This window comes from Actinomadura opuntiae, from assembly GCF_030283205.1.
GTDB lineage: Bacteria > Actinomycetota > Actinomycetes > Streptosporangiales > Streptosporangiaceae > Spirillospora.
This window is the reverse complement of record NZ_JASNWF010000029.1, coordinates 1-109,177: the sequence shown is the minus strand read 5'-3', so window position 1 is coordinate 109,177 and position 109,177 is coordinate 1. Positions and strand designations below refer to the sequence as shown.

Genomic DNA, 109,177 nt, shown 5'->3' with positions numbered 1-109,177 from the left:
CACCCACCGTGCTGGTCCCGCTTTCGCGTTTCCCGCCCCGGGGCGACTGCTCTTACTTTATCAGATCCGCTCGGAGTGTCAATTTCCGGGCTTTTCCGATTGCCTTTCCGGTCCGCTTGCGCGGCCTTCCGGGCGGTGACTCCATTTCATCAGATCCGGCTCGATTCGCAAAATCGGGCCCTCTCCGACGCCACCACGTCACGGCTGGCACGGCAAAGCCGTGTCGGCTGCTGAGTGGTGGTTTCCCATCGGGCCGGCCGCCTGTCGGCGTCCCGCTCCCCGTGGGGCGAAGTGAACAGTATGCCCACCGACCGCGGACGTCAAACCAGCTCGCGAAGTTCGCGTGGGACGCTTCGGACGTCTCCGGCATCGACCATCCCCATCGTGCCGCTCTGACCTTGGGATTCGTCCCGGAACGCCCGTGACGGAAGGGGCATTCCACGCGTTCCGTCCGGTCGAAAAATTCTTTGCGATGCGGCAGCGGGTGGACCGTGAACCCGTCTCGGCGGGACGAGGCGGAGCACGCGTCAGGTGATGTCCTTCGACTCGTGCAGGTTCAGGTCCATCACGATCGCCGTCATCACCGCCATCGTGCGCAGCGGCTCCCGGACGGGGTCGAAGATCTCGACGGCGTACTTGTCCGCCGTGGTCAGCAGGTGGGTGGCGAGGCCCGCCCATTTCTTGCGGACGTGCGCCACCTTGCCGCCGTCGGCGTCCGTCACCTCGAAGTTGTTGCGCGGCAGGTCCACCGCGACGATGCCGACGCGGCCGCCCTCGGCGTCCCGGAGGACGTACCGCCGGCCGACGCGCTCGGTGACGAACGAGCCGACGAGGCCGCCCTCGGAGTCGCGGACCTCAGTCAGCTCCCGTCCGCGCCGCTTGTCGACCACGAACAGCGGGTCGCCGGAGGGAGTGGTCAGCAGCACCAGGTGGGCGTCGAGGTTGGACTTGCCGGGGAAGATCGTCCGCAGCGTCTCCGCGCGCCCCTTCTCTCCGGTCTCCCCCGCGACGGCCAGGACGGTGCCCTCGCCGTCGAGCACCCGGTACCGCGACTTGGCGAACGGGCCCCTGCGGGGCTGTTCCACCCTCAGCACCGGGGAGCTGAACACTTCGCTCACGCGTTCTCCTGCCTTGTCGGCCGCTGACGCGGGCCGCTCTCCACGTCCGTCGCACGGCGCGGGTCCCGCGCCGTCCAACCGGCGATCCTTCCAAGCCCGGCCCCGCAGCGGAAGGTGTTTCCCGTCCCGCGTCGGCCGTCGACTCCGTGGAGTCTGCCCCGGCGGCCGCCTGACCTGGTCCGCCGCCGGACGATGTGGCGCCGGGGCGAGGCTCTTGTGCCGCCGGTCGACGCGACGCGGAGGGCGGTCAGAGCGTCATGCTGGTCGTGCGCCGGTGGTCAGGCGAAGCCGCCCTCGGCGGACGCGCGGTCGTAGGTGAGGAACACCCGCCCGGGCATGCGAAAAGGGGCGGTTCCGCGAGGGAACCGCCCCTTTCGTTTCACCGGATCGCCGGGCCGTCCGCGCGGGGATGCGCGGCCGGCCGGGAACGACCGTACGGCTCAGGACCCGATCAGAAGTCCATGCCGCCGGCGTCGGGCATGCCGCCCGCCGGGGCCGGGTTCTTCTCGGGCTTCTCGGCGATGACGGCCTCGGTGGTCAGGAACAGCGCGGCGATCGACGAGGCGTTCTGCAGCGCGGACCGGGTCACCTTGGCCGGGTCGAGGATCCCGGAGTCGAACATGTTGACGTACTCGCCGGTCGCGGCGTTCAGGCCCTCACCCGGGGTCAGGTTGCGGACCTTCTCCACCACGACGCCGCCCTCGAGGCCGGCGTTCACGGCGATCTGCTTCAGCGGCTCCTCCAGAGCGCGCTTGACGATGTTGGCACCGGTGGCCTCGTCGCCCGCGAGCTCCAGCTTGTCGAACGCCTTGGTGCCGGCCTGCAGCAGCGCGACGCCACCGCCGGGGACGATGCCCTCCTCGACCGCGGCCTTGGCGTTGCGGACGGCGTCCTCGATGCGGTGCTTGCGCTCCTTGAGCTCGACCTCCGTCGCGGCGCCGGCCTTGATGACCGCGACACCGCCCGCGAGCTTGGCCAGGCGCTCCTGGAGCTTCTCGCGGTCGTAGTCGGAGTCGGTGTTGTCGATCTCGGTGCGGATCTGGTTGACCCGGCCCGCGATCTCGTTGGCGTCACCGGCGCCGTCCACGATGGTGGTCTCGTCCTTGGTGATGACGACCTTGCGGGCGCGGCCCAGCATGTCGGTCGTGGTGTTCTCCAGCTTGAGACCCACGTCCTCGCTGATGACCTGGCCGCCGGTCAGCGTCGCGATGTCGCCGAGCATGGCCTTGCGGCGGTCGCCGAAGCCCGGGGCCTTCACGGCCACGGACTTGAAGATGCCGCGGATCTTGTTGACGACCAGGGTGGCCAGGGCCTCGCCCTCGACGTCCTCCGCGATGATCAGCAGCGGCTTGCCGGACTGCATGACGCCCTCGAGGACGGGCAGCAGGTCCTTGTTGGCCGACGCCTTGCCCTGAACGATCAGGATGTACGGGTCCTCGAGGACCGCCTCCATCCGCTCGGGGTCGGTCACGAAGTAGTGCGAGATGTAGCCCTTGTCGAAGCGCATGCCCTCGGTCAGCTCGAGCTCCAGACCGAAGGTCTGGCTCTCCTCGACCGTGATGACGCCTTCCTTGCCGACCTTGTCCATCGCCTCGGCGATCATCTCGCCGATCTGCGGGTCGCCCGCGGAGATGGACGCCGTGGAGGCGATCTGCTCCTTGGTCTCCACGTCCTTGGCGAGCTTGGACAGCTCCTCGCTGACCCGCTCGACCGCGGCCTCGATGCCGCGCTTCAGCGACATCGGGTTCGCGCCGGCCGCCACGTTGCGCAGGCCCTCGCGCACCAGCGCCTGGGCGAGCACGGTGGCGGTGGTGGTGCCGTCACCCGCGACGTCGTCGGTCTTCTTCGCGACCTCCTTGACGAGCTCGGCGCCGATCTTCTCCCAGGCGTCCTCGAGCTCGATCTCCTTGGCGATCGATACACCGTCGTTGGTGATCGTGGGGGCGCCCCACTTCTTCTCCAGCACGACGTTGCGGCCCTTGGGACCAAGGGTCACCTTCACGGCGTCGGCGAGCTGGTTCATGCCGCGCTCGAGGCCGCGGCGGGCCTCCTCGTCGAACGCGATCATCTTTGCAGCCATAGGCTCCTAGTCCTCCCGGAACAAGGTGGCTTAAAGGATCGAGCCGACGCCCGCGACGGACGGCCCCGTGCCCGGCGGCTGCCATTCCGCCACCGGACTGGGGCCTCATCGCCCCGACCCAGACTGTGAAGCTGTCACTCTCCACAGTAGAGTGCCAACCGTTTTTTAGCACTCTACCCTGCCGAGTGCAAGCGTCGCGCATCCTCGCCGCCCTCGTCTTCACCGACCTGGCCGGAGTCACCCTGACCTGCACCGGAGCGCCGCGACTCGCCGCCGGACATGGGCCGTCTTGTCCCAGTGTGCGCGATCATGCGCCGGAACGGGACGCTTCACGCCGTCCGCGCATCGGCGCCGGGCCGGGCTCGCCCGCCGATATCCCATCGCGCACGCGTCATGCTCGCCTGAATACTGATCATCATGGATACGAGAGCACATGCGGATCAGTGGTTGGCCGGTTGGGAAGCCAGGGACCTGGACGCCGTCATGGCGTGTTACTCCGACGACGTCGACTTTGTGGCCTCGACGGTCGTGACCCGATGGGAGCGACCGGACGGCCAGTTGCGGGGCAAGGCGGAGCTGCGCCGCCACTTCGAGCGAGGCTTGGAACTTGCACCGGAACTGCGCTTCACCGAAGAGGCGTTGTTGACCAGCCCCAACGGCTACGCCCTGTTGTACCGGCGCGAGAACGGCAACCGCGCGCTGGACGTGGTCGAGCTGGACCAACATGGGCAGGCGGCAAGAGTCCGAGCGTTCTACGAACAGGCGCAACGGTAGCCACGAGCGCAGGACGGACGGCCCCCTTCGCGCAAGGCGGGCCCGTCCGTTCACAGCTCAGTGCCCGGCTGCGGTCAGAGGGGGCGGACTGCTTCGGCTTGGGGGCCTCGGTCGCCCTGGGTTATCTCGAACTCGACGCGGCGGCCCTGTTCGAGGGTGCGGTAGCCGTCCATCTGGATCGCCGAGTGGTGGACGAAGACGTCGCGTCCCCCGTCGACCGCGATGAAGCCGTACCCCTTGTCGGCGTTGAACCACTTGACCGTGCCCTGCGCCATTCCCAGCCCCGACGTTCGAGCGTGCCCGGCCCCGCCCCTGCCACCGCGTGGGCCGCGGACCACCCGCGTCCTCACGGCGCTGGGCCGCGGCGGGGTCGACTCGGCGTGATCGGAGTCGACCCTACCCGGCGGGTGCGGCGGCGCCCCGGGGGCGGGGCGGGTTGGCCGGTGGCGGTCAGCCGCCGGCGACGGCGGGGATGATCGAGATCTGGCTGCCCGCGGGGGTCGCGGTGTCCAGGCCGTCGGCGAACCGGACGTCCTCGTCGCCCACGTAGACGTTGACGAACCGGCGGATCTTTCCGGCGTCGTCCAGGATGCGGGCCGCGATGCCGGTGTAGCTGGCCTCCAGGTCGGCGACCACGGCGCGCAGGGTGTCGCCCTCGGCCTTCACCTCCGCCTCGCCGCCGGTGTAGGTCCGCAGGATCGTCGGGATGCGGACGGACACGCTGCTCATCTGCTGGCTCCTTCTCGTTCTCAGGCGAGGCCGGCGGCGCGGAACGCCTCCAGCGTCGGGGCGATGTCGGCGCTCGGCCTGGCCACGGGCGCGACGGCGTCCAGCGTCTTCAGGCCGTCACCGGAGTTGATGATCACGGTCTCGGCGGACGGGTCGAGGGCGCCGGACTCGACCAGCTTGCGCAGGCAGCCGACCGTGACGCCGCCGGCCGTCTCGCCGAAGATGCCCTCGGTGCGCGCCAGCAACTGGATGCCCTCGACGACCTGCTCGTCGGTGACGTCCTCGACGGCGCCACCGGTGCGGCGCGTCACGTCCAGCACGTACGGGCCGTCGGCGGGGTTGCCGATGGCGAGGGACTTGGCGATGGTGTCGGGCTTCACCGGCCGGACGACGTCGTGCCCCGCCTTGAACGCGGCCGACACCGGGTCGCAGCCGGCGGCCTGCGCGCCGAACACGCGGTACGGCCTGTCCTCGACCAGGCCCAGCTTGATCAGCTCCTGGAACGCCTTGTCGATCTTGGTGAGCTGGGAGCCGGACGCGACCGGGACCACGATCTGGTCGGGCAGCCGCCAGCCGAGCTGCTCGGCGATCTCGTAGCCGAGCGTCTTGGAGCCCTCGGCGTAGTACGGCCGGACGTTGACGTTGACGAACGCCCAGTCCTCCTGCTCGCCGGCGATCTCGGACGCGAGCCGGTTCACGTCGTCGTAGTTGCCGTCGACGGTGACGAACGTCCCGCCGTACACCGCCGTCGTGATGATCTTCTGGGACTCGAGGTTGTTCGGGACGAACACGGCGCTGCGGATCCCGGCGCGGGCCGCGGCGGCGGCGACCGCGTTGGCGAGGTTGCCGGTGGACGGGCAGGCCAGCACCTTGAAGCCGAGCTCGCGGGCCGCGGCGAGCGCGACCGCGACGACGCGGTCCTTGAACGAGTGGGTCGGGTTGCCGCTGTCGTCCTTCACCCACAGGCGCTGCAGGCCGAGGCTCTCGGCGAGGTTGTCGGCGCGGACGAGCCGGGTCAGGCCGGGCTCGGTGTTGGGGGTGTCGGCGACGGTCGACGGGACGGGCAGCAGCCCGCGGTAGCGCCAGATGTTGCGCGGGCCCGACTCGATGCCGGCCCGGGTGATCCCGCCGAAGTCGTAGGCGATCTCCAGCGGGCCGAAACACTCCTCGCAGGCGTAGAAGGGTCCGAGGTCGCGCGTGGAGCCGCATTCGCGGCACACGAGGGCGGTCGCGGGTCCGAGGTCTGTGGCAGGCGTGAGTGCCATGAGGGCGAGGCCTTTCTCCCCATCTTTCCTGCGCCACCTTGGTCGCAGGCCGGAGTTGGCACCATCTCCCGGCCGGCCTCGCAGGATCGCGAGCGCGCGTCAGCCGGGTGGTTGCCGGGGCTTCGCAGGGCCGGTCCCTCCACCCCTCTGGATGAGCGGTATTCAGTTGTGGGTCGAGCGCTCGAGCTCGTACGTCGTCGAGCCGTTTGAGCTCGTATGCGAACTTTACATGACGTGACCGGAGGGCAGACAGGGACGTCCGGCCAATGAGACGCTACCCGCGGGTGGTCTTGATCACGCCGGCTCGCCGGCGGTGTCCGGGGCGCCCGCCGGTTCCGCGGAGTCCGCGGCGGGCGTGCGCTGGGTGGGGTCGAGGAAGACGTGCCGGACGATCGGGACGCGCTCCTTGAGCCGCCGGTCGATCTCGCCGGCGACGTCCTCGGCCTGGTCGGCGCTGATGTCGTCGGAGAAGTTGACGCGGGCGGCGACGAGCAGCTCGTCCGGGCCGAAGTGCATCGTGAGCAGGTCGTCCACGCCGGTCACGCCCGGCGCCGCGGCGATCTCGGCGTGGATCTCGCGCAGCGCGGCGGGGTCGGCGGCGCGGCCGATGATGAGGCCCATGCTGTCGCGGCCGAGCACGAACGCGACGACGACGAGCAGCAGGCCGATCAGGACGGAGGCGAGGCCGTCCCAGAACTCCGACCCGGTGATCTGCCGCAGCACCAGCCCGGCGGCGGCGAACGCGAGGCCGATCATGGCGGCGGTGTCCTCGAACAGCGCGGCCTTGAAGGTGACGTCGGGTGACCGGCGGACGTGGTCGACGATGTCGCGGCCGTTCTCTCGGGTCTCCCGACGCGCCTGCGTGAACGCGCGGATCCAGGACGTGCCCTCCAGCACCACGCCGAGGGCGAGGACGCCGTAGGCGATCCAGACGTTGCCCTCGGAGCCGCCGTGCCCGGTCATCGCGAGGACGCCTTCGAAGATGGAGAAGCCGCCGCCGGCGACGAAGATGCCGAACGCGGCGAGCAGCGACCAGAAGTAGCGTTCGTTGCCGTACCCGAACGGGTGGCTGCGGTCGGGCGGCCGCGCGCTGCGGCGCAGCGAGGTCAGCAGGAAGCCCTGGTTGATGGTGTCCGCCACGGAGTGCGCGCCTTCGGCGAGCATCGCGCTCGAACCGGCCAGTGCCCCGGCGATCAGCTTGGCGATGGCGAGGAGGAGGTTCGCCGCCCCTGCGACAAGGACGGTCTTGGTCGTCTCGGCCCGACTCATTCCGACCGGGTACCCGGCGCGAACCCCGCTAACCACGGTGATACCGGTACACATGGGTGCCTGCTTCGCAGGACGGAACTGTTCCCCCGGGCCACTTTGAAGCACCCCCGTCACAACTGAGACCCTGCCGGTATGAGCCAAGTGGTGGTGGCGTCCAACCGCGGCCCGGTGTCGTTCTCGCTGTCCGGCGACGGCACGCTGACGATGCGGCGGGGCGGCGGCGGCCTCGTGTCGGGCCTCGCCGGCGTGGCGTCCGGGCAGGACGTGCTGTGGGTGTGCGCGAGCCTCGGCGAGGCCGACCGGACGGCGGCGCGGCGCGCTCCCGACGGGCGGATCGACCTCGCCGGGCACGACACGGGCGGCGCGGCCGTCCGGATGCTGGACATCCCGGCGGCCACGTTCCACCGCGCGTACAACGCGGTCGCGAACTCGACGCTGTGGTTCGTCCACCACCTGCTGTACGACACCCCGCGCAGCCCGCATTTCGACGCGCGCGCACGCAGGGACTGGCAGTCGTACGAGGCGTACAACGCGGCGTTCGCCGACGCGCTGGCGCGCGACGCGGCGCCGGGCGCCAAGGCGGCGATCCAGGACTACCACCTGTCGCTGGCGCCGCGGATGCTGCGCGACCGGCGCCCCGACCTGAAGATCGTGCATTTCTCGCACACGCCGTGGGCGCCGCCGGAGTACTTCCGCCTGCTCCCGGACGACATCGGCGCGCAGATACTGCAGGGCATCCTCGGCGCGGACCACGCGGGGTTCCTCACCGAGCGCTGGGCCTCGGCCTTCCTCGACTGCTGCGAGGCGGTGCTCGGCGCGCGCGTCGATCGCGCCGCCCGAACCGTCACGGACGCGGGGCGTACGACGCGAGTGGGCGTGCACGGTCTCGGCGTCGACGGGACGGCGCTGCGGGAGCGAGCGGCCCAGCAGGACGTGGCGGATCGAGCGCGCGCGCTGCGCGACCAGGTCGGCGACCGCCAGCTCATCGTCCGCATCGACCGGACGGAACTGTCGAAGAACATCGTGCGCGGGCTGGCCGCCTACCGGGAGATGCTCGTCAACCATCCGGAGTGGCGCGGACGGGTGGTGCACCTCGCGTTCGCCTACCCGTCGCGTTACGACCTGCCCGAGTACCGCGAGTACACCGCGGCCGTGCAGCGGCTGGCCAAGCAGATCACCGAGGAGTTCGGCACCGCGACGTGGGAGCCGCTCATCCTCCAGGTCAACGACGACTATCCGCGTTCGCTCGCCGCGTACGGGCTGGCCGACGTGCTGCTGGTGAACCCGATCCGCGACGGCATGAACCTCGTCGCGAAGGAGGGGCCCGTCCTGTCGGAGCGGGGGTGCGCGCTGGTGCTGTCCCGCGAGGCGGGCGCCGCGGCGGAACTGTCGGAGGACGCCCTTATGGTGAACCCGTTCGACGTGTCCCAGACCGCTGAGGCGCTGCACCAGGCGCTGCTGATGCCGCGCGACCAGCGGGCCGAGCGCTGCGCCCGGCTCGCGTCCGCCGCGACCGCCCTCCCGCCGCGGCGCTGGTTCGCCGACCAGCTCGCCGCCCTCGACTGACCCGTCCCTCGCCCGGCGGCTAGTTCGGCATGCCCTGCCGAGGGGCGGTCGTCGCGGTCGCATGGATCGGGGGGAGGCGGCAGTCGACGGGGTTCGGCTCGTGCCGGCGCTGCCAGCGCTCGCGCAGGTCGGCCTTGCGCTGCGCCATGCGGCGGTGCGCGGCGGTCCGGGCGAAGCGGGCGAGCCGTGCGGGCGGCGGCTTGGGCAGCCCGCTGGGCTCGTAGCCGTACTCGGCGAGCCGCTCGCCGAACGCGGCCTCGGCGAGGCTGATCTCCCAGGCGTCCAGCCGCTGCGCCCACGATCCGACGCGGGTGGAGGTGACGGCGTCGCGGGTGAGGCCGTGCCACTTCTTCTGCGGCGGGACGGTCCGCTGCGCGAGGGACTGCGGGGCCGTCATGGCCGGGTGGTAGTCCTCGCCGAGGAACTCGCAGAGCCGGGGCAGCTCGTCGGCGGGGTCGGCGACGAGCCGCTCGTACTGCAGCTCGTAGAAGGAGTCGGGGCCGAGGCGGACGGCGAGCCGCCGCCCGGTGTCGATCGCCTCGCGCCAGACGGAGATGGCGTGGTTGAGGTCCTGGTCGTACCAGGGCATCTCCTTGAGGGAGGCGATGCAGTCCCGGCCGTCGCGCACGAGGTGGACGAACTGGGCGTCGGGGAACATCCGCAGCAGCGCGCCGGCGTGCCGGATGTAGCTCGGCCGCTTGTCGCCCCAGCGGGCCTTGCCGTGCCGCCGGGCGTAGGCGCGGAAGATGGTCCCGAGGGCGGAGCCGAGGGTGGGCGGCCCCGCGACGATCTCCTCGGTGATCTCGCGGGCGTCCAGGCCGAGGTCGCGGAACCGGGTGGCCGGCCGGGCGGTCAGCCAGTCGGCGAGCGCGCGCCTGTTCTCGCTGTCCGTGAGGTCACCGAACTGTGCCCGCGCCGTATAGGCGGGGAGCACGAGCCGCGTCTCGGTCGGGAGCGCGATGCGGGGATGCGAGTGCAGCATCAGGCGCAGCAGCGTCGTCCCTGAGCGCGGGCAGCCGAAGACGAAGATCGGTCGTTCGGACGGGGTCTCGAGGCCGGATGACATGCACCGCATCGTGGCGGAGCGCGGGCCGCCGGACCCGGCGACTGAACGCACGGTTGCCGCGCGATTACCGATGCTTGACGGGCGCCGACCTGCGCAAGCGCCGTCCGCGCGGGCGGCATCCGCGCGGGGAGGCCGAGGCGTCAGGTGTAGGACTCGCCGAGCGTCTCCCGGAACTGCTTGCGGGCCTCGTGGATGCGCGACTTCACCGTGCCGAGCGGCAGCTTCAGCTGCTCGGCGATCTCCGCGTACTCCAGCTGCGAGACGTCCCGGAGCACGAGCGCCTGGATGAGGTCCGGCTTGCGGGCCTCCAGGTCCTCCATGGCGTCCAGGATGTCGACCCGGGAGCCGGCGATGACGCTGGTGCGGTGCGGGTCGGGGCGCTGCTGGGGCAGCTCGCCGGCCTGCTCGACCGAGCGGCGCTTCAGCGACCGGTAGGTGGAGCGGGCGGAGTTGGCCACCACGACGTGCAGCCAGGTGCTGAACCGCGAGCGCCCCTCGAACCGGTGGATGTTCCGCGCGACCTGCAGCAACGCGTCCTGGCAGGCCTCCTCGGCGTCCTGCCGGCAGGGCAGGAACCGGGCGGTGTGCCGCAGCACGTCCGGTTCGATCTTGCGCAGCAGCTCGTTGAGGGCGGCCTGATCCCCCTGGGCGGCCTTGACTGCCAGCTCTTCGGTCCGCTCATCGAATGCCATGCCGTGCCTCAATGCTCGTTCGCACACTCACCCCGTTTGTTGGGCATGATACGGGAGTGTCCTTCCCACCTACTGTCGGCCGTTACCGAATCGATCGCGTCCTGGGTTCCGGGGCGTTCGCCTCCGTGTGGCTGGGGCACGACGACGCGCTGGCCTCCCAGGTCGCGATAAAAGTGCTGTCCGGCAGCCTCCTCGACGACCTCGACGTGCGCAACCGCTTCCTGGAGGAGGCGCGCATCCTGCGCCGCGCCGACTCCGCGCGGCTGGTGCGGGTCCACGACATCGGCGAGCTCCCCGACGGACGACCCTACTTCGTGATGTCGTACGCCGACCGCGGAACGCTCGCCGACCGGATGCGCGAGCGGCCACTTCCGGTCAGCGAGGCGGTCGCGATGGCGGAGGAGATCGCCTACGGCGTCGAGGTGATCAACACCCTCGGCGTGATCCACCGCGACCTCAAGCCGTCGAACGTGCTGTTCCAGTCGACGCCGGACGGCGGCGAGAGGCTGCTGATCGCCGACCTCGGGCTCGCCAAGGCGCTGGCGCACGCGTCCGGGGCGTTCACGCTGCCGGTCGGCACCCCCGGCTACATGTCGCCGGAGCAGGCGCGGTTCGGCGGCGGCCTGGACGTGCGGGCCGACGTGTACGGCCTCGGCGCGCTGACCTACCACATGCTCACCGGGCGGGCCCCCGGCCCGGCGCCGGTGAAGTCGCCGCCGAGCGAGCTGCGCGAGGGGCTGTCGCCGGCGTTCGACCAGGTCGTGCTGCGGGCGCTGGAGGTGGAGCGGGAGAAGCGGTGGCCGACCGCCGAGGCGTTCGCCGAGGCGCTGTCGACGCTGCGCCCGACCTCCGCCCCGTCCTCCACCCGGTCCAGCGCCGCCCCCGCGGACTCCCCCGCCCCCTCGTACGCGCCGCCGGCGCCGCGGATCGAGCCGGACGAGACCATCCAGGATTACTACCACGGCGGATCGCCGCAGGACCGTCCGCCCGCGCCCGCCCAGGCGCCCGGGCCGGGGCAGACCATGGCCGCCGGGCAGGGGCCGTCCGCGCCGGCCAGCGTCCCGCCGGAGCCGCGGACGCGGCTCGACCAGACGCAGGACGCCGACGACATCCGCACGTCCGAGATGCAGGTCCCGGCGGGCCAGGGCAGGCCGCCGCAGGGCGCCGGCGAGCACACGATCGTGGACGACCCGGGCGGGCGCAGCGACCCGCACGGGCGCCCGGAGGCGCCGACCTCCCCCGACGACGACCGGACGAGGGCGTTCGGTCCCGCCTCGTACTCGCCCGCGCAGCAGCCGCCTCCGCCGAACCAGCAGACGGGCGGCGACAACAAGACGGCCGTGTTCCCGACGCAGCCGCCACCGCAGCAGCAGGGCGGCCCGCAGGGGCCGCCGATGGGGCCGGGGCCGGGCGGGCAGTTCGGCCCGCCGCCCACCGGCTTCCAGCCGCCCCCGGGGCCCGGCCAGAGCCAGGGCAAGGGCAAAGGCGGCGGTCTGCTCGGCAAGCTCAAGGGCGCCGGCGGTGGAGGCGCGTCCCGTCCGGGCGGTCCTGGTGGTCCCGGTGGGACGGGGGGCGGCGGTGGCGCGCCGCGCAGGTTCGTCACCCCGATGATCATCACCGCGGTGGTGCTCGTCCTGGCGCTGGTCGTCGGGCTGTCGCTCAGCATGCTGTCGGGCGGCGGCGGCAAGAAGGACGGGGGCGGCAAGGCGCCGAAGGTGCCGAAGGACTTCGCGGCGGTCGCCGACCCGTCCGGCAAGATCAAGACCGCGGTGCCGAAGACGTGGCCGAGGCAGCAGGAGCAGACCTGGGTGCCGACGACCGTGCACCTGAACGACGCGGGCCCGCGCCCGGTGCTGCGCGCGACGCCGAACAAGCAGCTGTTCCTCGGCAACGGGGCCGGGCCGGGCGTGTTCATCGGCGTGACCACCGACGTCCAGCCGGGCCACCTGCCGCCGCCGACGGCGGCGCTGCACGCGCAGTGCACGAAGAACCCGCCGCAGAACTACACCACTCCGGACGGCGCGCTCACCGGGACCATCACGCGGTTCACCGCCTGCAAGAGCGGGACGCCGACGGTCACCGAGGTCGGCCTCAAGGACAAGTCGGGCAAGTTCGGGCTGTGGATCCGGGTGAAGGAGACCGACAACCGCAACGCGACCAAGGACATCCTCGACAACCTGAAGGTCACCGGTCCCTGAGCGCGGCGGGCCGCCGCGCGGCCCGTTCCGCCAGGACGGTCGCGGTCGCCTCGTCCACCGGCAGGAACGCCTCCAGCTTCAGCTCGGCGATCGTGACGTCGGTGGCCGTGGCGAACGTGGTGATCGTCGTCATGAGCCGCAGGTCGCCGTCCGGTGACCGCAGGTGCAGCGGGACGGCGAAGCCGAGCGCGCCGTCCGGTTCGGTGCGCGGGCCGACGTACCCGGTCAGCTCCGCGTGCAGGGCGGCGAGCCGGTCGTCGGGGTCGCGCTGGACGGTGTCGCGCAGGGCGTCCAGGACGTGCCGGGCCCAGTCCGCGAAGTTGGCGACGCGCGGCGCGAGCCCGTCCGGATGCAGGGCGATCCGGTAGGCGTTGACGGGCGGTTCGAGCAGTTCCGGCGCCATGCCCTCGGTGAGGACGCCGAACGCCGCGTTCGCGGTGACCAGGTCGCCGTACCGGTCGACGACGATAGCCGGGTACGGCATGTGCGCGGCGAGGACGTGCTCGATCGCGGTGCGGATGGGGGCGAGCGCGGGGTCGTCCAGGGGCGTCCGCGGGTAGACGGGCGCGTAGCCGGCGGCGGTGAGCAGGTCGTTGCGCTCCCGCAGCGGCAGTTCGAGCGATTCCGCCAGCCGGACGACCATCGCCCGTCCGGGTTCGGAGCGGCCGCTCTCCAGGAAGCTGACGTGCCGCTGCGTCGTACCGGCGCGCAAAGCGAGTTCGAGCTGGCTGAGACGGCGATGGCGGCGGCGCTCGCGTAGCGCCTGAGGGAAGCTCACACCAGCAGTTCTAGCCGCGGGACCAGTGCCTCTGCCATTCCCCGCAGGGAATTGCCGGTACTCCGAGGGCCTCGCAGGATGACGGCCCATGGACCGTATGAACTCCGCGAACAACGACGACATCCGTATCGGCGTCCTCATCCCCATCGGGAAGGCCCAGTGGGACGGGTCGGATCCGCGCGACCTCATCGCTTTCGCCGCACGCGCCGAACGGCTCGGCTTCGACTCCCTGTGGGTGAACGACGGCATCACCGAGTCGCGTATCGAAGCGCTGTCGATGCTGGCCGCCGCTGCGGCGGTGACCGAGCGCGTCACGCTCGGGACGGCCGCGCTCATGGCGGTCCTGCGCCGTCCCGTGCAGGCTGCGCAGACGCTCGCGTCGCTCGACCTGCTCTCGCAAGGGCGCCTTACCGTGACGGTCGGGGCGGGCTTCCCGGGCCGCTTCGGCAAGCCGATGTACGCGGCGTCCGAGGTTCCGTGGGAGAAGCGGTTCACCCGGTTGGACGAGACCGTGTCGCTGTGGCGGCAGCTATGGCACGAACCGGAGAAGACCTCGTTCCACGGCGAGCTGCTCCACTTCGACGACCTGCCCACCATGACGGCGCCGTTCCGCAAGGACGGGCCGCCGATCTGGTTGGCGGGCATCACGCCTGCCGCGCTGTCGCGCACCGGGCGCATGTACGACGGCTGGCTCCCCTATCCGCCTGATCCCGCCGACTACAAGACCGCCTTGGCCGGCGTCCACCGTGCTGCGGAGAAGCACGGGCGCGCTCCGGACGCGGTGACTCCGGCCCTCTTCGCGTCCGTCCTGGTCGAGGACGACCCGGTCGAGGGGAACCGGACGCTGGAGCGGTTCGCCCTCGCCAACTACGGGCTGCCGCTGGACCAGGTGCGGCAGATCCAGGCCGTGGCCACCGGCGGTGAGGACGAGGTCGCGGCGCGGCTGTCGGGGTACACGGCCGCGGGCGCCCGGCATCTCGTCTTGCGGCTCGGCGCGACCGGTCTCGGCGCGCTCAACGAGCAGCTCGACCGGGTCGCCGGTCTCCTCCCCCGGCTGCGCTGAGACCGGGTTGTTGCATCGCGAGCGATTCCGATATATCGTTAATGCATCGCAACCGATCACGACTGGCGTGGTCGGGCCTGAACGAAGGAGATGGCGATGCGTGAGCACACGAAGAGAAGGCGCGGACCCTTCGGCCCCGGTGGTCCCGATGGTCCCGGTGGCCCGGGCGGTCCCGAAGGACGCGCGCGACGCGGTGATCCGTTCGGCCCATGGGGCCCCGGCGGCCCGGGTTTCGGTCCGGGCGGCCCCGGCTTCGGCCCCGGCCATCACGGGCGCGGACGCGGTCGGCGCACCCGGCGCGGCAACGTCCGCGCCGCACTGCTCGCCCTGCTCGACGAGCGGGCGATGCACGGCTACGAGATGATCCAGGAACTGGACGAGCGCACCGGCGGCGTCTGGCGGCCGAGCCCCGGCTCGGTCTACCCCACCCTCCAGATGCTGGAGGACGAGGACCTGGTCACCAGCCGGGAGGAGGGCGGCAAGCGGCTGTTCTCCCTCACCGACACCGGCCGCGAGCAGGCCGCGGCGCAGACCACCGCCCCCTGGGACGAGGTCACCGAGGCCGCCGGCGCGAACGCGCTGCGCGAACGCGAGGCGTTCGGCCAGCTCCTCGGCGCCATGAAGCAGGTCATGGCCGTCGGCAGCGACGCCCAGAAGGCGCGCGCGCTGGACGTCATCAACGACGCCCGCCGCCGGCTCTACGGGATCCTCGCCGATGACCCCGAGGCCGAGTAGTCCCCCGCGCCGTGGCCGCCCCGGACCCGTCCGGGCGGCCACGGCGTTCGCTCGTCCGGCTACTTGCCGGGGAACGGCACCTGCTTGGCGAGCTGGTCGGCCATGTACAGCTGCTTCCAGACGTACAGGCCCATGTCCGGACGGGTCAGCCTGCGCGCGACCGGCACGTCCACCGTCGCACGGACCAGGTAGGACGCGCCCGGCGGCAGGTACTTGTCCCCGCCGTCCCCCGGAACGAGGTCACCGCCGGCGAGCCGCCGCACGACCCGGCTCTGCGTCGGCGGCGTGCACATGTCCTCCGGCACGCCGGCCTGCGGCATGCACCGTCCCCGCGCGGCCTTCGTGACGAGGTCGCGCTTGACGAAGACGTCGCCGGGGAAGTCCAGCAGCACCTTGTGACCGGTCGGGTTGCTCAGCACGTACTCGATGTAGGCGAACGACGTCCCGGACGGCGGCGACGACTGGAACGTGGTCACCACGCCGTCGTCGCTGACACCGCCGCCGACCGCCGCGAGTCGGTACTTGGACCCGTCCGCCGTGCCCACCTCGACGGGCGTGCCGGTGCGCGGCAGCCGTCCCGACCCGCCGGCCGGCCGCTGCTCCGCGGTGGCCGGAGCCGGACCGCCGTCGCCGCCCTTGTCGTCGCCGGAACCGGGCGTCAGCACCAGCCCCGCCGTGACCAGCGCGGCCAGCGCAAGCACCCCGCCCGCGACGAGCCCGCCGCGGCGGCCGCCGCGCCTGCGGGGCCGCTCCTGCCGGGCACGCGTCCGCGACCCGAGCCGCACCTGGACACCGCTCGTCTCCCGCACGCCCATCGGTCCGGCCCCGGACGGCTCCTCGCCCGCCTCCTTGCGCTGCGGAACATCACGCGCCGCGAAGTCGTCCTGCGCCGCGGGAACCCCGGCCCAGGCCATGTCCCCCTGCGAAACGGCCTGGCCAGCCCCCGCCGAACCCGCCACCGGCGACGGCCCGCTAGACCGCGCAGACCCCTCCCCCTGCTGCCCGTACCCACCCGGCGGCGCCGCCGACGGCTGCGCGAGACCGGGCGCCTGCGCGAGACCGGGCGCCTGCGCGTAGCCGGGCCCTGGCACGGATGCAGTTGGTTGCGCAAGCCCTGGTGCCTGCGCGAAGTCGGTCGGTTGAGCGAGGCCCGGCTGTTGCGCGAGCCCCGACGGCTGCGCGAGCCCAGACGGCTGCGCGAGGCCGGGCCCTGGCACAGCCCCAATTGGTTGCGGGAGCCCTGGCGCCTGCGCGAGGCCGGACGGTTGCGCGAGGCCAGTCGGTTGCGCGAGCCCCGACGGCTGGGCAAGGCCGGACGGTTGCGCGGGCGTGGATGGCTGCGCGAGGCCGGGCGGTTGGGCGGGGGGCGGGCTCCAGGCGCGTGGTGGGGTTGCGCCGCCGGGCGGCGGCGGGGTGTGGACGATCGGGCGTGCCGGAGCGCCGGGCGGGACGGGCCCGGCCTGCGCGGGGTCCGCCGCCGGGGACGGGAAGCCGCTCGGCGGCGTGTTCCTGATGTCGCCCGGACGGCGCGGGATTCCCGGATCCGTGTCCACCGTCCAACCTCCCGTGGTCGCTCGCGTGGCCCCCCGATGAACCACACATGCCGCAATCCACCTTATTTTGGCTCAATTGGACGTCAGGTCCACGGGTGCCACAAGAGTCACGCGAGATGCGACAAATCTGGTTACAGCACTTGTCACTTCAGCGTGGAATCAGCCGTCGAGCAGCGTCCCGAGCAGGTCGACGATGCCCGCCGGGCCGTCCACGACCACGTCGGCGCGCTCGGCGAGCTCGGTGACCTCGTTCGAACCGCTGCAGACCGTCACGCCCGGCACGCCCTCGGCGCGCAGCGCGTCCACGGCGTCGAACGCCGCCAGGTCGCCGAGGTCGTCGCCGGCGAACAGCACGGCGGACGGGGACGCGACGCGCTCGGCGGCGAACGCGTCGGCGAGCGAGCGCAGCGCCCGTCCCTTGTCCACACCCGGTGGACGCAGCTCCAGCACGTAGCGGCCGGGCTCGACGGCGAGGCCGGTGCGCTCGGCGAGCGCCGCGATGATGCTGCGCAGCCGGTCCAGCGCGACCTGCGGTTCGGCGCAGCGCCGGGTGTGCACGACGAGCGCGTGCGTCTTGTCCTCGACGAACGTGCCGGGCGGGGCGCCCGCCGCCTCCAGCACGCCGGGCAGCTTCGCGCGCGCCTCGGCGATCCCGGGCGGCGGGTCGGGCTCGGTGAGCGTGCCGGACTCCCAGCGCTCCAGCCCGTACTGGCCGAGCACGACGAGCCCGTCGACGCCCTCGAAGCCGCCGTACTCGACGGCCACGGCGGCGGGCCGGCCGGTGATGATCGCGAGCCTGCCCACCCGGGGGGCCAGCCGGGCCAGCGCCGGCGCGGCGTCCGGATGGGCCCGGGCCGCCGCGGGATCGTCGACGATCGGCGCGAGGGTGCCGTCGAAGTCGAACCCGAGCACGGCCCGGGAGGGGTCGGTGCGGATCGCGTCCAGGCCGTCGGCGCCGACGGCCGTCACAGAGCGGGGAGTGTTCACGCCGACCTATGGTGGTCGACTCAGGGCCGGATGCCGAGCCGCCGCGCGGCGCGCTGCCGCTGCCGCTGCGACCGCATCCGGCGCAGCCGCTTGACCAGCATCGGGTCGCACTCGAGCGCCTCGGGCCGGTCGATCAGGATGTTCAGGAGCTGGTAGTACCGCGTCGCCGACATGTCGAAGGTCTCGCGGATGGCCTGCTCCTTGGCTCCGGCGTACTTCCACCACTGCCGCTCGAAGGACAGGATCCGGCGGTCGCGGTCGGAGAGCAGGCCGGTGGGGAAGGCGGTGTCCTCGCCGGGGCCGTCCTCTCCGGTCGCCGATGGGTCGGTCGGTTGGTCGGTCACGCGTTTCAGGGCTGAGCCGTCGTCCGGTCCGCCGTCGCCGCCGTCCTGGGGAGGGACGTCGCCGGGGACGTCGCCGGGGGCGTTCGCCGCTCGCATCAGGTCCCCTCTGTGGTCACTGATCCCGGGTCGTCCGGGTTCGGCCGGGTGCCATGCTACGCGTCCGGGCCGACATCGTCCGGTGGTTCCGAGGGAACGGGGGCCGGTCGTTCAGTGCACCACATCGCGCTTCACCTGCGGCTCTCCCGTGCCGCGTGTCCCAGGTCCAACCGCGGGCACGCCGGTCACGGACGTCCCGGATTCGCCCCGAACGGTGGGGATAAAGGGCGCATAAAGAACATATGCACCGTACAGCCGTTAGAGTTGAAGGCGCGCACCGTCCGCTGTCCGCGGTGGCAGGAATCGAACGGGAGACCCTTGCATGGCGACGGACACGCCCCGCCACGAGACCGCAGGCTGGACAACGGTCCGAGGCGCCCGGTGAGCGGCGACCGGCCGGACCCCGTCCTCGCCGCGATCGGCGCCGCCCTGTTCCACCTGCGGCGGGTCTGGATCAAGCCCGACATGATGAAGCGGATCCGCGCGCGCACCGCCGGCGGCCCCGGCGGGCGGCCCCTGCAGATCTCCAACCTGATGGTGGTGAACGCCGTCGCCGGGCTCATCGAGGACCCGCCCACCGAACCGCCGGGCGACGGCGGCGGGACCGGCGACGACGCGGGAGCGCCCTGCGAGATCACCGTCGGCGCCGTCGCGGACCGGCTGGAGATCGACCCGTCCACCGCGAGCCGCCTGGTCGGGCACGCCATCGACGCCGGGCTGGTGTCGCGGCGCCCCTCCCCGGTGGACGCGCGCCGCGCCAACCTCGGGCTGACCGACGCCGGGCGCCGGGTCAAGCAGGTCGCCGACCGGTACCGCCGCGCCTACTACCACGGGCTGATGACCGGCTGGACCGACACCGAGCGCGCCGAGTTCGCGCGGCTGCTCACCCGGTTCGCCGACGCCGCCGCCCGGGACCCGATGGACCCGGACGGCATCGACAAGATCTTCGAAGAGGCCGGCCTGGAGTGACCGCCGCCGCCGCGTCCCGCTGATGGCCGGTCAGCCGTCGCGCAGCGTCGACTGCCGCATGAGGTACTCGTCCTCGTCGATCTCCCCGCGCGCGAACCGCTCGGCGAGGACCGACCGGGCCTTCGCGAGCGGGTCGGACGCGGCGGCGGCGGACGCGGCGGACGCCGCAGTCCTGCGCCGGATCAGGTAGAAGCCGGCGCCGAGCACCGCCAGCCAGAACAGCCCGAACATGATCGGGAAGACGGGCCAGTAGCCGGGGGCGCCGCCGTCGTGCCACGGGCCCGGATGCGTCGCGAGTGTCGTCAGCATCGTTCATCGACCTTCCTGTGTGAGCGGATGGTTCGATGCTGCGCGACGGGTCCGGGGGCGCGAATCGGACGGCGGGAGGCTCCCGCGCTACGCCCGCCGGAGTACGGCGCCGCTGCCCGCGTCGCCCGGCGCGGTGCGCGCCGCCGGGCTCACCTCTGGGCTCACCACCAGGGCGGACGGTAGTCGTCGTCGTCGCTGGAGGAGTAGGGGCGGCGGGTCCGGGGGTTGTGCGGGTCGTCGTCACCGGGACCGGCGGGCGGGGCGGGCGGCACCGGAGGAACGGGCGGCGTCGCGGGGAGACCACCGGCCGAGGCGTCCTCCACCGGAGGTACGACGGACGGCGGCGCGGCGGTCGGTGGCACCGCAGACGGCGGCGTGGCAGACGGCGGCGCGGCGGACGGCGGCGCGGCGGACGGCGGCGCGGCGGACGGCGGCGCGGCGGACGGCGGCGTGGCAGACGGCGGCACGGTCGGCGGCGGCACGGTCGGCGGCGGCGGTACGGCGGGTGGCAGCGGGGCGCCGGTCGGCCCGTCCTGCGGCGCGGTGGGGAACTCGGCCTCGGGCACCCCGGGTCCTTCGAGGGCGCTGCGCCGGAACCTCTCCCATTCCTCGTCGTCGAGGCCCGGAGCGTCGTCCGCCGGGCCCGCGCCGCCCGGCGCCGTCCCGTTGACGCCGCCGCTCAGCTCTTGGCCGGCGCCGAAGTCGTGGCCGTTGCGCGGGTCGTGCCCGTTGTGGCCGTTCGCGAGATGGCGGCCGTTGCCGTGGTCGTGGCCGTTGGCCGGACGGTCCTCGCGCAGGTGCCGCCCGTTCGGCGAGAAGCCCTCGACCGGGCCAGGGAGTTCGCCGTTCAGCCCGCCGACGGGGAAGTCGCCCACCGGGAACTCGCCCGGCACGAACGGACGCAGCTCGCCCGCCATGACGGGAGGCTGCCGCGACGGTCCGGGCGGGATGCCGTCCTGCAGCGGCGCGCCGGTATCCCAGGGCGCCTCGTCCCACTGGTCCGGCGGGAGCGCGTGCTCCGGCACGTATGGTTCGGCCTCGGCGACCGGTTCCGGGACGGGCGCCGGGCCCTGGACATGCGTCGCCGGGACGTCCGGATACCCGCCGGGCGGCGGCGGCATGCCGGGGCCGGCATAGGGGTGCGAGCTCTGGAACGGAGCCGTGTTGACCGGCGCGATCGGCGGCACCGGACCCGGCGGCACCGCGCCGGGCGCCGGCATGGCGGCGGGCTCGGACGGCGCGCCGGGCAGCCGGTAGCCGGGCGTCAGGTCGTCGTCGGGCAGGTCGTCGTCGGGCGGCGGCACGTCGTCGAACTCCTCGTCCGGGCGGCGCCGCTGCCGCCAGCCCAGCACCAGCCCGATGAGGACCAGCACTCCGCCGCCGCCGAGCACCAGCGGCAGCAGGACGCCGGAGTCCTTGGCCGGGGAGTCGGCGGCGGGCTCCGGGGTGGCGGACGGGCTCGGAGCCGGCTCCACCGGTCCCCGCGAGGTCTTGTTGAGGGCGTTCGCGGCGACGAGGGCGCGGACGGCGTCGACCGTCCCGGCGCAGTTCGGCGAGCCGGTCGGGTGGCCGCGGCGGGCCGGCGAGCCCGTGATCAGCGCCTGCCGGACCTCGTCCGGGCTGAGCCTGGGGTAGCGGGAGCGGATCAGCGCGGCGACGCCGGCGACCATCGCCGACGACGCGCTGGTGCCCGTCCCGACGACGTAGCCGTTGCTGGCGTCGGCGCTGACGATGTCGACGCCGGGCGCGCACACGGCGGCGTGCGAGTTGCGGTTGCTGTCCTTCCACAGGTGGAGCCTGCGGTCCAGCGCGCCGACCGCGATCACGCCCGGGTAGGCGGCGGGGAAGTTCTTGCGGTCGGCGCCGGAGCCGTCGTTGCCCGCCGACGCGATCAGCACGACGCCCTTGCCCAGCGCGTACTTGATCGCGCTCTCCTGGGCGGGGTTGCCGTTGTAGGACTGCCGGCCGCCGCCGAGGGACATGTTGATGATGCCGGCGCCGTGGTCGACCGCGTACCGGATGCCGAGGGCGACGGCGTCGCGGGAGCCGGTGGTGGCCTGGGCGCCGGCCTTGCGCAGCGGGTCGTTGTTCTCCAGCGTCACCCGGACGGACAGGACCCGGCTCTGCGGCGCGACCCCGAGCATGCCCTGCGCGAGGCCGGGCCCGTGGCCGTGACCTGCGATGATGCTGGCCATGGAGGTCCCGTGCAGGCCCCAGTAGCGGCCGCCGGGACGGCGCGCGCCGCCGGTCAGGTCGGGCCCGTTGAGCACCCGTCCGGTGAGGTCGGGGTGGCCCTTGTCGACGCCGGTGTCGAGGACGGCGACGGTCACGCCGGCGCCCTTGGAGTAGCGCCAGGCCTTCGGGGCGCGCAGCGCGGTCAGGTGCCACTCGCGGGCGCGGATCTGGTCGGTCGCGGTCCGCATCGCGGCGCCCGCCGCCGCGCCGCGGACGGGGCGCGCCGCCGGGTCGGCCTCGTCGGGGACGAGGGTCGCGGGGACGGCCACCGCGGCGGCGAGGGTGAGCACCGTGAGGGCGGCGGTGGTCCGGGCGCCGAGCCGCGCCGGCGGGCGCGGCTCCTCGGCGGACGGGCGGGCGGCCAAGCGCGGGCGCGGCGTCGGACGTGCGTGCGGGGCACGGCGCCGACCGGCATGGGACACGCCGCCGCACCTCCTCCCGGCCGCCCGCCGTGGTCCACGGCGCGGTCTGACATTCTGCCACGCGATCGATCGGACGCCCGGGCACTCGGCACATTCGGGGACGGTCCGGGACAGCGCGGATCAGAGGTCCGCGGCGCCCGCGGTCAGCCGTCACTTACCAGCCGGTAACCAGGGTCCGCGACCGATGGTAGCCCGCCCGCACGGCCGCGTCGCGGGCCGCCGCGCCGCAACCGCACCGGCGCCCGGCGCCGGCGCCCGGGCCGCGCCCCAGCCCGGCCCGGCCCAGCCCGGCCCAGCCCGGCTCGGGCGCATGCCCGCGTCAGTGGGAGCCGGCGCCCGTCAGGGCCCGCGCCGACAGGTCGTCGTACAGCGCCCGGTCGGCCTTCTCGCGGCCGAGGAACGTCCCGGCGACCGCGCACGCGAAACCGATCGGGATCGACACGATGCCCGGGTTCTCCAGCGGGAACAGGTGGAAGTCGACGCCCTTGGGGAACAGCGCCTGGTTCTCGCCGGTTACCGGGTCGACCTTGCCCGACACGACCGGGGAGAAGAACACCAGCACCAGCGAGCTGATCAGCCCGCCGTAGATCCCCGCGACGAGGCCCGCCGAGTTGAACCGCCGCCAGAACAGCGTCAGCACGATCGCCGGGAGGTTCGCCGCCGCCGCGATCGCGAACGCCAGCGCCACGAGGAACGCCACGTTCAGGTTCCGCGCGGCCACCGCCAGCACGATGGCCAGCGAGCCGACGAGGAACGCCGCGAACCGCGCCACCGCCACCTCCTGCGACTCGCGCGGCCGCCCGAACATCAGGACCTGGCCGAAGTAGTCGTGCGCCAGCGACGTGGACGACGCCAGCACCAGCCCCGACACCACGGCGAGGATCGTGGCGAACGCCACAGCGCCGATGAACGCCAGCAGGACGTCCCCGCCGACCTGGCCACCGAGGTGGTGGCCGAGCGCCTGCGCGAGCTGCGGCGCGGCGGTGTTGCCGGACGGGTCCTGCGCGACGATCGCGTCCCGGCCGACCAGTGCCGCCGCGCCGAACCCGAGCGCCAGCGTCATCAGGTAGAACACGCCGACCAGGCCGATCGCCCAGGACACCGACGTCCGCGCGGCCCGCGCGTCCGGCACGGCGAAGAACCGGGTCATGATGTGCGGCAGGCCCGCCGTGCCGAGCAGCAGCGCGATCGCCAGGCTGATGAAGTCGAGCTTGTTGACGATCGTCTGGAACGCGTCGCCGGGCACGTCCTTGCCGTACCGCAGTCCGGGCCGCAGGAACGCCTCGCCCTTGCCGCTGGCGACGGCGGCGGATCCGAGCATCGACCCGACGTCGAACCCGAACCTCGCCAGCACCAGCGCGGTCAGCACCAGCGCCCCGGCCATCAGCAGCACCGCCTTGATGATCTGCACCCAGGTGGTCGCCTTCATCCCGCCGAACATCACGTAGCAGATCATCAGCGCCCCGACCGCGACGATCGTCGCGGTCCGCGCCGTCCCGGCGGACATGCCGAGGAACTCGCGGCCGCGGTGGATGCCGAGCAGCAGCGACACCAGTGCGCCCGCACCGACCATCTGCGCGAGCAGGTAGAACACCGAGACCGTCACCGTCGACACCACCGCCGCGCGGCGCACCGGCGCCTGCCTGCGCACCCGGTGCGCCAGCACGTCGGCCATCGTGAACCGTCCGGCGTTGCGCATCAGCTCGACCAGCAGCAGCGTCAGCAGCCACGCCACGAGGAAGCCGATCGAGTACAGGAACCCGTCGTATCCGGACAGCGCGATCAGGCCGGCGATGCCGAGGAACGACGCCGCCGACATGTAGTCGCCGGCCAGCGCGATCCCGTTCTGCGCGCCGTTGAACGTCCGCCCGCCCACGTAGAAGTCGTCGGCGCCCTTGGTGTTGGCCCGCGCCCACACCGTGATGCCGAGCGTGATCAGCACGAACACGACGAACAGCGTGCAGGTCAGCGCCCGCCCGTCCAGCGCCGGCATCACCGCCTCACCCCGTTGCCGTAGGACGACGGGCGCCGCGACCGCAGCTCCGCCGCCAGCGGGTCCAGCCGCCGCCGCGCGTACATCACGTAGCCCCAGGCCAGCAGGAACGTCGACGCGAACTGCAGCAGCCCGAGCAGCAGCGCCACGTTGACGTGCCCGGCGACCTGCCGCGCCATGAACCCCCGCGCGAACGCCGACAGCCCGACGTACACCGCGTACCACCCGAAGAAGACCGCGGTGATCGCCGCGGCCGCGCGCAGGAACCTCCTCCTGAGCCGCAGGAACTTCACGTCCCTCGCGAGCGGCGCATAACGCCCGGGACGCTCGGGCCGCCCCCGCCCTCCGGCCCCGTCCCGCGACACCTTCGAGTCCCCGACCATAGTCCCCCCTAGACCCGACGTGACTCTATGTGCTGATTTCGCTGCACTATGAGATCAAAGATTCACGCGCCACAGTGCCCACTTGGACAGAAACGTGAATCTCACCCTCGCGTCCCCGAAGAACCCGCTGGTGAGCGCCCTGTCTGGCCCGGTCCGGCCAGGAAGAGGGCGGGGACGGCGGCCAGTGCGGTGAAGGCGAGGGACCACCAGAAGGCGTGCGCGTAGGCGGTGACCGGGGTGGCGCCGCCGGACAACTGGTGCTGGAGGACGACGGCGAGGACGGCGGCGCCGAACGAGCCGCCGATCTGCACGATGATCCGGGTGGCGCTGCTGGCGTGCGGGATCTCGGCCGGGCCGAGGCCCTGGTAGGCGGCGGTCATGACGGCGAGCGTGACGCCGCCGAGCCCGGCCCCGCGGACGACCAGGGACGCGCCCAGAAGCCATTCGCTGGTGTGCGGTCCGGCCTCGGCGTAGGCGAGGGTGCCGAGGACGGTCAGGACGAGGCAGACCAGCACGACCGGGCGGGGACCGAGCCGGTCGGTGAGGGCACCGAGGCGCGTGCGGACGAGCAGGCTCCCCAAGCCCTGCGGCGCGAGCAGGAGACCGGCCTCGACCACGCCGTGGCCGCGGACCTGCTGGTAGTAGAGCGGTAGCAGCAGCATCGCGCCGAACAGCGACAGCCCTGACAGGAACAGCAGGGCCGCGGACGCGGCGAACGCGCGCTTGCGGAACAGCCGCAGGTCGATGGCCGGTTCGGACGGCGTGCGCACCGCGTGGACGATGAACGCGGCAAGCAGCAAGGCCCCAGCCACGAGCGGGACGAGCACGGAGGCCCGCCCGAACCCGCCGTTCACCTGCGAGAGCCCGTAGATGAGCGCGGCGAGCGCGGGCGACAGGAGCAGCATGCCGGTGATGTCGGGCCGGACGCCGCCCCGTGGCGGGGTGTCCGGCAGGCCGCGCCAGGCGAGGGCCAATGCGGCGATGCACAGCGGCACGTTGACATAGAAGATCCACCGCCAGCTGGCGTTGCCCGCGATGAGCCCGCCGATGACGGGGCCGAGGATCGGCCCGACCAGGGCGGGCATGCTGATGGCGGCCATCAGCCGCCCGATCTGCCGGCCTCCGGCGGCGCGCATCAGCAGGGTCTGCATGACCGGCATCATCAGCCCGCCGCCGGCGCCCTGCACGACGCGAAAGGCGATCAGCGAGCCGACGTTCCAGGCGAGCCCGCACAGCACCGAGCCGAGCAGGAACAGGCCGAGGGAGAACAGCCACATCCGGCGGGCGCCGAAGCGGCCCTCGGCCCAGCCGGTCAGCGGGATCGCCATGCCGAGGGCCAGCAGGTACGCGGTGATCACCCACTGGATCGTGGCCACCGGGGCGTGCAGGTCGCGGCCGAGCCGGGCGACCGCGACGTTGACGATCGTGCTGTCGAGCAGCGGGGCGAGCGCACCGGCGACGAGGACGCCGGCGAGCTTGAGCAGGGCGGGGTCGAGCCGTTCGGGCGCGGCGCGGGTGCCGGTGGTCATGCGGACCTCCCTTAAGAGACGGAGCGTCTCTAACGGGTCCGGAGTGTAGGCTGGTCCGAACAAGAGACGCAAGGTCTCTTATGAGGGGGAGGGCCGTGACCGCGGAGGCGAAGGCACGGCGCCGCGGCGCCGCGCTGGAGGCGGCGATCCTGGACGCGGTGTGGGACGAGCTCGAGGCGTCCGGCTACGCGGGGCTGACCGTCGAGAACGTCGCGGCGCGCGCGCGGACCGGCAAGCAGGTGATCTACCGGCGCTGGCAGAACCGGGCCGACCTCGCACTGGCCGCGATGCGGCACCGGTACTCCTCGATCAGGGACGACGTGCCGGACACCGGGAGCCTGCGCGGCGACGTCCTGACCGTCCTGCGGTACATGGCGCGGCGCTTCCAGGAGTTCGGGCCGGACCTGGTCCACGGCCTGATGGCGGAGGCCCACGAGCTGGGGCCGGAGACGTTCGAGGTGATCCCGGACGCGATGGCGGTCATCCTGGGCCGCGCCGCCGAGCGGGGCGAGGTCCCGCCGGACGCGGTGACGCCGCGGATCGCCCGGATGCCGGCCGACCTCGTCCGGCACGAGATGCTGCTCACGGACCGTCCCGTGCCGGACGAGGTGCTGGTCGAGATCGTGGACGAGATCTTCCTCCCGCTGGTCCGCGCCAGGGCCGCCACCTGACCGGGGACAGCGGGTCCGCGCACGCTCAGCCGCGCGCGCGGCCCGGTGACGTCACCAGGTGCTGCCGGGCCCGAGGTCGACGATCCCCGGCGGCTTCCGCTGCCTGTGGACCGTGTCGCCGGTGACCTTGTACAGGTACTCGTCGATCTCCGCCACGATCGTGTCCCCGAAGCCGACCATGGCGGAGGCGTCGGGGCGGACCGGACCCAAGGGCACGTCGCGGTCGACCTTCCCGGTCGCGAGCGAGTACCACTTGACGTGCCCCTGCCCTCCGCTGGTGACGAGGGCGACCATGTGGGTGCTGCCGGGGTCGGCGGAGGCGCCGATCAGCACCGTTCCGGACGGGCCCAGCCGGAGCGAGCGGATCTTGCCGGTGGCCGGGTCGAGCACGCGCACGCCCTCGGGCGTCTCGGAGACGAAGAGCAGGTGGCGGCCGTCGGGCGTCCAGACCAGCTTGTCGACGATGTTGCCCCGCGGGAGCTCGACGGCGCGGCGCTCACCGGTCCGGACGTCGATGACGTTGATGCGCTCGCGGATCCGGTCGTCGCCGGTGAGGGAGTAGCCGCCGTTGGCGACGCTGAGCTTGCCCCCGCGCTCGGTGACGTACGCGATCTTGCTCTGGTCGCGGGTGGCGGCGAGCACTTCGGGGCCTCCGCCGGGGAGGCCGTCCAGGGCCGCCTGCGGCATCTCCGCGAACTGCTGCGGGACGCCGTCGGCGTTCAGGCGTAGCCGGTAGAAGTGGATCCGGGATCGGGGGACGTCGACGGTGGTGAGGACGAAGGTGCGGTCGTCGCCCGTCCCGGCGGCGTCCCAGAACCCGCTCGTACCGGGCGGTGAGGGAACGGAGACGATCCGCTTGCCGGTCGCGGCGCTCCTCACCGTCACGGGCTGTCCGGGCGGCATCGCGCCGACGAGGACGTACTCGGCGCCCGCATAGGCCGCGAGCGACATCCGCGGTTCCGGCGGAGGCGCGGACGGCCGGGCGACCAGCGCGACGACGGCCAGCGCGGCGGCGGCCACGGCGGCGACGCCGATCGGCAGGACGAGCCGGCGCCGCCGCCGGGGAGCGGGTGCGGCCAGGGGCCGCAGGCTCTCGGGCGTGACCGTGCCGGCGGCGTCGGCGAGCGCGCCGCGCACCAGGTCTTCGGGCAGAGGGCTCACTGTTCCTCCTCGTAGCGCGCGCGAAGCGCGGTCAGCCCGCGCGACAGCGTCGACTTGACCGTGCCGACGCCGACGCCCATCGCGGACGCGATCTCGGCCTCGGGCAGGTCGAGGTAGTACCGCAGGACGATCGCCTCCCGCTGCCGGGGCGCGAGCCGGGCGAGGGCGCGCAGCACCCGCCGCCGGTCCTCGGCGATCACCACGTCGTTCTCCGCCGACCAGACCGGGACCGGCGGCTCGGTGAACCGGCGCGTCAGGGCGCGGCGGCGCAGCACCGTCCGGCAGGCGTTGACCAGGGCGGCGCGGGCGTAGGCGAGCAGGTCGTCCGGAGGGGCGGACGACCCGCGGTGGCGGCGGTGTTTCGCTCGTCCGGCTGGCGCTGCTCCTGCTGGGCGACCGCGCCGGTGCGGAAGACGTCGTGAAAGGTGGTGCGCCTGGAAGAGTTCCGCGACATCGGTCGCCTTGGCGGCCGGCGGTGCCGGCGGCCGGGAGGGGTGGGCCCCGGCCGGGGAGACGGCCGGGGCTCGTTCGAACGTCATGCCCTACTAGACCGGCGAACCGCCGAAAGGTTGTTCCCCCGGCGGAGAAAAATCGCGGCCGCGGGCCGCTGGTCGCAGGCCGCTGGTCGCAGGCCGCTGGTCGCAGGCCGCTGGTCGCAGGCCGCTGGTCGCGGCGGCTGGTCGCTGGTCGCGGCGGCCGCGGGCTGCTAGAGGGCCGTCCCGTTGACGGTGATCGCGACGTCGATGTTGCCGCGCGTCGCGTTGGAGTACGGGCACGACCGGTGCGCCGCGCGCACCAGGTCGGCCGCCTCGGGGCCGGTGAGCGAGGGCAGGTCGACGTCGAGTTCGACGCCCAGCTTGAAGGTGCCGCCCCCGGACGGGATGAGCATCGCCCTCCCGTCGATCACGGCGTCGTCCGCCGCGAGGCCCTTGAGCCGCCCGAGCACGCTGAGCGTGGAGCCGAAGCAGGAGGCGTAGCCGAGGGCGAAGAGCTGCTCGGGGTTGACGCCCTCGCCGTCGCCGCCCATCTCCTTGGGCATCCGCAGGGTGAGGTCGAGGCGGCCGTCGGACGTGCGGCCGTGCCCGTTCCTGCCGCCGGTCACGCGTGCCTCCGCCGTGTAGAGCGGCGCTGTCATCCGTGCTCCCTTCGATTGACTTCCTGAAAATGAATCCTAGACTTCAAAATCAGGAAGTCAATGTCTAGGATCGCCCCGGAACGACCACCGGAGGTGACTCATGGCGGAGCTACGGTTCGGCTACCTGCTGCCGACCCGCGACCAGACCGTGACGGGCGAGCACGCGCCGCACCGGCTCGTCGAGCAGGCCGGACGCGCCGAGGCGCTCGGCTACGACTCGGTCTGGGCGGGCGACAGCCCCATCACCCGGCAGCGGGCCGACCCGCTGCTGCTCATGGCCGCCGTGGCGCAGGCCACGCGGCGGGTGGCGCTCGGCACGGCGGTGCTGCTGCCCGCGCTGCGGCACCCGATCCTGCTCGCGCACCAGCTCGGCACCCTCGACCGGCTCAGCGGCGGACGGGTGATCGCCGGCATGGGCGCGGGCTTCCCGACCGACGCGACCCGGGCGCAGTTCGCGGCGCTCGGCGTCGACTTCGCGTCCCGGGGCCGCCGGCTGGAGGAGTCGATCGAGGCGATGCGGCTGCTCTGGTCCGGGGACGCCGTCTCGTTCAAGGGCGAGCACTTCGCGTTCGAGGACGTGAGCATCGCGCCGCCACCCGCCCAGCCCGGCGGACCGCCGATCTGGCTCGCCGGCGGCGGGCCCGCGCTGCGCCGGGTCGCGCGCATCGCGGACGGCTGGCTGCCCTATCCGCCCTCGCACGCCACGTACGCGCAGGAGGCGGACGCGATCCGGCAGTCGGCGCAGCGTCCGGTCACCCCGGCCCTGTACGCGACGTTCTGCCTGGACGACGACCCGGAGCGTGCGCGGGAACGGCTCCGGAAGAGCATCGAGCGCTACTACAACGCGCCCCTTGAGTTCATCGCCTCGATCCAGGCGATGTTCGCCGGCACACCGGACGACGCCGCCGCCTGGCTGAACCGGTACGTCGAGGCGGGCGCCCGTCACATCGTGGTCCGTTTCGCGACCGACGACTACGAGACCGCCCTTGAACAGTTCGCCGGTCGCGTCCGTCCCCTCGTCCGCATGGAGGCTTCCTCATGACCACGTTCGTCCTCGTCGCCGGTGCCTGGCACGGTCCCTGGGCCTGGGACCGGGTGATCCCGTTCCTGCACGACGCCGGCGCCCGCACGCTCGCCCCCGCGCTCGGGGAAGGAGACGTCGGGCTCCACGACCACGCCGCCGAGGTCGTCGCGGCGCTGGACGGCGTCGATGACGACGACGTCGTCCTTGTCGGGCACAGCTATGCGGGGCTGGTCGTCCGGGAGGCCGCCGATCAGCGGGCCGACCGCGTCCGCCATATCGTCCTCGTGGACGGCTGGGCCGGACCCGACGGGACGAGCCTCTACGACCTGGCCCCCGGGCCGTTCGTCGAGGCACTTGAAAACCGCACGTCGGACGGCCGGATCGCCGTCCCGCCGCCCGCCGCGTTCGGCATCGACGACCCGAACGACGCGGCCATGCTGACCGACCGCATGCGCCCGCAGCCGGCCCGCACGTTCAGCGAGCCGACCCGGCTCACCGGCGCCGTCGACCGGATCCCCGGCACGGCGATCTTCTGCCGGCCGCAGACCGTCCCGTTCGAGCAGTGCGGCAAGGCCATCGGGTACCGGACGGTACCGATCGACGGCCCGCACAACGTGATGCTCCCCCACCCGGACGTCCTGGCCCGGCTGACCCTGGAGGCGGGCGCTTAGAGTGTTGCGGTGGAGCAGCGGACCTACAACCAGTACTGCGCGACGGCGCGGACCCTCGACATCGTCGGCGAGCGCTGGACGCTGCTGCTGATCCGCGAGCTGCTGACCGGGCCGAAACGCTTCGGCGACCTGCAGGCGAGCCTGCGCGGCCTCGGCACCGGTCTGCTCGCGGCGCGGCTGAAGCACCTCGAACGGGAGGGGCTCGCGCACAAGGTCACGCTGCCGCCGCCCGCCCGCACCGCCGCGTACGCGCTCACCGAGGCGGGCGAGGAACTCGGCCCGGCGGTGCTGGCGCTGGCGCGCTGGGGCATGACATGGGCGCTCGGCGAACCGCGTGAGGGCGAGACGTTCCATCCCGGATGGGCGGTGCTCGGCTTGGAGGCGTGCTTCGTCCCGGAAGCCTCGGCGGGCCTGCACGCGGTCTACGAGTTCCGCGTTGGAGACGAGGTCTTCCACGCGCTCGTCGACGACGGCGAGGTCCGGATGGTGCACGGACCGGCGCAGCGGCCCGACGCGTCCATCGCGATGAGCGAGGACACGCTGATCGCGATGGCGTCGGGCCGCTCGTCGATGAGCGGAGCGGTCGAGGCCGGGCGCGCCTCCGTGTCGGGCAACGCCGAGGTCGCCCGCAGGCTCGGCGACCTGTTCCGCCTTCCCACGCCGAAGACGCGGAAGGCGATCACATAGGCAGGCCGTAGCCGGTGCACGTGGGCTTGAATCCGGGAGCGTTCGCCCCGAGCTGGTTAAGGACGTCCTGCATGACCGGACTGTCGTTGAACATCCCGACATGGCCGACATAGTCGTCCGGGCACTGGTCCTGGACGAGGATGTTGGTGATGCCGTCCCCCTTCAGCCACGCGTTCGTGTACGGGGTGACGACGATGTCGTTCCTGGTCTCGATGACGACGTAACGCGGCCCGGGGACGGTGTCGCCGTCGCCGAACAGGGCGTTCTGGAAGTCCGACCCGGCCTCCTGCTGGACGAGCCCGGGCGCGCCCGCCTCGTCCAGCACCTGGTTGGCGAACCCGAGCAGGTTCAGCGTCCTGCCCAGGTCGACGATGCCGAGCACGGTCGTCCCGTGGTTGCTGGGCGCCAGCGCGACGAACGTCCGGACCTTGGACGCGCCGCCGAGCCGCTTGAGGTAGTAGTTCGGCATCATCCCGCCCTGGGAGTGCCCGACCAGATCGACCTGCTTCGCACCGGTCGCGGCGAGCACCTTGCCGACGAACGCGTCCAGCGTCTTCGCCGAGGCGGCGATGTCGCCGAGCCCGCCGATCCGGTCCGCCGACAGCTGCGTCATGCCGTAGTTGAAGCCGAAGACGCAGTACCCCTCGTTCGCCAGCATCGGCGACAGCACGCTCCAGTTCGTGCCGAGGTTCACGAAGGTGGCATGGACGAGCACGACCGGCGTCGAATGCTCCGGGCTCGGCTTGCAGTTCCAGTCGTTCGCGCCGGCGACAGCGTCCGGGCTGTTGAAGAAGTTCACCAGGGACGTCCCGACGTCGCCGGGCGGATACTTGTCGGCGACGGCCCGCGCGGGCGCCGCGACCGCCGCGGTGCCGAGCAGGGACGCGAGCGCCGCCGCGGCCGGCGCGCGGGTGAACGAGCTCTTCACAGGAGCCTCCCGGGGGTGGAGGCGGCAAGCGCCCGCTTACCGCCGCCCCCGGAATGTAGAGCCGCCGCCCCCTTTTGCCAAGACCCCTTTTCGATTAGCCGTCCAGTTAGCGCCGCGACACCCGCATCGGCACGGGCCTTGCCGGCCGCAGCGTCACCTCCGCCCGCGACGGAACGGCGACACCCGGCGCCAGGTCGAGACGGACCTCGCGCGCGATCAGCGCGAGCACCAGCACCGCCTCCATCATCGCGAAGCTCGCCCCCACACAGATGCGCCTCCCACCGCCGAACGGCAGGTAGGCGTGGCGCGGACGAGCCTGCTCCCCAAGAAATCGCTCAGGCCGGAACCCCTCCGGATCAGGCCACAGATCAGGATTGCGGTGCAGGAGATAGGGCGAGATCGCGACGGTCGACCCCGCCGACACCTCCGTCCCGGCGACGTCATCGTCTTCGACCGCGTCCCGCTCGATCGTCCACGCGGGCGGGTAGAGCCGCATCGACTCCTCCAGGACGGCCCGCGTCCAGGTCAGCCGGTCCAGATCCCTCGCGTCCGGCAGGCCGTCGCCGAGGACCTCGTCGACCTCCGCCTCCAGCCGGTCACGCGCCGCCGGATAGCGCGACAGCAGGATCAGCGTCCAGGTCAGCGCGGCGGCGGTCGTCTCGTGCCCGGCGAGCAGCAGCGTCAGCACCTCGTCGCGCAACTCCGCGTCCGACAGCGCCGGGTCGCCGTCACGCATCAGCAAATCCAGCAGATCAGGAGCGGCCCTTGGCCCGGCCACCCTGCGCTCGTCGATCACCCGCCGCACCATGCCGTCGAGCTGCGCCCCTGCCCGCTGCGCCCCCGGCACCAACCGGAACGCCCTGCGCAACCCCACGTCCCCCAGAAAGGCCACCCCCAGCCCGATCACGGCGCTGCGCTGCAAATCCGCAAGCGCCCGCCCGGTCGCATCGGACTCCCCGGCGAGCTCGCTACCGAACAGCACGCGCCCCACGATGTCCAGCGTCACCCGGCGCATCTGCGCGGCGGCATCCAGCATCACGCCGTCCGGCCACCGCCCGATGTCCCGGGCCGCGACTCCGGCCATCCCGGGCGCGAACGCGGTGACGTGCCGCTGCGCGAAGGCCGGCTGCACGAGCCGCCGGTGCCGCCGCCACGTGTCACCCTCGCTGGTCAGCAGCCCGTCCCCAAGAAACACCCGCAACGGCCGATACGTGAACGCCTTGACGTAGTTGTCCTGCTTCGCGACCAAAACATGCTCGGCATGCTCCGGCCGCGACAGCAGATACAGCGCCCGCCTCCGATCCCGCGGCAACCGAACCGCGTCGCCGTACCGGCGGAACAGCCCACCGTAGGCGTCCATCGGATCCCGCATCATCCGCACCCACCACCGCACCGCCTCCGCCCCCGACGGCCCCGCCACGACGCCCCTCAGATCCGCCATCATCGCCTCCACCCCCCACCACACCCCAGGGCCCAAAGCCTGACAACCCCACCCACCACCAGACCCCCGACCGACGATCAAACCCCCAACCCGCACCGCTCACCCGCAACGGCCCACCCCACGCAAACAGCACCCCGGCGTCGTCCAGCCCCCACCACGACGCCGTACACGTCCCGACAGCCCCACCGCGCCAAGCCGATGACCACCCTGACCCCACCGAACCCCGCAGGCCAGGCCTACTCATCGGCCAGAACAAAGGGCGCCACGCGTCCGCGAGCAGCCACGCCCGCTCCCCGCCTGCACAGGCCCTACAACGCCCTCGCCCTGCCGGCAGCGTCCCCACCACCAAGGCGACCAGGCCCTGAAGCCCCGCTAACTCATCTGGTATGGCCTCGGTTCCGCCGCCATGCCGCGACGGCCGCGACCCCGAGCACGGCCAGCCCGACCTGGAAGACCAGCTCGATCCAGTCGATCCCCGACGTCGTGGCGACCCCGACCTTCTGTGCGATTGCGGTCCCCACGATCGCCGCCACGATCCCGATCAGCACGGTCAGCACGATCCCGATGGGCTGCCGCCCCGGAAGCAGCAACCGCCCCAGTGCCCCGATGATCGCCCCGATGACGATCGCTGTGATGATCCCCGTAATGTTCACCTACACCCTGTGCCCACTCCCCACCGCTAATCACCCGACCACGCCCCACCTGCCCACGCGCCGCGCCGAAACCCCCGCGCGAACCCCCCGCACGGTCGACTACGATGCGGGACGAGCCCGCCGGCGTAGCTCAATTGGCAGAGCATCTGTCTTGTAAACAGAAGGTTAGGGGTTCAAGTCCCCTCGCCGGCTCCCATTTCAGAGGTCCTCGCGAGCATCGCAAGGGGCCTTTCGCACCACCGTGGGCGGCCCCTGGGGCTCAGCCATCGAACAGAGCGCCGCTCGTCGCCTCCGCCGCTGCGCGCTTGTCGTCCACGACCAGACCCCCATGTGTGTACTTCGTGATGGCGAGGCCCGCATGCCCGAGGTCATCGAGACCACGTGCAGCGGAATCCCTGGCCAGCATCAGTGCAGGCGATGACGGCGGTCGAGGACCGGCTCGCCGCGTCTGCCGATCGAGGTGGGGTTCGGGAAGATTCGGTCCGTTCGAGGTGGTGATGCTCGGGGTCCGGCGCCGGACGGCCTGCCGCCGATCCGGCGAAGACGGTTTGCGTGTGTGAGGCGACGTGGGGGAGTCATGTGTCTGCCGCCTAGAGCAACCCTGGAGGGTCCGGTGCGGGCGGTGTTGGGGGCGCTGTCGTTCAATCGTCCTGTTGGCTCCGGATCGGTTGGGTGCGCCTGGTGGTATGGAGCTGGGTCGGGCATTTGTGCCGGTGGGGGCGGCGGGCGGTTGTCGGCTTGGGGCATAGGCCTTGACGCGATGCACCTCGTCCCGCCCCTTCTTCGCTGAGGGGCGGGGCGCAGTCTTTTGGCGGGGCTAGAAGTCGGTCATGTGGTCGCAGGACGCGATGGCCGCCTGGCCGGACGACTTGGCCTGCTTCACCAGCTTTCCGTCCAGATAGATCTTGCAGGTGATGGTGCCGCCGGCGAGGTCGCCGGACGAGGTCATCGCGGTGTTCTGCACGGACACGTCGAGCATGGCGGCCTTACCGGCGGTGAAGGTCTTCTTCCAGGGAAGCTTCGCGCCGTTCTGTTGCTCCTGTCCGGACGGCGTGGAGTAGGTGATGTCGCCCTTCTTGGCGGTGCCGCCCAGCTGGTAGGTGACGGTGTGCCGGCCCTTCTTCTTCGCGCTGGTCTTCGCGGCGGGCTTGCCGGACTGGGCGATGTTGGGGTCGGCCTCGTCGGGGTTGCAAGCTGTCAGGGAGAGGGTGAGGACGGTGGCTCCCGCGACGGCGGCGATGGCGGTGATGCGCATGGAGGTTCCTGTTCCGTAGTGTTGCGCCGGGGCGGAGGGCGTTTCCCTGGGGCGGCGGTACTGTGACGTGCGTTGTTTACCTGGCGTTCACCTTGGTGAGGGTGGTGTCACGTACCGGCCAGAGCGGAGGCGTGGGTTTCCCGGAGATGTCGTCGCGAGCGTCGCCGCGGTGCGCCGATCCCGCGGGAGTGGGGGTGCGCCGGGGTTGCTTAGGGTTCGAGCGAGGGTTCGGCGTTGTGGGCCTCGTGTAGGAGGGTCAGGAAGTCGGGTGCTTCCGGGACGGGTGTGGAAGCGATTTGGTGGACGGGGATGCCCGGCGTCCAGGAGTTCATGACCACGGCGCCCGCGAATGTCGGCACGTCGGCGGGGGTTACTTCTTGGACTCGCTGTGGGACGCCCAGGCGGTCGAGTTGGCGGCGGACGATGCCCATCGTGGTGCCGGTCAGCATTGGGGCGTCGGGCCAGACCACGGCGTCGCCGTCCCAGAAGGCCAGGTTCCAGATCGTGGCCTCGCTGAGGCGGCCGCGGCGGTCGACGAATACGGCGTCGTCGAAGCCGTCCCGGACGGCCTGGCGCTTGAAGTAGGTCTTGGCCACCTCGCCGACGTGCTTCACGGCGGGCAGGACCCGTTCGTAGTCGACCGTCGCCAGGGCCAGCGGTCCCGCCGGGCCGGACGCGGGCGGCCCGGTGCGGACCAGCGTGTCGGGTTCGGCGGCCTCGCCTGCCGAGCCCGCGTACATGGTGACGGTCAGCGAGACGTCCGCGGGGCTCGCCGCCAGGGCCGTCCGCAGGAAGGATCGGACCCGGTCGTCGGGCAGCGCCCGGCCGAACAGCTCCACTGACGCGGACCGCAGGCGCTCCAGGTGCAGGTCGAGGCCCCGGATCCGGCCGCCGCGGACCTGCGCGGCGGTGAAGTGGGCGTATCCCGCGAAGGCGAGCGGCGCCAGGTCTTCGGCGGTCGCCGTGCGGCCGTTGCGGTGGGCGAGAGAGGTCACGGGTGCCTCCAAGTGCCGGAATGATCGTTCGCGGGGCGACGTTAGGTCTTCACACCGGTGAGAAGGTCAATCTGGGACGGTGACATGCTGATCGGGGAGTTGTCCCGGCGGACCGGGGTCAGCACGCGGTTGCTGCGGTACTACGAAGAGCAGGGCCTGCTCGCCGCCGGGCGCGACGCCAACGGTTACCGGCGGTACGGCGACGACTCCGTGGCCACCGTGCGGAAGATCCGCGTCCTGCTGGAGGCGGGCCTGTCCACCGAGGTGATCCGAAAGGTCCTGCCCTGCACGCGGGACGACCGGCCGGAGTTCGACTGGTGCTCCGGCATCCGCGACCTCCTGGACCGTGAACTTGCGGCCCTGGACGACCGCATCGAGGGCCTCCAGCGCAACCGCGGCGCGATCGCCGGGTTCCTGTCCCAGCCCGGCACCGGCTGACGAGCGCTTCGGCCCCCGGGTCACGCGGTCACTTCGACGGCGCGGCCGTCCGGGTCGTCCAGGACGTGTCGGCCCGGCTCCAGGCCGCAGGCGCCGGCGGTGGTCGCGAACCCGAGGCGCAGGCGGCCGGTCGGCTCGCGGGTGCCCGCCGGGTACAGCTCGAACACCGCGCCGTCCTCCAGGACGGCGGCGTAGTGGTCCGGTCCGGAGCCGTGCCGTTCCGGGCGCAGGTCCAGGCCGAGCCCGGCGTAGAACGCCCGGCACTCCTCCAGCCTGGCGGTGTAGATCACAATCAACGTGCCGTGCATCTGTCCTCCCTGGGTGACCGCCGGACGCGCCCGGCGGTCACCCAGATTCTTTCCGGGGCGGTGTCGATGTGGGGGGAAGGCGTTCGTGTAGGGGGCGAAAGGCCGGCGGTGGGCCGGCCGCAGGTGAGGAGATCGGCTCATGGGGAAGTTGACCGTGGTGGAGCACGTGACGCTCGACGGGGTCATGCAGGCGCCGGCGCGGGCGGACGAGGACGAGCGGGACGGGTTCGCGCACGGTGGCTGGGCGGTTCCGGGGAATGACGAGGTCATGGGCTCGGAGATGGGCAAGCGTCTCGGCGGGGGCGGGGCGATCCTGCTCGGCCGGCGGACGTACGAGGACTTCCGCCGGGTGTGGCCCGGACGGGAGGAGCCCTATGCCGAGGTGCTGGAGCGGACGCGCAAGTACGTCGTGTCGCGGACGCTGCGCGAGCCGCTGCCGTGGCGCAATTCGGTGCTCGTGGACGACGCCGGCGCGGTGGCGGGGATCAAGGAGCGGGAGGAGGGGCTGACGGTGCACGGCAGCGGGGAGCTCGTCGCGTCGCTGGCGCGGCTGGGGCTCGTGGACGAGTACCTGCTGATGATCCACCCGCTGGTGCTGGGGACGGGACGCCGGTTGTTCGGGGGGATCTCGGAGAGTCTGCGGCTCGCGGACTCCGTCACGACGACGACCGGGGTCGTCATCGCGACCTATGGGAAAGGGGAGGCCGCATGAAGCGGTACGTGTTCAACATCATCCAGCCCGTGGGCGACAGGCCGCCGCCGGAGCGGCTGGAGCAGGTGATGAGGGAGCTCGGGGAGATCCGGAGGGAGCTGGAGCTCTCGGAGGCGTGGGTGTTCGGGTGCCCGCTGCACGAGCCCGGGGAGAGCGCGGTGGTGCGGCTGGAGGGCGCGGACGTGATCGCCACGGACGGCCCGTACACCGAGGGCAAGGAGCACGTCGGCGGCCTCACGATCGTCAAGATGGAGACCCGGGACGAGGCGCTGTGGTGGGCCGGCCGGTATTCGAAGGTGACGGGGCTGCCGGTGGAGGTGCGACCCTTCCAGGGTGAGTGCTGACGACGTCGAGCGGGCGTTCCGGGAGGAGCACGGGCGCGCGGTGGCGGTGCTGGTCCGCGCGTTCGGCGATCTGGACGTCGCGGAGGAGGCCGTGCAGGACGCGTTCGCCGAGGCGGTGCGGCGGTGGCCGGTGGACGGGCCGCCGCCCAGCCCGGCGGGGTGGATCATCACGACGGCGCGGAACCGGGCGGTCGACCGGCTGCGGCGGGAGGGCGCGCGGGCGGGCAAGCACGTCCAGGCGGCGCTGCTGACCGGCCCGGCGGACGACGCGTCCGCGGTGGACGACGACCGGTTGCGGCTGCTGTTCACCTGCTGCCATCCGGCGCTCGGGATGGCGGCGCGGGTCGCGCTGACGCTGCGGATGGTGGGCGGGCTGTCGACGGCGGAGGTCGCGCGGGCGTTCCTGGTGCCGGAGAAGACGATGGCGCAGCGGCTCGTCCGGGCGAAGGTGAAGATCCGCGAGGCCCGGATCCCGTACCGGGTACCGGACGCGGAGGATCTGCCGGAGCGGCTGGCGGGCGTCCTCGCGGTGATCTACCTGGTGTTCAACGAGGGGTACCGGCGGGCGGGGACGGCGGCGGAGGCGGTCCGGCTGGGCCGGGTGCTGCTGGAGCTGATGCCGGACGAGCCGGAGGTCCGCGGGCTGCTGGCGCTGATGCTGCTGGTGGAGTCGCGGCGGGCGGCGCGGGTGCGGGACGGCGAGCTGGTGCTGCTCGCCGACCAGGATCCGAGGCTGTGGGACGGGGCGATGGCGGAGGAGGGCCGGGAGCTGGTGCGCTGGTGCCTGAAGCGCAACCGTCCGGGCCCGTACCAGATCCAGGCGGCGATCAACGCGGTGCACAGCCGTCCGCCGACGGACTGGCGGCAGGTGCTCGCGCTGTACGACCAGCTCATGGCGGTGGCGCCGAGTCCGGTGGTGGCGCTCAACCGCGCGGTCGCGGTGGCCGAGGTCGAGGGCGTGGACGCCGCGCTCTCGCTGGTCGAGGGGCTCGACCTTGATCGCTACTACCTGTTCCACGCGGTCCGCGCCGATCTGCTGCGGCGGTCGGGCCGGGACGCGGAGGCCGCCGCGGCCTATGCCGAGGCGATCGCGCGCACCGAGGACGAGATCGAGATCGCTTACCTGAGGCGGAGGCGCCTCGGCCTGCGGCCGTAAAACGGGCAGGCCATGCGGTGGGCGGCGGCCACCGTGAGCCCGATGTGCCGTTGCGGGGCGTGACGTCTCCCTTGCACTGCGCCTATCGCCCGGCCGACGCTGGCCTCGGCAACCCGACCGAGAGGAGCTCCCCTTGCTTCAGGTCATCGGCGCCGGATTCGGCCGGACCGGCACGCTCTCCCTCCGGACCGCCCTCGAACGGCTCGGCTACGGCCCGTGCCACCACATGACGGCGCTGTTCGAGGACCCCGCGCAGCTCGTCCTGTGGCGGGAGGTCGCGGACACCGGGGCCGCCGACTGGGACCGCGTCTACGACGGCTACCGCGCGACCGTCGACTGGCCCGGCGCCGCGTACTGGCGGCAGCTCGTCCTCCACTACCCCGACGCCAAGGTCATCCTCACCGTCCGCGACCCCGAACGCTGGTACGAGAGCGCGCACGACACCATCTACCAGTCGCACATGGCGTCGCTCGACGGCGCTCCCCCGGAGCTCGCGGGGATGCGTGACATCGCCGACGCCATCGTCTGGCACGGCGTCCTCGGCGGCCGCTTCGACAAGGACCACGCCATCGGCGTGTTCAACGAGCACAACGCGGCGGTGCGCCGCGAGGTCCCGGCCGGACGGCTGCTGGAGTTCGAGGCCGCCCAGGGCTGGGAGCCGCTGTGCGCCTTCCTCGGCGTCCCCGTCCCGGACGAGCCGTTCCCGCGCAGCAACGACCGCGCCGCGTTCATGGCCATGCTCCAGGAACGCTTGGAGGACACCGCCTCGTGACGCGGCCGGCGGGCCTCAGGAACGCGGCCGGCGGGCCTCAGGAGCGCAGCCGGCGGGCCTCAGGAACGCAGCCGGCGGGCCTCAGGAACGCAGCCGGCTGACCTCGTACAGCGCGATCCCGGCGGCCACCCCGGCGTTCAGCGACTCGGCCCGGCCCGGCATCGGGATCGTCACGAGCAGGTCGCAGGTGTCGGCGACCAGGCGGCCGAGCCCCTTGCCCTCCGAGCCCACGACCAGCACGAACGGGCCGTTCGCGATCTCCAGGTCGGCGACGGTGACGCCGCCGCGGGCGTCCAGGCCGGCGACGAAGCAGCCGGCCTTCTGGTACGCCTTGAGCTGCCGCGACAGGTTCGTCGCCTGCGCCACCGGGACCGTCGCAAGCGTCCCCGCGGACGACTTCCACGCGCCCGCGTTCACCCCCGCGGCGCGCCGCTCGGGCACCACCACGCCGGTGGCGCCGAACGCCGCCGCGGACCGGACGATCGCGCCGAGGTTGCGCGGGTCGGTGATCCCGTCCACCGCGACGATCAGCGGCGCCGTCCCGGTGAGCAGGTCGTCGGGGTGCGCGTACCGGTACGGCTTGACCTGCAGCGCGATGCCCTGGTGGACGGCCCCGTCGGTGAGCCGGTCCAGCTCGTTCTTGCCGGCCTCCAGCAGCGGGATGCCGCGGTCGGCGGCGAGCTGGATCGACTCGCGGACCCGGTCGTCGGTCCCCGACGACACGTACAGCGTGCTGCCGGGCACCCCCGCGCGCAGCGCCTCCACGACCGGGTTCCGGCCGGTGACCAGCTCGGGGACCTCGCCGTTCGCGCGGCGCGCCCCGGCCGGACGCCCCGTCGCGGCGGGGCGGCCCTCGGCGGCCCGCGCCGCGCGCGCGCCCGGGCCCAGCGTCTGGGTGCCGGTCCGCCTGGAGTTCTTGACGGCGCGCGCCTTCTGGCGCTTGCCGTGCCAGTGCCGGTCCTCGGCCTTGGGGGTGGGTCCCTTGCCCTTGCTCTTGCCCATTGTTCGGTACGCCCCTCGCGACGATTGCGTGCGCGCCCTCGCGGCTGTCGGGCGGCTGACATCTCCGGGGCGGCGCACATGCGGACGCCCGCGAACGTCCAATTTTATCCGTAGTGGCCAGTGCACGGCGCGCATTGCGCGTCACGCACGCCGCCGTCTGGTCGCGCTAGTCGCGCTTGAGCTCCCAGCGGGCGCCGTGCGGGGTGTCCTCGACGACGATCCCGGCTTCGGCGAGGCCGTCGCGGATGGCGTCGGCGGACGCGTAGTCCTTGCGGGCCCGCGCCGCCTGCCGCTGCTCCAGGGCCACGGCGACCAGGGCGTCCACGACCGGGCGCAGGTCGTCGCTGCCCGCCTGGTTCCACTGCTCCGACAGCGGGTCGAGGCCCAGCGTGTCCGCCATCGCCCGCACCGACGCCAGATGCTCGCGGACCGCGGCCTCGTCGCCGCCCGCGAGCGCGCTGTTGCCCTCCCGGACGGTCTCGTGCAGCGTCGCGAGGGCCTGCGGGACGCCGAGGTCGTCGTTCATCGCGGACGCGAACGCCTCCGGCACCGCGGCCGCCGGCTCCACCGCGCCCACGACCTCGCCGGCCCGCGTCACGAACCCCTCGATGCGCTGGTAGGCCGAGACCGCCTCCGCCAGCGCGGCGTCGGTGTAGTCCATCAGCGACCGGTAGTGCGCGGAGGCCAGGTAGTACCGGATCTCCGCCGGACGGGCCCTCCCGAGCAGGTCGGGCAGCAGGACGACGTTCCCCACCGACTTGCTCATCTTCTCGCCGTCCACGGTCAGCAGGCCGTTGTGCAGCCAGTACCGCGCGAACCCGTCGCCCGCCGCGCGCGACTGGGCGATCTCGTTCTCGTGGTGCGGGAAGATCAGGTCGACGCCGCCGCCGTGGATGTCGAAGGTCGGCCCGAGGTACTTGGTCGCCATCGCCGAGCACTCCAGGTGCCAGCCGGGCCGGCCGTCGCCCCAGGGCGTCTCCCAGGACGGCTCCCCGGGCTTGGCGCCCTTCCACAGCGCGAAGTCGCGCGGGTCGCGCTTGGCGTCCTCGTTCGGGGTGTCGCCGGTCGGCCGCATGTTCTCCAGCCGCTGGTTCGACAGCTCGCCGTAGTGGTCCGCCCACGACTTCACGTCGAAGTACACGTCGCCGGCCGCGGTGTAGGCGTGCCCGTTCTCGATCAGCCGGCGGATCAGCACGACCATCTCCGGGACGTGCCCGGTGGCGCGCGGCTCGATCGTCGGCGGCAGGCATCCGAGCAGGTCGTAGCCCTGCGTGAAGACCCGCTGGTTGCCCTCGGCGATCGCGAACCACGGCACGTTCCGCTCCGCCGCCACCGCGATGATCTTGTCGTCGACGTCGGTGACGTTCCGCGCGAACGTCACCTCGTAGCCGGACCTGCGCAGCCAGCGCAGCAGCACGTCGTAGATGACACCGGACCGCAGATGCCCGATGTGCGGCGAGGCCTGCGGCGTCGCACCGCACACGTACATCCCCACGCGGCCCTCTTCCAGAGGCTCGAACGCGCGGATGCTACGGGTACCGGTGTCGTAAAGGCGCAGACTCACCACCCCAGGTTATTGGATCGGCCCCTGCCCGCGCGGGCTCTCGCGCACCCGCGCCGCCCCACCTCACTGCGCAGGACGCCGGCGCGGTAGGGCTTGTGCTCGCCGGACGGAGTCATGAGGTGGTGAAGGTCCTGCTCAGGGCGGCCGCGAACGCCGGGGCCTCGGTGCCGAAGCCGCCATGGTCGCCGGGGTAGGCCTCGGCGGGCCGCCCGAGGTGTTCGGCCAAGGCGAGGCTGGCCCGGTGGGGAGGCTCGCCCGCGGACTTCTCACCGACCGCCACGACGACCTGGACGGGCGCCGCGCGCAGCTTCTCGACGTCCAGGACGTACCGGCCGAAGCCGGGCACCTCGTAGCCGACGAAGAAGTCGGTGTTCTTCTCGAAGCGCGCGAACATCTCCAGCATCTCGGGGCCCGGCGCCTCAGCGGACTCCGCGCCATCAGCGGACTCCCCGCCCTCGGCGGACTCCGCGCCCTCGGCGGCTTCCGCATCCTCCCCTGGCTCGTCGCCGCCGGACATGCCCATGGCGGCGCCGAACACGCCCATCGCGGGGCCGACGCCGCCGTCCCGGTAGGCGCGCTCGACGTTCGAGACGACGGACTCCCAGTGATCGGCGTCCGGCAGCAGCCCGAACAGCGGCGGCTCGTGCGCGACGAGCGCACGGACCTGCTCGGGGTGCCGGACCGCCAGCTCAAGGGCGATCTGCGCGCCCGAGCTGTTGCCGAAGACGAGGGCGGGGGCATCGGTCACCGCAGCGAGTAGCCGGGACGCGTCGTCGGCGTGGACGCCGATCTCCTGGCGCTCCGGCGGCCCGGCGAGGGGGCTGCGCGAGTTGCCGCGCCGGTCGTAGGTGACGACCGTGTACCGGTCGGCGAGCAGCCCGGCGAGGCCGGCGTAGCCCGCCGCGTCGTAGATCCCGCCGCAGATCAGCAGCAGGACGGGCCCGGAGCCGCGCACCTCGTAGTGCAGCGAGGCACCGGGGACGTCAAGCGTTCGGGTCGTCGTTTCCATGGTCGTCTTCTCCGTTGAGTCGTGCGATGCGAGCCTCGAGGTAGCGCTGCTCGGGGAGGCTCGTGGTGCCTCGCGCGGCGGCGCGGTAGGCGTCGCGGGCGGCGGCGGTGTCGCCCGCGCGTTCCAGCAGGTGGGCCCGGACGGCCGCCAGCCGGTGGTGCTCGGACAGGCGCTCGTCGCCGTCCAGGGTCTCCAGCAGGTCGAGGCCGGCGCGCGGGCCGTGCACCATCGCGAGCGCGACGGCCTCGCTCAGCGTGACCATCGGGTTCGGCGCCAGGTGCGACAGCAGCCGGTAGAGGGCCAGGATCTGCGGCCAGTCGGTGTCCTCGGGGCGGGCGGCCTCCGCGTGGACGGCGGCGATCGCCGCCTGCACCTGGTACGGGCCGGGCGCCGACCAGGTGAGGGCGTCGGTGATCAGCCCGGTGCCCTCGGCGATGGCCGCGGCGTCCCAGCGGCTGCGGTCCTGCTCGGTGAGCGGCACGAGCAGGCCGTCGGGGCCGGTGCGGGCGGGGCGCCTTGCATCGGTCAGCAGCATGAGGGCGAGCAGCCCGGTGACCTCGCCGTCCCCGGGCAGCAGGCCGTGCACCGCCCGGGCCAGCCGGATCGCCTCCGCGGTGAGGTCGGCGCGCTGCAGTTCGGGGCCGCTGGAGGCGGCGTACCCCTCGTTGAAGATCAGGTACAGCACGTGCAGGACGGCGGCTAGCCGCGCGTCGCGCTCGTCCGGCGGCGGCGGCGCGAAATGGGCGCCGGCCGCCTTGATCCGCTGCTTGGCCCGGCTGATCCGCTGCGCCATCGTCGCCTCCGGCACCAGGAACGCGCGCGCGATCTGCGCGGTGCCCAGCCCGCCGACCGCGCGGAGGGTGAGCGCGACCTGTGAGGACGGCGTCAGCGCCGGATGGCAGCACAGGAACAGCAGGGTCAGCGTGTCGTCGCGGTCGCCGGGCCGGTCCCCGCCGGGGCCCTCGTCGTCCGCCGGGACCTCGCGCAGCGCGACGGCGGCCTCCCGGTCGCGGCGCGCGCGGTCGCTGCGCCACTGGTCGGTGAGCCGGCGCGTCGCGACGGTCAGCAGCCAGCCGCGCGGGTTCTGCGGGACGCCCTCCCCCGGCCACTGGACGGCCGCGGCGAGCAGCGCCTCCTGCACGGCGTCCTCGCACTGGTCGAAGGCGCCGTGCCGGCGGACGAGGGTCCCGAGGACCTGCGGCGCCAGCTCGCGCAGCAGGTCCTCGACCGCGACGGTCACATCTCGCTCCCGGCGTGGTGCATGACGGGACGCACCTCCATCCGCCCTCCGTACCGGACGTCCGGCCAGCGCGAGGCGATCTCCACGGCCCGCTCGAGGCTCTCGCAGTCGACGGTGAGGTAGCCGGCGAGGTGCTCCTTGGCCTCGACGAACGGCCCGTCGGTCACCGCGGGCAGCCCGTCCTTCTCCCGGACGACCCTGGTGGTGGACGGGTCGGCGAGCGCCTCGGTCACCACCAGCTCGCCGCGCTCGGTGATCTCCTTCATGATCTCGTCGACCTCGCCGAACAGCCGCTGCCGCTCCTGCTCGGTCAGCTCCTCGACGAATCCCGGCCGGTTGAAGATCAGCAGCATGTACTTCACGATGTCTCCCCTGTTCCGCGGCGGCCTCGCACGGCCGCGCGGGTCTCGGTGCGGCCCTCGGCGGCCGCGTGTCACCCGGAGATCGGAGCCGCGGCCGATCCCTCGACATCCTCCCCAAAGAAAACTTCCACCCCGCCGAAGAAACCCGCCTCCCCCACCGCCTTCGGGCCGTGGCGCGCCGAGACTCCCCGAGAACGGCTACGCCCGCACCTACGGCCTGGCGCCCGTCGCCACCATCACCACCTGAGACCGTCCGGCCGATTTGCTCTGCTCCTCCTAGGGGAGGCCGAGCATCTCTTTGATCTGGTCGCAGAGGAGGGTGAAGGGCAGCGCGTCGGACATGTGCCCGGCGATCGCGGTCAGGTCGGGGTAGCCGCCGTAGCCCCGCACGGTCAGCAGGCCGCCGTCGATTCCGACCTCGCGGACGGCCTGCCACGGGAGTCGCTGCCCGTCCTTCTCGACGCCGTCGAGATCGACGGTGAACGGGCCGAGGCGCACGGCCTCGCCCGCCTTGACCGCCGCGAGGTAGCGGGGGACCGCGCGGCGCGTCACCTCGGCGGCGACCGTCTCACCGAGCATCCGCACGCCCGGCAACTCGTCGCCGAAGCGCAGCATGCGTCCGTCCGACGTCGCGACCGTGAACCTCCACCGCGTCCCGCCGACCGCTCCTGGAACGCCCGTCCGGGGCGAGCCGGTGGCCCGGCCCGGTGGCGCCGGGGCACCGTCCCGCGTCTGGACGCCGGACACGGTGACCGAGGCCAGATCGTCCCACCCGAACGCCTCCGCATCGGCGCCACCGCCCGCACCGCACGAGCCCTCGCCGGCCCATGCATCGCCCTCCGCCGGCCGGACGTGCCGGGCCCGCGCGAAGGGCTTGTCGCGTGAGGCGCCGTTCGGACGAGGGGACGGGGTCACGATGAGGCCGCCGGTGAAGAGGTGGACCACCTGGGCGCGTTTCCACACGGTGTCCCATCCCGCGATCCAGCCCGCCGCCGCCGCGCATCCCATGGCGATGACGGTGAGCGGGGCGCCGAGCCACGCGCGCCCGGTGAGGAACGCCGCGACGGCGACCGGGACCAGCACGACCACGGCCGCGCCGAACGCGGCCAGCCACGTGAGCGCGCGTCGCCGGGCCGGCCGCCCGTCGAAGGTCCGGACCAGCTCGCCGAGCGCAGGCGACTCAGCCATCGTCCTCCCGGTGCCTGGAGGCGCACGGCCGGGGCCGTCCGGGAGCGTCATGCCGCCTCTGGTCTGGCGCATCACGGCTCACGTGCCCGCGCGGGCGTCCGAGGACGCGTGCCGGCACACGGCCGGAAGCCGCGACCTTCACTACGGCCCTGTAGTACGGCATCGCCGCCTCCCATCGGGGACGCCTCCGTCCCCTTACGGTACGTCTTCGGCCCCGTTCCGTCGGGGTCCGACGCGTCCATGGTCGAGGCCTGCTTCGCTCAAAGGAACTAGAAGCTCATTCTGTGGATAACCGTCAGGGCATCGGCGGGTGCACCGTGCCGGTGACCTCGCCGAGCGAGATGACCGAGCCGGACGCGCCCGGGGCCTTCGCCCGGATCGTCACCGTGTCGCCGTCCTCCAGGAACGTGCGCTGCGTCCCGTCGGCGAGCACCACCGGGTCGCGGCCGTTCCAGCCGAGTTCCAGCAGGCAGCCGCGCTGCCCGCGCTCCGGGCCCGACACCGTCCCGGACGCGAACAGGTCGCCCGTCCGCAGCGGCGCCCCGTTGACCGTGGCGTGCGCGAGCTGCTGCGGCGCCGTCCAGTACATCCCGGCGAACGGCGGCTCCGCGACGACGTGCCCGTTGATCAGGACCTCGAGCCGCAGGTCGAGGCCCCACGGCTCGTCGCACCGCAGGTAGCCGAGCGGCTCGGGGTCCTGGGCGGGCGGGGCCACCCGGGCGTGCTCCAGCGCGGCGACCGGCACCACCCACGAGGAGATCGACGTCGCGAACGACTTGCTCAGGAACGGTCCGAGCGGCTGCGACTCCCACGCCTGAAGGTCGCGCGCGCTCCAGTCGTTGACCAGCAGGAACCCGAACACGTGGTCGCGGAAGGCGGCCGCCGGCACCCCGCGTCCCGCCACGGAGGGCACGCCGGCGACGAACCCGACCTCCGCCTCGAAGTCCAGCCGCAGCGACGGCCCGTACGACGGCTCCGGCTCGCCCGGTCCCGTCAGGCGCTGCCCGGACGGCCGGACGATCGGGGTCCCCGTTGGGTACACCGTCCCCGCGCGCCCGTGGTAGCCGACCGGCAGCCGCTTCCAGTTGGGCTTGAGCGGCTCGGCCTCGGGCCGGAAGATCCGGCCCACGTTGGACGCGTGGTGCTCGGAGGAGTAGAAGTCGACGTAGTCGGCGACCTCGATCGGCCGGAGCAGCTCCACGTCCGCCACCGGGACCAGGTGCGGCAGGACCTGGTCCCGGTGCGCCTCGTCGGTGAGCAGTTCGGTGAGCCGGGCGCGGTTGGCCTGCCAGGCGGCCCGTCCGGCCACCATGAAGGCGTTCAGCGAGCCGGACGCGAAGTAGTGCCGGTCCTCGACCAACCCGGCTGCCGACAACCCCGCGAGGTCGAGGACGTACGCCCCGATCGCCACCCCCACGCGCGGCATCTCCCCGGGGCGTGAGAACACCCCGTACGGCAGGTTCTCGATACCGAAGCCGTCGTCCTCGTCGACCTCAACCCACGAAACCGTCGTCATGGCGTCATATCTTCCCCGGTGTCCCGTGTTCTGACCGGCCCGCGGGGGCCCTACTCGGCGGGCGGCGTCGGGCCGCTGCGGAAGTTGCCGGACGGCGGCGGATTCCAGTCCCAGATGCGGCCCTCACGCTGCTCCGTCTCGTCCTCCGGGCTGGGCGACGGGCGCGGCACCCGCGGCACGCGCGGGACGGGCGGCGCGTCGCCGTCGTCGCCCGCGTCGGGGTCCTCGGCCCGGTCGGCGGGCGGGCCGTCGTGCTCCTCCGCGTCGTCCACGTCGTCCACGCCGTCCACGCCGTCCACGCCGTCCACGCCGGGCTCGCCCTCGTGCCCCGGCATGACGATGTCGGGACGGGTGGTCCGGGCCTGGTCACGCGGCTCGGGCCCGGCGGCGTCGCGGCCCCTGACCAGTTCCACGTCGGTGGCGAGCAGCGCCGGGGCCGGCCGGGGCTCGGGCAGCGGGTCGAACGGAGGAGACGGCTCGCGGTCGAATTCTTCCGCGTACTCGACGCCATAGTCCTCGTCGTCTTCGGCATCGGCGTCGTACTCGTCGTCGCGCTCCGCGTCGTAACCGTGCTCGCGCGGCCCCTCGTCTTCGTGCGCCGTGTCGTATCCGCGCATCGTTGAGGGGGCGTCGGGCTCTTCGTACTCGTGCTCGCGTACCACCGCGTACTCGCCCTCGCGCGCCGTTTCCGGTTCGTGGACGGGCTCGAAGCCGTGGTCGTGTTCCGGCGCGGCGACGGGCAGCAGGTCCAGCGGACGCGCGGGCTCGCGCTCGTCGGCGTACCGGTGCTCGTGGGAGCCGTCGCCGTCCGCGGGCGGGTCCAGGGCGGCGGGCGGTTCCAGGGCCGGGAGCACCTTGACGTGGCCGCGCTGCGTCTCGACGGCCTCGGGCTCGCCGGCCGCGGGACGGGCCACCCGGATCTGCTTGATCATCGTCAGCCACAGCCAGACGGCGACCACCAGCATCACGTGCGGCGCCACCGCGACGCCCGCGCGGACCGGGGTGCGCGGCAGCGACCCGAACCCCCACACCGAGTGCTGGACGGCGGCGGCCGCGGCCCCGGCCACCAGGAGCAGCAGCAGGGCCCAGCGCAGCAGCCGGGTCCACCAGCGGGCGTTGCGGGCGACGACCAGCGCGAGGATCGTCATGGCGGTGAGCGCGTCGGCCATCACGGGATACACCGGCGCCCACCGGTGGCTCGCCCGTCCGGCCAGCGCGAGCTCGCGGAGCACGGGATAGGTCAGCACGTAGGCGCCGGCCGCCAGCGCGACGACGACGAGGCCGGCGGTCGCGGTGAGCAGCCGCCGCTGGGCCGGGGTGTAGCGGGGGCCGCCGGGCCGCGTGGGATCAGATGGCATGACTCTCGTTCCGGGGTGAGCGCCTTGCGGGGTGGGCCTTCAAGGCGACCCTAGCCAGCCCGGACGGCCCTCACGCGCATCTTCACCGCGATCACTCCGGTGCCGCGCGCCTTAAGCCCCGAGACGCCCGCTATGCCGCGCCGCGAAACGCCGCCGCGCACGCGGGAACGCCGCCCCTCACGCGCGAACGGCGCCGCGCACGCGCGAACGCCGACGCATACGCGGGGACGGCGGCGCGCACGCGGGGACGGCGGCGCGCACGCGGGGACGGCGAAGGGGAGATCAGACGGGGGGAAGGACGAGGGCGTTGGCGATGGCGGCGAGGCCCTCGCCGCGGCCGGTGAGGCCGAGCCCGTCGGTGGTGGTGGCGGAGACGCTCACCGGGGCGCCGCCCAGCGCCTCGCCGAGCACCTTCCCGGCCTCGGCCCGCCGCTTGCCGATCTTGGGGCGGTTGCCGACGACCTGGACGGCGACGTTGCCGATCGTGAAGCCGGCCTCGTCGACCAGGCGGGCGACCTCGCGCAGCAGGTCGGTGCCGGACGCCCCGGCCCAGCGCGGGTCGGCGGTGCCGAAGACGGCGCCGAGGTCGCCGAGGCCGCAGGCCGACAGCAGCGCGTCGCAGCAGGCGTGCGCGGCGACGTCGCCGTCGGAGTGCCCGGTCAGGCCGGGGCCCTCGCCGGGCCATTCGAGCCCCGCGACCCACAGCGGGCGCGGGGACGACGAGAACGGGTGGACGTCGGTGCCGACGCCCACCCGTGGAATCCGTGCGCTCAACTCAGCTGGCCAGGACCTCGTCGAGCAGGGCCTCGGCCTTGTCCTCGTTGGTCTTCTCGGCGAGCGCCAGCTCGCTGACCAGGATCTGGCGCGCCTTGGCGAGCATGCGCTTCTCGCCCGCCGACAGCCCGCGCTCCTTGTCGCGCCGCCAGAGGTCGCGGACGACCTCGGCGACCTTGTTCACGTCGCCGGAGGCGAGCTTCTCAAGGTTCGCCTTGTACCGGCGCGACCAGTTGGTGGGCTCCTCGGTGTAGGGTGCGCGCAGCACCTCGAACACCTTCTCCAGACCCTCCTGGCCGACGACGTCCCGGACGCCCACGTCCTCGACGTTCTCGACCGGGACCTGCACTGTCAGGTCGCCCTTGTCGACCTTCAAGACCAGATAGGTCTTTTCCTCACCTTTGATGGTGCGAGTCTCGATGGCCTCGATCCGAGCAGCCCCATGGTGGGGGTAGACGACGGTGTCGCCGACCTGGAAAGTCATGTGACAAGTACCCCTTCCGCTAGAACCAGGGTAGCACGGAAACCGGCGTGGCTGAACCGACCTTGGGTACATATGCGCAGGTCAACCCCCATATTGGGGTATTGACAAAGCTCTTTAATGGTGCATCGGGCACCTGTTCCCCGCACTCTGCGTGACCTCGGCGCCACCCGCGCCCACCGCCGGCCCCCTTACCGCGGACCGCCCTCCGGATACAAGCGTCCCCGCTGCCGATCGGGCGGACGCGCCCCATACTGGAGGTGAACATGCCGCCCCGGGCGGGTACGAAGCGCCCGGAAGGGACCGGAACGGGACCGAACCCGCCTCCGGGGGGCCTCCCGGAGCCCCGGGCACCGCCCGGGGACGGAGCCGGTGGCGGACGGCGGGGCGGCGCCGGCGCAGCGACGGCGAGGAGGTGCGGCGTGAGGCCGGACGGCGACCCGGATCCCGATGACTACGGGCTCCCGCACGTGGACGTCGTCGTGCCCGATGACGCCCGCGAACTCGACCGCGACGTGCTCGCCTACCACCGCGAGGAGCGCCGGCGGCGGCGCCGCAGGCGGTTGCGGCGGCTGTTCCGCCCGGTCACCCGGTTCGGCGTCGCCATCCCGATCATCGCCGGGGCGCTGCTGGTCGCGCTGATCAGCGGCGCGCTGATGACGGCGTTCGGGCCGCGCCCGGCGCCGCGTCCGAAGGGCGTCGCGCTGGCCCCGCACCCGGCCGGGGCGCCGGGCGAGATCGGCGGCCTGCTGCCGGCCGGGTCGGTGGACGAGGTGACCGGCCGCAGGAGCGCCCGGAACCTGCGCGACCAGCGGCCCGCGGTGTTCGGCATCGTGCCGCCGGGCTACCGGTGCCAGGACGTCGTCGCCGTGCTCGCGGGCCGCACCCACGAGTACGGGATCAGGTTCCTGCTGGTCGCCGACCCGCGCCCTGCGGGCGACCGGCGGCCCGTCCCGCTCAAGGAGCTCAAGGCGTGCGCGGGCACCGCCCATGACGGGACGCCGCAGGTCCTGGAGGACGCCAAGGCGCTGCTCGCGGGCGCCTACGCGCCCGCGCCGCCCGCACCGCCCGCGCCGGGCTCGCCGGCGTCCGGGCTGACCGCCGTGTTCGTCCAGCCGGACGGCATCGTCAAGGACGTCGTGCAGGCCCCCGCCCCCGGCCCGGACCTCTCCCAGAAGGTCAAGGCGCTCGGATACGGCTGACATTTTCCAGGCGTGTCGCCACCCCGGATCGGGGCTCGCGCCCGGACCTCGCTACGCTTCCCCTGGCGTGTCTAACGCCGCTCTCGACACTTCCCATGCCTTTTTCGCGAGGAGACCGACGCCGTGATCCGAAACAGCCGACGAGTGGTCGCGCTCGCCGTCGCGGGCGCCGTCGCGATCGCACCGGTGATCTCCGGCTGCGGCGCCGGCGAGGAGCCTCAGACCTCCGCCCCCACCCAGCTGACCGAGGGCGTCAACGCGTCGCTCCCGAAGAACCGGCCGGCGGCGGCGCAGATCGACATCCGCAACCTGTTCGTGCTCGGGCCGGTGCCGGGCCAGACGCTGGCGCAGGGCGCCTCCGCGCCGCTCTACGCGACGATCATCAACCAGGTGAAGGGCCGGCCGGACAAGCTGGTCGCGGTGAGCTCCCCCGCGTTCTCCCAGGTGAAGATCACCGGGGGCGGTGTGGTGATCCCGCCGGCGGCGCCGTCCGGTGAGGGCAGCGCGGTGAAGCTGATCGGGCAGACGATCGCGCCGGGCGCGACCGAGTCCCCCAAGAAGGGGAAGAAGTCGCCCGGCGCGACCGAGTCGCCGAGCGCCACCGGAACGCCCGTCACGCCCGCGCCGACGGGCACCGGCGAGGCGCCGAGCGGGAACCCCTCGCAGGAGTCCAGCAACACGCCGTCGGCGCCGCAGCAGACCCCGAACGTGCCGTCGCCGGCCTCCGGGACGGGCCCGCTCGTCGTGCTGACCGGGCTGGCCCAGCAGCTCTACGGCGGCGAGCACCTCAAGGTGACGCTGCAGTTCGAGCAGGCCGGGTCCATCGAGGTCGAGGTCCCGGTGATCCCGCAGCAGGGCGAGTACCAGACCTACCCGGCCGCGGCCGAGGCGTCCCCGAGCACCGGCGCGTCCCCGAGCGGCAGCGCGAGCCCGTCGCCGACCGTGTCGGGCGGCTCCGGTGAGAACGGCGAGTCCCCGACGCCGTCGGTCTCCCCTTCCCAGTGAGGCTCTGAACAACGGGGAACGGCCCGTACGGCGATCGCCGTACGGGCCGTTCCTTTTATTGCGGCTATTGCGGCCGACTTCGCTTCTTACGGTTCGAACTTGTAGCCCAGGCCGCGGACGGTGACGATGTAGCGCGGCGAGGACGGCGTCGCCTCGATCTTGGCGCGCAGCCGCTTGATGTGGACGTCCAGGGTCTTGGTGTCGCCGACGTAGTCGGCGCCCCAGACGCGGTCGATCAGCTGCATGCGGGTCAGGACGCGGCCCGCGTTGCGCAGCAGCACCTCCAGCAGCTCGAACTCCTTCAGGGGGAGCTGGACGGGCTCGCCGCCGACGCTGACCACGTGCCGTTCCACGTCCATCCGGACCGGGCCGGCCTCGAGGGTGGCGGGGGCCAGCTCCTCGACCTCGCCCTGGCGGCGCAGCACGGCCCGCATCCGGGCGATCAGCTCCCGGGTGGAGAACGGCTTGGTGACGTAGTCGTCGGCGCCGAGCTCGAGGCCGACGACCTTGTCGACCTCGCTGTCCTTGGCCGTCAGCATGATCACCGGGACGCTGGACCTGGTGCGCAGCTCCCGGCACACCTCGGTGCCGGGCAGGCCGGGCAGCATCAGGTCGAGCAGCACGAGGTCGGCGCCGTTGCGCTCGAAGATGTCGAGCGCGTCGGGTCCGGTGGCCGCGACGGCCACCTCGAAGCCCTCCTTGCGCAGGTTGTACGACAGTGCGTCGCTGAACGACTCCTCGTCTTCAACGACGAGCACGCGGGTCACGGTGTTGCCTCCCGGGCGGTTTCCATTGCGGCCCTTCCGACGGGCCTCACTGCGGGCACGGGCGGGTCGAGCAGGGGGAGCCGGAGCGTGAACGTCGAACCGGACCCCTCCTTGCTCCACACCGTCACCTCTCCGCCGTGCTTGGTGGTGACGTGCTTGACGATGGCCAGGCCGAGGCCGGTGCCGCCGGTCTGCCGCGAGCGGGCGGGGTCGACCCGGTAGAACCGCTCGAAGATCCGCTCGATCTCGCTCTCCGGGATGCCGATGCCCTGGTCGGTGACGTTGATCTCGACGTAACGGTCCTCGCACCGGCGGGCGGACACGACGATCCGGGTGTGCTCGGGGCTGTAGGCGACGGCGTTGTCGATCAGGTTGCGCAGCGCGGTGATCAGCAGCTCCTCGTCGCCGCGCACCCGCAGGCCCTCCTGCCCGCCGGCGGCCAGCTCGATGTCCTTGCTGGCCGCCTTGATCGAGCAGCGGTCGATGGCCTCGGCGGTGATCTCGTCCAGCCGGACGGGGACCAGCTCGGGCAGCGGCTCGTCGCCCTGGATCCGCGACAGGGTCATCAGGTCCTGGACGAGGTTGGTCAGCCGGACGGACTCGTACTGCATGCGCCCGGCGAAGCGGCGGACGGCCTCGGGGTCGTCGGCGGCGCCCTCGACGGTCTCGGCGAGCAGCGACAGCGCGCCGACCGGGGTCTTCAGCTCGTGGCTGACGTTGGCGACGAAGTCGCGGCGGATGGCCTCGGTGCGGCGCATCTCGGTGAGGTCCTCGGCGAGCACCAGGACGAGGCCGTGCGAGCCGAGCGGCGCGACGCGGACCGCGAACCAGCGCCCCTCGGCGCGACCGCGCCGGCGGGTCTCCCCGACCTGGATCTCGGTCTCGCGGATCTCGCCGTCGCGGCGGACGAGCCGGGCCATCGCCAGCAGCTCGTCGACGACGAGGCGCTCGCCGCTGACCATGCCGAAGGCGCGGGCGGCGGAGCTGGCCCGCAGCACCCGGTCCTCGGCGTCCACGACGACGGCCGAGGACCGCAGCACGCTGAGCACCGAGGCGACCCCCGGTGGGACAGCGTGGGCGGGCGCCGCCGGGGGCGCCGTCCGCTGGGCTCGCTCGCTCACGCGCACCGCCAATCCAGTCGCGAGCCCGATCGCGAGCCCGGCAAGCCCTGTCAGGCTCGCGACGATTTCGACCTCCACACCACGGATCGTAAGCGGCGTTGCGAGCGGTGCGGCCCGGTGGCCTGCCCGAACGGGGTCTCGTTCCCCGAAAGTTCACCTTCTTATACGCGGTGGTTCATGCTGATGGGGCAGGCTGTTGCGTGGGCGAGTCCGTCCGGAATGCCGCTCTTGAACCCCTTTGCCCCAAGGAATCCCAATTGCGTGACGCGTATCACGAGGAGCTCGACTCCCTCTCCGACAAGCTGGTGGAGATGACCCGGCTCGTCCGGTCCGCGATGGCCCGCGCGGTGACCGCGCTGCTGGACGCGGACCTGCGGCTGTCGGAGGAGGTCATCAGCTCCGACGAGGTCGTGAACAAGATCGACTCGCAGATCGAGCAGACGGTCTTCGACCTGATGGCGCGGCAGCAGCCCGTCGCCGGCGACCTGCGCGCCCTCATCACCGCGCTGCGCATGAGCGGGGACCTGGAGCGGATGGGCGACCTCGCGGTGCACATCGCCAAGACGGCCCGCCGCCGCCACCCCGAGTCGGCCGTCCCGCCCGAGCTCCAGGCCACCGTCCTGGAGATGGGGCAGATCGCCGAGCGGATGATCGCCAAGACCGGCAGTGTGATCGCGTCCCAGGACGTCGAGATGGGCCTGGAGCTCGACGCCGACGACGACCAGATGGACCGCCTGCACCGCCGGCTGTTCGACATCCTGCTGTCCCCCAAGTGGAAGCACGGCGTCGAGCCCGCCGTCGACATCACGCTGGCCGGCCGCTACTTCGAGCGCTTCGCCGACCACGCCGTGCACGTCGCGGAGAACGTCGTCTACCTGGTCACCGGCCAGCGGCCCGAAGAGATCACCGACCTGCCCTGACCCGGCGGGCGCGGCGGGCGCGGCGGGTCAGACCGGCTGCGCGACGAGGGCGCTGTGAGCGAGCGCCCTGATGCCGAGCTTCAGGTCCTGCGGCGTGACGTCGTCGATCAGGAGCCGCTGCAGCAGGTAACCGGGCATGATCGCGAAGAGGGTCTTGCTCGCGGCCGCGACGTCGGTCCCGGCCGGCAGCCGCCCGTCGTCGACGAGGCGCCGCAGGTAGGTGCTCCAGATGTCGCGCAGCCCGGCGAACGACCCGGTGAGGTGCTCGGCGAGGTCGGCGTCGTACATGGCGAGGGCCCAGGCCTGCGGGGCGAGCCGCACGGGGCCGTCCTCGCCTGACAGGCCGGTGAGCTTGTCGGCGAGCGCCTCGAAGATCTCGTCCAGCGGGAGCAGCCGCTCGCCGGCGGTGAGCTCGACGAGGAACGCCTGAAGGTCGCCGACCACGGCCATCAGGTTGGCGGCGACGATCTCGTTCTTGCTCCTGAAGTACCGGTAGACGGCCCCGGCCGACAGCCCCGACTCGGCGAAGATGTCCTGCATGGACGTCTCGTGGATCCCCTTGCGGACGAAGCACCGGCGCGCGGCGTCCAGGATCTGGCGGCGGCGGCGTTCGAGGTGCTCCTCGCTGACCCGTGGCATGGGACCAATCTAAAACGAACGTTCGTTTCTTGACAAGCCGCGCGGCGCGGTGCGACGCTTCCCGGGGAACTAAAAGAACGGACATTCGCTTTTTGTAGGAGGGGCCATGAAGTCCTCCCCCGCCGTGCACGCCCTGGGCGTCGCCGTCGCCGCCGCGCTGCTGCAGCTCGTCATGATCGTCGCCTTCGCATGGCCGTCCGCCCACCTCGCGCCGCGCCACGTCCCCCTGGTCGTCACCGGCCCCGCGGCCGGCGTGGTCGCCGAACGGCTGGCGCACGCGCGGCCCGGCGCCTTCGACATCACGACCCGGCCGGACGAGGCGTCCGCGCGCAGGGCGCTCACCGACCGCGACGCCTACGGCGCCATCGTCGCCACGCCGTCCGGCGTCCGCGTGCTCACCGCGTCCGCGGCCTCCCCGGTGGTCGCGCAGCAGCTCGGCGCCCTCGCCCAGCAGCTCGCACCGGGCAGCCCGGCCGCGGGCACGGCGCCGGTCCAGGACGTCGTCGCCGCCGATTCCGACGACCCGCGCGGCACCGGGTTCGGCGGCATGGCGCTTCCGCTGGTCATGTCGTCGATCGCCGCTGCCGCCCTGCTGACCTTCGCGGTCCGGCGGGTGGCCTGGCGGGCCGCCGGCGTGCTGCTGTTCGCGCTGCTCGGCGGGTTCGGCTCGGCGGCCGTCGTGCAGGGCTGGATGTCGCTGCTGCCCGGCCCTTACCTGACCATCGCCGGCGTGATGGCGTTCACCGTCGCCGCGGTCACCGGAACCGTCGCGGGCCTGGCCGCCGCCGTCGGACGGGCCGGGCTCGGCGTCGGCGCCCTCACCTTCCTGCTGGTCGGCAACCCGTTGTCGGCCGCGACCTCGGCGCCCGAGCTGCTGCCGAGGCCGTGGGGCGAGATCGGCCAGTTCCTCCCGCCCGGCGCGAGCGTGACGCTGCTGCGCTCGGCCGCCTTCTTCGACGGCGCCGGCGCGGGCCGTCCGCTCGCCGTGCTCGCCGGGTGGACCGTCCTCGGGGTCGCGCTCCTCGCCGCCGGCGCCCTGCGCGCCCGCTCGGCGGACGCGTCCGGCGGCGTCCGCAGCCCCGAACCGGCCCTCACCTGACCGCCCGCCCGCGCCGTCAGGACAGGTTCGTGATCGGGAGCAGGTCGCGCTCGCCGAAGACCTTCTTGGCGACGAGGGTGGCGTTGATGGCGCGGGGCATCCCGGCGTAGACCGCCGTGTGCAGCAGCGCCTCGGCGACCTCCGTGGCGGTCAGGCCGACGTTCAGCGCAGCGTTGATGTGCACCTCCAGCTCGGGCTCGCAGCCGCCCAATGCGGCCAGCACGCCGAGCGTGACGAGCTGGCGGTCGCGGGCGGGCAGCTCGGGGCGGGCGTACATGTCGCCGAAGGCCCAGGCGACGACCTGGTGCCCGAGCTCGGGCGAGACGTCGGCGAGCGAGTCGACGATCCGCTGGCCCGCCTCCCCGTCGACCTGCTCCAGAATCTTCATCCCGTACTGGTGGCGCTCTTCGCGGTTCATGTCGTTCTCCTCAGAAGCGGTTGCGATGACTCGATCGTGCCGCGAGAAGGCGCCTCGGCTGCTTTGGAGGCATGCGTAGATATACTTCCCATGCTTTGGAGGCATGGATGGATCTGCGGATGCTCGGCTACGTCGTCGCGATCGCCGAGGAGGGCTCGATCAGCGGCGCGGCCCGCCGCCTCCGGCTGACCCAGCCGACGCTCAGCCGCCAGCTCCGCGAGCTGGAACGCCGCCTCGGCGCGGAGCTGTTCGTCCGCGAGGGGCGCGGGCTCACCCCGACCGCCGCCGGGAAGGCGCTGGTGAAGCGGGCTTCGGTGGTGCTGGCCGAGGCGGAGGCGGCGCTGGAGGACGTCCGGCTCGCCGCCCAGGGCCTGGCCGGACGCGTGACGGTGACGTTCGCCGGCTCGGGGATCAACGGCCCGCTCGGCGGCGCGCTCGGCCGGCTGCGCCGCGAGCTTCCCCGCGTCGACCTGCGGCTGGAGGAGAGCTTCAACGACGCGGAGATGTCGGACGGCGTGCTCGACGGCCGGTTCGACATCGCCGTCCAGCGGCTTCCGGCGCGCGACGCCCGGCTCGCCACCCGGCCGTGGTGGAACCAGCCGCTCACGCTGTTCCTGCCGTCGGCGCATCCTCTCGCGCACGCGCCCGGCCCGGCGCCGCTGACGGCGCTCGGCCAGATCCCGCTCGTCGTGTGGCCGCGCGAGGTGTCGCCGCACTCCCACGACGAGATCCTCGCGCTGTGCGACCAGGCGGGGGTGGTCCCCCGGATCGGCGCGCAAGGGCGCAGCGTGCAGACCGTCCTCGCCCTGGTCGCGGCCGGGTTCGGCGGGGCGGTGATGCCCGACTCGCACCGCGCCCTGCGCCGCGTCGGCGTGACGCCGCGCCCGCTCGCCGGCACGAACACGACCCTCTACCTCGTCTGGCGCGCCGGCGACACCAACCCGCTCGTCCACCGCTTCCGGGACACCCTCGCCGCCCTCGCCTGACCGCGGTCCGGGGGTGCTAGCGGTCGGCGAGCAGCGCTTGGAGCAGGTCGCGGAAGGATTCCTGCTGGTCGCCGCTGAGCGGGGCGAGCGGCGAATGCGTCTCCAGGCGCGCGAGGACGCCGGCGCGGGCGCGCTCGCCCGCCGGGGTGAGGACGATCTGCTTGGCGCGCCGGTCCGTCGGGTGCGGGCGGCGCTCGATCAGGTCCTGCCGTTCGAGCCGGTCGAGGACGAACGTCGCGTTGGACGCCTCGCACGCCATCCGGGCGGCCAGCTCCCGGGCGGTGATCGGGTCGGACAGCTCGCGCAGCGCGACGACCTGCGAGGCGGTCATGCCGAGGTCGTCGGCGACCCGGCGCACGTGCGCGTCGAGCCGCTGCACGAACTGGTGGACGAGCTTGCACACGTCCCGGTCGATCTCGACGTCCCCCGCCGCTGCGGACCCCTTCGCCATGCCCGGCAGTCTACCGCCCATGATTCGAGTCATGATAATGATAGTTCGAACTATACGAGTTCGAACTATCTGGAGTGCGCGTGCCGCTTCCCGTCCTGTCCCTGATGCTGGTGGTCTTCGGCCTGACCACCGGCGAGTTCGTGATCGCGGGCATCCTGCCCGACGTGGCCGCCGGCCTCGCGGTGCCGGTGCCCGCCGCCGGCCGGCTGGTCACCGCGTACGCGCTCGGCATGATCGTCGGCGGCCCGCTGGTGACCGCGCTGACCGCGCGGCTGCCCCGCCGCCCCCTCATCGCCGGGCTGGTGGCCGTCTCCGTGCTGGCCAACCTCGGCTCGGCGGTGGCGCCCGGCTACGGCCTTCTGCTCGCCGCGCGGTTCGCCGCCGGGCTCGTCGTCGCGACGTTCTTCGCCGTCGCCATCGCGACCGCCGTCTCCACGGCCGCCGAGGGCAGGCAGGCCTCGACCGTGGCCAAGGTCGCCCTCGGCATGAACCTCGGCATCGTCCTCGGCACCCCGCTCGGCACCCTCGTCGGCCAGCACCTCGGCTGGCGGGCGGCCTTCGCCGCCGTCGCCGCCGTCACCGCCGCGGGCCTGCTGATGGTGCTGCGGTTCGTGCCCGCGATCCCCGCCGCGACGGGATCGATGCGCGGCGAACTGCGCGTCTTCGCGGGCCGCGGCGTGCAGCTCGCGATCGCCCTCACGGCCGTCGGCAACGTCGGCGTGGTGACCGTCTTCTCCTACATCGCGCCGCTGCTCACCGAGGTCAGCGGGTTCGGCGAGGGCGCCGTCCCCGTGCTGCTGCTGGTGTACGGCGCGGGCGCGGTCGCCGGCAACTTCCTCGGCGGACGGCTGGCGGACCGGGCGCTGATGCCGTCTCTCGCGGGCCTGCTCGCCGTGCTGGCCGCCGTCCTCGTGCTGTTCTGGGCGGCCGGCGGCATGCGGGCGCTCGCCGTCCCGCTGGTGTTCGCCCTCGGGCTGCTCGCCTTCGCGATCATCCCGGGCATGCAGACCCGCGTGCTGACCGCCGCGGGCGCCGCGCCGACGCTGGCCGTCGCGGTCAACGCCTCGGGCTTCCAGGTCGCCGCCGCGTTCGCCGGCTGGCTCGGCGGCGCCGTCATCGACCACGGCCCCGGCCCGCGCTCGCTGTACCTGGTCGGCGCGGCCCTCACCCTCGCGGGCCTGGGCATAGCGCTCTACATCCTGCGCCGCGACCGCCGCCCGGCCCCCGACCGGGACCTCGAAAGCGCGGCTTCCTGACGCACGAGGGCCGCCCTGGTCGGCGTTCCGCGACAAGGTCAACCCCTACCCGTCGACACCTTCGTCCTGCAACGCCCCCGCACCGACCACCACCGCTGACCCCGCTCCGCTTACTGTTGGTCGGATTCGGAAACCACCCGCGTCCGGCCTGGGGGAAGCGCGTGCAGCTGAGAACCCTGCTGCTCGACGCGACCCCACTACGAACGTCACCCACCTTCCGCCGGCTGTGGGTCGGGCAGACGCTCTCCGGGTTCGGCGGGCAGATGACGCTCGTCGCCGTGATGTTCCAGCTCTGGCAGACGACGAAGAGCACCACATGGACCGGCGCGGCCGGACTTGCGCAGGCCGTCCCGCTCATCGCGCTCGGGCTCTTCGCCGGATCGCTCGTCGACCGCGTGGACCGCCGCCGCTTCTACCTGCTGACGACCAGCGGGCAGACCGCCTGCTCGCTCGTCCTGGCGCTGCAAGGCTTTCTCGGGCACCTTCCGGCCGCCGGAATCCTCGCCGTGGTGGCGGTCCAGGCGTGCTTCACCGCGGGCGGCGGGCCGGCCTCGCGCACCTTCATCCCGCGCCTGCTGCCGAAACACCAGATCGCCGCGGGACTGGCGCTGCGGCGCATCGCGTTCCAGGGCGCCATGCTGGCCGGGCCCGCGCTCGGCGGGCTCATCGCGGGCGGCCTGGGCGTCGGCGGCTGCTACCTGTTCGACGCGCTCACCTTCGCCGCCGCGCTCCACGGCGCGTTCGGCCTGCCGCCGATGCGCCCCGGCGACGACCCCGCACGCCCCGGCCTGCGCGGAGTCCTGGACGGCCTGGCCTTCCTCGTCCGGACGCCGGTGATCCGCGGCGCCCTACTCACCGACCTGGCCGTCACCGTGCTGTCGATGCCGGTCAGCCTGTTCCCGCTGATCAACGCGGAACGGTTCGGCGACGACCCGCGCACCCTCGGCCTGTTCCTCACTGCGATCGCGGTCGGCGGCGTGACCGCGTCGCTGCTCTCGGGGACCTTCACCCGGCTCCCCCGCCCCGGCCTGGTCATGCTCGCCGGCTCCGCCGCCTGGGGCGCGGCGCTCGTCCTGTTCGGGTTGTCTCCGGGCCCGTGGACGGGCTTGGCCTGCCTTGTGGTGGCGGGGGCTGCTGACACCGTGTCCGTGGTGTCGCGGGGCGCCGTCGTCCAGGCGCACACTCCCAGCGAGCTTCTCGGCCGGGTCGGCGCCGCCGAGCAGATCGTCGGCCAGGCGGGGCCCGAGATCGGCAACATGCGCGCCGGACTCGTCGCGGACGCCGCCTCGGGTACTGCGGCCGTCGTCAGCGGTGGGCTGCTCTGTCTTGGGGGCGTCGTCGTAGTAGCGGTCGCTACTCCGCATCTCCGGCGCCCCTCCGCGGTGGCCGCGTAGGGGCGGCCGGTGGGGTCAGTGTGGTTCGGGGGCCACTCTTCGGCGGAGCAGGCAGAACTCGTTGCCCTCGGGGTCGGCGAGGACGTGCCAGGACTCCTCGCCCGTCTGCCCCACGTCGGCCGTCCGGGCTCCGAGGTCGAACAGGCGCTGGAGTTCCTCGTCCTGGTCGCGGTCGGTCGCGTTCACGTCGAGATGCAGCGGCAGTTTGCCGCGCTTCGGTTCGTCGCTGCGGCTGAGGACCAGCCTGAGCCCGAATTCGCCCAGCTCGGTTCCGGCGGGCCCGATCTCGATGTCGCCGTTGTCGTCCTTCTCCAGGACGACGTAGCCGAGCACCCGGCACCAGAAGTCGGCGAGGGTCTCGGGATCCCGGCAGTCGAGGACCAGTTCGGTGATGCGGCATGCCATGACGCCACCGTACCCGGCTTTTCGGTCACGTCACGGCGAAAGGTCGTGGCATTAATCCCGTTTTTGGTCTTTGGACGTTGGTCCGTTCATGGGCTCGGAGTGCGTTCCCGGTAGCTTTGTTACGAATCGTTCGTCACACACGGGAGCGGGCACCGTGGAGTTATCAGGATCCCGAACGGTGGTCATTGTCGGAGCGGGCTTGGGCGGCACCGCCACGGCCGTCCGCCTGTTGCAGTTCGCCCGGGAGCCCTTACAGGTGGTGATGATCGAGCGGCGGCCCGAATACCGGAACGCCGGCCTCGCCTATCACCGGACGGGCAACCACTGGCATCACGTCTTCAACATCCAGGCGGGCCGCATGTCGATGTTCCGGGAGGACGTCGACGACTTCGTGGCCTGGGCCAACAACGAGGCCGACCGGGCCGGGTGGCCCCCCGAGTGGCGCGGTTTCACCTTCACCGAGTCCGGGCCGGCGCCCCGCCGGATCTACGCCGACTACCTCGCGGCCCGTCTCGCAGAAGCGGCGCGCGAAGCACCGGAATGGGTGACGCTGCTCGAAGCCGACGGTGAGGTGGTCGACATGGCGGTCGACGCCGGCCGCGTCAATGTCGTGGTCGAGAACTATTCCGTGCCGCACACCGACGCCGCGCCCCGCCGGACGACCCTGCGAGCCGATCATGTCGTCCTGGCGACGGGCCTGGAGGAACGGGACCTCCCGTTCGCGACCGGGGTGAAGGACCATCCCTCGTTCGTCCGGCATCCCTACTCCGACGGGGGGATCGAGCGAATCATCGGTCTCCGGCAGGATGCCGTCGTCGCCATCATCGGCACGCTGCTGAGCGCGTACGACTCCGCCTCGGTTCTCCTCCGGCGCGGTCACACGGGCAAGATCCACATGATCTCGCGTTCCGGTCTGACGCTCCGGACCTATCCTCCGGATCACCGGCACCACGTGCTGAGGCTGCCGGCTCCACGCCTGCACGCCGACGGCTACGAAGGCCGCGACGACCTCGTCCAGCGCTTCAAGGACGAGTGGGAGCGGGCGTGCGCCATCGTCGCCCGGGAACATCCCGCCACGCCTCCGGCGGTGCTGACCGAGCGGATCGCCAAGTCCTGGGAGCCCCATCTGCCCGAGGTCCTGGCGCGTGTCCCCTCGTCCGACCTGCGCGCGCTGCTCGACGGCTCCGCGAGCCTGCTGGCCACCTTGCGCGTGGGCGCCGTCGCGTACATCACCGAGTTCGTCGAAGCGGCGATGGCGGACGGCAGGATCACCCTCACCACCGGGACGGTCGACCGGATCGTCGGCACCGGGGCCGGCACTCTGAAGGTGTCGGTGTCCGGGCCGGCGTCGGCGCAGACGATCGAAGCGGACCTGGTGATCGCGAACCTCGGGCGGGAGCAGGACTACGAGCGGGTCCGTTCGCCGCTGTGGCAGAACCTGCTGCGCAAAGGCATCGCCGTACCGCACCGGCGCACCGGACGCGGTGTCGAGGTGGACGACTGCGGCTTCCTCCTTGGACCGACCGGCGCCCGCTCCGGTCCGATCTGCGTGGTCGGCGCTCCCCGGGAGGGCGACGAGATCGTGCGGTACGGCCGCGTGGGCGCGTTCGCCTTCAACCTCGCCGCGATCAAGAATCATTCGGTGGGCGTCGCCGCGACCGTGCTGCACCACCTCGAAGCCTGCTATGACGAACAGGCCGGGGACGTGGACGGCGCCGAGGAACTCGAGGAGTTCGCACGCTCGGTCCTGCTCGACGTGCACCGAATGGCCGCTCGGCGTCGCCACGACCGCCAAGCCTTGATGGCCCGGCTCGAAGACGGCCTCGCAGCCCTTCGAAACGCCATGGCCCGCAGCGGCCAAGCCCTCGCGACCGATCGCGCGCTGCGGTACGCCGTGAACACGGCCGCCGTGACGAAGCTCAACGACCTGTCGGTGACGCCACGGGCCCTCCGATCCCAGCTCGGGCTCGACGAACCGGTGGAGCCGAATTAGACCGACGCCACCTCGGCATTCCGGAAGGTGCGTGCCGTCTCGATCGTTGACAGCCTCTCATCAGGCTCTGGCCGGACGACGCCGAGAGAGAGCCCGATCTCGGACGAGCCCGGCCTGGGAATCGGTCAGAGAGGACGTCCGTGAGCTTTCGCGAAGTACCCGGGGTTCTGCTCGTCGGTTCGGACGAGCAGAGCGTTCGCGGTATCTGCAATCGCACCGGGAAACCGATCGACGGTGCCATTCTGGTCATCGATGCGCTCAGCCCCGACCGCTACGACGCCATCGTCGGCTCCGCCGCGGTGATCTGCGCCAGAGGCGGCCCGACCGGCCACATGCAGTCGCTGTGCCGCTCGCGCGGAATCCCCGTCCTCCGGATCGACCCGTTGGAATTGGACGCGCTCGCCGACGACGTCACCATCCGGCTGGATCGCGAGTCGGTCCTTCTCGGTCGCGCCGAACCCGCAACGCAGCCGCCGCCGTTCCCGTCCGCCGACCTCGACGACGTCGAGTCGATCTGCGTGGTCATCTCCGACTCCGCCGACATCCAATCCATCAACGCCCTCCGACCGCGCGTCGAGCAGGCGAACTCCTACTTCATCCGCGAGGAGTTCATCTGTTTCGCCGCCGGCCTGAGCCCGATCGACTCGCTGCGAGCGGGGATCGGCGAGGCCGAGCGCTACGGCGCCGAGGTGGCCTCGGAGCTGTGCTCGATGGCGGACGAGCTCCTTCCCGGCCAGCGCCTGGTCATGAGACTGCTCGACCTCCGCTCGGACGACGCCGCCCAGATCACGACCGGTGCGCACGTGGACGACGAGCCGAACCCCGAGCTCGGCCTGCACGGCGCCCGATGGCTCCTGAACGAGCGCCACTACCCGCATGCGTTCCAGTCGCTCCGAACCCATGTCCGGGAACACCTGGGCGCGAACGCGGACCGAATAAGCTTCGCCGTTCCGTTCATCAACGACCGCGACGAATTCCTGCGGCTGCGCCGGTCCCTGGACTTGGGGGACGACACGCCTCTCGGCGTCTTCGTCGAGACGCCGGCCGCCGTGCACGCGGCGGCCGATTTCTGCGCCGCCGGAGCCGGTGAACTGTTCGTCGGCACCAAAGACCTCGCCCAGTTCTACCTCGCCGCCGACCGGAACAACCACCGGGTCTCCGCCGCCTACCAGACCCGGCACCCGGCCGTCCTGGCCGCGCTGCGCCAAGCCGTCGAAACCGGCCGCGACGCCGGGGTCCCGGTGCACGTCTTCGCTCTGGGCGCCGACGTCGACCACTATCTGCGGCACCTCCCGACGCGCAGGCTCATGATGTGCACGGCCGAGCTGCGGCGACTCGCAGCGTGAGGGGCCGCCGTCGCCCCGGCGGCCCCTCCGCGGCGGCTACTTCTTGCGGCCTCGCCTGGACTTCGGGGCGTCCTTCTTCGGCTCGGGCTTCTTGGGCGCGGCCGGCTTCTTGGCGCCGCCACCCTGGTTCTTGACGGCCTCGATCGCGGCCTTCGCGGCGGCCGGGTCGAGGTACTCGCCGCCGCGCTTGAGGGGGGCGAAGTCGTCGTCCAGCTCGTAGACGAGCGGGATGCCGGTCGGGATGTTCAGCCCGACGATCTGCTCGTCGGAGATGTCGTCCAGGTGCTTGACCAGGGCGCGCAGCGAGTTGCCGTGCGCGGCGACCAGCACGGTCTTGCCGGCGGCGAGGTCGGGGACGATCGAGTCGTACCAGTACGGCAGCAGGCGGTCGACGACGTCGGCCAGGCACTCCGAACGGGGGATCAGCTCGGACGGCAGCTCGGCGTAGCGCAGGTCGTTCACCTGGGAGAGCGGGTCGTCGTCCTTGATGGGCGGCGGCGGGGTGTCGTAGGAGCGGCGCCAGACCATGAACTGCTCTTCGCCGAACTCCTCGCGCGTCTGCGCCTTGTTCTTGCCCTGGAGGGCGCCGTAGTGCCGCTCGTTGAGCCGCCACGACCGCTTGACGGGGATCCACAGCAGGTCCGCGACGTCCAGCGCGATGTTGGCGGTGCGGATGGCCCGCTTCAGCAGCGAGGTGTGGACCACGTCGGGGGTGATGTCGGCGTCGAGCAGCAGGTCGCCGCCACGGGTCGCCTCGCTCTCGCCCTTCGTGGACAGGTCGACGTCCACCCAGCCGGTGAACAGGTCTTCCGCGTTCCAGACGCTTTCGCCATGCCGGAGCAATACCAGGGTCGCCATGGTGCAGAGCCTATCGGGACGCGCGGATCTACTCGCGGTTGGCCGGGTCGGCGAAGGACGCGAACGCCTGCAGGTTGGCCAGGCTCTCGCCGCGCTTGACGCGCCAGTCCCATTCCCGCTGGATGGACGACTTGAAGCCGCGTTCGAGGGCCTTGTCGAAATTCTCGTCGGAGTAGGTCAGGACGCAGCCGAGCAGCCGGTCGATCTCCTCCGCGCTGACCGACTCCAGCGGCACCCTGCCGACGAGGTGGACGTCGCCGACGTCGTCCAGCGCGAACGCGACCCCGTACATGCGGCCGTTCTTCTCCAGCAGGAAGCGGTAGAAGTCGGCGTGGTTCTCGTCGGGCCGGCGGCAGAAGAACGCCTCGACGTGCAGGCTGTGGTCCCCGACGATCAGCCAGGTCATGGTGGCGAGCTTGTGCTGGCCGGGCAGCTTGACGAAGAACGCGTTCTCGCGCGGCTCGTCGAACTCCAGCTCGGCGGCCTTCAGCGCGTCCCGGATCGTCTCGACGGCGCTCATGCTCGCTCCCTTCGAGGGGGGACGACCCCCCGCACCCCCCGGTTCGCTGTCGCTCATTTTTGCTCCCTTCGCGCGGGGTCGATCCCCCACGTCCCCCGCTTCCTGCCGCTCATGCGGTGACCTCCGCGGTGAGTTGCGGGGACAGCGTCGGCGGGGCGAGGCCGACGGCGGGCAGCGACATGGCACCGGTATACACGTCCAGGAGGCGGTCGACGGTGGCGTCCCAGCCGAAGTCCTGGGCGTGGCGGACGGCGCCGCGGGCGAGGCGGTTGTGCCGGCCGGGCTCGGCGTGCAGGCGGCGCAGGACGGCGGCGTAGTCGGCCGGGTCGTGCCCGGGGATCAGCACGCCGGACTCGCCGTCGGCGACGGCGGTGCACAGGCCGCCGACGCGGGACGCGACGACCGGCGTCCCGCAGGCCTGCGACTCGACGGCGACGAGCCCGAACGACTCGCTGTGCGACGGGACGACGGTGACGTCGGCGGCGCGGTACCAGTCGGCGAGGTCGCTCTGCGGGGCCGGCGGCTCGAACCGGACGACGTCGGTGATGCCGAGTTCGGCGGCGAGGGCCTGGAGCCCTTCGGGACGGCACCGTCCGGAACCGCTCGGGCCGCCGACGACGGCGACGACGAGCTTGGAGCGCAGCGACGGGTCGTCGGCGAGCATGCGGGCGGCGGCGCGCAGCAGCACGTCGGGGGCCTTGAGGGGCTGGATCCGGCCGACGAACAGCAGGACGTAGGCCTCGCGGGGCAGGCCGAGGCGGCGGCGGGCGGGGCCGGTGCGGTGCGGGAGGAGGCCGGTGCTGCGGGCGAGGACCGGGGATTCGGGGCGGAACAGCGACAGGTCGACGCCGGGGCTGACGACGGCGACGCGGCGGGGATCGGCGCCGTAGAGGCCGATCAGCTCGTCGGCCTCCTCGCGGGTGTTGGCGACGAGCTGGTCGGAGGAGGCGACGACCTGCTCCTCGCCGAGGACGCGCTCGTCCGGCTCGGGCTTGTCGCCGTCGGCGAGCGCGGCGTTCTTGACCTTGGCCATGGTGTGCATCGAGTGCACGAGCGGGACGCCCCAGCGCTGCTTGGCGGCCCATCCGGCCTGTCCGGAAAGCCAGTAGTGGGTGTGCAGGAGGTCGTAGTGGCCGGGGTCGTAGGACGCCTCGGCACGCAGCACGCCGGAGGTGAAGCCGCACAGCTGGCGCGGCAGCTCGCCCTTGTCGAGCTCCTCGAACGGCCCGGCGACGACGTGCCGGACGAGCACGCCGGGCGCGAGCTCGGCGACCGGGGGCAGGGCGCGGCAAGTCGCGCGCGTGAAGATGTCCACCTCGATGCCGCGCGCGGCGAGCCGCTTGGCCACCTCGACGATGTAGACGTTCATACCGCCCGCGTCGCCGGTCCCGGGTTGGTCGAGGGGGGAAGTATGAACACTGACCGTCGCAACTCGGTTGATACGACGCGACACCGGACACCACCTCCGGTAGTGCAACCTATCGAGCGCGTTACCTGTTCCCTCAGGAAGGGGGACAATCGTCACTTCTCGCCGCAGTGATCGACCTCACCGGCCCGCCGGACGTCCTCACCTGGGAGGCTGGGCGCATGCGTAAGACCGCGGTAGTGACCGGAGCAAGCAGCGGGATCGGGGCCGCCACGGCCAGGCGGCTGGCGGCGGAGGGCTTCAACGTCGTGCTGGCGGCGCGGCGGCGCGAGCGCCTCGAGGCGCTCGCCAAGCAGATCTCCGACGAGGTGCCGGGCGCGGCCAAGATCGTGCCGATCGAGCTGGACGTGACCTCGCAGGAGTCCGTGGACGCCCTCGCGGCGGCGGTCGGCGGCTGCCACGTGCTCGTCAACAACGCGGGCGGCGCGCTCGGCCTGGACACCGTGGAGACCGCCGACCTCGACGACTACCGGGCCATGTACGAGACGAACGTGCTCGGGCTCGTCCGGGTGACCAAGGCGCTGCTGCCGAAGCTGATCGACAGCGGCCAGGGGCACGTGGTGAACATCACCTCGCTCGCGGCGCACGTCCCCTACGAGGGCGGCGGCGGGTACAACGCGGCCAAGCACGCCGCGTACGCGGTGAACGAGGTCATGCGGCTGGAGCTGGTCGCCAAGCCGGTCCGGATCACCGAGGTCGCGCCGGGGCTGGTGAAGACCGAGGAGTTCTCGCTGGTGCGGTTCCGCGGCGACGAGGAGCGGGCGGCGAAGCCGTACGAGGGCGTGCCGGAGCCGCTGGTGGCCGAGGACGTCGCCGACTGCGTCGCCTGGGCGGTGACGCGCCCGCCGCACGTGAACATCGACCGGATCGACGTCCAGCCCCGCGTCCAGGCGGCCCCCCACAAGCTCCACCGCGAGAGCTGAAGACTCAACGAGGGGCGACGGCGGTCCAGGGGAGGGTCAGTTCGCCTAGGCGCCAGCGTTGCCGGCCGCCGTAGGGCGGGCGGGTGAGGACGGGGTGGGTCCGGGCCAGCAGCCGGACCGCCTCGATCCAGCGGGCGCGCGGGCCGAACGCCGAGTGCGGGGCGGCCGTCGCCCAGCAGCGGTCGAACGCCGTGAGCACGTCGTGCACGGGCTCGCCCGGGACGTTGCGGTGGATCAGCGTCTTGGGCAGGCGTTCGGCCAGGTCGGACGGGCGGCCGAGCGACCGGAGGTGGGTCGCGAAGGTGATCGTCCGCGGGCCGTCCGGGGTGAGGGTGACCCAGACGGCGCGGCGGCCGATCTCGTCGCAGGTGCCCTCGACCAGCACGCCGCCGGGCGCGAGCCGCCCGCAGAGCTGGGCCCAGGCGCGCCATGCGGCGGCCTCGTCGTACTGGCGCAGCACGTTGAAGGCGCGGATCAGGACGGGGCGGCGCGGCACCGGCACCTCGAAGCCGCCGCGCCGGAACGACAGCCCGTCGTGCGGGCCGGTCCGGCCGAGGAAGGCGTGGCCTGCGGCGACGCGGTCGGGCTCGATCTCGATGCCGATGACCTCGAGCCGGGGCGAGACGGCGCGCAGGCGCGTGTACAGCTCGTAGGTGGTGACGGGGGACGCGCCGTAGCCGAGGTCGATGGCCAGCGGGTGCTCGCCCGTGCGCAGCGCGGCGGCCTGCGTCGCGGCGATCCAGCGGTCGATCCGGCGCAGGCGGTTGGGGGCGGTGGTGCCGCGGGTCACCTCCCCGACGGGCTTTTGCGATGCGACCACTTCCAGATTGTCGGGCTTTGACGCCACATGCCGGTAATCGAACCGGGTTCGGTAAGTAGTCGTTTACGCTGGTCTCCCCCAGATCCCCCCGTCCCGAGGAGAGCCGCATGCCCCAGCTCGACCTGGCGACCCTGCACGAGGCCGTCGCCGCCGCCGTTCCCGACCGCGAGGCCATGGTCTGGCGCGACCGGCGGCTGAGCTGGAGCCGGGCGGCCGAGCGCACCCGCCGGCTCGCGCGCGTCCTGCACGAGCACGGGCTCGGGGTCCGCGGCGAGCGCCCGGCCGGGCCGTGGGAGTCGCCGCACGACCACCTCGCGCTCTACCTGCACAACGGCCCCGAGTACCTCGAGGGCCTGGTCGGCGCGCACAAGGCCCGCGTCGCCCCGTTCAACGTCAACTACCGGTACGTCGACGACGAGCTTGCGCAGTTGTTCGCCGACGCCCGTCCGGCCGCGATCCTGTACCACGCGCGGTTCGCCGACGTGATCGCCCGGGTCGTGAAGCGGCTGGACGCCCGGCCGCTGCTGCTCCAGGTGGCGGACGAGTCCGGCAACGACCTGGTGCCCGAGGCGCTCGACTACGAGGAGGCGCTCGCGGCGGCGTCCGCCGACCCGCTCGACGGCGTCCGGCCGGACGCCGGTGACCTGCACATCCTCTACACCGGCGGGACGACCGGGCTGCCCAAGGGCGTGCTCTGGCGGATCGGCGACCTGATGCTCGGCCCGCTCGGCCTGCGCCGCCGCGACGGCTCGCCCCTCGACGACCTGGACGAAGCGGTCGCGAAGGCCGTCCGCAGCGACCAGCGGGTCGTCGTCGGGCCGCCGCTGATGCACGGCGCCGGCACCTGGTCGGCGCTGGGCGCGTGGTGCGCGGGCGGCTGCGTGATCTTCCCCGACCGGGTGGACGGCCTCGACGCCGCCGACCTGATGGCCACCGCCGAGCGCGAGCGGGCGACCCGGATGCCGCTGGTCGGCGATGCCTTCGCGCGCCCGATCGTGGACGCGCTGGAGCGCCGCCCGCACGACCTCGGCCCGCTCCGCTCGCTGGTCAACTCGGCGGCGGCGATCAGCCCGGAGGTGAAGCGGCGGCTGCTGGAGCTGATCCCGGGCGCGCGGATCGTCGACGTCCTCGGCTCGTCGGAGAGCGGCTTCGCGGTGACCCGCGCAGGCGCGGAGGCGCGCACGTTCGCGATGGCGCAGGGCGGCGCGGTGCTGAGCGCCGACCGGACCCGCAAGCTCGCGCCCGGCGAGGACGAGATGGGCTGGCTGGCCAAGGGCGGCGACGCGATCCCGCTCGGCTACCTCGGCGACCCGGACAAGACCGCCGCGACCTTCCTGACGATCGGCGGCGACCGGCTCGTGATCCCCGGCGACCGGGCCCGCCACCTCGCCGACGGCACCGTCGAGGTGCACGGCCGGGAGGCGACCACGATCAACACCGGCGGCGAGAAGGTGTTCGCCGAGGAGGTCGAGGGCGTGCTGCGCGCCCTGCCCGGCATCGAGGACGCGCTGGTCGTGGGCCGTCCGAGCGAGCGGTGGGGCACCGAGATCGTCGCGGTGGTGCGCCCCGCGGCGGCCCCGGACGACGCGGCGCTGCGCGCGGGCTGCGCCGATCGCCTGGCCCGCTACAAGATCCCGAAGGCGTTCGCGCGGACGGACGCCTCGCTGCGGCTGCCCAACGGCAAGGCCGACTACGCCGCCGCCCGCGCGCTCGCGGGCCCGGTGGACTGAACCGCGTTCTGTTCAGGGCTGTACGGGACGGCGTCCGGCACGGAATCCTGGTCGGATGCCGGACCTGCACAGCCTGCTCGCCGACCTCGCCGCCGAAGGCGACTCCCTCGACGCCCTGGTGGCGCCGCTGCCCGCCGCGCGCTGGGCCGACCCGACCCCCGCCGAGGGCTGGACGGTCGCGCACCAGATCGCCCACCTCGCCTGGACGGACGTCGCGGCGTTCACCGCCGCGACCGACGCCGCAGCGTTCGCCCGGCTGGTCGACGACGCCGTCACCGAACCCGGCTACATCGACGCGCGCGCGGAGGCGGGCGCCGCCGAGGACCCCGCCGTCCTGCTGGGGACCTGGCGGGACGCGCGCACCCGCCTGGCGGACGCGCTCGCGGCCCTCCCGGCGGGCGCGCGGCTGCCCTGGTTCGGGCCGCCGATGAGCGTGCCGTCCATGGCGACGGCGCGGCTGATGGAGACGTGGGCGCACGGCGAGGACATCGCGGACGCGCTCGGCGTCCGCCGCGAGCCGACGGCCCGGCTCCGGCACGTGGCGCACATCGGCGTCCGCGCCCGCGACTTCGCGTTCCGCAACCGGGGCATGGAGCCGCCCGCCGAGGAGTTCCGCGTCGAGCTGACCGGCCCGGACGGCGACAAGTGGACGTGGGGCCCGGACGGCGCGGCGCAGACCGTCACCGCTCCCGCGCTCGACTTCTGCCTGCTGGTCACCCGGCGGCGCCACCGCGCCGACCTCGCGGTGGTCGCGACGGGCGCGGACGCCGACCGGTGGCTGGACGTGGCGCAGGCGTTCGCCGGCCCGCCCGGCGAGGGACGGCCGCCGACCACCGGGTGAGCACTGCTGGGTGAGAGCTTGGCCACTGCCGGAGCGGCCCGGGTTCGGCGCGAGCTGATCTTGGACATATCTCCGGCATGACAGTTCTCATTGCATTCGACGGTTCTGACGACGCCAGGACCGCGATCGAATACGCCGCCAAGCACCTGCGCCCGGAACCGATCGTGATCCTGAGCGTGTGGGAGCCGCTGCTCACCCAGATCACCTGGGCGCCGCTCGCCGCCGGCGTGCCGGTCACCGCCGAGCAGGGCGACGACGGCAGGTTCGAGGAGGAGAAGCAGGCCGAGACGCTCGCGCGCAAGGGCGCCGAGCTGGCCGAGGCCGCCGGCGCGACGCAGGTGACGCCGCGCGCCGAACGCGGCGGCGGCCCGGTGTGGGCGGCGATCGTCGACGTCGCCGAGGAGCTGGACGCCTCGCTGGTCGTGACGGGTTCGCGGGGCCTGGCGGGCGCCCGGTCGATGATCCTCGGCAGCGTGTCGACCCGGGTGCTGCACCATGCCGGGCGCCCCGTCCTGGTCGTCCCGCCGCCGAAGGACAACGACGACTAGGGCGGGGAGGGCTAGGGCAGGGCCGACTAGGGCTGGCCGACGGCGCGCTCGAACGCGGCGTAGGCGTCCTCGGTGAACAGCACGAACCGGGCCTCCGCCACCTTGGTCTGCGCCGCCCGCACCGTGCCGACCGCGATCCGGGCGGCGTCGTCCATCGGCCAGCCGTAGATCCCCGCCGACACGGCCGGGAAGGCGACCGACGCGGCGCCGAGTTCGTCGGCGACCCGCAGCGACTCGCGGTAGCAGGAGGCCAGCAGGTCGGAGCGGTCCTCCGACTTGGCGTAGACGGGGCCGACGGTGTGGATGACCCAGCGGGCGGGCAGCCGGCCCGCCGTCGTCGCGACGGCCTGCCCGGTCGGCAGGCCGCCGCCGTACTGCGAGGCGCGCAGCTTGCGGCACTCGTCCAGAATCTCCGGGCCTCCCCTGCGGTGGATGGCCCCGTCGACCCCTCCGCCGCCGAGAAGCGAGGAGTTCGCCGCGTTGACCACGGCGTCGACGTCCTGCTCGGTGATGTCGCCCCGGACGAGAGTGATGTTCATGCACAGAATTGTCCCCAGGCCGGGCACGAAACGCACACGGGCGGTCTCCGGCGGTACGCTCGTGGCGGACGGGCCTCCACGGGGCGGTGCGGCTCGTCCGCCCGTCGTCCGGCGGCCACGGGGGGCGGCCCGCGCCGGGGCCGCGCGTGACCTGGATCAGGACTCCTGCCTATCCTGCCGTCGAACGACCACAAAGGCGTGACAGTCGTGGAGGTTACCCCCTTGAAGATCTTCCTCGCCGGAGCGACCGGAGTCATCGGCCGCCGGCTGATCCCGCTGCTCGTCCAGGCGGGCCACGAGGTCGCAGGGACGACACGCCGCCAGGAGCGCACCGGCTCCATCGCCGAGCTCGGGGCCGCGCCGGTCGTCGTGGACGTCATGGACGCCGCCGCCGTCCGGGAGGCCGTCGCGCGGGCGCGTCCCGACGCGGTCGTTCACCAGCTCACCGACCTGAGCGGTGAGGACTTCGAGGCCAACTCGCGGCTGCGCATCGAGGGCACCCGCAACCTGGTCGACGCCGCGAAGGAGGCCGGGGTCGAGACCATGGTCGCGCAGAGCATCGCCTGGCTGTACGTGCCGGGCGAGACGCTCGCGACCGAGTCCGACGCGCTGGACCCCTCGCTCCCTCCCTACGCGGGGATCGCCGTGCTGGAGAACGCGGTGGCCGAGATGCCGCGCGGCGTTGTGCTGCGGTACGGGGCGCTGTACGGGCCCGGCACCTGGTACGCGCCCGACGGCGCGATCGCGCAGCGGGTGAAGGCCGGCAGCCTGCGGCAGGCGCCCGCGTGGACGTCGTTCGTGCACGCCGACGACGCCGCCGCGGCGGCGCTGGCCGCGCTGGACTGGCCGGCCGGGCCGGTCAACATCGTCGACGACGAGCCGGCGACGACCGCGGAGTGGCTGCCGGTCTACAGCGCGGCGCTGGGCGCCCCGACGCCGGGCAGCGCGGGCAAGCACGCCGCCATGACGGGCCGTCCGGTGTCCAACGCCAAAGCGCTCGGTCTCGGCTGGAAGCCGCGGACCCCGTCGTGGCGCACCGGTTTCGCCGACATGAAGTGAGCCGGCCGGGCCCCGGCGGAACGCGACACCGCCGCCGGGGCCGTTGCGCTGCGCGCTCAGCCGAACTGGAACGAGCGCTTCGCCATCCCGAACCAGTAGCCGTCGATGACGGAGCGGGCGCCGGACGGGGCGTCGGCGTCGGCGCCGAGCGCCACGAACAGCGGCGCGAAGTGCTCGGTGCGCGGGTGGGCGATGCGCGCGGCGGGCGCCTTGGCGCGGAAGTCGAGGAGCGCGTCGATGTCGCCGCCCTCGACGGCGCGGCCCGTCCACTCGGCGAACTCGGCCGACCAGGCGGGCGCCGGCGCGTCCGGGGCGGGGCTCATCGCGCGCAGGTTGTGGGTGGTGAAGCCGCTGCCGACGATCAGGACGCCCTGGTCGCGCAGCGGCGCGAGCGTCCGGCCGATCTCGAGGAGCCGCTCGGGGTCCAGCGTCGGCATGGACATCTGCAGCACCGGGACGTCCGCGTCGGGATACATCTCCACGAGCGGGACGTAGGCGCCGTGGTCGAGGCCGCGGTCCTCGTCCCGGTGCACGCCGGGAATGAGTTTGCTCACGTCGGAGGCCAGGTCCGGGGCGCCGGGCGCGTCGTAGCGGACCCGGTAGTAGTGCTCCGGGAAGCCCCAGAAGTCGTACACGAGCGGCACGGGACGGGTCGCGCCGATCGACAGCGGCGCCTCCTCCCAGTGCGCGGAGACCATCAGGATCGCCTCGGGCCTCGGCAGTTCCGCCGACCACCGGGCGAGCTCGGCGGTCCAGACGGCGTCGTCGGCCAGCGGCGGCGCGCCGTGGCTGAGGTAGAGCACCGGCATCCGGGTCATGTCGCCCCCCAATGGACCGAGACCGTAGAAGTTCAGATTTGAACCATACCTCCGATTTGATTGAACGTTCAAGCCTTGAGGCTTCAAGTATCACGTAAAATAAAGACATGACGGACACGCGGTGGCTGGACGACGAGGAGCAGGAGACCTGGCGCGCGTTCCTGTGGACCTCGCGGCTGCTCAGCGAGGCCCTGGACCGCCAGCTCCAGCGCGACTCCGGCATGCCGCACGCCTACTACATGATCCTGGCGATGCTGTCGGAGTCGCCCGGCCGCGCCCTGACGATGACCGAGCTGGCCGCGATCGTCCACTCGTCCCCGAGCCGGCTCTCGCACGCGGTCAACCGGCTGGAGGAGGCCGGCTGGGTGCGCCGCTCCAAGGACGCCGCCGACCGCCGGACCACGATCACCGAGCTGACCGACGAGGGGTTCACCGCGCTGGAGAAGGCCGCCCCGGGCCACGTCGCCGAGGTCCGCCGCAACCTGTTCGACCCGCTGACCCGCGAGCAGATGCTGGACTTCCAGCGGTCGCTGCGCACGCTGCTGTCCTCGCTGGACCCGAACCGCGAGGCGCCCTGCGCGAAGCGATGCGACTGACCCGGGGCGCCGCCCTCACTCCGGCCGCTCGAACTCGACCCGGTGCGCCTTCGCGTCCGGGTGCGCGGCGGCGAGCAGCCGCCTGCCCTCCTCGGCCAGCGCGTCCCGCTCGCCGGCCGGGACCGGGGCGAACGGGGAGAGCCGCAGCGCCGCCTCGCCCCGCGCCTTCCCGATCTTCCAGGTCCCGTGCACGTACCCGTCGACCAGGTACGTCGCGCGGATGATGCCGTTGACGGTGAAGACCCGCGCGCGGTGCTCCTCGCTGATGATCCGGGTGCGGTCGGTGTGCGAGAGCAGCAGGTTGTCGAAGTCAGGGACGAACCGGACCGGCGCCTCGGCCTCCGGGCCGGGACGCGGCGCGTCCGGCAGGTCGTAGAGCGCGCGGCCGGCCTCGTCCCGGAAGACCCGCAGGCGGGGCAGGAGCCGCTCGACCACCTCGCCCAGCCGGGTCAGGCCCGACCACTGCTGGACGTCCTGGACGGTCGCCGGCCCGAACGCGCCGAGATAGCGCAGCACCATCTCCTCCACGGACGGCTCCGGGACGTCGTGGCCGTCCAGCCAGGCCTCCAGCGTCGTGTGGCGGGCGATGCCGGACGCGCCCCAGATCCCGCGCGGTGGGACCTGCACCAGCGGCAGGGAGAGGCGGACGGCCCAGACGAGCAGCGCGGCGTCCGCGTCCGGCCAGCGCTCGCCGAGCACGGCGCGCAGTTCCTTGTCGGAGCGCGGCTCTTCCTCCAGGACCTTGCGCGCGTAGGCGACGGCGGCGGGGAGATCGACGGCGGCGAGGCCGGCGGCCCGCGGGCTCCGGAGGTGGCCGTCGAGGATCGGCTGGGTCAGCGGGCGCAGCATCAGCGCGTCACGGGCGCCGACCAGGTGCAGCGTCCCGCGCATCAGCACGATCCGCAGGACGCGCCGGTCGGTCATCGGCGCCGTGAGGTCGTCGAAGCCGAACCCTTCGAGCCTGCTCCACAGGCCGACGTGCGGGGGGTTCGGGGCCTGCGACTGCATCCCGACGAGGTGCTCGACCGCCTCGACCGCGGTCATCCGGTGCCGCCGCAGCAGCAGTTGCCGGTCCAGCAGCGCCCGGTTCAGCGCGCGGCCGTCGAGCCTATCGGCCGTCATACCGTCCCCGGAGTTCCCGCCAGGTGGGGGCCGGGCCGGGGAGTTCCCCGGCCTCGGTGAGGCACAGCGAGTCGAGCATCAGCGACAGGTAGCGGTGCTGCAGCCGGTTCATCCGCTCGTCGTCGCCGATCCGGATGCCGTGCAGGTACTCCAGGATCACCGAGATGTCGCCGACCTCGACCTCGCGGCGCAGCGCCCCGGCCTGTTTCGTGCGCTCCAGCAGCCGCGTCGTGGCGAGGTGGATCTCGCGGCCCTTGGCGCTCATCGCCTCGGTGACGGGGAAGCCGCCCGCGAGCCGCATCGTCAGGGAGCCGGCGCCGATGTCCAGGCAGCGGCGCATGAACGCGGCGAAGACCTCCCACGGGTCGCCGTCGTCGGCGAGCGCGGCCTCGACCTCGGCGAGGTAGCGGTCCATGCCGTCGTCGGCGAGCTTCTGGAGCAGGTCCTCCTTGCTCTTGTAGCGGCGGTAGAGGGCGCTGATCCCCACGCCCGCGTGCTCGGCGACGGCCGCGATGGGGGCGCCCGGGTCGGCGGTGAAAACCGCCCGGGCCGCCTCCCGGATCAGTTCGTCGTTGCGCGCCGCCTGGGCCTTGCGGCCGCTCATCGGCGCCGGCGTCGTGGTCTCCATGCCGTCCATCCTAAGGGAACGAAGAATTCCGTTCTACATTATTCCGGCGGCGATCGCCCGCACCGCCTCCAGCAGGTCGGGCGCGGCCGGCACGCCGTCCGGGTCGACGAGCGCCTGCGCCGCCAGGCCGGCCAGCAATGCCTGGTAGCAGGCGCCGACCAGCTCGGCACGCCGCTCCCCCAGCTCCGCCGCGCCGGCGCCGAACAGCTCGACCAGCCCGAGGCGCGCCTCCCGGTTCGCCTCCGGGAAGGCGTCGCGCAGCTCCGGCGTCCGCTCGATCTGCGCGATCGCCTCGAACTGGATCGCCCACAGCGGGCGCGTCCGCGCGAACGACTCCAGCACCCGCGCCCAGGTCGCCTCGAACCGCTCGGCGCCGGACAGGCCGCGCTCGGTCTCGGCGGCCAGGATCGAGGCGATCTCCGCACCCCACTCCTCGATCGCCTGGCGCAGCGCCGCGCGCAGCAGCTCGTCCTTCGACCCGAAGTGGTAGCCGATCGCGGCCAGGCTGACACCCGATTCGGTGGCGACGTCGCGCGCCGTCGTGCGCGCGTAGCCCTTGCTCAGCAGGCAGCGCCTCGCGCCGGCCAGGAGGTCCTCGCGGTTGCCCATGGGAGAACCCTAGCCGATCTTTGAGACGTCCGTCTTAGACGAATGTCTTGCACATTTGTCTAAAACGGTTGTACCGTTCGCGGCATGAACGAGAACACGAGCGTCCTGGTCTCCGGCGCCGGCATCGCGGGCCTCGCCCTCGCCTTCCGGCTGCGCCGCCACGGCTTCGCGCCGACGGTGGTCGAGCGGGCGCCCGCGATCCGCGCGGGCGGCTACAAGGTCGACGTCCGGGGCGCGGCGCTGACCGTCGCCGAGCGCATGGGCCTGCTGGACGAGATCCGCGGCATGCGCACCGGCGTGCGGAGCGGGACGGTCGTGGACGCGGCGGGCCGGCGGGTCGCGAGCATGGACGGCGACACGTTCGGCGGCCGGGTCCACGGCGACGCGGAGGTCCTGCGCGGCGACCTGCACCGGCTGCTGTTCGAGCGCACCGAGGCCGAGTACCTCTTCGGCGACTCGATCGCCGAGCTGGAGCAGACGGCCGGCGGCGTCGAGGTCACCTTCGACAGCGGCCTCTCGCGCACGTTCGACCTGGTGGTGGGGGCGGACGGGCTGCACTCGGCCACCCGGTCGCTGGCGTTCGGACCGGAGGAGAGGTTCGTCCGCGACCTCGGCCACCGCATCTCGATCTTCAGCGTCCCCGGCCGCCTGGGCCTGGACCGCGAGGAGGTCACCTGCATCGGCCCCGGCCGGACGGCCCTCGTCTACAGCGTCGCCGGGGACGCCGGCGCGAAGGCGATGTTCCTGTTCCGGTCCGACGACCGGGACCTCCCGCGCGGGCGGGCCGCGCAGGAGCGGGTGCTGGCCGCCGCGTACGCGGGCGAGGGCTGGGAGGTCCCGCGGCTGCTGGACGGGATGGGCGCGGCGCCGGACTTCTATTTCGACGCGGTCGCCCAGGTCCACATGGACCGCTGGTCGGACGGGCGGGTCGCGCTGCTCGGCGACGCGGCGTACTGCGCGTCCCCCGCGTCCGGCCAGGGCACGAGCCTGGCACTCGTCGGCGCCTACGTGCTGGCCGGGGAACTGGCGGCGGCGCGGGGCGACCACCGCGCCGCGTTCGCCGCGTACGAGCGGGAGATGCGGCCGTTCGTGGCGCGGAACCAGAAGCTCGGGCCGGCGAACCTCAAGCGCATGGTGATGCGGACGGCGCGGGCCGTCCGCATCTCGATGGCAATGCTCGCAGTGATGGGTCGCATGCCGGGGCGGGAGCGGATGATGGCGAAGGTCATCGCCCCCATCCACGCCGCCGCCACCGCCATCGCGCTCAAGGACTACTAGTCCTGGAACGTCGGGGTTCAGCCGGCGGGCGGGTCGAACAGGCGCAGGCGGTGGGCGAGCGCCGCCGCCTCCGTCCGCGACGCGACCTGGAGCTTCGCCAGGATGTTGGACACGTGCACGCCCGCCGTCCGGGCGGAGATGAACAGCGCCTCGGCGATCTGCCGGTTGCTGCGCCCGTCCGCGACGAGCCGGAGCACCTCGGTCTCGCGGCGGGTCAGGCCGAGGCGGCGAGCCGGACCGGGCGCGACGGGCTCCGGCTCCGGTTCTGGTTCGGCCAGGGAGAGGCGCGCGCGGGCGGCGAGCCGTTCGATCTCCTTGAGCAGCGGTTTCGCGCCGAGCCGCGCGGCGATCGCGGCGGCTTCCCGGCACCGCTCGGCCGCCTGCGCGGACGGGACGCCGGGCGCCTCCGCCGCGCGGAACAAGGCTTGCGCGAGTGGATAGGGCCGACCGACCTCGCGCCAGGCCCGCACCGCCTCGTCCCAGGTCCCGTCGCCTACCTCGGCGTGGAACTCGGTCCGGTACGCGTGCTGCACGGGGCCGATCACCGGCAGCCGTCCGGCCAGGTCGCGCAGCTGAGCCGGCCGTTCGCGCTCACCGACCCGGTGGGCGAGCCGCTCCGCGCACAGCCGGGCGCCGGTCAGCAGCAGCGGCCACGCGAAGCGCGACGTGGCGAGCAGCCCGGGCCCGTCGAGGGCGCGGCCGAGGATCCCGTCGGCGCCGGCGAGGTCGTCGCGGACGATCGCGATCCGGCAGCGCAGGTCGTGCAGCGGCAGCCGGAACGCCTTGCCCTGGTAGGTGTCCCCCATGATCGCGTACGCGGCGTCGGCGGCCCGCGCCGCCGCCGCGACGTCGCCCTGAGCGAGCACGACCGTCCCCAGGTTGACCTGGGCCAGCGCGGCGAACAGCGGCGGCGGGTCGAGCGCGAGGACGTCCCGCAGCAGCGCGGCCGCCTCGTCCCAGCGGCCGAGCGCCCACAGCGGTTCGGCGCCCTTCGCGGCGAGGCCCGCGCCCTGGTCCCGGTCCAGGCCGGAGCGGCGCGCGGTCTCCAGGCCGGCGGTGACCGCGTCCACGGCCCGCTCGTCCAGGCCCATGCCGTGCAGCGCGTCCGCCTCCGCCATCGCCGCGATGACGAGCGGGACCGCGGATTCCCCGGCCGCCCTGGTGACCCGCGCCGCCTCCGCGATCCGTGCGAGCGCGGCGTCCAGGTCGCCCGCGGCGCCGTCGAGGGACCCGAGCGTCAGCAGCGCCCACGCCCGCACCCGCGCGTCCCCGGACGCGCGGCCCGCCGCGAGCGCTTCGGTCGCCAGCGCGCGCGACTCGTCCGGGCTCGACAGCAGGAACAGCCGGTTCGCCAGCGTGGACAGCGGACGGCCCCGGACCGCCGCCGGCGCCTCCGCCGGGAGCAGCGCCACGGCCGCGCGCAGGTCGTCGAGCGCCGGGTCGCCGAGCCGGTGGCGGAGCATGCTGCGCAGTTCGAGGAGCAGCGCGGCGCGTCCGGGGCCGGTCTCCCGGTCGAGCGCCGAGAGCGCCTCGGTCGCGAGGGCGACGCCGCGCGCCGCCTCGCCCGCCGACAGGCACGCCTCCGCCGCGCGGTGCAGCACCTCCGCCCGGTCCGCGCCGAGGACCCGTTCGGGTTCGGCGACGTCGTCCCACTGCCTCAGCACGCGTTCCAGGATCCGCAGCCGTTCCGGATGGGCGTGGACGGCGCGCGCCGCGGCGGCGGCACGCCACAGGGCGTCGAACGCCCGCTCCTTCTGGCCCGCCGCGCACCAATGCGCCGCCTCCTCCGCTGCGGCGCGGCCGTCCGGCACCAGGCCGGGGTCGGCCTGCAAGGCGGCGCCGGACCGCTTGTGCAGGCGTGCGCGCGCGCTTGGAAGCACGTCCTCGTAGACGGCCTGGCGTAGCAGCGCATGCCGGAATGCGTATCCGTCGCCTTCCGTCAGCAGCAGGCCGCGTTCGACCGCCGGACGTATCGCGTCCTCTAGGGCCAGGTCGTCCAGCCCCGTCACGGACGCGAGGAACCGGTGCGCCAACCCACCGCCCCATGCCGACGCCACGGACGCGGCGTGCAGCACGCTCCGGGACCCGTCCGGCAGGGAACGGAAGCCAGCCAGCAGCAGGTCCCGCAGGCGACGCGGTGTTCCGCCCTGTGCGCCGGCGTCCGCCAATGCCTCCACGAACAGCGGATTGCCTTCGCTACGCCGCGCTATCTCCTCCACCGCGTCGGGGGCCGGTTCGTATCCAAGCCGGTCGGCGACCAGCCCGCGCACCTCGGCGCACGTGAGCGGCGCGGGTTCCATCCGCCGGACGCGCGGCGACCGCGCCAGCCCGGTCAGCACCGGACGCAGCGGGTGCGCTTCGTCCAGGTCCGCCGAACGGTACGTGCCGACCAGCAGCACACCGGGCCCGGCCAGGTTGTGGACGAGGAACACCAGCAGCTCGCGGCTCGACGGATCGGCCCAGTGCAGGTCCTCCAGCACCAGGACGAGCGGCCGTTCCCGCGCCGCGCCCTCGGTCAGCGTCAGGACGTCTTCGAACAGCCGGGCCTTCCCGTACGCCGGGTCCGGTTCGTCCGGTGCGGCGCCGAGCACCGGCAGCCAGTGCGCCAGCCCGAGGCGTCCGCCGCCGGGGAGCAGGCCGGCGGCATGTTCGGGACCGAGGTCGCGGACGAGGGCGCGCATCGCCGCGATGAACGGCGCGTAGGCGAACCCGCCGCCGGCCTCCAGGCAGTCGCCGCGCACCACGCGCGTCCGGGACGGCAGCCGGGCCGCGAACTCGGCGACCAGCCGGCTCTTGCCGATCCCCGCGTCCCCGTCGATCAGCACCGCCATGGGACCGGCCTCGCACGCGCGCGCGAAGGCGTCCGACAGCGCGGCCAGCTCGGCCGTGCGGGCGACGAAGGCGGACGCCACCACACCCCCTAAGCAACCCGGCCCGGAAATCTGAAGAACCCGGCCCGCCGGACTACGTATTCCTCTCCATGTGGCACGGGCTCCGCGCCACGACCGTGGACCGCATGGCATCCGGAAAGCACGGCCGGCTGGTCCTCCCGGTCATCCTCTCAGCGACGTTCATGGTGTCGTTCGACTACATGGTGGTCAATGTCGCGACACCTTCCCTCCAGCGCGACCTGCGCGCCGGGCCGGTCGCCCTCGAACTGGTCATCGCCGGTTACGCCTTCACCTACGCGAGCGGCATGGTGACCGGCGGGCGGCTCGGCGACCTGTTCGGCCACCGGCGCCTGTTCCTGTTCGGCATGGCCGCCTTCACCGCCGCGTCGCTGCTGTGCGGGCTCGCGCAGTCGCCGGACCAGCTCGTCGCGGCGCGGCTGCTGCAGGGGCTGACGGGCGCGGCGATGGTCCCGCAGGTGCTCGCGCTGATCACGTCCGCGTTCCCGGCGGAGGAACGGCCGCGCGCGATGGCCTGGTACGGCGTCGTCCTCGGCGGCGGCGGCATCGCCGGGCAGGTCGGCGGCGGGCTGCTCCTGCAGGCCGACCTGTTCGGGCTCGGCTGGCGGACGATCTTCCTGGTGAACGTCCCGGTCGGCGCCGCCGCGATCGTCCTCGCCGCCCGCTCGCTGCCCGGCGCCCGCTCCGGCCGGCGGCCCCGCCTCGACCCGGCCGGCGCCGCCGGGATCTCCGGTGCCCTCGCGCTCGCGCTCGTCCCGCTGGCCATGGGCCGCGAGCAGGGCTGGCCCGCCTGGACGTGGACCTCGCTCGCCGCGTCCGTCCCGGTCATGGCCGCGACACTGCTGTGGGAGCGCCGCCTCGCCCGCACCGGCGGGGAACCGCTGCTCGACCTCGGGCTGTTCCGGGTCCGCTCGTTCGACCTCGGACTGGCGATCAACGTGGCGTTCCTCGCCTCGTTCAGCAGCATGAACGTGGTGCTGACCATGCTGCTGCAGGGCGGCCTGCGCCTGACGCCGCTGGAGGCGGGCCTGGAGTTCGGGCCGATGGCCCTGCTGACCATGATCGCCTCGCTGTTCGGCCGCCCGCTCGTCGCCCGGTTCGGGGCCAGGGTCCTGGTCTGCGGGACGGTCGTCACCGCGCTCGGCGTGCTGGCCCTCGCCGCCCAGCTGCACGTCCTCGGCGGCGACGTCACCGCCGCGGGGCTGCTCGCGCCGCTCGGCCTCGTCGGCCTCGGCGGCGGGCTGACGCTGCCGTCGGTGATCGGCGCGGTCATGTCCGGGATCCGGCCGGCCCAGGCCGGCGCCGCGTCCGGCGTGCTGAGCACCGCCCAGCAGTTCTCCGGCGCGACCGGCGTCGCGGTGCTCGGCGCGGTCTTCTTCGCCGCGCTCGGCGCGCATCCCGGCCGGGCCGCGTTCGCGTCCGCCGCCGAGACAGCGATCTGGGCGGACTTCGGCCTCACGCTGGTGACCGTCGTCCTCGCCCTGCTGTTCCTGCGCCCGGCCGCCCCCGCCGCCGGCCCGGCACCCGCCGCCCCGGCCCGGGAGCCGCTCCTCGACAAGCGCGTCTGACGCACCGCACGACCGGCGCCGCCCCGGGGGCGCCGGTCAGCCGGCGGCGGCCCTCGCGCCCACCGCCGCGCACGCGGCGGCGACGAACGCGGTGACCACGGGATGCGGGCGGCTGCCGTCGCCGGCCAACTCCGGCTGGAACAGCGTCGCGAAGTAGAACGGGTGGCCGGGCAGTTCCATGATGCGCACCTGCCCCTCGTCGTCGTGGCCGGTGAACCGCAGGCCGTTCGCCTCCAGCGTCCCGATGTACTCGGGGTTCGGCCCGAACGTGCAGTTGAAGCGCTCGATGCTGCGCGCGGTTCCCATGATCCGCTCGGCGGACGAGCCGGGCGCCACGTTCACCTCGCCCTCGTGCCCCGCGAGCGAGCAGGCCAGCGGCATGATCACCGCGTCGTCGCCGGGCATCTCGTTCTCGGCGTGCACGGCGCCGGCGATCCCGCAGACGTTGCGCGCGTACTCCAGGACCATGTGCTGGAAGCCGCCGCAGGTCCCGAGCAGCGGGATCCCGCCCTCCCGCGCCGAGCGGACCGCGGCGAGGGCGCCCGCCTCGCTGCGGTACGGGCTGCCGGGCAGCAGCCAGACGCCGTCGAAGCCGTCCAGGCCGCCGCCGGTCTCGTCGGTCGGGATCCAGTACGCCTCCGCGAGGAGGCCGTCGCGCTCCCGGACGGCCTCCAGGAGCCGGGGGATCCTGACGTGCGACTGGACGTTCGGGGAACGCTCCCCCACCAGGGCGATGCGTGCTGTGAAGGTCATGCCTCGATCCTGGCGCCGCACCCCGCTTAAGCGCCAACGATGATTTCCGATGGCTCCATAAGCGACACTTATCCGATGGACCCGCACCTGCTCCGGACCTTCGTCACCGTCGTGCGGACGGGCTCGTTCTCCGCCGCCGCGACCGAGCTCGGCTACACGCAGGCCGCCGTGTCGCAGCAGATCGCGGCGCTGGAGAACGACCTCAAGGCCACGCTGCTGCACCGCCGCCCGGTCGGGACGACCGAGGCGGGCGCGCGGCTGCTGGAGCACGCCGGTCCGATCCTGCTGCGGCTCCAGGCGGCGCGGTCCGAGATCGTCCGGATGTCCGGGACGCCGCGGTCGCGGCTGCGCATCGGCGCGTCACCGCTGGCCGCCGCGCACGTCGCGGCGCCGCTCGCCGGCGCGCGCCGCGCCAACCCCCGCGTCGAGACCGCCGTTCGGGTGATGGCCCGCACGGAGATCGACGCAGGGGTCGCGGCGGGCGACCTCGACATCGGCCTGGTCGACGGCATCACCGCACCGAACGACCCGCTCCGGCTGACCGACACCGTCCCGCTGGCGGCCGTCGCGGTCGCGGAACGGCCGCTCGCGCTGGTGCTGCCGTCCGCGCATCCGCTGGCATCCCGTCCCGGCGTCGACCTGAACGACCTGGTCGACGCGCTGTGGCTGGACGTCCCGGACGTGGCCGTCCCGCTCCCCGCGCTGCGCCGGGCGACCGGGTCCCGTGACGGGTTCCGGGCAGCGCTGACCTGCGCGGGCGGCGATCTCCCGCTCCTCGTCGCGCTGATCGCGGCGGGCCACGGGCTCGCCGTCCTGCCGGCCGGGACGGTGGACGACCCCGGTGTGGCCGAGGTGCCCGTGCGGGCGCCCCGGGTCGTCCACCGGACGGAGCTGCTGCACTCGCGGGCCACCGACCCCGCGACCGCGGCGTTCATCACCGCGCTGAGCTGAGAGGACGCGTCCCGCCCTTGACCCGCGCACCGCCGCGCGCTCATTATGAACATAAGTTCATGAACATACGTTCATAAGGAGGGGCGATGCGGATCGTCAACACCGGTCAGGCCGAGGCCTGGAACGGCTACGAGGGCGAGCACTGGGCCGGCCACCACGACCGCTACGACGCCGTGAACAGCGGCTTCAACGACGCCCTGCTGGAGGCCGCCGCGATCGGCCCGCGGGACCGCGTCCTCGACGTCGGCTGCGGGAACGGCCAGGTCACCCGGCTCGCCGCGCGGCGGGCGGCGTCCGGCGAGGTGCTCGGCGTCGACCTGTCCGCGCCGATGCTCGCCCGCGCCCGCTCCCTCGCCGAGCGGGAGGACGTCCGGAACGCCGCGTTCGAGCAGGGCGACGCGCAGGTGCACCCGTTCCCGGACGGCGGCTTCGACGCGGCGGTCAGCCGGTTCGGCGTCATGTTCTTCGCCGACCCCGTGGCCGCGTTCGGCAACGTCCGGCGGGCACTGCGCGACGGCGGCCGGCTGGCCTTCCTGTCCATGACCGGGCTCGCCGAGAACGATCTCGGCGCCGTCTTCGCGGCCGCCGCGCCGCGTCCGGAGGCCGTGGTGGGGCACGGCGGGCCGCTGTCGCTCTCCGACCCCGGCGACGTGCAGGAGATCCTCGAAGGGGCGGGCTTCCGCGACGTCACCTGCCGCCGCGTCGAGGCGGAGCAGGTGTGGGGACGCGACGCCCGCGACGCCGCCGAGTTCCTCGCCGCCTGGGGCCCCGTCCGCCACAACCTCGGGCAGGCCGACGGGATCGGCGCCGCCCTCGCGGACGCGCTCCGGCCGTTCGAGCGCGACGGCGCCGTCCGGCTGCGCTCCACCGCCTGGCTCGTGCGGGCCCGGCGCTGACGCCGCGCCGCGGCGCGCCGCTCATTACGATGCGGGTGATGTCTCCTCGAAAGGCGGCCGCGCTGCGCGGCGGCGACCGGACCCTGCGCGAGCACCTGATCGCGACCGCCGAACGGCTGATCGCCGAGCGCGGGACGGCGGGGCTGACCGTCCGGGCGATCGCGCGGGAGGCGGGCGTCGCGGGCGGCGTGCTCTACAACCACTTCGCCGACAAGGAGGAGCTGATCGCCCTCGCGCTGCGCGCCCGCGCGGCGGCGATCGAGAGCGGCCTGGCGCCCCTGCCCGCGCCGGGCACCGGGACGGTCGAGGGCAACCTGCGCGCCTACGTCGCCCACGGCCTGGCCCTGCACGGCCGGATGGTCCCGGCGCTGACCGGCCTGGTCGCGACGCCCGAGGTCCTCGCCCGGTTCGCGGAGCTGGGCGATCCGGGCGGGGACTGGCGCCACCGCCTGCGCGGCTACCTGGAGGCCGAGCGCGACCTCGGCCGCATCGCCGCCGACGCCTCCGTCGACGCCGTCACCTCCATGATCGTCGGTGCGTGCCACGAGCCGGTGCTGTCGGCGCTGTTCCAGGGACGGGGCATCGCCGAGCCGGCCGTCCGGTACTCGGAGGACGACCTGGTGGCCGCCGTCCTCAAGGGCATCGCAGCCCGGTAGCCCGGCGGCGGGCGCGCACCGCGGACCAGGAGATCCGGACGGGCCTCACATGGCCATCGACATCGCCTCGCGAACCTCGTCGAGGGTGCGGTCGGCGATCGCGATGGCGCGCTCGTTGCCCTCGGCGAGGACGCGGTGCAGGTGGCCGCGGTCGGCCATGACCTCGGCGCGGCGGGCCCGGATCGGGCGCAGGAACTCGTTCACCGACTCGGTCACGACCCTCTTGAGCGCCGCGCCTCCGCCGTCGCCGATCTCCGCGGCGACCTCGCGAGGGTCGCGGCCCTGGCAGAGCGCGGCGAGCAGCACCAGATTGGACACCTCCGGACGGGTGTCGGGGGCGTACTCGATGTGCCGGTCGGCGTCGGTCACCGCCCGCTTGATCAGCCGGGCCGTCTCGTCCGGCGACGCCGACAGGGCGATGGCGTTGCCGCGGCTCTTGCTCATCTTGCGGCCGTCGGTGCCGAGCAGGGTTGGCGCGGCCGACAGCAGGGCGTCCGGCACCGGGAAGACGGGGGCGTAGCGCTCGTTGAAGCGGCGCGCGATCGTCCGGGTGACCTCGAGGTGCGGGAGCTGGTCGGCGCCGACGGGCACGAGGTTGGACTTGCAGAACAGGATGTCGGCGGCCTGGTGGACGGGGTAGGTGAACATCAGCCCGCTGACCGCCGACTGCCGGGACGCGGCGATCTCGTCCTTCACCGTGGGGTTGCGGCTCAGCTCGCCGACCGACACCAGCGACAGGAACGGCAGCATCAGCTGGTTCAGCGCGGGCACGGCGCTGTGCCGGAAGATCGTCGCGGTGGACGGGTCGACGCCGATCGCGAGGTAGTCGGCGACGAGGCCCTCGACGTGCTCGCCCATCCGCTCGGCGACGTCCCGGTCGGTGAGCACCTGGTAGTCGGCGACCAGCACGAACAGCTCGACGCCGGCGCGCTGCAGGCGGACGCGGTTGGCGAGGGTGCCGAAGTAGTGGCCGAGGTGCAGGGCGCCGGTCGGCCGGTCGCCGGTCAGGATCCGGAACGCGCCGGGCTCGGCGGCGACGCGCTCTTCGAGGTCGCGGTAGGGGTCGGGCGCCTGGCCGGTCTGCTTCTGGCTGGTCTGCTTCTGGCTGGTCTGCGTCCCGGTGGTGTGCATCGTCTCTTCTCTCCTCCTGGTTCCCCGGGGCCCGCCGGTCCCGGCCCCGGGTGCGGAGAAAGAGAAAGGGCCGTCCGGCGGACGGCCCGTGCGTGCGCGAGTGCCGGCCGTCCTAGGACGGCCACCAGCCGAGGCACGCGATGCGGTTCATGCCTCCACGATATCCCACTCCGAATGCGGATGGCAGTAGATAATCCAGAACGAAACCACTTGGGTAGGCTGGGGCCATGACCGCGCTCGCTCCTGCCAACGCCGTGACGGACCTGTCCTACCTGCTCGACCACACCGGGCACGTGCTGAAGTCGAAGATGACGGCGGCGCTCGCCGAGATCGGGCTGACGCCGCGCATGCACTGCGTGCTGGTGCACGCGCTCGAAGAGGAGCGCACCCAGATCCAGCTCGCCGAGATCGGCGACATGGACAAGACCACGATGGTCGTGACCGTGGACGCGCTGGAGAAGGCCGAGCTCGCCGAGCGCCGGCCGTCCTCGACCGACCGCCGCGCGCGCATCATCGCCGTCACGGAGAAGGGCGCCGAGACGGCCCGCCGGGGGCAGGAGATCGTCGACCGCGTGCACGCGGCGGCGCTCGACTCGCTCCCGGACGACGAGCGCGACGTGCTCGTGCGGGCACTGCGCCTCCTGGCCGAAGGGCATCTGAGCACCCCGGTGGAGCAGGCGCAGCCGGTGCGCCGCAGGCGGGAGCGCAACAAGTAGGTCGACAATAGATCGTCTCTAACAAAACTATCTGCTACTGTCTCTCCTGTCCGCCTCGAACGGGAGATGACCATGACCCTGTCCGCACGGTCCCGCGGGACCGCCCTCGGCGTGCTGTCCGCCGCCGCGCTGATGACGATCCTGGACGGCAGCATCGTCACCGTCGCGATGCCGTCCATCCAGCAGGACCTCGGCTTCTCGGCCGCCGGGCTCAGCTGGATCGTCAACGCCTACCTGATCGCCTTCGGCGGCCTGCTGCTCCTCGCCGGCCGGCTCGGCGACCTGATCGGCCGCAAGACGATGTTCCTCGCCGGGAACGCGGTGTTCACCGGCGCGTCCCTGCTGGCGGGCGTCGCGAGCGGCCCCGGCCTGCTGATCGCCGCCCGGTTCCTGCAGGGCGTCGGCAGCGCGATGGCCTCCGCGGTCGTCCTCGGCATCCTGGTGACGCTGTTCAGCGGGCCCGCCGAGCGCGCCAAGGCCATCGGCGTCTTCAGCTTCACCGGCGCGGCCGGCGCGTCCATCGGCCAGGTGCTCGGCGGCGTGCTCACCGACGCGCTGAGCTGGCACTGGATCTTCCTGATCAACCTGCCGATCGGGCTGGCCACCATCGCGCTGGCCGTCCGCGTCCTGCCCCGCGACCGCGGCATCGGGCTGCGCGCCGGCGCCGACGTCGCCGGTGCGCTGCTGGTCACGTCCGGGCTGATGCTCGGCATCTACACCGTCGTCAAGGCCGAGGGCGACGGCTGGCTGTCGGGCCGCACGCTCGGCCTCGGCGCGGTGTCGGTGATCCTGCTCGCCGGGTTCTTCGTCCGGCAGGCGAAGGCCGCCACCCCGCTGATGCCGCTGCGCCTGCTCCGCTCGCGCAACGCGTCCGGCTCCTACCTGGCGCAGATGCTGTCGCTGTCGGCGATGTTCTCGTTCCAGATCCTCGTCGCGCTCTACATGCAGAAGGTCCTCGGCTACGACGCGCTGCAGACCGGCCTCGCGATGCTGCCCGCCGCCGTCTCCATCGGCGCCATCTCGCTGTTCGTCTCGGCGCGGCTCAGCCGCCGCTTCGGCGAGCGCGCGGTTCTGCTCGGCGGGCTCGTCCTGCTGATGGCCGCCATGGCATGGCTGACCCGCATCCCGCAGGACGCCGACTACGTCACCGACCTGCTGCCCGTGATGGTGCTGATCGCCGACGGCGGGCTCGTCCTGCCGGCGCTGACCGGGCTCGGGATGTCCGGTGCCCGCCCGGACGACGCGGGCCTGGTGTCCGGGCTGTTCAACACCGTCCAGCAGGTCGGGATGGCGCTCGGCGTGGCCGTGCTGTCGACGCTCGCCGCGTCCCGCACCGAGCATCTGCGGGCGGACGGGCGGTCCGAGGCCGCCGCGCTGACCGGCGGCTACCACCTGGCCTTCACGGTCTCGGCGGGCCTGCTGGTCGCCGCCTTCCTGGTCGGCGTGCTCGTCCTGCGCCGCCCGAAACCCGCGGCGGACGCGCCCGCACCCGTCGAATCCGTCCCCGCCAACGCCTGACCCCGTCCCCGCCAACACCTGAGAACGCGACCACCGAAGGAGACCACCATGACCGAGTACGGCCCCGGACAGGGACCCGGCCCCAAGCCCATCAGCGAGGACGACCTGGCCCGCATCCTCGGCGAGCAGCAGTTCGCCGTCCTGGCCACCCACCGCAAGAGCGGCCATCCGCACCTGTCCACCGTCGTCTACAGCTGGGACCCCGCCGAACGCGTCGCGCGGATCTCCACCGTCGCCGGGCGCGCCAAGGTCAAGCAGATCCGCAACGACCCGCGCGCCGCGCTCCACGCGTCCACTCCGGACCACCTGTCGTTCGCGGTCGCCGAGGGAACGGCGGAACTGTCCGAGATCACCGAAAAGCCCGGTGACGCCACCGGGCTGGAGCTCCTCGCGATGACGCCCGGCTTCGCCGACCCCGCCGACGAGCGGGCGTTCCTGGAGCAGATGGTCAAGGACGAGCGGCTGGTGATCCGCCTGCGCGTCGACCGCCTGTACGGCACCGTCCTCGCCGACTGACCGGACCGGCGCGGACGGCGGGATCAGGTGGGCAGCACCATGAGGATCAGCGGAAGGCCGGCGAGGACCGGGACGGCGGCCGTCGCGGCGAAGCGGGCCCGGCGCGACAGCGGTTTCGGCTCCAGCAGCCGGTTGACCCGCGCCATCACCGGGATGTCGTCGGCGGACGCGACCCCGAGGGTGCCGGACGGCGCGGCCGCCGGGCGGGCGGCGGCGAAGCGCAGCAGCGCGGTCGCCAGCTCGCGCGGCGGGCGCCCGGCCCGGGCCCGGTCGTCGGCGGCCATCTCGATCAGCAGCTCGACCGCGTCCAGGCACCGTCCCACCAGCCGGAACTGCGGGAAGACCTGGCGCAGCGACGCGAACGGCAGCAGCACCAGGTCGTGGCGCTCGCGCGCGTGCGCGCGCTCGTGCGCGAGGACCGCGGCCAGCTCGGCGCGGTCAAGCAGCTCCAGCGTCCCGGCGCTCACCACGACCTTGGACGAGCGGACCCCCGGAACGCAGTAGGCGGCCGCGCCCGGATGGTCGAGGACCAGCGTGCCGGGCACGGCCGAATCACGGCGCGAGACGAGGGCGAGGAGGACGCGGTGCCGATGCCTGGCGCGGACGACGCGGACCACCGCGTACATCAGCATCACCAGCAGGACGGCGGCGAGGCTCACGGCCGACAGCAGCGCGGCCATGTGCACCGCGTCGAGCCTGGCGGCCTGGTCGTCGTAGAGGCCGGGGATGCCGCCCAGCACGCCCTTGCGGTACGGCGCCAGCGCGACGCCGAGCATCGCCCCGATCGTGGCGACGCCCCAGCACAGGCCGAGCGACTGCCAGAGGGCGATGCCGAGGCGCGGGGTGCGCCACGTCCACCTGGCCCGGGACAGCAGGTGCGCCCCGCCGACGGTCCCCAGGGAGATCAATGCGAGCAGGGCGGTGCCGGTCATGCCGGTGGTTCCTTGGTGATGCCGGCCAAGGCCTGGCGGATCACGTCGATCTCGTCGCTCGAGACCGACCGGACGAAGTGCGCCAGAGCGGCGTCGCGGTCGCCCGTCTCGTCCAGGGCGCCCAGCATCAGCTCCGTGACGTAGCTCTCCCGGCTCTCGACCGGCCGGTACCGCCACGCGCGGCCGTCCCGCTCGCGTTCGAGGAAGTCCTTCTTGGCGAGCCTGTCCAGCACCGTCATCACCGTGGTGTGGGCGAGGTCGCGGTCATGGGCCAGCGCACGGCTCACGTCCCGGGCGGTGGCGGCGCCGGCACCGGCGTCCTCCCGCGCCCACAGAACCTCCATGACCGTGCGTTCAAGCTCTCCAAGACCCTTCACGGCGTCCAGATTATCCGACTCGCGGGCAGGTCACCACGGGAGGTAGTACTACGGCCGGTGGTCGCGCTCCGGGGTCCGGTGTTCCGCCCACCCGGGCGGGGCCGCCGCCCTAGGGTGGCCGCAGAGGCCGGGAGACACGGGGGTGGGCATGACCGACCAGCTATCGGCGGAGCTCGAGGCGCAGGCGCTGGCATCGATGGAGGAGAGCCTCGAGCAGACCCTGGAGTGGCGGCTGCGGCACCTCGACCGCGCCACCGACGACCTCGCCCAGGCCGAACGCGCCCTGACCGCCTTCACCCGCGAGGGCACCGTCCCGCCCGACGCCGCGCGCCACGTCTGGATCCGGCTCTCCGACGACGCGACCGCCGCCGGCTGCGAGGTCGTCTACGACGGCGCCGACCGCCTCGCCTACGACGAGGCCAGGGCCGCGCAGGACGCCACGGGCCGCTGGCTGCGCGCCGCCGGGCTCGTCGACGACGACGAGCTGCCCACCGGCCCGCCGTCCGCCGCCGACGAGGAGTCGGGCCGCCGCCGCGTCGAGGAGCACCTGCGCACGGCGGTCGCCGAGGCCCACGTCCAGGTCGCGGACGCGCAGTCCCGCGTCGTCGCGGCCCAGGAGGACCTGCGGCGCTTCCGCACCACCCGGCGGCTCAGCGCCGAGGAGGCGCAGGAGGCCTGGTCGCGCGTGGCCGGCGAGGTCGGCGCCGCCGCGATCGACTACCTGGAGGGCCGGGCGACCGCCGACCGCGTCGACGAGCTGAAGGCCGTCCGCGACCTCGTCCTGCGCCTGCTGCGGGCCCAGGGCCACCGCATCGACACCGACGGCATGATCGCCGACATCCCGCGCTAGCCGCCCGCCATGGCGCCGACCACCAGGAACGGCTCGGCGCCCGCCGCCACCGGCCCGGGCAGCGCGGTGTCGGCCGGCTCGTGCGACAGGTCCTCGGCGCACGCGTAGTACCGCACGAACGCCCGCCGCCGCCCGGTCCGCCGGTCGCGGATGGTGCCGCGCAGCACCGGGCAGCGCGACTCCAGCGCGTCCAGGACCGCGCCGATCGTGGGCTCCTCGACCTCCAGCCGCACCTCCCCGTCCACCTGCGCGAGCACCCGCAGATGCGCGGGCAGCACCACCCTGATCACGGCAGCGCCTGCACTTCCACCGACAGCACCGCCGGCAGGTCGCGGACGATCGGCGTCCAGCCGTCGCCCTCGTCGGACGACGCGTAGACCTGGCCGCCGGTCGTCCCGAAGTAGATCCCGCACGGGTCCAGCGAGTCGACGGCCATCGCGTCCCGCAGCACGTTGACGTAGCAGTGGCTCTGCGGCAGCCCCCTGGTCAGCGGCTCCCACTCGTCGCCCCCGCTGCGGCTCCGGTACACCCGCAGCCGCCCCTCCGGCGGGTAGTGCTCCGAGTCGCTCTTGATCGGCACCACGTAGACGGTGTCCGGCTCGTGGGCGTGGACGGCGATCGGGAACCCGAAGTCGCTCGGCAGGTCGCCGCTGATCTCGTGCCAGCTCTCCCCCGCGTCGTCGCTGCGCATCACGTCCCAGTGCTTCTGCATGAACAGGACGTCCGGACGCGACGGATGCATGGCGATGCGGTGCACGCAGTGGCCCACCTCCGCCTCCGGGTCCGGGATGCCCTCCGTCCGCAGGCCCCGGTTCGCCGGGCGCCACGTCTTGCCGGCGTCGTCCGTCTTGAACACGCCCGCCGCCGAGATGGCCACGTACATCCGTTCCGCGTCCCGCGGGTCCAGCACCACCGTGTGCAGGCACATCCCGCCCGCGCCCGGCTGCCAGTCCGGCCCCGACCTGTGACCGCGCAGGCCCGGCAGCTCCTCCCAGGTCCGCCCGCCGTCGCCCGTCCGGAACAGCGCGGCGTCCTCGACCCCGGCGTAGACGACGTCCGGGTCCACCGGCGACGGCTCGAAGTGCCAGACCCGGTTGAACTCCCACGGGCGCGGCGTCCCGTCGTACCACTGCTGCGTCCCCGGCTCACCCTCGTACCGGAACTCGTTGCCCACCGGCCGCCAGGTCTCGCCCCCGTCGTCCGACCGCTGGATCACCTGCCCGAACCAGCCGGTCGACTGCGCGGCGTACAGCCGCGACGGATCGGCGGGCGACCCCGCGAGATGGTAGATCTCCCAGCCGCCGAAGTGCGGCCCGCTGACCTCCCACTTCTCGCGCTTCCCGTCCGCGGTCAGCACGAACGCGCCCTTGCGCGTCCCGACCAGAACCCGAACACCACTCATATCCGCACTCCTCTCGACGACTCACGAGAAGAGACCGTCCCGCCTCCCGGAACTCATCGCCCCGTGCGACCATCCCCTGGTGGTCGAAGCGATGCTGGACATGGACGCCGAGCCCCTCCCGGTCCTGACGTTGCGCGCCGAGACATGGGAACTGCACATCCGGGCGCCCCTCGCGGACTTCTCCCGGCTAACCGAAATCCGCGACGCCCATTGGGACGAACGACGATCCCTGCGCATAGGCGTCTGCGCAGGCTCTTCGGTGTTCTGGGCCCTGTCAGACGACCGAGCCGTCCTGCTCATCGGCCAAGACGACGAAACCTGGGACATCGCCCTGACGATCCCCCTAGCAACCGTCGACGAGATCGCCGCCCTCGCGCACGTGTTCTAGCATCGGCCCACGTGACGAGCAGCCCGCTCCCCGACCCGTCCACCGCCTTCGGCGAACGCGTCCGCCGGCGGCTCACCGACGACACGACGATCTGGCTGACGACCGTCGGACGTGACGGCACCCCGCAGCCGAACCCGGTCGGCTTCCTCTGGGACGGCGCCGACAGCGTGCTGATCTACAGCCAGTCGAACGCCAGACGGCTCGCGAACATCCGGCGCCGGCCCCTCGTCTCCCTCAACTTCGACAGCAACGGCGGCAACGACATCGTCGTCCTCACCGGCACCGCCGAGATCCTGGACGACCACCCGCCGGTCACCGACAACCCGGCCTGGCTGGAGAAGTACGGCGAGGCGATCAACACCCGCTTCGGCAGCGCCGCAGAGTTCGCGAACCGCTTCTCGGTCCCCGTCCGCATCCACGTCACCCACACCCGCGGCCTCTAGCGGCCTTTGTGCCGCCCCCTTGACTCACGTTCAAACCGCGTTCCATATTAGACGCGACATCCAATAACCGGGTGGTCCACCGACCGCTGCGGCCCGCCGCCGGATGCTTGAAATGCGCCCAGGGCGTCCGGCGCGGGTCGCAGCACCCCTCCGCGCGGCCTGAAGGGCGCCAGGCCGCCACCTTCCTCGGGCGCACCGACGTCGAGGCAGCGCATGAGCGACGAAGCACTCTCCAGGCTGAGGTTCGCCCTCCTCGGCGGCGGCTCCCTGACCGTCGCCGCGGTCCTCCTGGTGACCGCGAGCACCGTCTCCACGTCCGACAGCGTCCACTACTACGCGTCCTTCAACCGAGCCGGCGAAGGCCTGGACGCGGGCAAGTCGGACGTAAAGGTGCGCGGCATCGCCGTCGGCACCGTCGACCGCATCAGGCTGAACCGCGACGGCCACGTCACGGTCCGCTTCCACGTCCGCAAGGACGTCCGCCTCCCGCGAACGACCACCGCCAGTTCCGAACCGATCTCGGTGTTCGGCCCCAAAGACCTCGTCCTCGACCTCGGCGAACTGACCGGCCCCTACTTACCCGGAAACGCCACCATCACCAAGACCAAGACCCCGCAGGACCCCGCCGACACCGCGACCCCCGCATACCGGCTCAGCAAGGCCGTCAACCCCGACGACCTGGCCACCATCTTCCACACATTGGCCGCCGGCACGTACGGCCAAGGCCCCGTCCTCCGCCGCACCATTACCAACACCGCGAAAATAACCGACGCCACCTACGCCGACCGCCGAACCATCAAGAACCTGCTCAACGACCTCAACGGCTTATCCGACACCCTCGCCGACCACGGCGACAACTGGATCCGCTTCACCCGGAACACCAACACCATCGCCCCGTCCCTCTACCAGCATCCCGACAAGGTCGACGAGCTCCTGGACCGAACAACGGAACTCAGCACCCGCATCGGCTCCAGCCTCACCCACCACGGCGCGAACCTGGGCGGCACCATCGACACCTTCAGCTCCCCCGTGGCCGTCCTATCCGCCGAACGCCACCGCATTCCCCAACTACTCGACAGCCTCGGCCTTTTCTTCGCCTCCATCTCCCACGTCATCCGAGTCCCCGGCCCTGAGCACACCCTCCTAGGCCAAGGAGTGGCCACCCTCCCCCTGGACATCTGCCAAATACTCATCGACATCTGCCCCACCAACCCATGACCCAAGCCAGCACGACCCCACTCACAAGATGAAACGAACCGCCCGTGACAGGTTCTGGCCATCCCACCCTCGACAGCTCCGGCCCCGAGAGGCAGCCCGCCGCCATTAGGCCAACCATCCCTCAACCAGCCAAGGAAACCCAGCTGGCCCAACCGCACCGCGCTCGAGCATGGCGCGCGCGCACGTTCCCAAGCTCGCCCTGAGGATGTAAGCCTCTGCATTCGCCTCGGGTTCGTCTGTCCCAGCAGACCGGGCGGCGATTGCCCAACACACCCGGCGGACGTGGACTCGTCCACAGAGGCGGTGCGTCCGAGCGGAGCACTTGGACGCATCGCCTTGCGACGAGCTGCGACGTCAATTCCGGGAGACGGTGGCACGAGCCTTCGAGGGTGCACGGCGACGCTTCCCTGTCACCGCCGTTCGCCGACAACAGGCCGGGCATCCCGATGCGGCCCGGCACGGCCGCCCACTCCGACCGGTCATGCGCGAGGCCACGGCCCCAAGCGCTGCCAGCCCTTTCCACCCGGACGGCGTTACAACGCGGGCGTCACGCCGCGTCGTTTGGTGCCGGTACAGCACAGCAAGCAGCAGGACCGTCACGATCGCTAACAGGCCTTGTCTCGCCCTGCCGGGCGCAGGACGATCAGTGCATCTGCGGGAGGCCACATGACCGTGATCTTGCTCATGGCCGAGACGACCCAGAGGAGCCAGGGTCCCGGAGTCTGGGAAACGCTGCTGTTCGGGATCGTGTGCTGCACGTTGGGCATTCCGCTGGCGACGAACTATCGCGGGATCTTGGATGAATGGGCCCATGACATCCCACCGACTCCGGACCCCCTCAAGAAACTCCCCCCGTGGAGGTGGTGGGAACCGAGTAACGAATCCCTCAAGATTTTCGCGCGAGGCATCGCAGCTGTGTTCGCCATAGGCGGGGTGCTGCTCGTCATAGCTGGGATCGTCGGCATATCTACCGTGGTCCTTTAAGCCGAAGCCAAAGCGGGACCAACGACGTTAGAGGCCGTGCGACAGTCCGTATGCCCCATGGTGCCATCACGTGCCAGAGCTCCTGGAGGGACATCGGACGCTGGACAGCGATCGACACCGTGGACCAAGCGCACAGCGGCACGCACCCCGACAACTAGGCGGAGGCCCCTATTCCGGCATCGCACCCCATGGGGCGCACCCACAAGGCCGGCAGGCCAGCCCAAGCCGCCGCGCCCTTCCCTGCTCGACCTCAAGTTTCAACGCAGACTGACGCCGCTTCTCCGTGCCCTAGCCAAATGCCGACAGGCTAGACCGCCTCAGACTTTGTGAGCCTGCCGGCGCACGTCGGCACCCCGGCCGCGCAGGACCACACAAGATTCAATAGAAGTCACGCCACCACCGATGCCCTACGCCATAGCACTGAACTCCAACCCTCCAACCTCGGTGCCTCCTCATACATGACGTGAGCGGGTCAGCCTGAGATTCCCGCTGATGCCCGACAAGATTCCCTATGATGGTCGCCATGGCCATTCTCGGCTGGGCTCACGTGACGTTGACGGTGACCGACCACGATCGCAGTGTCGGCTGGTACGAGCAAGTTCTTGGATTCGAGCCGACCGCTACACAGCATCAGCCGTCTTGGGTTCGCACCCTGTGCATGCACCGTGACAGCAGCGCAATCCTCGTCCTGCAACAGCATCTTTCCGGCGCCGTCGAGCGGTTCAACGAGCGGCGGCCGGGCTTGGACCACCTTGCTCTCGGCGTCGCCACCCGAACCGAGCTGGAAGAGTGGCAGGAACGTCTCGCCGAACTGGGCGTCGACTACTCGCCGATCGCCGACGCGGGCCGCGGTGGTCTCGCCCTCAGTTTCCGTGACCCCGACGGCATCGCACTCGAACTATTTCACCGCCCCCAGAACCCACACGAGGGCGACTAGGAGCACCATCTGTGCTAGCTCCGAACATTTATCGCCCTGCGGCACGCGGCCGTGTCGGAGTGGCTTGGCGCGGTCCTGGCTCCGGCTCGGGTCACCGAGTGGGCGGGGCACAGTGCGGCCGGCCTGCTGCGCCTCTACGCCAAGTGCGTGGCCGGCAGTAGGAGGACGCCAAGCGACGACTCAGCGAAGCGACCAGGTCGAAGGTTTCCTGGAACTTCGGCACGGGCGGCCGCGGACGATCGGGGGCGGCCGGGTGGGATGAGAACGGCCCCTGACCGGGATCTTGCCTGATCAGGGGCCGTTCTGCGTGGGGGTGGCGGGTGCAGGGTTCGAACCTGCGTAGGCTAAGCCGACGGATTTACAGTCCGCTCCCATTGGCCACTCGGGCAACCCGCCGTGGCGTCGCTCTCGCGACGGCACTGGAAAGAATAGCGGACGCGGCGAGTGGTCGTGACATCGGAGGCGGGCGGTGCGGAGCGGCGGGGGCGCGGCGGGAGTCGATACGCTCTCAGGACCGCGAAGGTGCTGCTGAGGGGAAGTGTGCGCGATGGCCGACAGCTCGTTTGACATCGTCTCGAAGCTCGACCGGCAGGAGGTCGACAACGCTCTGAACCAGGCCGCCAAGGAGGTGGCCAACCGGTTCGACTTCCGGAACGTGGACGCGGGGATCAAGTGGTCCGGGGAGAGCATCGAGATCCAGGCGAACACCGAGGAGCGGGCGAACGCCGTGCTCGACGTGCTGAAGGACAAGCTGGTGAAGCGGGGGATCTCGCTGAAGGCGATCGATCCGGGCGAGCCGCGGTTGTCGGGGAAGGTCTACAAGCTGGGCGTCGGGCTGAAGGAGGGCATCTCCCAGGAGGACGCCAAGAAGATCGGCAAGATCGTCCGGGACGAGGGGCCGAAGGGGATCAAGGCCCAGATCCAGGGGGACGAGCTGCGGGTGAGCTCGAAGAAGAAGGACGATCTCCAGCAGGTCATCTCGCTGCTCAAGGGCAAGGACCTGGACGTCGCCCTGCAGTTCGTCAACTACCGGTAGAGCGGGAAGAGCGCGCCGGCCGCCTCCCCCGCAGAGGCGGCCGGCGCGCTCTCGTGGGTTATGACGCGGCGGTGGGCTCTTCGGTTCGATCGGGTTCGGCGAAGGCGGCGGCGGGATTTTAATACCGGTATTATTATCTTCGCCATGGTGACGTACCGAAGCCCACAGGAGTGGGAGCGCATGCGGGTGACGGGCCGGGTCGTGGCCCGGATCCTGGCCGGGACGCGGGACGCGGCGGAGCCGGGCCTGCCGCTGGCGGAGCTGGACGCGGTGGCCGCGCGGATTTTGAAGGAGAACGGCGCGACGTCGCCGTTCCTGCATTACAAGCCGTCGTGGGCGCCCGTGCCGTATCCGGCGAACATTTGCGTGTCGGTCAATGACGTGGTCGTGCACGGCATTCCGGACGGCCGGGTGCTCCAGGACGGCGATCTGGTGTCGGTCGACTGCGGGGCACGGGTCGATGGGTACTGCGGGGATGCTGCGGTGTCGTTCTTTGTGGGGGTAGGTGATGAGGCCGGGCGGCGGTTGTTGGAGGTGACGGAGCGGGCCCTGGAGCGGGCGATCGCGGCGGCGGTGCCGGGGAACCGGATGGGCGACATCGCGAGCGCGGTGGAGAAGACGGCGCGCAAGGCCGGTTACGGCATCCTGCGGGGTTGCGGCGGGCACGGCATCGGGACGGAGATGCACCAGGATCCGCCGGTGCCAAACGTGGGCAAGGCGGGCAAGGGCATGCCGCTGCGGGAAGGGTTGACGATCGCGATCGAGCCGATGCTGCACGAAGGCGGTTCCGACGATGGGCGGCAGCTGAGCGACGGGTGGTCGATCGCGACGGCGGACGGCAGCCGGGCCGCGCATTTCGAGCACACCATCGCGATCACGCAGGACGGCCCGATGGTCCTGACGGCGCTCTAGGAGCGGCGGCCCGCCATGCGTTCGAGGCGGGCGATGCGTTCGGCGGTCGGCGGGTGGGTGGAGAAGAGCTTGCCGATGCCTGCGCCGCGGAACGGGTTGGCGATCATGAGGGCGCTGGTGGTGGCGAGCTCGGGGTCCTGCGGCAGCGGCATCGCCTGGGTGCCCGCCTCGATCTTGCGGAGCGCGGACGCGAGGGCGAGCGGGTCGCCGGTGAGGCGGGCGCCGGCGGTGTCGGCGGCGAACTCGCGGGTGCGGCTGATCGCCATCTGCACGACGGCGGCGGCGACGGGGCCGAGCACCAGCATCAGCAGCGCGCCGACGAGGCCGGGGCCGTCGTCGTCGTCCTCGCGGCCGATCGGCAGGAAGATCGCCAGGTGCGACAGGTAGGTGATCACGGTCGCGATCGCGGCGGCGACGGACGAGATCAGGATGTCGCGGTTATAGACGTGCGACAGCTCGTGGCCGAGGACGGCGCGCAGTTCCCGCTCGTCCAGCATGCGCAGGATGCCGCGGGTGCAGCAGACGGCGGCGTTGCGCGGGTTGCGGCCGGTGGCGAACGCGTTGGGCTGGCGGGTCTCGGAGACGTACAGCCGCGGCATGGGCTGGCGGGCGGTGGTGGACAGCTCGCGGACGAGCCGGTACAGCACCGGCGCCTCGACCTCGCCGACGGGGTGGGCGCGCATGGACCGCAGCGCGATCCGGTCGGAGAAGGCGTAGGCGACGCCGTTGGTGCCGAGGGCGATGACCAGCGCGACGGCGAGGCCGGCGGTGCCGCCGAACGCCCACCCGATCGCGAGCATCAGCGCCGACAGCGCAGCGATCAGTGCCGCCGTCTTGACGCCGTTGAACCGCACTGTGCGCCGCCTCCCCGTCCGGACCCCCATGAACGACAACGGTGTGACCAGCCCCGACGTTCCCGGGACCGGCCCGTCCATTCCAGGTTAGGTCGCGGCGGTGACGGTCTGGAGGACGATCTGCGGGGCGATGGACAGCACGACCGCGCCGGCGGCGGTGGCGGCGAGGGCGGCGCGGACGGGCCATCCGGGCGCGGGGTCGGCGAACGGCCGGGCGGGCGGGGCGAACAGCCGGGCGGCCCAGGCGAGGTAGTAGTACAGGCCGATGACGGTGTTGACCGCCATGATCACGGCGAGCCAGGTGACGCCGCCCGCGACCGTCGCGCGGAACACCACGACCTTCGCGAACAGTCCCATGACGCCCGGCGGGAGGCCGGCGAGGCAGATGAGGAAGAACGCGAGGGCGGTCGCGGTGGCGGGGCTGCGGTGCGCGAGGCCGCGGTAGTCGTCGAGGGAGTCCCAGACCGGGCGCGGGCCGCGCAGGACGCGGCGGGCGAAGCCGGTCACGACGGTGAACGCGCCGAGGTTCATGACGGCGTAGAGGGCGACGTAGGCGGTGGTCGCGGCGACGGCCTCGGGCAGGCGGTGCGACCCGACCGACAGGGGCGCGAGCATGTAGCCGGACTGGGCGACGGACGACCAGGCCAGCAGCCGGATCGCGGTCCGCTGGCGGAGCGCGACGAGGTTGCCGAGCGTCATGGTGATCGCGGCGAGGACCCCGATCACCGGACCCCACACGTGCCCGTACGCGGGCAGGCCGAGGGCGAGGACGATCGCGAGTCCGGCGAATCCGGCGGCCTTCGACACGACGGACAGGAACGCGGCGACGGGCAGCGGCGCGCCCTGGTAGACGTCCGGCGCCCAGAAGTGGAACGGGACGGCGGCGACCTTGAACGCGAACCCGGCGAGGACGAGGACGACGCCGATGGCGGCGACCGGGTCCAGGTCGGAGGGGACGCGGGCGAGCGCGGGCGCGATCCGGTCGAGGTGCATGGCGCCGGTCGTCCCGTACACCAGCGAGATGCCGAACAGCATCACGGCGGTGGAGACGACGGAGACGAGGAACAGCTTGAGCGCGGCCTCGGACGCCCGGCCGTCGTAGCGGCGCAGGCCGACCAGGGCGAACACCGGCAGCGACAGCGTCTCCAGCGCGACCAGCAGCAGGATCAGGTCCCGGGCGGCGACCAGCGCCAGCGCGCCGATCACCGCGCACAGCAGCAGGAAGTGGTACTCCCCCACCGGGATCTTCGCGTCGGTGATCTCCTGGAGGGACAGCAGCACGACGACGAGGGCCGCAGCGAGGACGAGGCCCTGGAACAGCAGCGTGAAGTCGTCGGTGACGTAGGAGCAGGAGCGCGGACCGCCGCCGCGCAGGGAGGACGGCAGGCAGAACGTGGCGCGCCGGTCGCCCGCCGACAACACGATCACCGCGATCAGCGCGGCGCCGAGGGACGCGCCGCTGACCAGGCCGAGGACGCGGCGCGGCGCGTCGAAGGCGTCGGCGAGCAGCAGCCCGAGCGCGGCGGCGGCGAGGATCAGCGGCGGCGCGATCGCCGCGTAGTCGATGCCCTGGATCATCAGCCGCCTCCGAACAGCGCGCGGACCGGCGCGGCGGTCACGTCCAGCAGGGTCTTCGGCCACAGCCCGACCAGCAGCGTGAGCGCGATCAGCGGCACCCAGGCGGCGTACTCCTGGGCCGACACCGCGGCGGCCGGGGCGGCGGGTCCGGCGGGTCCGGTCGCCCGCCCGTGGGTGATCTTGGCGAGCATCCGCAGGAAGTAGCCGGCGGTGAGCAGCGCGCCGATCCCGGCGACCGCCATGAAGGCGACGAACGCGCCGCGCGGCAGGTCGGCGTGCGGGCGGTACGCGCCGAGCATCGCCAGCATCTCGCCCCAGAACCCGGCGAGGCCGGGCAGCCCGAGCGAGGCGACGGACGCGAACGTCAGCACGGACGCCAGCCGCGGCGCGGTGCCGAGCATGCCGCCGCCGACCGCGTCCATGTCGGTGGTGCCCCAGCGGTCCTTGACGGCTCCGGCCAGGAAGAACAGCAGGCCGGTGATCAGGCCGTGCGCGATGTTGCCGAACAGCGCCGCGTTGATCCCGACCGGGGTGAGGGTGGCGATGCCGAGCAGCACGAACCCCATGTGCCCGACGGACGAGTAGGCGATCATCCGTTTGAGGTCGCGCTGGGCGAGGCAGGCGAGCGCGCCGTAGACGATCCCGATCACGGCGAGGAGCCCGAGCCACGGCGCCCACACCTGCGCGCCGTCCGGGGCCAGCGGGAGCGCGACGCGGACGAGCCCGTAGGTGCCCATCTTCAGCAGCACCCCGGCCAGCAGCACGGACCCGACGGTCGGCGCCTCGGTGTGCGCGTCCGGCAGCCAGGTGTGCAGCGGCCACATCGGCGCCTTCACCGCGAAACCGATCGCCATCAGCGCGAACGCGGTGACCTGGACGCCGTGGGAGACACCGGAGCCGTGCCGCGCGGCGAGCCGGACCATGTCGAGGGTGCCCGCGTTGACGGCGACCAGCAGCATCCCGGCGAGCAGCAGGCCCGACCCGAGCAGCGTGTACAGGATGAACTTGGACGCGGCGGCGCGGCGCCCGGCCCCGCCCCACAGCATGATCACCACGTACATCGGGATCAGCACGGTCTCGAAGAACACGAAGAAAAGCACGAGGTCCAGTGCGACGAACGTGCCGATCAGCCCGACCTCGAGGACGAGCAGCAGCGCGGTCAGCAGCCGGATCCGCCCGCCGGCCGGCGGGTGCCGCAGCGTGTAGAGGAAGCAGAGGAACGTCAGCAGCGCGGTCAGCACGACCAGCGGCAGCGAGATCCCGTCGGCGCCGAGGTGGAACCGCAGCCCGATCGACGGCGCCCACGCCCAGTTCGCCTGGAGCTGCATCCGCGAGGTGTCGCCGAAGTCGAACGCGGTCATCGCCGACACCGCGACCAGCAGCGTCGCGGCGGACACGCCCGTCCCGAACGCGCGGACGGCGAACCCTGTGCGCAGGAACCGGTCCGCCGGGACGAGCATCGCCAGCGCCCCGAACAGCGGGATCGCCATCATCCACAGGAAGATCACCGGAAGATCACCACCAGGGCCGTGATGACGACGACGCCCGCGAGCAGGCCGGTCAGGTACGTCTGCGGGTTGCCGTTCTGCGGGATCCGCAGCAGCCCGCCGAGCCGCCGCGCGCCGCGTCCCGTCCCGACGACGGCCGCGTCGATGCCGCGCCCGTCGAACGTCACGACGTACCGGGCGAGGGCCCGGACGGGATGGACGATCGCCATGGCGTACAGCTCGTCCACATAGAACGCCCGCGCGAACACCGTGCGCGCGGGGCCGAGCGCGTGAGCGGGATCCGAGGCCGGGTCGCGGTTCCAGAGCACGAAGACCGCGCCCGCGCCGATGATCAGGAGCCCGATGCCGAGCAGCGCCGAGCCGATGTGCGGGCGCAGCTCGCCCGCCCCGAGCCCGAAGAACCCGAGGATCGCGGCGGGCACCGCCAGGACCGCCACCGTCCACGACATGATCCTCGACGGCTCGCGGATCTCGTACGCCCCGCTCGGCTCCCCGAAGAACGTCATCAGCCACGCCCGCATCGCGTACGCCGCCGTCAGCGCGACCGTCAGCAGCAACCCGAGATACACCAGCCACGCCACCCAGGACGGCAGGCCGGCGATGGAAGCGTAGGTCCAAGTCGGACCGCCGGAGGGGATCACCATTATGTCCGAACCGGTACCGACCGCAGGACCGTTCTTCAGCGGGGCGTAGGCGAACCAGCCGAAGGACGGGGAGGCGCCCGTGGTCTCGCCGCCGTGCAGGGCGGCGTGCTGGGCGGCCTCGATGACGGAGTCCTTGCTGAACCAGCCGCTGAACGGCGGGACGCCCGCGAGCGCCGCGAACCCGGCCGTCATCGACCAGAACGTCACCGGCATGCCGCGCCGCAGCCCGCCGTAGTGCGCGAGCAGGTTCGATCCCGCGACCGTGATGACGCATCCGGCGGCGAGGAACAGCAGCGCCTTGAACGCGCCGTGCGCCAGCAGGTGGAAGATCGCCGCGGACTTCGCGCCGACCGCGAGCGCGGCGGCCATCACGGCGAGCTGGCTGATCGTCGAGTAGGCGAGGACGCGTTTCAGGTCGTCCTGGGCCAGGGCCGCGAGCGCCGCGCCGACCATGGAGATCACCGCGACGACGCCGAGGACGGCCAGCGCGCCCGGCGCGGCCGCGAACGCCCCGTACAGCCGGGCGACGACGTAGACGCCGGCCGCGACCATCGTGGCCGCGTGGATCAGCGCGCTGATCGGCGTCGGGCCCGCCATCGCGTCCGGCAGCCAGGTGTGCAGCGGGAACTGCGCGCTCTTGCCGGCGACCCCGGCGAGCAGCAGCAGCGCGGCGACGGTGAGCGTCGAGTCCGGCAGGGACCAGACCCGCGTGAGGAGGACGTGGATCTCGAACGTGCGGGCGCCGGTGCCGAGGACGATGATCCCGATGAGGAAGCCGACGTCGCCGAGCCGCGTCACCAGGAACGCCTTGACGGCCGCGCGCGAGTTGGCGCGCTCCTCCCAGTGGTGGCCGATCAGGAAGTACGAGCAGACGCCCATGACCTCCCAGCCCACGTACAGGACGAGGAGGTCGCCGGCGAACACCACCAGCAGCATCGCGGCGGTGAACAGCGAGATGAACGCGGCGTAGGACGAGTAGCGCCGGTCGCCGTCCATGTAGGCGACCGAGTACACCTGGACGGCCAGCGCGACGCAGCAGACCATCAGCGCGACCACGGCGGACAGGCCGTCCACCTGGAGCCCGACCCTGATCGGCACCGAGCCGGTGTCGACCACCGCCAGCGTGCCCGTCCGCTCGCCGGGGTCCTGCCAGACGACGAACGCGACGATCGCCGACAGGACGAGCGACACCGCGACCGGCGCGCAGGCGATCAGGGCCGGTCCGTTGCGCAGCGGACCGCCGGTGCCGAGCAGGCGGCCGAGGGACGGGCCGCCCAGCATGCCCGCGAACGCGGCGAGGAACGGCAGCAGGACGATCAGGGACGCGAGCCAGATCACGGCGCCGCCTCCTCGACCGGCTCCGGCTCGGACTCCGGTTCGTCGGATTCCTCCGGCGCCGCATCAGATTCCGACAGCGACCGGAGCCGGTCGACGTCGACCATCTGCCGGTTCCGGTACACCAGCAGGACGATGGCGAGGCCGAGCCCGACTTCCGCCGCCGCGATCACGATCGTGAACAGGGTCAGCACCTGGCCGCCGTGCAGCCGGTCCCGGAACCACATGTCGAACGCGACGAGGTTGAGGTTCACCGCGTTCAGCATCAGTTCGACCGACATCAGGACGAGGATCGCGTTGCGCCGCGCCAGCACCCCGTAGACGCCGACGGAGAACAGCAGCGCCGCTACGACGGTCGGGTAGGCCAGATGCATCAGCCGTCACCCTTCCGCCGGCCGGGGAGCCGGGGCCCGATGTCGGTGCGGGACAGGACGATCGCGCCGACCAGCGAGGCCAGCAGCAGCACCGACAGCACCTCGAACGGCAGCACCCACGTCCGGAACACGCTCGCGCCCAGCTCGCTCGCCGATCCGCCGCCCGCACGCAGCGGCATCCGCTCGTCCCGGAAGCCCATGACCATGACCGTGACCAGCACGGCGGCGGTGGCGGCGGCGACGGCCGCGGCGGCCCACCGGTTGCCGGAGTCGAGGTCGGCGGAGTCCCCGATCGGCGCTCGGGTCAGCATGATCCCGAACAGCAGCAGCACGACGACCGCGCCGACGTAGATCAGCACCTGCACCCACGCGACGAACTCCGCGGTCAGCACCAGGTAGCCGCCCGCGAGCGCGCCGAACGACAGCACCAGCCACAGCGCCGCGTGGACGAGCCGCCGGGTCGTCACGACCATGATCCCGGAGCCGACGGTCACCACCCCGAGCAGGGTGAACACGATCTCCTGCCCGCTCATCGGCGGCTCCCCGGCGGGCCGGGCGGGCGCCGCGCCGCCCGCTCCGCCGCCTTCTGCGCCGCCGCGATCTCCTTCGGCGGCTCGGCGGCCGGGTCGTGGGCCTGCGGCGGCGGGACGGTCCACATCCACTCCCGCAGCCGCTCCTTCTCGTGCGTCAGCTCGTTGATGTCGTACTCGGCGTACTCGAACTCCGGCGACCAGAACAGCGCGTCGAACGGGCACACCTCGATGCAGATGCCGCAGTACATGCACAGCGCGAAGTCGATCGCGAACCGGTCGAGGACGTTGCGGACCCGCGGCCGCCCCCCGCCCTCGGCCGGGACCGTCTCCTTGTGCGAGTCGATGTAGATGCACCAGTCGGGGCATTCCCGGGCGCAGAGCATGCAGACGGTGCAGTTCTCCTCGAACAGCGCGATCACCCCCCGGCTGCGCGGGGGCAGATCCGGCTGCACCTCGGGGTATTGACGCGTTATGGAGCGCCGCGTCATAGTCCGCAACGTGACGGCCAGCCCCTTGGCCAGCCCGCCTCCTGGTAGCCGTCCCACGCGCAACATGATTGCGTACGAAACGCCGCGGTGGAACGCGGCGGGTTCCGCGTTCGTCGGACGATACGTGGGCACCCGCGGCCCACGCTCCTGTACGCCTGCGGGCAAGGAGGACACGTGAGCCACTATGCGGACGGACAGTACGACCCCCTCCCCGACCATGCCCGCCCGCAGCGCGCCACGCCCGCCGCAGGCCCGCCGTCTGCCGACACGCCGTCGTCCGGCACACCGCCGAACGGAACGCCGCCGAACGGGACGCCCTCGCACGCGACGACACCTCCGGGCGGCACTCCCCTGCATGAGACCACGAAGCCGGACGGTTTCACGCCGCCGCGCGGCACCTCGCTGCCGCCGCGCCCGCCGGCCCCATCGCGCCCGCCGGCACCGCCCCGCCCGCC

At 72.7% G+C, this 109,177-nt stretch carries 111 protein-coding genes, 2 tRNA genes, 1 pseudogene and 1 riboswitch; of the genes and pseudogenes, 48 read left to right on the top strand and 66 right to left on the bottom strand.

Features of this window, described 5'->3' with window-relative positions:
- Positions 1–527: 527 nt before the first annotated feature.
- Together QP089_RS42930 and groL are read right to left on the bottom strand one after the other, a co-directional pair.
- Positions 528–1,118, bottom strand: a complete 591-nt coding sequence (locus QP089_RS42930; protein WP_285920292.1) for a phospholipid scramblase-related protein — start codon at positions 1,116–1,118, stop codon at positions 528–530.
- 451 nt (positions 1,119–1,569) lie between these two features.
- Positions 1,570–3,198, bottom strand: a complete 1,629-nt coding sequence (gene groL, locus QP089_RS42925; RefSeq protein WP_285920291.1) for a chaperonin GroEL — start codon at positions 3,196–3,198, stop codon at positions 1,570–1,572.
- 417 nt (positions 3,199–3,615) lie between these two features.
- On the opposite strand from groL, the gene QP089_RS42920 reads away from it, so the two are divergent.
- Complete coding sequence (locus QP089_RS42920; protein ID WP_285920290.1) at positions 3,616–3,972, top strand: nuclear transport factor 2 family protein; 357 nt, start codon at positions 3,616–3,618, stop codon at positions 3,970–3,972.
- Positions 3,973–4,046: 74 nt separating this feature from the next.
- On the opposite strand, the gene QP089_RS42915 is transcribed toward QP089_RS42920, so the two are convergent.
- The 4 genes from QP089_RS42915 to QP089_RS42900 form a co-directional block, all read right to left on the bottom strand.
- Positions 4,047–4,247, bottom strand: a complete 201-nt coding sequence (locus tag QP089_RS42915; protein ID WP_285920289.1) for a cold-shock protein — start codon at positions 4,245–4,247, stop codon at positions 4,047–4,049.
- A 175-nt stretch (positions 4,248–4,422) separates the two neighbouring features.
- The gene (locus QP089_RS42910) at positions 4,423–4,701 is read right to left on the bottom strand and encodes a MoaD/ThiS family protein (protein WP_285920288.1); all 279 of its coding nucleotides are present in this window, start codon (positions 4,699–4,701) and stop codon (positions 4,423–4,425) included.
- A gap of 20 nt (positions 4,702–4,721) precedes the next feature.
- Complete coding sequence (gene thrC / locus QP089_RS42905; protein WP_285920287.1) at positions 4,722–5,966, bottom strand: threonine synthase; 1,245 nt, start codon at positions 5,964–5,966, stop codon at positions 4,722–4,724.
- A gap of 16 nt (positions 5,967–5,982) precedes the next feature.
- Positions 5,983–6,124: riboswitch (SAM riboswitch) on the bottom strand.
- A gap of 136 nt (positions 6,125–6,260) precedes the next feature.
- On the bottom strand, positions 6,261–7,235 hold the full coding sequence (locus tag QP089_RS42900; RefSeq protein WP_285920286.1) for a cation diffusion facilitator family transporter: 975 nt from the start codon (positions 7,233–7,235) through the stop codon (positions 6,261–6,263).
- A 132-nt stretch (positions 7,236–7,367) separates the two neighbouring features.
- Here QP089_RS42900 and QP089_RS42895 point away from each other — a divergent pair, with 132 nt between their 5' ends.
- Positions 7,368–8,801, top strand: a complete 1,434-nt coding sequence (locus QP089_RS42895) for an alpha,alpha-trehalose-phosphate synthase (UDP-forming) (RefSeq protein WP_285920285.1) — start codon at positions 7,368–7,370, stop codon at positions 8,799–8,801.
- A 19-nt stretch (positions 8,802–8,820) separates the two neighbouring features.
- Here QP089_RS42895 and QP089_RS42890 read toward each other — a convergent pair whose 3' ends face one another.
- Together QP089_RS42890 and QP089_RS42885 are read right to left on the bottom strand one after the other, a co-directional pair.
- Positions 8,821–9,867 carry a sulfotransferase family protein gene (locus QP089_RS42890; protein WP_285920284.1) on the bottom strand — a complete coding sequence of 349 codons (1,047 nt, stop codon included), beginning with the start codon at positions 9,865–9,867 and terminating at the stop codon, positions 8,821–8,823.
- A gap of 140 nt (positions 9,868–10,007) precedes the next feature.
- Positions 10,008–10,559: an RNA polymerase sigma factor gene (locus QP089_RS42885; protein WP_285920283.1), complete on the bottom strand. Its 552-nt coding sequence runs from the start codon at positions 10,557–10,559 to the stop codon at positions 10,008–10,010.
- Positions 10,560–10,570: 11 nt separating this feature from the next.
- On the opposite strand from QP089_RS42885, the gene QP089_RS42880 reads away from it, so the two are divergent.
- The gene (locus tag QP089_RS42880) at positions 10,571–12,757 is read left to right on the top strand and encodes a serine/threonine-protein kinase (protein WP_285920281.1); all 2,187 of its coding nucleotides are present in this window, start codon (positions 10,571–10,573) and stop codon (positions 12,755–12,757) included.
- Here the strand turns inward: QP089_RS42880 and QP089_RS42875 are convergent.
- Positions 12,744–13,535, bottom strand: a complete 792-nt coding sequence (locus QP089_RS42875) for a helix-turn-helix domain-containing protein (RefSeq protein WP_285920280.1) — start codon at positions 13,533–13,535, stop codon at positions 12,744–12,746. The genes QP089_RS42880 and QP089_RS42875 overlap by 14 nt on opposite strands.
- An 88-nt stretch (positions 13,536–13,623) precedes the next feature.
- Here QP089_RS42875 and QP089_RS42870 point away from each other — a divergent pair, with 88 nt between their 5' ends.
- Together QP089_RS42870 and QP089_RS42865 are read left to right on the top strand one after the other, a co-directional pair.
- Entirely contained in the window at positions 13,624–14,598 is a 975-nt protein-coding gene (locus QP089_RS42870) for an LLM class flavin-dependent oxidoreductase (RefSeq protein ID WP_285920279.1), read from the top strand.
- A 96-nt stretch (positions 14,599–14,694) separates the two neighbouring features.
- On the top strand, positions 14,695–15,333 hold the full coding sequence (locus tag QP089_RS42865) for a PadR family transcriptional regulator (protein ID WP_285920278.1): 639 nt from the start codon (positions 14,695–14,697) through the stop codon (positions 15,331–15,333).
- Between the two features lie 59 nt (positions 15,334–15,392).
- On the opposite strand, the gene QP089_RS42860 is transcribed toward QP089_RS42865, so the two are convergent.
- From QP089_RS42860 to QP089_RS42850, 3 genes are all read right to left on the bottom strand, one after another.
- On the bottom strand, positions 15,393–16,247 hold the full coding sequence (locus QP089_RS42860) for a hypothetical protein (protein WP_285920277.1): 855 nt from the start codon (positions 16,245–16,247) through the stop codon (positions 15,393–15,395).
- A gap of 798 nt (positions 16,248–17,045) precedes the next feature.
- On the bottom strand, positions 17,046–17,873 hold the full coding sequence (gene otsB / locus QP089_RS42855; protein ID WP_285920276.1) for a trehalose-phosphatase: 828 nt from the start codon (positions 17,871–17,873) through the stop codon (positions 17,046–17,048).
- 20 nt (positions 17,874–17,893) lie between these two features.
- A complete protein-coding gene (locus QP089_RS42850) occupies positions 17,894–18,226 on the bottom strand; it encodes a DUF3263 domain-containing protein (protein WP_446474136.1) in 333 nt (110 codons plus the stop codon).
- A gap of 468 nt (positions 18,227–18,694) precedes the next feature.
- On the opposite strand from QP089_RS42850, the gene QP089_RS42845 reads away from it, so the two are divergent.
- Positions 18,695–19,282, top strand: a complete 588-nt coding sequence (locus QP089_RS42845) for a MarR family winged helix-turn-helix transcriptional regulator (RefSeq protein ID WP_285920275.1) — start codon at positions 18,695–18,697, stop codon at positions 19,280–19,282.
- A gap of 30 nt (positions 19,283–19,312) precedes the next feature.
- On the opposite strand, the gene QP089_RS42840 is transcribed toward QP089_RS42845, so the two are convergent.
- The 5 genes from QP089_RS42840 to QP089_RS42820 all read right to left on the bottom strand — a co-directional run bounded on the left by QP089_RS42840 (position 19,313) and on the right by QP089_RS42820 (position 26,153).
- On the bottom strand, positions 19,313–19,591 hold the full coding sequence (locus tag QP089_RS42840; RefSeq protein ID WP_285920274.1) for an SHOCT domain-containing protein: 279 nt from the start codon (positions 19,589–19,591) through the stop codon (positions 19,313–19,315).
- A gap of 161 nt (positions 19,592–19,752) precedes the next feature.
- On the bottom strand, positions 19,753–22,248 hold the full coding sequence (locus QP089_RS42835; protein WP_285920273.1) for a S8 family peptidase: 2,496 nt from the start codon (positions 22,246–22,248) through the stop codon (positions 19,753–19,755).
- Between the two features lie 319 nt (positions 22,249–22,567).
- The gene (locus QP089_RS42830) at positions 22,568–24,241 is read right to left on the bottom strand and encodes a monocarboxylic acid transporter (RefSeq protein ID WP_285920272.1); all 1,674 of its coding nucleotides are present in this window, start codon (positions 24,239–24,241) and stop codon (positions 22,568–22,570) included.
- A complete protein-coding gene (locus tag QP089_RS42825; protein ID WP_285920271.1) occupies positions 24,241–24,624 on the bottom strand; it encodes a DUF485 domain-containing protein in 384 nt (127 codons plus the stop codon). The genes QP089_RS42830 and QP089_RS42825 overlap by 1 nt, the downstream gene beginning before the upstream one ends.
- Positions 24,625–24,725: 101 nt before the next feature.
- Entirely contained in the window at positions 24,726–26,153 is a 1,428-nt protein-coding gene (locus QP089_RS42820) for an MDR family MFS transporter (RefSeq protein WP_285920270.1), read from the bottom strand.
- A 95-nt stretch (positions 26,154–26,248) separates the two neighbouring features.
- On the opposite strand from QP089_RS42820, the gene QP089_RS42815 reads away from it, so the two are divergent.
- The gene (locus QP089_RS42815) at positions 26,249–26,824 is read left to right on the top strand and encodes a TetR/AcrR family transcriptional regulator (RefSeq protein WP_285920269.1); all 576 of its coding nucleotides are present in this window, start codon (positions 26,249–26,251) and stop codon (positions 26,822–26,824) included.
- 51 nt (positions 26,825–26,875) lie between these two features.
- Here the strand turns inward: QP089_RS42815 and QP089_RS42810 are convergent, their stop codons facing one another.
- The 3 genes from QP089_RS42810 to QP089_RS42800 all read right to left on the bottom strand — a co-directional run bounded on the left by QP089_RS42810 (position 26,876) and on the right by QP089_RS42800 (position 29,120).
- Positions 26,876–27,985, bottom strand: a complete 1,110-nt coding sequence (locus QP089_RS42810) for a WD40 repeat domain-containing protein (RefSeq protein WP_285920268.1) — start codon at positions 27,983–27,985, stop codon at positions 26,876–26,878.
- Positions 27,982–28,524, bottom strand: coding sequence for a sigma-70 family RNA polymerase sigma factor (locus QP089_RS42805; RefSeq protein WP_285920267.1), 543 nt, complete (start codon positions 28,522–28,524; stop codon positions 27,982–27,984). The genes QP089_RS42810 and QP089_RS42805 overlap by 4 nt, the downstream gene beginning before the upstream one ends.
- Before the next feature lie 167 nt (positions 28,525–28,691).
- Positions 28,692–29,120 carry an organic hydroperoxide resistance protein gene (locus QP089_RS42800; RefSeq protein WP_285920266.1) on the bottom strand — a complete coding sequence of 143 codons (429 nt, stop codon included), beginning with the start codon at positions 29,118–29,120 and terminating at the stop codon, positions 28,692–28,694.
- 100 nt (positions 29,121–29,220) lie between these two features.
- Between QP089_RS42800 and QP089_RS42795 the strand changes: the two genes are divergently transcribed.
- From QP089_RS42795 to QP089_RS42785, 3 genes are read left to right on the top strand one after another with little or no spacing between them, the layout of a single operon-like run.
- Positions 29,221–30,162: an LLM class flavin-dependent oxidoreductase gene (locus QP089_RS42795; RefSeq protein ID WP_285920265.1), complete on the top strand. Its 942-nt coding sequence runs from the start codon at positions 29,221–29,223 to the stop codon at positions 30,160–30,162.
- A complete protein-coding gene (locus QP089_RS42790; RefSeq protein ID WP_285920264.1) occupies positions 30,159–30,815 on the top strand; it encodes an alpha/beta fold hydrolase in 657 nt (218 codons plus the stop codon). The genes QP089_RS42795 and QP089_RS42790 overlap by 4 nt, the downstream gene beginning before the upstream one ends.
- Before the next feature lie 9 nt (positions 30,816–30,824).
- The gene (locus tag QP089_RS42785; RefSeq protein ID WP_285920263.1) at positions 30,825–31,502 is read left to right on the top strand and encodes a winged helix-turn-helix transcriptional regulator; all 678 of its coding nucleotides are present in this window, start codon (positions 30,825–30,827) and stop codon (positions 31,500–31,502) included.
- Here QP089_RS42785 and QP089_RS42780 read toward each other — a convergent pair.
- From QP089_RS42780 to QP089_RS42770, 3 genes are all read right to left on the bottom strand, one after another.
- Positions 31,495–32,430, bottom strand: coding sequence for an esterase/lipase family protein (locus QP089_RS42780; protein WP_285920262.1), 936 nt, complete (start codon positions 32,428–32,430; stop codon positions 31,495–31,497). The two genes, QP089_RS42785 and QP089_RS42780, sit on opposite strands and share 8 nt — an antisense overlap.
- Before the next feature lie 106 nt (positions 32,431–32,536).
- Entirely contained in the window at positions 32,537–33,874 is a 1,338-nt protein-coding gene (locus tag QP089_RS42775; RefSeq protein WP_285920261.1) for a cytochrome P450, read from the bottom strand.
- Positions 33,875–34,248: 374 nt separating this feature from the next.
- Positions 34,249–34,524, bottom strand: a complete 276-nt coding sequence (locus QP089_RS42770; RefSeq protein ID WP_285920260.1) for a GlsB/YeaQ/YmgE family stress response membrane protein — start codon at positions 34,522–34,524, stop codon at positions 34,249–34,251.
- Between the two features lie 119 nt (positions 34,525–34,643).
- Between QP089_RS42770 and QP089_RS42765 the strand changes: the two genes are divergently transcribed.
- A tRNA-Thr gene (locus tag QP089_RS42765) sits at positions 34,644–34,716 on the top strand.
- A gap of 625 nt (positions 34,717–35,341) precedes the next feature.
- Here QP089_RS42765 and QP089_RS42760 read toward each other — a convergent pair.
- Positions 35,342–35,779, bottom strand: a complete 438-nt coding sequence (locus tag QP089_RS42760) for an MmpS family transport accessory protein (RefSeq protein ID WP_285920259.1) — start codon at positions 35,777–35,779, stop codon at positions 35,342–35,344.
- 209 nt (positions 35,780–35,988) lie between these two features.
- Complete coding sequence (locus QP089_RS42755) at positions 35,989–36,774, bottom strand: aminotransferase class IV family protein (RefSeq protein ID WP_285920258.1); 786 nt, start codon at positions 36,772–36,774, stop codon at positions 35,989–35,991.
- An 84-nt stretch (positions 36,775–36,858) separates the two neighbouring features.
- Between QP089_RS42755 and QP089_RS42750 the strand changes: the two genes are divergently transcribed.
- Complete coding sequence (locus QP089_RS42750; protein WP_285920257.1) at positions 36,859–37,212, top strand: MerR family transcriptional regulator; 354 nt, start codon at positions 36,859–36,861, stop codon at positions 37,210–37,212.
- Positions 37,213–37,232: 20 nt separating this feature from the next.
- Here QP089_RS42750 and QP089_RS42745 read toward each other — a convergent pair whose 3' ends face one another.
- Complete coding sequence (locus tag QP089_RS42745; protein WP_285920256.1) at positions 37,233–37,520, bottom strand: VOC family protein; 288 nt, start codon at positions 37,518–37,520, stop codon at positions 37,233–37,235.
- A 139-nt stretch (positions 37,521–37,659) separates the two neighbouring features.
- Between QP089_RS42745 and QP089_RS42740 the strand changes: the two genes are divergently transcribed.
- From QP089_RS42740 to QP089_RS42725, 4 genes are all read left to right on the top strand, one after another.
- A complete protein-coding gene (locus QP089_RS42740) occupies positions 37,660–38,232 on the top strand; it encodes a dihydrofolate reductase family protein (protein WP_285920255.1) in 573 nt (190 codons plus the stop codon).
- Complete coding sequence (locus QP089_RS42735; RefSeq protein ID WP_285920254.1) at positions 38,229–38,576, top strand: YciI family protein; 348 nt, start codon at positions 38,229–38,231, stop codon at positions 38,574–38,576. Before QP089_RS42740 ends, QP089_RS42735 begins: the two co-directional genes overlap by 4 nt.
- A complete protein-coding gene (locus QP089_RS42730) occupies positions 38,566–39,732 on the top strand; it encodes an RNA polymerase sigma factor (protein ID WP_285920253.1) in 1,167 nt (388 codons plus the stop codon). Before QP089_RS42735 ends, QP089_RS42730 begins: the two co-directional genes overlap by 11 nt.
- A 133-nt stretch (positions 39,733–39,865) precedes the next feature.
- On the top strand, positions 39,866–40,504 hold the full coding sequence (locus tag QP089_RS42725; RefSeq protein WP_285920252.1) for a sulfotransferase family protein: 639 nt from the start codon (positions 39,866–39,868) through the stop codon (positions 40,502–40,504).
- 81 nt (positions 40,505–40,585) lie between these two features.
- Here QP089_RS42725 and rlmB read toward each other — a convergent pair whose 3' ends face one another.
- From rlmB to QP089_RS42675, 10 genes are all read right to left on the bottom strand, one after another.
- A complete protein-coding gene (gene rlmB / locus QP089_RS42720) occupies positions 40,586–41,506 on the bottom strand; it encodes a 23S rRNA (guanosine(2251)-2'-O)-methyltransferase RlmB (RefSeq protein ID WP_285920251.1) in 921 nt (306 codons plus the stop codon).
- Positions 41,507–41,672: 166 nt separating this feature from the next.
- Complete coding sequence (cysS, locus tag QP089_RS42715) at positions 41,673–43,070, bottom strand: cysteine--tRNA ligase (protein ID WP_285920250.1); 1,398 nt, start codon at positions 43,068–43,070, stop codon at positions 41,673–41,675.
- Between the two features lie 112 nt (positions 43,071–43,182).
- The gene (locus QP089_RS42710) at positions 43,183–44,079 is read right to left on the bottom strand and encodes an alpha/beta fold hydrolase (protein WP_285920249.1); all 897 of its coding nucleotides are present in this window, start codon (positions 44,077–44,079) and stop codon (positions 43,183–43,185) included.
- Positions 44,054–45,319 carry an RNA polymerase sigma factor gene (locus QP089_RS42705; protein WP_285920247.1) on the bottom strand — a complete coding sequence of 422 codons (1,266 nt, stop codon included), beginning with the start codon at positions 45,317–45,319 and terminating at the stop codon, positions 44,054–44,056. The genes QP089_RS42710 and QP089_RS42705 overlap by 26 nt, the downstream gene beginning before the upstream one ends.
- Positions 45,316–45,672: a YciI family protein gene (locus tag QP089_RS42700; RefSeq protein WP_285920297.1), complete on the bottom strand. Its 357-nt coding sequence runs from the start codon at positions 45,670–45,672 to the stop codon at positions 45,316–45,318. The genes QP089_RS42705 and QP089_RS42700 overlap by 4 nt, the downstream gene beginning before the upstream one ends.
- A 285-nt stretch (positions 45,673–45,957) precedes the next feature.
- The gene (locus tag QP089_RS42695; protein WP_285920246.1) at positions 45,958–46,869 is read right to left on the bottom strand and encodes a DUF6585 family protein; all 912 of its coding nucleotides are present in this window, start codon (positions 46,867–46,869) and stop codon (positions 45,958–45,960) included.
- Between the two features lie 295 nt (positions 46,870–47,164).
- Positions 47,165–48,385, bottom strand: coding sequence for a fumarylacetoacetase (gene fahA, locus QP089_RS42690; protein ID WP_285920245.1), 1,221 nt, complete (start codon positions 48,383–48,385; stop codon positions 47,165–47,167).
- Between the two features lie 50 nt (positions 48,386–48,435).
- Complete coding sequence (locus tag QP089_RS42685; RefSeq protein WP_285920244.1) at positions 48,436–49,743, bottom strand: hypothetical protein; 1,308 nt, start codon at positions 49,741–49,743, stop codon at positions 48,436–48,438.
- A gap of 282 nt (positions 49,744–50,025) precedes the next feature.
- Positions 50,026–50,496: a 2-C-methyl-D-erythritol 2,4-cyclodiphosphate synthase gene (gene ispF, locus QP089_RS42680; RefSeq protein WP_285920243.1), complete on the bottom strand. Its 471-nt coding sequence runs from the start codon at positions 50,494–50,496 to the stop codon at positions 50,026–50,028.
- A gap of 22 nt (positions 50,497–50,518) precedes the next feature.
- On the bottom strand, positions 50,519–51,001 hold the full coding sequence (locus QP089_RS42675; protein WP_067459337.1) for a CarD family transcriptional regulator: 483 nt from the start codon (positions 50,999–51,001) through the stop codon (positions 50,519–50,521).
- Between the two features lie 419 nt (positions 51,002–51,420).
- On the opposite strand from QP089_RS42675, the gene QP089_RS42670 reads away from it, so the two are divergent.
- Together QP089_RS42670 and QP089_RS42665 are read left to right on the top strand one after the other, a co-directional pair.
- A complete protein-coding gene (locus QP089_RS42670; protein ID WP_285920241.1) occupies positions 51,421–52,200 on the top strand; it encodes a hypothetical protein in 780 nt (259 codons plus the stop codon).
- A 123-nt stretch (positions 52,201–52,323) separates the two neighbouring features.
- The gene (locus tag QP089_RS42665) at positions 52,324–53,205 is read left to right on the top strand and encodes a copper chaperone PCu(A)C (RefSeq protein ID WP_285920240.1); all 882 of its coding nucleotides are present in this window, start codon (positions 52,324–52,326) and stop codon (positions 53,203–53,205) included.
- A gap of 86 nt (positions 53,206–53,291) precedes the next feature.
- On the opposite strand, the gene QP089_RS42660 is transcribed toward QP089_RS42665, so the two are convergent.
- Together QP089_RS42660 and QP089_RS42655 are read right to left on the bottom strand one after the other, a co-directional pair.
- Complete coding sequence (locus QP089_RS42660; RefSeq protein WP_512699694.1) at positions 53,292–53,963, bottom strand: winged helix-turn-helix domain-containing protein; 672 nt, start codon at positions 53,961–53,963, stop codon at positions 53,292–53,294.
- 5 nt (positions 53,964–53,968) lie between these two features.
- Positions 53,969–55,171, bottom strand: a complete 1,203-nt coding sequence (locus tag QP089_RS42655; protein WP_285920238.1) for a sensor histidine kinase — start codon at positions 55,169–55,171, stop codon at positions 53,969–53,971.
- Between the two features lie 179 nt (positions 55,172–55,350).
- On the opposite strand from QP089_RS42655, the gene phoU reads away from it, so the two are divergent.
- Positions 55,351–56,013: a phosphate signaling complex protein PhoU gene (gene phoU / locus QP089_RS42650; protein WP_285920237.1), complete on the top strand. Its 663-nt coding sequence runs from the start codon at positions 55,351–55,353 to the stop codon at positions 56,011–56,013.
- Between the two features lie 27 nt (positions 56,014–56,040).
- On the opposite strand, the gene QP089_RS42645 is transcribed toward phoU, so the two are convergent.
- A complete protein-coding gene (locus QP089_RS42645) occupies positions 56,041–56,652 on the bottom strand; it encodes a TetR/AcrR family transcriptional regulator (protein ID WP_285920236.1) in 612 nt (203 codons plus the stop codon).
- A 106-nt stretch (positions 56,653–56,758) separates the two neighbouring features.
- Here QP089_RS42645 and QP089_RS42640 point away from each other — a divergent pair, with 106 nt between their 5' ends.
- Positions 56,759–57,751, top strand: a complete 993-nt coding sequence (locus QP089_RS42640; RefSeq protein WP_285920235.1) for a hypothetical protein — start codon at positions 56,759–56,761, stop codon at positions 57,749–57,751.
- Positions 57,752–57,767: 16 nt separating this feature from the next.
- Here the strand turns inward: QP089_RS42640 and QP089_RS42635 are convergent, their stop codons facing one another.
- Complete coding sequence (locus QP089_RS42635; protein WP_285920234.1) at positions 57,768–58,169, bottom strand: carboxymuconolactone decarboxylase family protein; 402 nt, start codon at positions 58,167–58,169, stop codon at positions 57,768–57,770.
- Positions 58,170–58,276: 107 nt separating this feature from the next.
- Between QP089_RS42635 and QP089_RS42630 the strand changes: the two genes are divergently transcribed.
- The gene (locus QP089_RS42630) at positions 58,277–59,155 is read left to right on the top strand and encodes a LysR family transcriptional regulator (RefSeq protein WP_285920233.1); all 879 of its coding nucleotides are present in this window, start codon (positions 58,277–58,279) and stop codon (positions 59,153–59,155) included.
- 16 nt (positions 59,156–59,171) lie between these two features.
- Here QP089_RS42630 and QP089_RS42625 read toward each other — a convergent pair whose 3' ends face one another.
- Positions 59,172–59,606 carry a MarR family winged helix-turn-helix transcriptional regulator gene (locus QP089_RS42625; protein ID WP_285920232.1) on the bottom strand — a complete coding sequence of 145 codons (435 nt, stop codon included), beginning with the start codon at positions 59,604–59,606 and terminating at the stop codon, positions 59,172–59,174.
- Between the two features lie 80 nt (positions 59,607–59,686).
- Between QP089_RS42625 and QP089_RS42620 the strand changes: the two genes are divergently transcribed.
- Together QP089_RS42620 and QP089_RS42615 are read left to right on the top strand one after the other, a co-directional pair.
- Complete coding sequence (locus tag QP089_RS42620) at positions 59,687–60,862, top strand: MFS transporter (protein WP_285920231.1); 1,176 nt, start codon at positions 59,687–59,689, stop codon at positions 60,860–60,862.
- A 161-nt stretch (positions 60,863–61,023) separates the two neighbouring features.
- On the top strand, positions 61,024–62,256 hold the full coding sequence (locus QP089_RS42615; RefSeq protein WP_285920230.1) for an MFS transporter: 1,233 nt from the start codon (positions 61,024–61,026) through the stop codon (positions 62,254–62,256).
- Positions 62,257–62,271: 15 nt separating this feature from the next.
- Here QP089_RS42615 and QP089_RS42610 read toward each other — a convergent pair whose 3' ends face one another.
- On the bottom strand, positions 62,272–62,661 hold the full coding sequence (locus QP089_RS42610; RefSeq protein ID WP_285920229.1) for a VOC family protein: 390 nt from the start codon (positions 62,659–62,661) through the stop codon (positions 62,272–62,274).
- A 154-nt stretch (positions 62,662–62,815) separates the two neighbouring features.
- Between QP089_RS42610 and QP089_RS42605 the strand changes: the two genes are divergently transcribed.
- Together QP089_RS42605 and QP089_RS42600 are read left to right on the top strand one after the other, a co-directional pair.
- Positions 62,816–64,654 carry an FAD/NAD(P)-binding protein gene (locus QP089_RS42605; protein WP_353070682.1) on the top strand — a complete coding sequence of 613 codons (1,839 nt, stop codon included), beginning with the start codon at positions 62,816–62,818 and terminating at the stop codon, positions 64,652–64,654.
- A gap of 140 nt (positions 64,655–64,794) precedes the next feature.
- Positions 64,795–66,000, top strand: a complete 1,206-nt coding sequence (locus tag QP089_RS42600) for a putative PEP-binding protein (protein ID WP_285920228.1) — start codon at positions 64,795–64,797, stop codon at positions 65,998–66,000.
- Between the two features lie 36 nt (positions 66,001–66,036).
- On the opposite strand, the gene QP089_RS42595 is transcribed toward QP089_RS42600, so the two are convergent.
- The 3 genes from QP089_RS42595 to mshA form a co-directional block, all read right to left on the bottom strand.
- The gene (locus QP089_RS42595) at positions 66,037–66,858 is read right to left on the bottom strand and encodes a phosphoglyceromutase (protein ID WP_285920227.1); all 822 of its coding nucleotides are present in this window, start codon (positions 66,856–66,858) and stop codon (positions 66,037–66,039) included.
- Positions 66,859–66,886: 28 nt separating this feature from the next.
- Positions 66,887–67,378 carry a type III secretion system chaperone family protein gene (locus QP089_RS42590; RefSeq protein ID WP_285920226.1) on the bottom strand — a complete coding sequence of 164 codons (492 nt, stop codon included), beginning with the start codon at positions 67,376–67,378 and terminating at the stop codon, positions 66,887–66,889.
- A 109-nt stretch (positions 67,379–67,487) separates the two neighbouring features.
- Positions 67,488–68,831, bottom strand: a complete 1,344-nt coding sequence (gene mshA / locus QP089_RS42585) for a D-inositol-3-phosphate glycosyltransferase (protein WP_285920225.1) — start codon at positions 68,829–68,831, stop codon at positions 67,488–67,490.
- A 134-nt stretch (positions 68,832–68,965) separates the two neighbouring features.
- Here mshA and QP089_RS42580 point away from each other — a divergent pair, with 134 nt between their 5' ends.
- Positions 68,966–69,727: an SDR family NAD(P)-dependent oxidoreductase gene (locus tag QP089_RS42580; protein WP_285920224.1), complete on the top strand. Its 762-nt coding sequence runs from the start codon at positions 68,966–68,968 to the stop codon at positions 69,725–69,727.
- Positions 69,728–69,731: 4 nt separating this feature from the next.
- Here the strand turns inward: QP089_RS42580 and QP089_RS42575 are convergent, their stop codons facing one another.
- Positions 69,732–70,547, bottom strand: a complete 816-nt coding sequence (locus QP089_RS42575) for a class I SAM-dependent methyltransferase (protein ID WP_285920223.1) — start codon at positions 70,545–70,547, stop codon at positions 69,732–69,734.
- Between the two features lie 107 nt (positions 70,548–70,654).
- On the opposite strand from QP089_RS42575, the gene QP089_RS42570 reads away from it, so the two are divergent.
- The 3 genes from QP089_RS42570 (at position 70,655) to QP089_RS42560 (ending at position 73,666) form a co-directional block, all read left to right on the top strand.
- Positions 70,655–72,277 carry an AMP-binding protein gene (locus QP089_RS42570; protein WP_285920222.1) on the top strand — a complete coding sequence of 541 codons (1,623 nt, stop codon included), beginning with the start codon at positions 70,655–70,657 and terminating at the stop codon, positions 72,275–72,277.
- Between the two features lie 55 nt (positions 72,278–72,332).
- Complete coding sequence (locus QP089_RS42565) at positions 72,333–73,118, top strand: TIGR03084 family metal-binding protein (RefSeq protein ID WP_285920221.1); 786 nt, start codon at positions 72,333–72,335, stop codon at positions 73,116–73,118.
- Between the two features lie 77 nt (positions 73,119–73,195).
- On the top strand, positions 73,196–73,666 hold the full coding sequence (locus tag QP089_RS42560; RefSeq protein WP_285920220.1) for a universal stress protein: 471 nt from the start codon (positions 73,196–73,198) through the stop codon (positions 73,664–73,666).
- Positions 73,667–73,692: 26 nt separating this feature from the next.
- On the opposite strand, the gene QP089_RS42555 is transcribed toward QP089_RS42560, so the two are convergent.
- Complete coding sequence (locus QP089_RS42555; RefSeq protein ID WP_285920219.1) at positions 73,693–74,205, bottom strand: O-acetyl-ADP-ribose deacetylase; 513 nt, start codon at positions 74,203–74,205, stop codon at positions 73,693–73,695.
- A 207-nt stretch (positions 74,206–74,412) separates the two neighbouring features.
- On the opposite strand from QP089_RS42555, the gene QP089_RS42550 reads away from it, so the two are divergent.
- Complete coding sequence (locus QP089_RS42550; RefSeq protein ID WP_285920218.1) at positions 74,413–75,264, top strand: NAD-dependent epimerase/dehydratase family protein; 852 nt, start codon at positions 74,413–74,415, stop codon at positions 75,262–75,264.
- A 56-nt stretch (positions 75,265–75,320) separates the two neighbouring features.
- Here QP089_RS42550 and QP089_RS42545 read toward each other — a convergent pair whose 3' ends face one another.
- Positions 75,321–76,082 carry a dioxygenase family protein gene (locus QP089_RS42545; RefSeq protein ID WP_353070681.1) on the bottom strand — a complete coding sequence of 254 codons (762 nt, stop codon included), beginning with the start codon at positions 76,080–76,082 and terminating at the stop codon, positions 75,321–75,323.
- A gap of 107 nt (positions 76,083–76,189) precedes the next feature.
- Between QP089_RS42545 and QP089_RS42540 the strand changes: the two genes are divergently transcribed.
- The gene (locus QP089_RS42540) at positions 76,190–76,678 is read left to right on the top strand and encodes a MarR family winged helix-turn-helix transcriptional regulator (RefSeq protein WP_285920217.1); all 489 of its coding nucleotides are present in this window, start codon (positions 76,190–76,192) and stop codon (positions 76,676–76,678) included.
- Positions 76,679–76,693: 15 nt separating this feature from the next.
- Here the strand turns inward: QP089_RS42540 and QP089_RS42535 are convergent, their stop codons facing one another.
- Genes QP089_RS42535 through QP089_RS42525 form a run of 3 tightly spaced genes read right to left on the bottom strand, consistent with a single transcriptional unit; the run spans position 76,694 to position 79,037 of the window.
- Entirely contained in the window at positions 76,694–77,800 is a 1,107-nt protein-coding gene (locus QP089_RS42535; protein ID WP_285920216.1) for a winged helix DNA-binding domain-containing protein, read from the bottom strand.
- Positions 77,787–78,428: a TetR/AcrR family transcriptional regulator gene (locus QP089_RS42530; RefSeq protein WP_285920215.1), complete on the bottom strand. Its 642-nt coding sequence runs from the start codon at positions 78,426–78,428 to the stop codon at positions 77,787–77,789. Before QP089_RS42530 ends, QP089_RS42535 begins: the two co-directional genes overlap by 14 nt.
- Before the next feature lie 33 nt (positions 78,429–78,461).
- Positions 78,462–79,037, bottom strand: coding sequence for a TetR/AcrR family transcriptional regulator (locus tag QP089_RS42525; protein WP_285920214.1), 576 nt, complete (start codon positions 79,035–79,037; stop codon positions 78,462–78,464).
- Between the two features lie 84 nt (positions 79,038–79,121).
- Between QP089_RS42525 and QP089_RS42520 the strand changes: the two genes are divergently transcribed.
- Positions 79,122–80,315 (top strand): FAD-dependent monooxygenase, encoded by a 1,194-nt coding sequence (locus QP089_RS42520; RefSeq protein WP_285920213.1) that lies wholly within the window; start codon positions 79,122–79,124, stop codon positions 80,313–80,315.
- A gap of 17 nt (positions 80,316–80,332) precedes the next feature.
- Here the strand turns inward: QP089_RS42520 and QP089_RS42515 are convergent, their stop codons facing one another.
- Complete coding sequence (locus QP089_RS42515; protein WP_285920212.1) at positions 80,333–83,227, bottom strand: helix-turn-helix transcriptional regulator; 2,895 nt, start codon at positions 83,225–83,227, stop codon at positions 80,333–80,335.
- Between the two features lie 104 nt (positions 83,228–83,331).
- On the opposite strand from QP089_RS42515, the gene QP089_RS42510 reads away from it, so the two are divergent.
- Complete coding sequence (locus tag QP089_RS42510; protein ID WP_285920211.1) at positions 83,332–84,792, top strand: MFS transporter; 1,461 nt, start codon at positions 83,332–83,334, stop codon at positions 84,790–84,792.
- Positions 84,793–84,828: 36 nt separating this feature from the next.
- Here QP089_RS42510 and QP089_RS42505 read toward each other — a convergent pair whose 3' ends face one another.
- A complete protein-coding gene (locus QP089_RS42505) occupies positions 84,829–85,545 on the bottom strand; it encodes a CTP synthase C-terminal region-related (seleno)protein (protein ID WP_285920210.1) in 717 nt (238 codons plus the stop codon).
- Between the two features lie 75 nt (positions 85,546–85,620).
- Here QP089_RS42505 and QP089_RS42500 point away from each other — a divergent pair, with 75 nt between their 5' ends.
- From QP089_RS42500 to QP089_RS42490, 3 genes are all read left to right on the top strand, one after another.
- Positions 85,621–86,496 carry a LysR family transcriptional regulator gene (locus QP089_RS42500; protein ID WP_285920209.1) on the top strand — a complete coding sequence of 292 codons (876 nt, stop codon included), beginning with the start codon at positions 85,621–85,623 and terminating at the stop codon, positions 86,494–86,496.
- Positions 86,497–86,582: 86 nt separating this feature from the next.
- The gene (locus QP089_RS42495) at positions 86,583–87,392 is read left to right on the top strand and encodes a class I SAM-dependent methyltransferase (RefSeq protein ID WP_285920208.1); all 810 of its coding nucleotides are present in this window, start codon (positions 86,583–86,585) and stop codon (positions 87,390–87,392) included.
- A gap of 38 nt (positions 87,393–87,430) precedes the next feature.
- On the top strand, positions 87,431–88,048 hold the full coding sequence (locus QP089_RS42490) for a TetR/AcrR family transcriptional regulator (RefSeq protein WP_285920207.1): 618 nt from the start codon (positions 87,431–87,433) through the stop codon (positions 88,046–88,048).
- A 45-nt stretch (positions 88,049–88,093) separates the two neighbouring features.
- Here the strand turns inward: QP089_RS42490 and trpS are convergent, their stop codons facing one another.
- Positions 88,094–89,179 (bottom strand): tryptophan--tRNA ligase, encoded by a 1,086-nt coding sequence (trpS, locus tag QP089_RS42485; protein ID WP_285920206.1) that lies wholly within the window; start codon positions 89,177–89,179, stop codon positions 88,094–88,096.
- 227 nt (positions 89,180–89,406) lie between these two features.
- Between trpS and QP089_RS42480 the strand changes: the two genes are divergently transcribed.
- From QP089_RS42480 to QP089_RS42470, 3 genes are all read left to right on the top strand, one after another.
- On the top strand, positions 89,407–89,895 hold the full coding sequence (locus tag QP089_RS42480; protein WP_285920205.1) for a MarR family winged helix-turn-helix transcriptional regulator: 489 nt from the start codon (positions 89,407–89,409) through the stop codon (positions 89,893–89,895).
- 72 nt (positions 89,896–89,967) lie between these two features.
- Positions 89,968–91,413, top strand: a complete 1,446-nt coding sequence (locus QP089_RS42475) for an MFS transporter (RefSeq protein ID WP_285920204.1) — start codon at positions 89,968–89,970, stop codon at positions 91,411–91,413.
- Between the two features lie 48 nt (positions 91,414–91,461).
- Positions 91,462–91,929 (top strand): pyridoxamine 5'-phosphate oxidase family protein, encoded by a 468-nt coding sequence (locus QP089_RS42470; RefSeq protein ID WP_285920203.1) that lies wholly within the window; start codon positions 91,462–91,464, stop codon positions 91,927–91,929.
- A gap of 23 nt (positions 91,930–91,952) precedes the next feature.
- On the opposite strand, the gene QP089_RS42465 is transcribed toward QP089_RS42470, so the two are convergent.
- Together QP089_RS42465 and QP089_RS42460 are read right to left on the bottom strand one after the other, a co-directional pair.
- Complete coding sequence (locus QP089_RS42465) at positions 91,953–92,861, bottom strand: M56 family metallopeptidase (protein ID WP_285920202.1); 909 nt, start codon at positions 92,859–92,861, stop codon at positions 91,953–91,955.
- A complete protein-coding gene (locus tag QP089_RS42460) occupies positions 92,858–93,238 on the bottom strand; it encodes a BlaI/MecI/CopY family transcriptional regulator (protein ID WP_208272191.1) in 381 nt (126 codons plus the stop codon). The genes QP089_RS42465 and QP089_RS42460 overlap by 4 nt, the downstream gene beginning before the upstream one ends.
- Positions 93,239–93,386: 148 nt before the next feature.
- Between QP089_RS42460 and QP089_RS42455 the strand changes: the two genes are divergently transcribed.
- Complete coding sequence (locus QP089_RS42455; protein ID WP_285920201.1) at positions 93,387–94,088, top strand: hypothetical protein; 702 nt, start codon at positions 93,387–93,389, stop codon at positions 94,086–94,088.
- On the opposite strand, the gene QP089_RS42450 is transcribed toward QP089_RS42455, so the two are convergent.
- A complete protein-coding gene (locus QP089_RS42450; protein WP_285920199.1) occupies positions 94,085–94,378 on the bottom strand; it encodes a ubiquitin family protein in 294 nt (97 codons plus the stop codon). The two genes, QP089_RS42455 and QP089_RS42450, sit on opposite strands and share 4 nt — an antisense overlap.
- A complete protein-coding gene (locus tag QP089_RS42445) occupies positions 94,375–95,490 on the bottom strand; it encodes a WD40/YVTN/BNR-like repeat-containing protein (protein WP_285920198.1) in 1,116 nt (371 codons plus the stop codon). The genes QP089_RS42450 and QP089_RS42445 overlap by 4 nt, the downstream gene beginning before the upstream one ends.
- Positions 95,491–95,569: 79 nt before the next feature.
- On the opposite strand from QP089_RS42445, the gene QP089_RS42440 reads away from it, so the two are divergent.
- From QP089_RS42440 to QP089_RS42420, 5 genes are all read left to right on the top strand, one after another.
- On the top strand, positions 95,570–95,878 hold the full coding sequence (locus QP089_RS42440) for a hypothetical protein (protein ID WP_285920197.1): 309 nt from the start codon (positions 95,570–95,572) through the stop codon (positions 95,876–95,878).
- 11 nt (positions 95,879–95,889) lie between these two features.
- Positions 95,890–96,321, top strand: a complete 432-nt coding sequence (locus QP089_RS42435; protein WP_285920196.1) for a TIGR03667 family PPOX class F420-dependent oxidoreductase — start codon at positions 95,890–95,892, stop codon at positions 96,319–96,321.
- Positions 96,322–96,534: 213 nt separating this feature from the next.
- On the top strand, positions 96,535–97,539 hold the full coding sequence (locus QP089_RS42430) for an MlaD family protein (RefSeq protein WP_285920195.1): 1,005 nt from the start codon (positions 96,535–96,537) through the stop codon (positions 97,537–97,539).
- Positions 97,540–98,205: 666 nt separating this feature from the next.
- A complete protein-coding gene (locus tag QP089_RS42425) occupies positions 98,206–98,523 on the top strand; it encodes a hypothetical protein (RefSeq protein ID WP_285920194.1) in 318 nt (105 codons plus the stop codon).
- Positions 98,524–99,046: 523 nt separating this feature from the next.
- Positions 99,047–99,460, top strand: coding sequence for a VOC family protein (locus QP089_RS42420; RefSeq protein WP_285920193.1), 414 nt, complete (start codon positions 99,047–99,049; stop codon positions 99,458–99,460).
- A 314-nt stretch (positions 99,461–99,774) separates the two neighbouring features.
- Here the strand turns inward: QP089_RS42420 and QP089_RS42415 are convergent.
- Positions 99,775–99,856: transfer RNA gene (locus tag QP089_RS42415), tRNA-Tyr, on the bottom strand.
- Positions 99,857–100,007: 151 nt separating this feature from the next.
- Here QP089_RS42415 and QP089_RS42410 point away from each other — a divergent pair.
- Positions 100,008–100,496, top strand: a complete 489-nt coding sequence (locus tag QP089_RS42410) for a YajQ family cyclic di-GMP-binding protein (RefSeq protein ID WP_285920191.1) — start codon at positions 100,008–100,010, stop codon at positions 100,494–100,496.
- A 144-nt stretch (positions 100,497–100,640) separates the two neighbouring features.
- Positions 100,641–101,408, top strand: a complete 768-nt coding sequence (map, locus tag QP089_RS42405) for a type I methionyl aminopeptidase (RefSeq protein WP_285920190.1) — start codon at positions 100,641–100,643, stop codon at positions 101,406–101,408.
- Here the strand turns inward: map and htpX are convergent.
- From htpX to QP089_RS42370, 7 genes are all read right to left on the bottom strand, one after another.
- Positions 101,405–102,262 (bottom strand): zinc metalloprotease HtpX, encoded by an 858-nt coding sequence (htpX, locus tag QP089_RS42400; protein ID WP_285920294.1) that lies wholly within the window; start codon positions 102,260–102,262, stop codon positions 101,405–101,407. The two genes, map and htpX, sit on opposite strands and share 4 nt — an antisense overlap.
- Positions 102,263–102,349: 87 nt before the next feature.
- Positions 102,350–103,840: an NADH-quinone oxidoreductase subunit N gene (locus tag QP089_RS42395; RefSeq protein WP_285920189.1), complete on the bottom strand. Its 1,491-nt coding sequence runs from the start codon at positions 103,838–103,840 to the stop codon at positions 102,350–102,352.
- Positions 103,840–105,348, bottom strand: a complete 1,509-nt coding sequence (locus QP089_RS42390) for a complex I subunit 4 family protein (protein ID WP_353070680.1) — start codon at positions 105,346–105,348, stop codon at positions 103,840–103,842. The genes QP089_RS42395 and QP089_RS42390 overlap by 1 nt, the downstream gene beginning before the upstream one ends.
- Positions 105,345–107,330, bottom strand: coding sequence for an NADH-quinone oxidoreductase subunit 5 family protein (locus QP089_RS42385; protein ID WP_285920188.1), 1,986 nt, complete (start codon positions 107,328–107,330; stop codon positions 105,345–105,347). Before QP089_RS42385 ends, QP089_RS42390 begins: the two co-directional genes overlap by 4 nt.
- Complete coding sequence (gene nuoK, locus QP089_RS42380) at positions 107,327–107,701, bottom strand: NADH-quinone oxidoreductase subunit NuoK (RefSeq protein WP_285920187.1); 375 nt, start codon at positions 107,699–107,701, stop codon at positions 107,327–107,329. The genes QP089_RS42385 and nuoK overlap by 4 nt, the downstream gene beginning before the upstream one ends.
- Complete coding sequence (locus QP089_RS42375) at positions 107,701–108,234, bottom strand: NADH-quinone oxidoreductase subunit J family protein (protein ID WP_285920186.1); 534 nt, start codon at positions 108,232–108,234, stop codon at positions 107,701–107,703. Before QP089_RS42375 ends, nuoK begins: the two co-directional genes overlap by 1 nt.
- Entirely contained in the window at positions 108,231–108,779 is a 549-nt protein-coding gene (locus QP089_RS42370) for a NuoI/complex I 23 kDa subunit family protein (protein WP_285920185.1), read from the bottom strand. Before QP089_RS42370 ends, QP089_RS42375 begins: the two co-directional genes overlap by 4 nt.
- A 117-nt stretch (positions 108,780–108,896) precedes the next feature.
- On the opposite strand from QP089_RS42370, the pseudogene QP089_RS42365 reads away from it, so the two are divergent.
- A pseudogene (locus QP089_RS42365) lies at positions 108,897–109,177 on the top strand (hypothetical protein); the annotation flags it as partial.

Excerpts from the sequence above, each read along its gene's own strand:
- groL (WP_285920291.1), bottom strand. The coding sequence starts at position 3,198 with ATGGCTGCAAAGATGATCGCGTTCGACGAGGAGGCCCGCCGCGGCCTC.
- QP089_RS42920 (WP_285920290.1), top strand. The coding sequence starts at position 3,616 with ATGGATACGAGAGCACATGCGGATCAGTGGTTGGCCGGTTGGGAAGCC.
- QP089_RS42915 (WP_285920289.1), bottom strand. The coding sequence starts at position 4,247 with ATGGCGCAGGGCACGGTCAAGTGGTTCAACGCCGACAAGGGGTACGGC.
- QP089_RS42910 (WP_285920288.1), bottom strand. The coding sequence starts at position 4,701 with ATGAGCAGCGTGTCCGTCCGCATCCCGACGATCCTGCGGACCTACACC.
- thrC (WP_285920287.1), bottom strand. The coding sequence starts at position 5,966 with ATGGCACTCACGCCTGCCACAGACCTCGGACCCGCGACCGCCCTCGTG.
- QP089_RS42900 (WP_285920286.1), bottom strand. The coding sequence starts at position 7,235 with ATGAGTCGGGCCGAGACGACCAAGACCGTCCTTGTCGCAGGGGCGGCG.
- QP089_RS42895 (WP_285920285.1), top strand. The coding sequence starts at position 7,368 with ATGAGCCAAGTGGTGGTGGCGTCCAACCGCGGCCCGGTGTCGTTCTCG.
- QP089_RS42890 (WP_285920284.1), bottom strand. The coding sequence starts at position 9,867 with ATGTCATCCGGCCTCGAGACCCCGTCCGAACGACCGATCTTCGTCTTC.
- QP089_RS42885 (WP_285920283.1), bottom strand. The coding sequence starts at position 10,559 with ATGGCATTCGATGAGCGGACCGAAGAGCTGGCAGTCAAGGCCGCCCAG.
- QP089_RS42880 (WP_285920281.1), top strand. The coding sequence starts at position 10,571 with ATGCTCGTTCGCACACTCACCCCGTTTGTTGGGCATGATACGGGAGTG.
- QP089_RS42870 (WP_285920279.1), top strand. The coding sequence starts at position 13,624 with ATGGACCGTATGAACTCCGCGAACAACGACGACATCCGTATCGGCGTC.
- QP089_RS42865 (WP_285920278.1), top strand. The coding sequence starts at position 14,695 with ATGCGTGAGCACACGAAGAGAAGGCGCGGACCCTTCGGCCCCGGTGGT.
- QP089_RS42860 (WP_285920277.1), bottom strand. The coding sequence starts at position 16,247 with ATGGCCTGGGCCGGGGTTCCCGCGGCGCAGGACGACTTCGCGGCGCGT.
- QP089_RS42840 (WP_285920274.1), bottom strand. The coding sequence starts at position 19,591 with ATGCTGACGACACTCGCGACGCATCCGGGCCCGTGGCACGACGGCGGC.
- QP089_RS42830 (WP_285920272.1), bottom strand. The coding sequence starts at position 24,241 with ATGCCGGCGCTGGACGGGCGGGCGCTGACCTGCACGCTGTTCGTCGTG.
- QP089_RS42825 (WP_285920271.1), bottom strand. The coding sequence starts at position 24,624 with ATGGTCGGGGACTCGAAGGTGTCGCGGGACGGGGCCGGAGGGCGGGGG.
- QP089_RS42820 (WP_285920270.1), bottom strand. The coding sequence starts at position 26,153 with ATGACCACCGGCACCCGCGCCGCGCCCGAACGGCTCGACCCCGCCCTG.
- QP089_RS42805 (WP_285920267.1), bottom strand. The coding sequence starts at position 28,524 with ATGACGTTCGAACGAGCCCCGGCCGTCTCCCCGGCCGGGGCCCACCCC.
- QP089_RS42800 (WP_285920266.1), bottom strand. The coding sequence starts at position 29,120 with ATGACAGCGCCGCTCTACACGGCGGAGGCACGCGTGACCGGCGGCAGG.
- QP089_RS42795 (WP_285920265.1), top strand. The coding sequence starts at position 29,221 with ATGGCGGAGCTACGGTTCGGCTACCTGCTGCCGACCCGCGACCAGACC.
- QP089_RS42790 (WP_285920264.1), top strand. The coding sequence starts at position 30,159 with ATGACCACGTTCGTCCTCGTCGCCGGTGCCTGGCACGGTCCCTGGGCC.
- QP089_RS42775 (WP_285920261.1), bottom strand. The coding sequence starts at position 33,874 with ATGATGGCGGATCTGAGGGGCGTCGTGGCGGGGCCGTCGGGGGCGGAG.
- QP089_RS42760 (WP_285920259.1), bottom strand. The coding sequence starts at position 35,779 with ATGCGCATCACCGCCATCGCCGCCGTCGCGGGAGCCACCGTCCTCACC.
- QP089_RS42750 (WP_285920257.1), top strand. The coding sequence starts at position 36,859 with ATGCTGATCGGGGAGTTGTCCCGGCGGACCGGGGTCAGCACGCGGTTG.
- QP089_RS42745 (WP_285920256.1), bottom strand. The coding sequence starts at position 37,520 with ATGCACGGCACGTTGATTGTGATCTACACCGCCAGGCTGGAGGAGTGC.
- QP089_RS42740 (WP_285920255.1), top strand. The coding sequence starts at position 37,660 with ATGGGGAAGTTGACCGTGGTGGAGCACGTGACGCTCGACGGGGTCATG.
- QP089_RS42735 (WP_285920254.1), top strand. The coding sequence starts at position 38,229 with ATGAAGCGGTACGTGTTCAACATCATCCAGCCCGTGGGCGACAGGCCG.
- rlmB (WP_285920251.1), bottom strand. The coding sequence starts at position 41,506 with ATGGGCAAGAGCAAGGGCAAGGGACCCACCCCCAAGGCCGAGGACCGG.
- QP089_RS42710 (WP_285920249.1), bottom strand. The coding sequence starts at position 44,079 with ATGGAAACGACGACCCGAACGCTTGACGTCCCCGGTGCCTCGCTGCAC.
- QP089_RS42700 (WP_285920297.1), bottom strand. The coding sequence starts at position 45,672 with ATGCTGCTGATCTTCAACCGGCCGGGATTCGTCGAGGAGCTGACCGAG.
- QP089_RS42695 (WP_285920246.1), bottom strand. The coding sequence starts at position 46,869 with ATGGCTGAGTCGCCTGCGCTCGGCGAGCTGGTCCGGACCTTCGACGGG.
- fahA (WP_285920245.1), bottom strand. The coding sequence starts at position 48,385 with ATGACGACGGTTTCGTGGGTTGAGGTCGACGAGGACGACGGCTTCGGT.
- QP089_RS42685 (WP_285920244.1), bottom strand. The coding sequence starts at position 49,743 with ATGCCATCTGATCCCACGCGGCCCGGCGGCCCCCGCTACACCCCGGCC.
- QP089_RS42675 (WP_067459337.1), bottom strand. The coding sequence starts at position 51,001 with ATGACTTTCCAGGTCGGCGACACCGTCGTCTACCCCCACCATGGGGCT.
- QP089_RS42645 (WP_285920236.1), bottom strand. The coding sequence starts at position 56,652 with ATGCCACGGGTCAGCGAGGAGCACCTCGAACGCCGCCGCCGCCAGATC.
- QP089_RS42640 (WP_285920235.1), top strand. The coding sequence starts at position 56,759 with ATGAAGTCCTCCCCCGCCGTGCACGCCCTGGGCGTCGCCGTCGCCGCC.
- QP089_RS42635 (WP_285920234.1), bottom strand. The coding sequence starts at position 58,169 with ATGAACCGCGAAGAGCGCCACCAGTACGGGATGAAGATTCTGGAGCAG.
- QP089_RS42630 (WP_285920233.1), top strand. The coding sequence starts at position 58,277 with ATGGATCTGCGGATGCTCGGCTACGTCGTCGCGATCGCCGAGGAGGGC.
- QP089_RS42625 (WP_285920232.1), bottom strand. The coding sequence starts at position 59,606 with ATGGCGAAGGGGTCCGCAGCGGCGGGGGACGTCGAGATCGACCGGGAC.
- QP089_RS42610 (WP_285920229.1), bottom strand. The coding sequence starts at position 62,661 with ATGGCATGCCGCATCACCGAACTGGTCCTCGACTGCCGGGATCCCGAG.
- QP089_RS42595 (WP_285920227.1), bottom strand. The coding sequence starts at position 66,858 with ATGGCGACCCTGGTATTGCTCCGGCATGGCGAAAGCGTCTGGAACGCG.
- QP089_RS42590 (WP_285920226.1), bottom strand. The coding sequence starts at position 67,378 with ATGAGCGCCGTCGAGACGATCCGGGACGCGCTGAAGGCCGCCGAGCTG.
- QP089_RS42580 (WP_285920224.1), top strand. The coding sequence starts at position 68,966 with ATGCGTAAGACCGCGGTAGTGACCGGAGCAAGCAGCGGGATCGGGGCC.
- QP089_RS42570 (WP_285920222.1), top strand. The coding sequence starts at position 70,655 with ATGCCCCAGCTCGACCTGGCGACCCTGCACGAGGCCGTCGCCGCCGCC.
- QP089_RS42565 (WP_285920221.1), top strand. The coding sequence starts at position 72,333 with ATGCCGGACCTGCACAGCCTGCTCGCCGACCTCGCCGCCGAAGGCGAC.
- QP089_RS42560 (WP_285920220.1), top strand. The coding sequence starts at position 73,196 with ATGACAGTTCTCATTGCATTCGACGGTTCTGACGACGCCAGGACCGCG.
- QP089_RS42555 (WP_285920219.1), bottom strand. The coding sequence starts at position 74,205 with ATGAACATCACTCTCGTCCGGGGCGACATCACCGAGCAGGACGTCGAC.
- QP089_RS42545 (WP_353070681.1), bottom strand. The coding sequence starts at position 76,082 with ATGACCCGGATGCCGGTGCTCTACCTCAGCCACGGCGCGCCGCCGCTG.
- QP089_RS42540 (WP_285920217.1), top strand. The coding sequence starts at position 76,190 with ATGACGGACACGCGGTGGCTGGACGACGAGGAGCAGGAGACCTGGCGC.
- QP089_RS42535 (WP_285920216.1), bottom strand. The coding sequence starts at position 77,800 with ATGACGGCCGATAGGCTCGACGGCCGCGCGCTGAACCGGGCGCTGCTG.
- QP089_RS42530 (WP_285920215.1), bottom strand. The coding sequence starts at position 78,428 with ATGGAGACCACGACGCCGGCGCCGATGAGCGGCCGCAAGGCCCAGGCG.
- QP089_RS42525 (WP_285920214.1), bottom strand. The coding sequence starts at position 79,037 with ATGGGCAACCGCGAGGACCTCCTGGCCGGCGCGAGGCGCTGCCTGCTG.
- QP089_RS42520 (WP_285920213.1), top strand. The coding sequence starts at position 79,122 with ATGAACGAGAACACGAGCGTCCTGGTCTCCGGCGCCGGCATCGCGGGC.
- QP089_RS42510 (WP_285920211.1), top strand. The coding sequence starts at position 83,332 with ATGGCATCCGGAAAGCACGGCCGGCTGGTCCTCCCGGTCATCCTCTCA.
- QP089_RS42505 (WP_285920210.1), bottom strand. The coding sequence starts at position 85,545 with ATGACCTTCACAGCACGCATCGCCCTGGTGGGGGAGCGTTCCCCGAAC.
- QP089_RS42500 (WP_285920209.1), top strand. The coding sequence starts at position 85,621 with ATGGACCCGCACCTGCTCCGGACCTTCGTCACCGTCGTGCGGACGGGC.
- QP089_RS42495 (WP_285920208.1), top strand. The coding sequence starts at position 86,583 with ATGCGGATCGTCAACACCGGTCAGGCCGAGGCCTGGAACGGCTACGAG.
- QP089_RS42490 (WP_285920207.1), top strand. The coding sequence starts at position 87,431 with ATGTCTCCTCGAAAGGCGGCCGCGCTGCGCGGCGGCGACCGGACCCTG.
- trpS (WP_285920206.1), bottom strand. The coding sequence starts at position 89,179 with ATGCACACCACCGGGACGCAGACCAGCCAGAAGCAGACCAGCCAGAAG.
- QP089_RS42480 (WP_285920205.1), top strand. The coding sequence starts at position 89,407 with ATGACCGCGCTCGCTCCTGCCAACGCCGTGACGGACCTGTCCTACCTG.
- QP089_RS42475 (WP_285920204.1), top strand. The coding sequence starts at position 89,968 with ATGACCCTGTCCGCACGGTCCCGCGGGACCGCCCTCGGCGTGCTGTCC.
- QP089_RS42470 (WP_285920203.1), top strand. The coding sequence starts at position 91,462 with ATGACCGAGTACGGCCCCGGACAGGGACCCGGCCCCAAGCCCATCAGC.
- QP089_RS42465 (WP_285920202.1), bottom strand. The coding sequence starts at position 92,861 with ATGACCGGCACCGCCCTGCTCGCATTGATCTCCCTGGGGACCGTCGGC.
- QP089_RS42455 (WP_285920201.1), top strand. The coding sequence starts at position 93,387 with ATGACCGACCAGCTATCGGCGGAGCTCGAGGCGCAGGCGCTGGCATCG.
- QP089_RS42445 (WP_285920198.1), bottom strand. The coding sequence starts at position 95,490 with ATGAGTGGTGTTCGGGTTCTGGTCGGGACGCGCAAGGGCGCGTTCGTG.
- QP089_RS42430 (WP_285920195.1), top strand. The coding sequence starts at position 96,535 with ATGAGCGACGAAGCACTCTCCAGGCTGAGGTTCGCCCTCCTCGGCGGC.
- QP089_RS42425 (WP_285920194.1), top strand. The coding sequence starts at position 98,206 with ATGACCGTGATCTTGCTCATGGCCGAGACGACCCAGAGGAGCCAGGGT.
- QP089_RS42420 (WP_285920193.1), top strand. The coding sequence starts at position 99,047 with ATGGCCATTCTCGGCTGGGCTCACGTGACGTTGACGGTGACCGACCAC.
- QP089_RS42410 (WP_285920191.1), top strand. The coding sequence starts at position 100,008 with ATGGCCGACAGCTCGTTTGACATCGTCTCGAAGCTCGACCGGCAGGAG.
- map (WP_285920190.1), top strand. The coding sequence starts at position 100,641 with ATGGTGACGTACCGAAGCCCACAGGAGTGGGAGCGCATGCGGGTGACG.
- QP089_RS42395 (WP_285920189.1), bottom strand. The coding sequence starts at position 103,840 with ATGATCCAGGGCATCGACTACGCGGCGATCGCGCCGCCGCTGATCCTC.
- nuoK (WP_285920187.1), bottom strand. The coding sequence starts at position 107,701 with ATGCATCTGGCCTACCCGACCGTCGTAGCGGCGCTGCTGTTCTCCGTC.
- QP089_RS42375 (WP_285920186.1), bottom strand. The coding sequence starts at position 108,234 with ATGAGCGGGCAGGAGATCGTGTTCACCCTGCTCGGGGTGGTGACCGTC.